The following is a 113,743-nucleotide window of genomic DNA, read 5'->3' on the forward strand; positions in this document are numbered from 1 at the left end:
CGGCGGTCACGACTGACCAACTCCTCGGTGAGCTCCAGGGGAAAGAGCGCGGGCGGCGCTCCGTCGTGGGCCGTCTCGCGGGGCGGACCGGGCTGTCGTGAGCGATCACTACCGGCCGTCTTGCGAGACGGGTGGGCGGCTGCGGGTCAACAGGGATAGATTAACCGAACGATCGGTCGGTACAAGGGGGCCTGTCGAAGCTGTGGATAACTTGTCCGAGAGGATGGGCGGCATGACTGCGAACGACCGGGACCAGGACCGGCGTATCCCGCCGGGCAGCACCGTCGCCGTCGTAGGAACCGGGACGATGGGCCAGGGAATCGCCCAGGTCGCGCTGGCCGCCGGCCACCATGTGCGGCTCTTCGACGCGGCCCCCGGCCGCACCCGGACGGCCGCCGACGCGATCATGGCGAGGCTGGACCGGCTCGTGGAGAAGGGGAAGCTTCCGGCCACCGATCGGGACGCCGCCCGCGAGCGGCTGCTCCCCGTCACCGAGCTCGCCGCGCTCGCGGACTGCGCGCTGGTCATCGAGGCGATCCTGGAAGAACTCGGCGCGAAGCAGCAGCTCTTCACGGCGCTGGAATCGGTCGTCGCCGAGGACTGCCTGCTCGCCACCAACACCTCCTCGCTCTCCGTCACCGCCGTCGCCGGGGCGCTGCGGGTGCCCGGCCGGGTCATCGGTCTGCACTTCTTCAACCCGGCGCCGCTGCTGCCGCTGGTGGAGGTGATCAGCGGCTTCGCCACCGATCCGGCCGCCGCCGACCTGGCGTACGGCACCGTCGCGGCCTGGGGGAAGACACCGGTCCGCTCCACCGACACCCCCGGTTTCATCGTCAACCGGGTCGCCCGCCCCTTCTACGCGGAGGCGTTCCGGACCCTGGAGGAGCGGGCCGCCGACCCCGCCACCATCGACGCGGTCCTCCGCGAGTCCGGCGGCTTCAGGATGGGCCCCTTCGAGCTCACCGACCTGATCGGGCAGGACGTGAACGAGGCCGTCACCCGGTCCGTCTGGGAGTCCTTCTTCCACGACCCGAAATTCACACCTTCGCTGGCGCAGCGGCGGCTGGTCGAGTCCGGGCTGCACGGCCGCAAGTCCGGACGCGGCTGGTACGACCACGCGGCAGGGGCCTCCCGGCCCGAGCCGCACACCGCCCCGCCTGCCGCCGCGCCCGTCTCGGTGGTCGTCCGCGGCACCCTGCCGGGCCCGGCCGCCGAGCTTCCGGGGTTGTTCGAGAAGGCCGGGATCACGGTGCGCCGCGCCGAGCACGAGCCGGGGTCCGGCGGCCCCGGCATCGAGCTGCCCGGTGGTGGCGAGCTCCGTCTGGCCGACGGCAGGACCGCCGCCGAATGCCCCGGGGTCGTCCACTTCGACCTCGCGCTGGACTACCGCGCCGCGACGCGGATCGCCCTGTCGTCCTCCCCGGACACCTCCCAGCGCCTGCTCGACGAGGCGGTCGGCCTCTTCCAGGCACTCGGCAAGCAGGTCAGCGTGATCGGCGACATCCCCGGCATGATCGTGGCCCGTACGGTCGCGATGCTGGTGGACTTCGCCGCCGACGCCGTGGCCAAGGGCGTCGCCTCGGCGCAGGACATCGAGACCGCGATGCGGCTTGGCGTGAACTATCCGGTCGGGCCGCTGGCCTGGGGGGAACAGATCGGCCACTCCACGCTGTTCGATCTTCTCGGTGAGCTGCACCGGCGCTTCCCCACCGGCCGCTACGCCCCCTCACTGGGCATGACCCGCCGTGCGTACGCGGCTGAAAATGTGGTTCCCTCATGACCATGGCCAAGCGCGACACCTACACGCCCGAATCGCTGCTCGCGGTCGCCGTCGAGGTGTTCAACGAGCGCGGGTACGACGGCACCTCGATGGAGCACCTCTCGCGGGCCGCCGGGATCTCCAAGTCCTCCATCTACCACCACGTCAAGGGCAAGGAAGAGCTGCTCAGGCTGGCGATAAGCCGGGCCCTGGACGGGCTGTTCGGCATCTTCGACGAGGCCGGCGCGGCACAGGGCAGGGCTATCGAGCAGCTCGAGTACGTCGCCCGGCGGACCACCGAGGTGCTGGTGGCGGAGCTGCCGTACGTCACCCTGCTGCTGCGGGTGCGCGGCAACACGGACACCGAGCGCTGGGCCATGGAACGGCGGCGCGATTTCGACCACCAGGTGGCCGAGCTGCTGCGGCAGGCCGCCGCCGACGGTGATCTGCGCACGGACGTGGACGCGCGGCTGGCCACCCGGCTGCTCTTCGGAATGATCAATTCCATCGTGGAGTGGTACCGGCCGGGGCGGGGCGGGGCGGCGAGCGGCGCCGAGGTGGCCGACGCCGTGGTCCTGACGGCGTTCGCCGGATTGCGCACCTAAGCGCTCCGCTGGAAGTGCCGCGATGTGCCGTCGGTTCGCTGCGGCGCCGTCGTGGCTGGTCGCGCAGTTCCTCGCGCCCCTTCAGGGCGCATCCGAACCGCACCCGACTTCGTGCGAGCCTGCTCAGGGGGTGTCCGATGGGCAGGCGTCGCGACGCCGCGCAGACCCATCGGACACCCCCTAGGGCTCGGTGGCGAGGTCGGTCTCCTCGAACACCAGCAGTGTGCGGCTGCTCAGCACCTCGGGGATGGACTGGATGCGGGTGAGGACCAGCTCCCGCAGTGAGCGGTTGTCCGGCGTGTGGACCAGCAACAGCACGTCGAAGTCCCCGCTGACCAGGGCGATGTGCGCCGCGCCGGGCAGCGCCCGTAGCTGCTCGCGCACGGTGCGCCAGGAATTCTGAACGATCTTGAGCGTGATGTACGCCGAGGCGCCCTGCCCGGCCCGCTCCTGGTCCACCCGCGCCGAGAACCCGCGGATCACGCCGTCGTCCATCAGACGGTTGATGCGCGCGTAGGCGTTGGCCCGCGAGACGTGTACCCGTTCGGCGACGGAGCGTATCGAAGCCCGGCCGTCCGTTTGGAGCATGCGCACGATGTCGCGGTCGATGGCGTCCAGCGGGCGTGCGACCGGACTGCCACCGGAATTGGCCATCTGTTCCTCCTGCATACCGTCCAGCCTCCCCTTGGTGGACGCCTGGTCTTCATCTCAGGCTGTGGATAACCGTTTGTCCACAGGCTGCGGTCGCCTGTAGCCAAAATGTGCTGGCGACCGAACAATCGGTAGGGAGGGCTTTACCCAGTCCAGCCGATCCTTACGGCTCCCCGTCCCGCCACCCTGTCCATCCGTCCAGGAGGTCGCCATGACGGTTGTTGAGCAGCCCGGTGCGAACCGGCCGACGTCCCCGCCGCCCTGGCGGCAGCGCGTCGACGCGGCACCCTTGCTGCCCGAGGCGGAGCCTTTCCGCCTGATCGGCACCTCCGCCGCCGATGACATAGACCCCGCGCTGCTGACCAGGCTGTACGCGGAGCTGGTGCGCGGCCGGCGGTACAACACGCAGGCCACCGCCCTCACCCGGCAGGGCCGGCTCGCCGTCTATCCCTCCTCCACCGGGCAGGAGGCGTGCCAGGTCGCCGCCGCGCTGGCGCTCCAGGAGCGCGACTGGCTCTTCCCCAGCTACCGCGACACCCTGGCGGCGGTGGTGCGCGGCCTGGATCCGGTCGAGGCGCTGACGCTGCTGCGCGGCGACTGGCACAGCGGGTACGACCCGCGCGAGCGCCGGATCGCCCCGCTGTGCACCCCGCTGGCCACCCAGCTCCCGCATGCCGTGGGCCTGGCGCACGCCGCCCGCCTCAAGGGTGACGACGTGGTGGCGCTCGCGCTGGTCGGCGACGGCGGTACCAGTGAGGGTGACTTCCACGAGGCGCTGAACTTCGCCGCGGTCTGGCAGGCCCCGGTCGTCTTCCTGGTGCAGAACAACGGCTACGCGATCTCCGTGCCACTGGAGAAGCAGACCGCGGCCCCCTCGCTGGCCCACAAGGCGGTGGGGTACGGCATGCCGGGCCGGCTGGTCGACGGAAACGACGCACCCGCCGTCCACCAGGTGCTCGGCGAGGCCGTGCGGCGCGCCCGCGAAGGCGGCGGCCCGACTCTGATCGAGGCGATCACCTACCGGCTGGACGCGCACACCAACGCCGACGACGCCACCCGCTACCGCTCCGAATCGGAGTTGGAGCTCTGGCGCGGACACGACCCGGTCGACCTGGTGGAGGCCGAGCTGAAGCGCCGGGACCTCATCGACGAGGCCCGGATAGCCACGGTGCGCGAGGAGGCGGAGACCATGGCGGCGCGGCTGCGCGACCGGATGAACGCCGATCCCGTCCTGGACCCGATGGCGCTGTTCGAGCACGTCTACGCCGAGAAGACCGGTCAACTGCGGGAGCAGGCCGCCCAGCTGCGCGCCGAGCTCGACGCGGAGTCCCACGAGCCCAAGGAGGGGGAGCGATGAGCACCGCGGCTGTCGAGAGCGCCCGGAAGCCCGCCGCGATGGCGCAGGCGCTGCGGCGTGCGATGCGCGACGCCATGGCCGAGGACCCGACGGTGCACGTCCTCGGTGAGGACGTCGGCACCCTCGGCGGGGTCTTCCGGATCACCGAGGGACTGGCCAAGGAGTTCGGCGACCAGCGCTGTACGGACACACCGCTGGCGGAGGCCGGGATTCTGGGCACCGCGGTCGGCATGGCGATGTACGGGCTGCGGCCGGTGGTGGAGATGCAGTTCGACGCCTTCGCCTACCCGGCGTTCGAGCAGCTCATCAGCCATGTGTCGCGGATGCGGAACCGCACCCGCGGGGCGATGCCGATGCCGATCACGATCCGGGTGCCGTACGGCGGCGGGATCGGCGGCGTCGAGCACCACAGCGACTCCTCCGAGGCGTACTACATCGCCACTCCGGGCCTGCACGTGGTCACGCCCGCGACCGTCGCCGACGCCTACGGGCTGCTCCGCGCAGCCATCGCCTCGGACGACCCGGTGGTCTTCCTGGAGCCCAAGCGGCTCTACTGGTCCAAGGCGGACTGGTCGCCCGACCAGCCGGAACAGGTGGAGCCGATAGGCCGCGCGGTGGTGCGGCGGCACGCCACCGGCCAGGGCAGCCCGGCCACCCTCATCACCTACGGGCCTTCGGTCCCGGTGTGTCTGGAGGCCGCGGAGGCCGCGCGGGCGGAAGGCTGGGACCTCGAAGTCGTCGACCTGCGCTCGCTGGTGCCCTTCGACGACGCGACGGTCTGCGCCTCGGTGCGCCGGACCGGGCGGGCGATCGTGGTGCACGAGGCGGTGAGCTTCGGCGGTCCGGGTGGGGAGATCGCCGCGCGCATCACCGAGCGCTGCTTCCACCACCTGGAGGCCCCCGTGCTGCGGGTGGCGGGATTCGACATCCCCTACCCGCCGCCGATGGTCGAGCGGCATCATCTGCCGGGTGTGGACCGGGTCCTGGACGCCGTGGCCCGGCTCCAGTGGGAATCGGAGTGGACCGAAGGGAGCGCCGACTGATGCCGGTGGTACGCGAGTTCGCGCTGCCTGACCTGGGAGAGGGCCTCACCGAAGCGCTGATCGTGCGGTGGCTCGTCCAGGTGGGCGAAGTGGTCGTCGTCGACCAGCCGGTGGTCGAGGTGGAGACGGCCAAAGCCATGGTCGAGGTGCCGTGCCCCTACGGCGGCGTGGTGACCTCCCGCTTCGGGGAGGAGGGCACCGAGCTCCCGGTGGGCGCGCCGCTGCTGACGGTCGCGGTGCCGGCGTCCTCGGAGCCGGCCGACGCATCCGGACCCGCCCCCGCGGCAGCCGGCCCCGGTTCCGGCGCGGGTTCCCCCGGGGCGGGCCCTGGCGGGTCGGGCTCCGGGGCGGGCGAGACCTCGGGGAACGTCCTGGTCGGATACGGCACGGGCGCGCCGCCTGCCCGGCGGCGGCGAGTGCGGCCGACCGGCGGCGGATTGGCTCCGCGCGAGGTCGCTCCCGGTGGCGCGGGCGGTGCGCCCGTCGGCTCCGGAGCGCGCGGCGCGGCCGGCGCGGCGGCGGGCCTGGGTAACGGGACCGCCGCGCGGCGGAGTGGCGAGGCCGTGCACGCCGGTGCGGGCACCGGTGGCGTCGCCGCGGTCGCTGATGCGGCCACCGGCGTGGGCGGCGGCGCCCGTGGATTCGGTGCCGGTGGTGGAATCGGTGCCGGTGGTGTCGGGCTGGCGGAGCGGACTCCGGCGGCCGGCCGGGTGCGTGCCGCCGACGAGCCGGTGCCGGTGATCTCTCCGCTGGTCCGGCGACTGGCCCGGGAGCACGGCCTGGACCTGCGGGAGGTGCCGGGCAGTGGCCCCGAGGGCCTGATTCTGCGCGCCGATGTGGAGCGCGCCGCCCGCGAGGCGGCGTACGGGGCTGCCGGGGCGGGGGTGGCTGCCTATCCGGAGGCGGTGCCGGCCGAGGTCCCGCAGGCCGGTGGTTCCGGGCCGCGGCGGCAGGCAGCGGGTGTGGCGGAGGCCGAGCGGGTGCCGCTGCGCGGGCTGCGGGGCGCGGTCGCCGACAAGCTGACCCGTAGCCGTAGCGAGATCCCCGACGCGACCTGCTGGGTGGACGCCGATGCCACCGAACTCCTCGCGGCCCGCGCCGCGATGAACGCCGCGGGTGGCCCCAAGGTGTCGCTGCTCGCGCTGCTGGCCCGCATCTGCACGGCCGGACTGGCGCGCTTCCCCGAGCTCAACGCCACCGTGGACCTGGCGGCCCGGGAGATCGTCCGGCTGCCCGCTGTCCACCTCGGCTTCGCGGCCCAGACGGACCGGGGGCTGGTGGTTCCGGTCGTACGGGACGCGCACACCCTGAGCGCCGAGGAGCTGAGCGCCGAGATGGCGCGGCTCACCGAGGTGGCCCGGGAAGGCAGGCTCAGCCCCGCCGAGCTGACCGGCGGCACCTTCACCCTGAACAACTACGGGGTGTTCGGAGTCGACGGCTCCACGCCGATCATCAACCACCCCGAAGCGGCGATGCTCGGTGTCGGCCGGATCGTGCCCAAGCCGTGGGTGCACCAGGGTGAGCTGGCGATACGCAAGGTGGTCCAGCTGTCGTTCACCTTCGACCACCGGGTGTGCGACGGCGGGACCGCCGGGGGGTTCCTGCGGTACGTGGCCGACTGCGTCGAGCATCCGGCGGTACTCCTCCGCTCGCTGTAGTCGCGGGGCGTCCCGGTGGCGGGGCGCGGCCTCGACACCGGGGCCCCGCCCGCGCCGATGGGGCCTGCTCTTGAGGCTGGGGTCCGTTCGGCCGGGCTGCCGGGCCCTTGCTGCCTGGAACGGCGCAGGCGGGGGCCGGGCGCAGAGCCGGGCGCGGGTGTGACCGAGAGCATCGGAGTGGGGCCGGATCCAGCGGCCATACTCATGGGATGAGCGCGGGTGGATATGACGCGGTGATCCTCGCCGGCGGTGCGGCGCGGCGGCTCGGCGGAGCCGACAAGCCGGGCCTGAGCGTGGGCGGGCTCGCCCTGCTCGACCGGGTGCTGGGCGCTTGTGCGGACGCCCGGCGGACCGTCGTGGTGGGGCCCCGCCGTCCGACCACGCGGGACGTGCGGTGGACGCGCGAGACGCCGCCGGGTGGTGGCCCGGTGGCCGCGCTCGACACCGGGCTGGGCGAGGTCACCGCACCGGTGGTGGTGGTGCTCTCCGCGGATCTGCCGTTCCTCACTGGTCAGACCGTCTCCGACCTGCGGGGTGGCCTGGCGGAGAAGGGTACGGAGGGCGTGCTGCTCACCGACCCGGACGGCCGCGAACAGCCGCTGGTCGCGGCCTACCGCACCGAGTCACTCCGCCGCGAGCTGGCGTTGCTCGCTTCCGAGCACGGAGGTCTGGCGGGTCTGCCGCTGCGGCTCCTCACCACGGAGCTGTCGGTCGGCCGCCTCCACCACCCGACCGCGTCCTTCGACTGCGACACCTGGGAGGACATCGGAGCCGCCCGGGCGCGCATCAGAGAGCATGGACATGTGCTGGATGAATGGATCACCGCAGTCAAGGCCGAGCTCGGCATCGAACTGGACGTCGACACGGCAGCCCTTCTCGACCTGGCCAGGGACGCGGCCCACGGGGTGGCCCGCCCGGCTGCGCCACTGACCACCTTCCTGGTCGGCTATGCCGCCGCCCAGCGGGGCGGGGGCCCGCAGGAGGTCGCCGAGGCGGCCCGGAAGGCCGCCGCCCTGGCCGCCCGCTGGGCCGGTGAGGCCGAGACGCCGGGACAGTCAGCGGGATGACCGAGCGGAAGCGGGACATGGACCGTGACGTCGACCAGGCGCTGGCGCTGGTCAACGAGGGCCGCCGCGCCACCCGCGCCGTGCGTGAGGCGGAGCCGCGGTCGGCACCGCCGTCGGTGCCGACGGCGGAAGAGGTCGGCGGGGCGGCCGGTCGAGTGCCCGGTCGAGCGCCCGTTGGGGCTGCGGATGCCGGTGGCGGGGCTGCGGATGCCGGTGGCCCGGGTGCGGAGGTCGGTGGTCCGGCCGAGGTGGGCACTCGGGCGGTCGGTGCGGCGGCCGAGGGTGCTGCGGGGGGTGCGCGGGACTGTGCGCACACTGTCTGGGACCCATGGGAGGAGCGGGACGAGCGGTTCGTCCGGGACGAGCCGTCGCTGGCAGACGAGTTGGACGTGCCGGTGCTCACCGCCGCCCATGTCCCGGTTCGACCCTCCGGCTCGGCGCCGGCCTCGCCTTCCGCTCCGGCTTCGCCCTCTGCCCCGGCCTCGGCTCCCGCCGTGCCTCCGGCCTCCGGCGCGGACGTGGCCGCTGGCTCGCCCGCTGGTGCGGTCCCGACCACTGAAGCTGACCTGACCGTCGTGGCGGCCCCGGCTGCCGAGGTTTCGGATGACGAGGCGGTTCTCGGTGCTGACGTGGTTCCGGCTGGTCAGCCGGGCCGGGACGAGGCGGGGTCGTCGGCCGTTCCCGCGCGTGCGGACGTCGATCCGGCGGAGGTGAACGCCGGGGTCGGACCCGGTGCGTCGGCGTGCGCGGTGGCGCACGCGTCGGCTGCCTCGGCGGACGAGCCTGAGGACGTGGGGCGCGCGGACTCCCCCACGTCGGCTCAATCCGGCCCCGGGCCCGCGCTGTCCGGTCCGGAAGGTGACGTGGAGCCGGGCTGCGACGCCCCTGCGGGCCGTGAGGTCCCCGCGCGGTGCGACACCCCTGCGGGCCGCGAGGCCGCCACCCGGCGCGACGCGCCTGCGGGCCGTGAGGCCTCCGCGCGGCGGGAGGGTGTGAGGTGGGGGGAGGCGCGGCGGATCGCCGCTCGGGCCGCGGTGCGGGCGGAGGTGCGGCCGGTCGTGCGGTCGCTCGGGGACGCCCTGGGCCATGTGCTCGCCGCCCCACTCACCGCGCTCACCGATCTGCCGTCTTTCGACACCTCGGCCATGGACGGCTGGGCTCTGGCGGGGCCCGGGCCGTGGCGGCTGGTCAGTGGTGAACAGGGCATCCTGGCCGGTCACGAGCCCGCCGCGCCCCTTCCGGACGGGCACGCGGTCCGTATCGCCACCGGCGCGCGCGTGCCGCCCGGCGCGACCGCCGTTCTCCGCAGCGAGCACGGCATGGTCAGCGAGCACGGCATGGTCGGCGAGCACGGCATGGTCAGCGAGAGCGAGGGCTCCGGCGTGGCGGGCCGGGCGGCGCGGACGCAGTCCGGGGGAGGCTGGCTGCGGTCCGTCGGAGGGCACCCCGTGGTGCCGGGCCAGGACATCCGGCCGCGCGGCCAGGAGTGCGGCACCGGCGAACAACTGCTGCCCGCCGGGACGGTGGTGACCCCGGCGGTGCTGGGTCTGGCGGCCGCGGCCGGCTACGACGAGCTGTCGACGGTGGAGCGGCCCCGGGTGGAGATCCTGGTGCTGGGCGACGAGTTGCTGACGTCGGGCCTGCCGCGGGACGGGCGGATCCGCGACGCTCTCGGCCCGATGCTCGGCCCCTGGCTGGCCGCTCTCGGCGCGGAAGTGGTGGCGACCCGTCATATCGCGGACCGCGAGGAAGCGTTGCGCGAGGCGGTGACGGCCTCGGTCGCCGACCTGGTCATCACCACCGGCGGCACCGCCGCCGGTCCGGTCGACCATGTGCACCCGATGTTGCACCGGATCGGGGCGGAGCTGCTGGTCGACGGGGTCGCCGTGCGGCCGGGGCATCCGATGCTGCTGGCCCGGCTGGCTCCCGACCGGCACCTGCTGGGACTGCCCGGCAATCCGCTGGCGGCGGTCTCGGGCCTGCTGACGCTGGGGGAGCCGATACTGCGCGCCCTCGGCGGCGGTGGTACCCCGGTCGCCGCGCCGATGCCGCTGGCCGCCGCCGTACCCGGGCATCCGCACGACACCCGGCTGGTCCCGGTCGCCCGCCGGGGTCCGGAAGCCGTGCCGCTGCGCTTCAACGGCCCGGCCATGCTGCGCGGTGTCGCGGTCGCCGACGCGCTCGCGGTCATCCCGCCCGGCGGAGCCCCGCGCGGTGCGCATGTGGAGACACTGGAGCTGCCCTGGGCCACCCGCACGGCCCCCTCTGCCGCTTGGGAGTAGCCTCGCCGCCATGCGTGCGATCACGATTCCCGAAGCCGGCGGCCCGGAAGCGCTTCGGTGGGCCGAAGTCCCCGACCCCGTCCCCGCGGAGGGCGAGGTACTGGTCGAGGTGGTGGCCAGTGCCGTCAACCGGGCCGATCTGCTCCAGCGTCAGGGCTTCTACAACCCGCCGCCCGGCTCGTCCCCGTACCCCGGGCTGGAGTGCTCGGGCCGGATCGCCGCGGTGGGCCCTGGGGTCACCGGCTGGGCCGCCGGGGACGAGGTGTGCGCGCTGCTCGCGGGCGGCGGGTACGCGGAGAAGGTCGCGGTCCCGGTCGGCCAGCTGCTGCCGGTGCCGGAGGGGATCGACGTGGTGACGGCGGCCGCGCTGCCCGAAGCCGCCTGCACGGTCTGGTCGAACATCTTCATGGCCGCCCATCTGCGGCCCGGCGAGACCCTGTTGGTGCACGGCGGGGCGAGCGGGATCGGCACGCTCGCCATTCAGCTGGCGAAGGCGGTGGGAGCGCGGGTCGCGGTGACGGCGAGCGGCCCGAAGAAGCTGGCCGCCTGCGCGGAGTTGGGCGCCGACGTCCTCATCGACTACCGCGAGCAGGATTTCGTCGAGGAGGTCCGAGAGGCGACCGCGGGCGCGGGCGCGGACGTGATCCTCGACATCATCGGGGCGAAGTATCTGACCCGGAACGTGCAGGCGCTGGCCGTGAACGGTCGACTGGTGATCATCGGATTGCAGGGCGGCGTCAAGGCCGAGCTGAACCTCAACGACCTGCTGCGCAAGCGCGCCGCGATCATCGCCACCACGCTGCGTTCCCGCCCGCTGGAGGAGAAGGCGGCGATCGTCGCCGCCGTGCGGGAGCACGTGTGGCCGATGGTCGCCGGCGGCCGGGTGCGGCCGGTCGTCGACCGCACGTTCCCGATGCGGGACGCGGCGGACGCGCATCGGGTGCTCGAGGAGAGCGCGCATGTGGGCAAGGTGCTGCTGGCCGTCTGACCTCCGGCCGTCCGGCCGTCTGGCCTCCGGCCGTGTGACCTCTGACCGATCTGACGTCTCGCCTCTGACCGTCTGACCGGGTGACGGTCGTCTGGATCATCCGTCCGACGCCTGGATCGTCTGTCCGAGATGCCGGGTTCGCCCCGTCGTGTGACGCTATATCCGGCACCCGGCGGTTCGGCAGCGGGAGGGAGACGGCCGTGGCGACAAGGCTTGGCTCTCGTGTGGCGGCCGGTCTGCTGACCGCCGTTCTCTCGCTCTCCGCCGGCACGGTGGCCGTCGCCTCCTCGGGTAGCTCTTCGGGCAGCTCCTCGGGCAGCGATCTGGCCGGTAACCGCGCCGGTGAGGGCCGTCGGCATCCCGGCAGGGCGATCATGCCGGACACCGTCCGTCCGGGACGTCCCGGGGCCCAGACGCCCGGCGGGCCGGGCCGGGCCGCCCGTGTACCCGTGCGGTCCATACCCTCCGCCGGTATCTCGACCGGTATATCCGCCGGGATATCCGGCACTCCGGCGCGCGGAGCCCGCCTCTCCGGCAACCCGGCGCACGATCTGCGGAACATCGCCACCGCACGGCCCGCGTCGGCCTCCCCGAGCCCGCTCGCCCGTCCGCCGTACGTCGCGGATCCGTCCCTGCGGGCGATACCGGCGGAGGACGAGCTGACCAGCACGGCGGCGCCCACCGGCCGAGTGATGCGGGTGCTGCCGCTCGGCACCGGTATGGCCCTCACCGGGCTCGGCCTGGCCTTCCTGGGGCTGCGTCTCCGCCGCCGCTGACGAGCGGCGCTGACGAGCCGCCGCTGCCGGGCGTCGCTGACCAGCCGCGGCCCGCGAGCCGCTCACGAACAGCCCCGCCGGTCGGCCACCGCGACCGCGCCCACGCCCCAGCTGCCTGGCCACCGCGCCCACGCCCCGCCGGTCGGCCACCGGGCCTACGCCCAGCCGGCCACCGCGCCCACACCCTGCCGGCCGGCGCCAGGGCCCGGATTCCGCCGGGATCCGGGGCTCGCCGGGCGGTGGATCAGGGTCCGCCGGGGGCACCATCAGGACGTAGGACCGCGAGACCGGTACGAGGGACGCGAGACCGGTACGAGAGAATGGCCACATGAACCAGCCGATGAACGAACGGTCGCAGGAGAGCCCGCACGTCCTGGTCGTCGGCCCGGACGGCATGGCCCTCGGGAGCGCCCACGCAAGTGACGGCGGCAACGACGACGAGTCGCGCGAGGTGCCTGTGACGGACATGGTCGAACAGCCCGCGAAGGTCATGCGCATCGGCAGCATGATCAAGCAACTGCTGGAGGAGGTCAGGGCGGCTCCTCTCGACGAGGCCAGCCGGGTCCGGCTCAAGGAGATCCACTCCAGCTCGGTCAAGGAGCTGGAGGACGGCCTCGCGCCGGAGCTCATCGAGGAGCTGGAGCGGCTCTCGCTGCCGTTCACCGATGACGCGGTGCCCACCGAGGCCGAGTTGCGGATCGCCCAGGCCCAGCTGGTCGGATGGCTGGAAGGGCTGTTCCACGGCATCCAGACGGCGCTGTTCGCCCAGCAGATGGCGGCCCGCGCGCAGCTGGAGCAGATGCGCCGTGCGCTGCCGCCCGGCCTCGCGGGCGGCGAGGACGACGAGCACCGGCCGCAGCACGGCGGTGCCCGCTCCGGCCCGTACCTCTGACCGGTCGTCTCCGGCCCGTACCTCTGACGGCAACCCCTGGACCTCGACACGACGGGCCCGGCACGCGATGCGCGTGCCGGGCCCGTTCGTTCAGATGGCCAACCGGGCCAGACGGCCAACTCGGCCGGCCTGTCAGTCCGCCAGTCCGCCAGTCCGCCAGTCCGTCGGCCGATCAGCCGGTCAGGACGGCTTGCCGGTGGAGACGGTCAGCTCGATGGTCTCGGTCGACGGGTTGTACGCGTTGCTGTAGCCGCTGGGGGTGTAGTCGATCACCGCGCCCTTGCCCCAGACGTTCTCGTTCTCGTAGGTGATGTGGTACTTCCAGTCGGCCGCCCGGATGCACGCCTTCACCGAGTCCACGGAGAGGTACTGGAACTCCGGCACGTAGTAGGCGCCGGGCTCGTCGTAGGCCTCGGTGGCGTCGGTGCACTTCTTGGTCTCGATGAGCTTGTTCTTGATGTCCGTACCCGGGTTGAAGCCGGACGGCGTCGCGGTCGCGGTCTTCGTGGGCTTCTCGGTGGGGCCGTCGTCCGCGCTGTCCCCGGAGGAGCCGCCACTCAGCGCGACGACGACCACCACGCCGATGACCGCCAGTGCCGCCACGATCGCGGAACCGATGATCACGCGCTTGTTGCCGTTGTCCTCGCCGGAGCGGCCACCGCCGCCACCGGCCGCGGTGGGCGCGGAGGACGCGGAGTAGTTGTACGGCGGCGGAGTGCTGGGACCGGCGTTGTACGGCGCGGTGGCCGTGGGCGCCTGGGCGGCGGCGTACGGCTGGGTGGGCGCGGTGGACGGCCCGAAGCCGCCGTTGAAGCCGGAGCTCTGGGGCTGGTACGGCGTCTGCACGCCCTGCGCGCCCGGGGCCGGGGTGTCCAGCGGCGGGAAGACGGACGCGCCGACCGCCGAGCCGCTGTTGGTCGCCGGGCCGCCGCTGATGATGACCGGCGAGGCTCCGGTCTGGCCGGAGCCGCTGATCCTCAGGCACTCGTCGCGCATCGCCTCGGCGGTGGGGAAGCGCTCGTTCGGGTTCTTCTTGAGGGCCCGGGCGACCAGCGCGTCCACCGCGGGCGGGATGGCCTGGTTGATCGTGGAGGGAGCGACCGGCTCCTCCTGGACATGCGCGTACGCGATGGCCAGCGGCGAGTCCGCGTCGAACGGCAGCCGGCCGGTGAGCAGCTCGAAGAGCATGATGCCGACCGAGTACAGGTCGGAGCGGGCGTCCACGCCCCGGCCCAGCGCCTGCTCGGGGGAGAGGTACTGCGGGGTGCCGACGACCATGCCGGTCTGCGTCATCGAGGTGACCCCGGACTGCATGGCGCGCGCGATGCCGAAGTCCATCACCTTGACCACACCGCGCTTGGTCATCATGACGTTGCCCGGCTTGATGTCGCGGTGCACCAGGCCCATCTCGTGGCTGACCTCCAGGGCCGCCAGGACATCGCCGGTGATCTTGAGCGCCTTGTCGGTGGGCATCGCGCCGTACTGCTGGACATCCGTGTCCAGTACCGAGCGCAGCGGGTGGCCCTGGACGTACTCCATGATGATGTACGGCATCAGGGCGCCGTCGATCTCGTCCTCGCCGGTGTCGAAGACCGAGACGATGTTGGTGTGCGAGAGCTTGGCCACCGACTGCGCCTCGCGCCGGAAGCGCTCCCGGAAGGACTGCTCGCGGCCCAGCTCGGTGTGGAGTGTCTTGATCGCGACCTGGCGGTCCAGCGCGGTGTCGTAGGCCAGGTGCACGGAGGCCATGCCGCCCTCGCCGAGCAGATCCTGGAGCTGATAGCGGCCGCCACCGATCGACTGGCCCGCGTAGCGGCCTTGTGCGCCGTGCTGGCTCATTGTTTTGCTTCCCCCTCGGCGCACTGCCCCGGCGCATGGATCCGCGCTGATCGTCGCTGATCTTCCGCTGACTTCGCTGAGCGTCGTGTCGTATCTGGCTGAACTCGATATCCTCGCCAAGTCTGCCCCAGGCCACGGACACGTCAAGTTGCGTGCCCGTTCCGTGACCGGATGCGCAAGAAGCCGTCACGCGATTTGCCTTGCTTCTACGCTTACGGGTTTGATGGCCGGTCCATCCCGGACCGGTGCGGGGCGCGGAACCTGTAGCGTGCACTGTCGGAGCACCGTATATAACGCCCGCGCGAGCGGACAGATCACGACGGCGAGGACCGATGGCACAGACCCAGAGCGCCCATGGGCCCTTGGAACCTGATGCTGGGGGCGCCTCCCGGCCCGACAGCAGTGGTGGCGGGGGTTCGCACGGCCCCGTGGCGTCCGGCGGCCAAGTGCCCGATTCCCCGGAGATGTGGGGGAACGGCGGGCTGGTCGGCGACGGCCGCTACCGCCTCACCCACCGTCTCGGCCGCGGCGGCATGGCTGAGGTGTTCGCCGCGGAGGACGTCCGTCTCGGCCGCACGGTCGCGGTGAAGCTGCTGCGCCCGGATCTGGCCGAGGACCCGGTGTCCAAGGCGCGCTTCACGCGCGAGGCGCAGTCGGTCGCCGGACTCAACCACCACGCCGTCGTCGCGGTCTACGACTCCGGCGAGGACACCGTGCAGTACAGCGGGACCAACGGACCCGGCCAGCACACCGTCCCTTACATGGTGATGGAGCTGGTCGAGGGCCGGACCATCCGCGATCTGCTGATCAACGCCGACGCCCCGCCGGCCGATCAGGCGCTGATCATCGTCTCCGGAGTGCTGGAGGCCCTCGCCTACAGCCACCAGCACGGCATCGTGCACCGTGACATCAAGCCCGCGAACGTGATCATCACGCACAGCGGCGCAGTGAAGGTCATGGACTTCGGCATCGCCCGCGCCCTGCACGGCGCGGCCTCCACCATGACCCAGACCGGCATGGTCATGGGCACGCCGCAGTACCTCTCCCCCGAGCAGGCCCTCGGCAAGGCCGTGGACCACCGGTCCGACCTGTACGCCACCGGCTGCCTGCTCTACGAGCTGCTCGCGCTGCGCCCGCCGTTCGTCGGCGAGACCCCGCTGTCCGTCGTCTACCAGCACGTCCAGGACACCCCGGTGCCGCCGTCGCAGGTCTCCGACGGCGCGGTGCCGCCGGAGCTGGACGGCCTGGTGATGCGCGCGCTCGCCAAGGACCCGGACGACCGCTTCCAGAGTGCGGAGGAGATGCGCGGCCTGGTCGGCTACGCGCTCCAGATGCTCCAGGACGCGGGCGGTCACACCGGCACCTGGAACACCGGTCCGGTCACCCAGCACCTCGGCGGTTCGACCCCGGCCATGGGCATGCCCGGCGCCACCGGCGCCCTGCCGCACCCCGGCCAGGGCGACACCTCCCAGCAGCCGATCATCCCGATCGGTTACCGGGACGACGACGGCGGTTTCGACGGCGGCTCCGGTCGCGGCGGTTCCGGCCGCAGCGGTCGCGGCAAGATGTGGCTGCTGGCGGTCCTGGCGATCATCGCGGTCGCGGCCGGCGTCGCCTTCGCGTTGAAGGCCAGCCAGGAGAACAAGGACAAGGAACCGAAGAAGCCGGGCACTTCGACCTCGCAGACCAAGACCAAGGAACCGACCAAGAAGCCGACCGAGGAGCCCACCCAGTCCGTGGAGCCGGGCGGCATCGGCGGGGACCCGGGCACCTGGACGCCGTCCGAGGAGCCCACCGACCCGACGACCGACCCGACCGACGACTGGACGGACGAGCCGACGGACGAGCCGACCGATGAGCCCACGGACGAGCCCACGGACGAGCCGACCGACGAGCCGACGGACGAGCCCACGGACGAGCCGACCGATGAGCCGACGGACGAGCCCACCGACCCGACGGGCCCCACGCCCGAGTTCCCGTAGCCGCCCGGGTTCCCGTAGTCGATTGGATCCGCCCGCCGGACCGGCCGCCGCAGGCCGGACCGGCGGGCGGTGCGCGTGGGGCGGTCAGCCCGCGAACGCCTCGCGGACGGCCCCGTACTCCCGCGTCCACCACACCGCCAGCGCGGCGGCCGCCGGGAACTGCGGGTCGGCCCGCCGGTCGCCCAGCTGGTAGTGCCAGCGCAGCATCCAGAAGTCGTTGAGCCGCTCCCACCACACCCGGTGCACGGCGGCGGCCAGCTCGGCCGGGCCGGCGCCGGTCACACAGCGGTAGGCGCGCGCGTACGGGCGCACCTTCGCCAGCTCCAGGGCGCCGCCGGGGCGTACGAAGAAGATCGCGGCGGCGCGCACCGCCTCCTCGGCGCGGGGCTGCACGCCCAGCCGGTCCCAGTCCACGATCGCGGCCGGCTCCGCGTCCCGGTAGAGCAGATTGAGCGGGTGGAAGTCGCCGTGCACCCAGCCGGTGGCCGGCACCGCCGCGGCCGCCGGGCGGCGGTGCGCGTGCCGCTCCAGCAGCGCCCGGCGCTCGACCAGCCGGTGCACGGCCAGGTCATCGAAGGGGTCGCGGCCCTGCCGGGCCCGGGCCAGCGCCAGCAGCCGGTCGATGAGGCGATAAGTCTGCTCCGGATCGGCGCCGGCCTCGTCGGGGGCGTGCGCGGCGTGCGGGGCGGGCGTACGCGGGTCGATGACCTCCTCCAGGCACATGTGCACCAGCCCGAGCAGCGCGCCCAGTGCCCAGGACTGCGCCTGGCTCAGCTCGCCGCCATCGCGGTGCCGGCCCTCCACCCACGGGTGCAGTGCCCAGCATCGGCCGTCGATCACGGTGACGGTGTCCCCGTCGGCGTCGGCGACCGGCGGCGCGACCGGCAGGCCGAGCGCGTCGAGCCGCGCGGTGACCCGGTGCTGGCGGGCGATGGCGGCCCGGTCGCCGTCGAGGTGGTGCTTGAGGAAGTAGCCGCCGTGGGTGGTGGTGAGCCGGTAGCCGCGGTTGAGCAGGCCCTGGGTGAGCGGACGGCAGGCCAGCGGTTCGCCGGGGAGGTCGTAGCGGCGCAGCAGGGTGTGCAGCGTCCCCTCGTCCGGGGCCCGGTGCGCCACGTGGGTGCTGTGGCCGCCGTGTGCGGCCTGTGCCTGGGGAGCCCTGTGTGCCTGGGAAGCCCTGTCAGCGGTGGGGGACTTGGCGAGGGTGACAAGTGAGCGCGGCACGCGACAGATGTTAGATGAGCCGGGTCACGGAGAGTGCTCGAGTTGACGCGGAGCGATGCCTGCGATGTGATGGACGGTCACGAACTGTGGCGACACGCGCAAAAAGACCGCCTCGAAGGGGGCGTCGTCGGCGCTCCGGGGCGCCGGGCCGAAGCGCTCCAGCTCGGCCGCGGTGGGGGTGGCCAGGCGCGCGGTGCCCACGCATTGCACGGACCACAGCTCGCCCGCGGCGCCCGTCGCCTCGTGGTGGAGGGTGTCCGCGGCATAGCCGATCACATGGCCGTCGCAGGCCCGGTGGTATCCGTAGCCGCGGTGCATGCGCAGCAGGATGTCCTCGCCGGCGACGATGTGCCGGGTCACGACGGTGACCGGCAGTGCTCCCAGGCTCACCGCCACGCGCCCGTAGTGGGTGCGGTCGAGCAGGTCCATGGCGCGTCGGTCGAGCGGCTGGGTGCGTATCCGGCGGTCGTCGGTGGGCATGGATCCACCCTGACCGGCGGATCGGGTGCGGAGACAGGGGCGGCGGCCCCGAGCCGTATGGGCCCAAGGTCCCGAAAAGCCGGCCGGCTCGAGGTCCCGAAAAGCCGGCCTCGGAAGCCGGCCTCAAGGGCCGGCCCGAGCCGCCGGTCCGCTGGATCAGCGCTGCTCGGCCTGGAGGCGGGCGACGTACGCCGCGGCCTGGGAGCGGCGCTCCATGCCGAGCTTGGCGAGCAGGCTGGAGACGTAGTTCTTGATGGTCTTCTCGGCCAGGTGCAGCCGCTCGCCGATCGCGCGGTTGGTCAGCCCCTCGCCGATCAGGTCCAGGATCCGGCGCTCCTGTTCGGTGAGGCTCGCCAGCCGGTCATCGCCCCGCGCGCCGCCGGGCCCGGCCTCCCGCAGCCGCTCCAGCACCCGGGCGGTGGTCTCCGGGTCGAGCAGCGACTTGCCCGCCGCCACGTCCCGTACCGCGGAGAGCAGTTCGTTCCCCCGGATCGCCTTCAGTACATAGCCCGAGGCGCCGGCCATGATCGCGTCGAAGAGCGCCTCGTCGTCCGCGAAGGAGGTGAGCATCAGGCACCTGACGCCGGCGTCCCGGGAGCGGACCTCCCGGCACACCTCCACCCCGCTGCCGTCCGGCAGCCGGACGTCGAGCACCGCCACATCGGGGCGGACCGCGGGAATCCGGGCGATCGCGTCCTCGGCCGTACCGGCCTCTCCCACCACGGTGATGTCCGGCTCCCCGGCGAGCAGATCGTGTACCCCGCGACGCACCACCTCGTGGTCGTCAAGGAGAAAAACCGTGATTTTTCCGTCTTCGGGCACGGATTTAGTTTCCCACATTGACCCTTCCGAAGCTCGAGGTCAGCGGGATAACGTGCCGTTGTTCCGGCGGCCTGCGAGGCTGTGACCAGTAAAAGGTTCCCGATAGATCGCAATTTACTTGGATATCCAAGCAAAGTTGCAGGTCAGAGGGGGTTTCGCACACATGCGACACACTGGGTAACGTGCCTTTTGCGGGCCATCCACCGGGACGACTGTCACGCCCGGTCGGACCTCGGCGCACCCACCCCGTGTGCTGTCGGCGACGGGGCGAGCCGCTCTCCCTGCCTCGGGCAGGGGGATCCCCAGCCACCGGCGGACCCCGGGGGCCGGACAGACGGAGGAGCACACGTGACCGTGGACAGCACTGCCGCGCGCAAGCCACGCCGCAGCAGCAGCAAGCGCAGCAGCGCCAAGCAACGCCCGGCGGACGAACCTCAGCTCGTACAACTGCTGACGCCGGAGGGCGAGCGGGTCGAGCACCCCGATTTCTCCATCGACCTGAGCGCCGAAGAGCTGCGCGGACTGTACCGGGACATGGTGCTGACCCGCCGCTTCGATGCCGAGGCCACCACTCTCCAGCGCCAGGGCGAACTGGGCCTGTGGGCCTCGCTGCTGGGCCAGGAGGCCGCGCAGATCGGCTCCGGCCGGGCCCTGCGCGACGATGACTACGTCTTCCCCACCTACCGTGAGCACGGCGTCGCCTGGTGCCGCGACGTCGACCCGACGAATCTGCTCGGCATGTTCCGCGGCGTGAACAACGGCGGCTGGGACCCCAACACCAACAATTTCCACCTGTACACCATCGTCATCGGCTCGCAGACGCTGCACGCCACCGGATACGCGATGGGCGTGGCGAAGGACGGCGCGGACAGCGCGGTGATCGCCTATTTCGGTGACGGTGCCTCCAGCCAGGGTGATGTCGCGGAATCCTTCACCTTCGCCGCCGTTTACAACGCCCCGGTCGTCTTCTTCTGCCAGAACAACCAGTGGGCCATTTCCGAGCCGACCGAGAAGCAGATGCGGGTGCCGCTCTACCAGCGCGCACAGGGCTTCGGCTTCCCGGGCGTGCGGGTGGACGGCAATGACGTCCTCGCCTGCCTGGCCGTGACCCGGGCCGCGCTGGAGCGCGCCCGCAGCGGCGAGGGCCCGATGCTGATCGAGGCCTTCACCTACCGCATGGGCGCGCACACCACCTCCGACGACCCGACGCGCTACCGCACCTCCGAGGAGCGGGAGCTGTGGGAGGCGCGCGACCCGATCCTGCGGCTGCGCACCTACCTGACCGCCGAGGGCCTGGCCGACGACGCCTTCTTCGCCGAGCTGGAGACCGAGAGCGACGCGCTGGCCAAGCGGGTGCGGGACGCCGTGCGGTCGATGCCCGACCCGGACGACATGGCCATGTTCGAGCACACCTACGCCGACGGGCACGCGCTCGTCGACGAGGAGCGCGCGGCCTTCGCCGCGTACCAGGCTTCGTTCGTGACCGCCGAGGAGGGCAACTGACATGGCTGCGGAAAAGATGTCGCTCTCCAAGGCGATCAACGCGTCCCTGCGCACCGCGCTGGAGAACGACCCCAAGGTCGTGATCATGGGTGAGGACGTCGGCAAGCTCGGCGGCGTCTTCCGGGTCACCGACGGCCTGCAGAAGGACTTCGGCGAGGACCGGGTCATCGACACCCCGCTGGCCGAGTCCGGCATCGTCGGCACCGCCATCGGTCTGGCGCTGCGCGGCTACCGCCCGGTGGTGGAGATCCAGTTCGACGGCTTCGTCTTCCCGGCGTACGACCAGATCGTCACCCAGCTCGCGAAGATGCACGCGCGGTCGCTGGGCAAGGTCAAGATGCCCGTCGTCATCCGCATCCCCTACGGCGGTGGCATCGGCGCGGTGGAGCACCACAGCGAGTCGCCCGAGGCGCTGTTCGCGCACGTCGCGGGGTTGAAGATCGTCTCCCCGTCGAACGCCTCGGACGCCTACTGGATGCTCCAGCAGGCGATCGCCAGCGACGACCCGGTGATCTACTTCGAGCCGAAGCGCCGCTACCACGACAAGTCCGAGCTGGACACCGCGGCGATCCCCGGCCCGCTGCACGCCGCCCGGGTGGTCCGCGAGGGCACCGACCTGACCCTGCTCGCCTACGGCCCGATGGTGAAGGTCGCCCTGGCCTCCGCCGCGGCCGCCGCCGAGGAGGGCAAGTCGATCGAGGTGGTCGACGTCCGCTCGGTCTCGCCGATCGACTTCGACACCATCCAGCGGTCGGTGGAGAAGACCGGCCGGCTGGTGGTGGTGCACGAGGCGCCGGTCTTCTTCGGCTCCGGCGCGGAGATCGCCGCCCGTATCACCGAGCGGTGCTTCTACCACCTGGAGGCACCGGTGCTGCGAGTCGGCGGATATCACGCCCCGTACCCGCCGTCCCGGCTGGAGGACGAGTACCTTCCGGATCTGGACCGGGTGCTCGACGCCGTCGATCGCTCGCTGGCGTACTGAAGGGCTTGAGGAGAGTCGTGACCATGACTGCAAACGGCCAGCGCTTCCGCGAGTTCAAGATGCCCGACGTGGGCGAGGGGCTCACCGAGGCCGAGATCCTCAAGTGGTACGTCGCACCGGGTGACACGGTGACCGACGGCCAGATCGTCTGCGAGGTGGAGACCGCCAAGGCCGCGGTCGAGCTGCCGATCCCCTTCGACGGGGTGGTGCACGAGCTGCGCTTCGGCGAGGGCGTCACGGTGGATGTCGGCACCGTCATCATCGCCGTCGACACCCAGCCGGGCGCCGGTGAGGCACCCGCACCCGCCGCGGCCCCGGCCGCCGAGGCCGCCCCCGCTCCGGCGGTGGAGGAGGAGCCCGAGGAGCCGCAGGGCCGCCAGGCGGTGCTGGTCGGCTACGGCGCGGCCCCGTCGTCCACCAAGCGGCGCGCCCGCAAGCCGCAGCCCGGCGCCCCGGCCCAGCCGCCCGCGGCTGCCCCGGCACCGGTCGCGGCCGAGCCGGTCCGCGCCGCCGTCCAGGGCGAACTGAACGGCCACGGCCCGGCCGCCGCGACCGCGTTCACCGCCCCGGCCGGCGCCCGCCCGCTGGCCAAGCCGCCGGTCCGCAAGCTCGCCAAGGACCTCGGCGTCGACCTCGCCACGGTGACCCCGACCGGCCCGGACGGGATCATCACCCGCGAGGACGTGCACGCCGCGGCGGCCCCGGCCCCCGCGCCGGCGCCTGCCGTCGCCGAGACCGTCACCCCCGTTCCGGCCGCTGTCGGCGCGGACCGTGAGCGCCGGGTGCCGGTCAAGGGCGTGCGGAAGGCGACCGCCCAGGCGATGGTGGCCAGTGCCTTCACCGCCCCGCACGTCACCGAGTTCATCACGGTCGACGTGACGCGGACGATGAAGCTGGTCCAGGAGCTCAAGCAGGACCCGGACATGGCGGGCTTGCGGATCAACCCGCTGCTGCTGGTGGCCAAGGCCCTGCTGCTGGCCATCCGCCGCAATCCGGACATCAACGCGTCCTGGGACGAGGCCAACCAGGAGATCGTCTACAAGGACTACGTCAACCTGGGCATCGCGGCGGCCACTCCGCGCGGGCTGATCGTCCCGAACATCAAGGACGCGCAGGCCAAGACGCTGCCCGAGCTGTCCCAGGCGCTCTCCGAGCTGATCGCCACCGCCCGGGACGGCAAGACCAGCCCGGCGGACATGTCCGGCGGCACGATCACCATCACCAACGTCGGCGTCTTCGGCGTCGACACCGGGACCCCGATCCTCAACCAGGGCGAGGCCGCGATCCTCGCCTTCGGCGCGATCAAGCTCCAGCCGTGGGTCCACAAGGGCAAGGTCAAGCCGCGCCAGGTGACCACCCTCGCCCTCTCCTTCGACCACCGCCTGGTCGACGGCGAGCTGGGCTCCAAGGTCCTGGCGGACCTGGCAGCGATCCTGGAGAACCCCAAGAAGCTCATCACCTGGGGCTGACCGGCGGATTGCCCGATCACCTGAGTGCCCGAGGGGGCCGGGAGCGGATGCTCCCGGCCCCCTCGGCCGTTCCCTGCCCGATGCCCCGGACAGTGTTTTCCCTGGTGAGATGCCTAGGGTTGAGCCATGACATGGAGCGAGGCGGAGTACGTCGCGTATCTGGCATCCGAACGGCGCGGCTACGCATGGGTGATGGAGCATCATGGCGGTCTGACACCGGCGGAAGCCACCGAAGCCGCCCTGGAGTTCTACCCGTACGAGCCGGATGACGGCAGCCCTTACCGCGGGCTTGTCTTCCATGACGAGGCGTGGCACTGGGCGATGCTTGGTATTCACGGTGATCGGTACGTGGTGGAGCGTCCCGACCTGATTGAGCCGTCACCTGAGTACCGGGCGCTTGAGTGAAGAGGCGGGCGAGTTCGACTGCCCCTGGCCCGCCCGCCCGCCCGCACGCACGCCCGCTCAGGCCACCGCATCAGTGGGCGACGGTGACCACGATCTTGCCGATCTGGCTGTTGGACTCCAGGTGGCGGTGGGCCTCGGCGATCTCCTCCAGGTCGAAGGTGCGGTCGATCAACGGGGCCAGGGTGCCCGCGCGCAGGCCCGCGTCCAGGAAGTGCCAGACCCGGCGGCGGACCACCGGGTCGCCGGTGACCTGGAGGTTGCCGTAACCGAGGATGCGCAGCGTCCAGTTGAGCGGCAGCGGCGCCGGCCTCGGGTCGAGCCAGCCGTAGACGATGAGCAGCCCGCCCGGCGCGACCGCCTGGGCGACCTCGGCCAGGCCGGGGCCGGAGACGGAGTCGAAGACGATGTCGGCACCCCGGCCGTCGGTGACCTTGGTGACCTGCTCCCGCAGATCACCTTCGTCCAGGACGATCACGTGTGCCGCGCCGAGCCGCTCCAGGCGCTCGCGCTTGGCCGCACTGCGGGTGACCGCGATCGGGATCGCGCCGAGATGGCGGGCTATCTGGATCGCCGCCACCCCGACGCTGCTGGAGGCGGCGGTGATCAGCACGGTGTCCCCGGGGCGCAGCTCGCCCTTCTCCACCAGCGCGCCGTAGGCGGTGCTGTAGGAGAGCCAGAGCGCGGCTGCTGTCACCGCGTCGGTGGAGCCGGGGCGGTGGATGAGGTCGCCGGCCGGCAGGCGCAGCGTGTCGCCGTAGACCCCGTTGGCGCTCATCTCGCCGGTGGTCGTCGTCAGCACCTGGTCGCCCACCGCGAAGTCGGTCACCCCCGCTCCGAGCGCCACCACCTCGCCGGCCGCCTCGTAACCGAGCCGGGATCCGGGCAGGGTGGGCTGGTAGTAGTAGCCGCCGGAGCGGAAGAGCGCCTCCGCCCGGTTGAGGCCGAGGGCGTCCACGCGGAGCAGCACCTCGCCGGGGCCCGGCTCGCCGAGCTCCACCTGCTCGATCCGCAGCACCTCGGGGCCGCCGATCTCGTCGAACACCACCTGCTTGGCCATGGTTCACTCCGCTCGTAAAGGAGATGTGTGACGGACGGTCAGGGCGCCTCTGACCTCGATGGATTCACCGTACGAAGGCCGCGCCCGGCCGCCCATGCCGCAGCGTCTTGCGATCATGCGCGCTCGTCTTCGGCGGGTACGCTCGCCCGCATGGACGTACTCAGCGACGCGATCACCGCGATGCGCGCCGGGCGGCCGCACGCCGGCCGCAGGCGGCGGCACGGGGCCTGGGGGCTGCGCTTCGCGGCCTCGGACGGGGTCGGCTTCCACGCGGTGCTGGAAGGTTCCTGCTGGGTGCTGCCGGAGGACGGCAGCCCGCCGATCCGGCTGGCCGCGGGCGATCTGGCCTTCGTGCACGGCGTCGGGTACGGCCTGGCCGACGACCCCGGCACCCCGCTGGTCGAGGTGGCCCCGAACGCCGACGGCTCCTGGCCGTCCGACCCGGGCACCACCGACGACGGAACGCCGGGGACGCTGATGCTCTGCGGCGCCTACCAGCTGCACCGGTCCCGCCCGCATCCGCTGCTGAGCTGTCTGCCCGGCCTGGTCCGGCTGCCCAGCCAAGGCCGGCCGCTGGGCGGGGTGCTGGAGCTGCTGCGCATCGAGACGGAGCAGACCCGGCCCGGCGCGGCCGCCGCCACCAGCGGTCTGCTCGACACCGCGCTGCTGTACATCCTGCGGGCCTGGTACGACGGACACGCCCAGGCCACGGCCGGCTGGGCGGCGGCACTCCACGACCCGGCGATCGGGCAGGCGCTGAGCGCGATCCACCACCAGCCGGCCCGCCCATGGACGGTCGAGGAACTGGGCGCGGTGGCGGGGCTGTCCCGGGCGGCGTTCGCGAAACGGTTCACCGCCTTCGTCGGCGAGCCGCCGCTCGGCTATCTGACCTGGTGGCGGCTGACCCTGGCCGGCGGGCTGCTGCGCGAGGGCGACCAGCCGCTGCGGGTGGTCGCCCAGCGGACCGGCTACGCCTCGGAGTTCGCCTTCGCCAAGGCGTTCAAGCGGGAGTACGGGGTCGCCCCGGGCCGCTACCGGGCACAGCGCTCGACCGCCGCCGCCGGGCCGGCCTCTCCGCGGGAGGCGGAGGGAGAGGGGCTGGTCGAGGTCGGCTGACGGGAGCCGCGCCACGGCGACGCCGCCGGAGACCCCTGAGCGTGCGGCGCCACGGCGATCCCGCCGGACGCGTCAGCAGATGTCGCGGTACGGGACCTCCGGGATGTACGTGGACCAGTCGGCGCGCGACAGGCCGCCGCCCGCGCGTTCGCAGACGGCTGCGACGACGCGGGTCGGGTCGACGGGGTAGGCCCTGAGCGGGGTGCGGGCCCCGGCCACCAGCAGGGTCCGGTCGTCGGGGCTGAACGCGATCGCCCGGACGGGATCGGCCGCGGTGGTCAGCGTGCTGCCCAGCGGGCGCCCCGAGGCGGCGTCCCACAGCCGCACCGTGCCCTTCGCACCCGCCACGGCCAGCGTCGCCCCGTCGTGCGAGTAGGCGAGGGCGGCCACCGGCTCGGCCTTCTGGGCCTGGCCCGAGTCCGTTCCGGAGAGGGAGCCCATGGGTTGCCTGCCGTCGCCGTCGTACACGCTCACCCGGCCGGAGGGCCCGCCCAGGGCGAGCCGTTCGCCGTCGGGGCTGTAGGCGAGCGCACGGGCGTTCCGCTGCCCGGTGGCACCCGAGGCCCTGCGGGCCGAGGGCAGGGTGAAGCCGATCCCCTGCGTGGTGGCCAGCAGCCGCCCGTCGGGGCGCACCGCCAAGGCGCCGGCCGGAGGATCCGCCCAGACGGCGGTTCCGAGGTCCGGCTTCTCGGTATGCCGCGGCACTTGTTGCCGGCGCTGCGCGTCCCACTTCTCCAGTACGGCTTCGGGGCCCTGGCGGAGGGCGTAGAGCGAGGAGCCGTCCGGGCTCAGCGCGATGGCATCGGCGCTCTCCGCGTCCTTGGCGTGCGTCGCGAGCACCAGCTCCGCCCGCTCGCGGTTCTCCCGCAGATCCCACACCGTGATCCGCTCCGGGCGGGCTCCGGTCCCTTCCCGGTACTGGACGTCCGGGTCGTCGTGCACCTTGTCGCCACCGACCCCGTAGGCCAGAGTCCGTCCGTCGGCGCTGAACGCCAGGTGCGCCCAGCACTGTTCGCTCTTCCGCAGCGGCTGGTCGGCTGTTCCGCAGTCGACCGGGGGCAGCGAGGTCGCCGGGCCGCCGCCGTCGGTGGGCCGCGCCTCGAACCGCATGCGATCCCCGTGGCGGCGGGCCGTGACGACCAGCCGCCCGTCGGGGCTGAACGCGGCTTTCCGGGCCGGCTCCCGGCGCCGCGGGGAGGCGGTGGCATCGCCGACGAACAGGGTCCGCACGGCGCCGGTGCCGTCACCGGTCCCCTCCTGGTACCGGATCACGCCCCGGTCCAGGTCGAGCCAGTGGCCCAGGACGTAATCGCCGGCCAGCCGGTGCGAGTAGACCGCCTCGGCGGAGCCCGCGGAGATCCGCCACAACGTGATCTTCTGGTCGGCCACCGTGGAGACGAACCGTCCGTCGCGGCTGAAACGGACATCGTCCAGCGTGTCGGCGTGGTCGAGGATCCGCACCGTCTTCCCGGAGCTCAGGTCCCAGATGGCGAGCTCCTTTCTGCCGACGGCCAGCCCGCGGCCCTGCGGATCGAACTCCCACGCTCTGCCACCGTCGGGGGTCGGAGCGCTACTGCAGACGGCGCGCGACAGCGCCGCCGCGCGGGGCGGGCGCACCTGACGCCGCGCGGCGACGTCCCACAGTTCCAGGGAGCTCCCCACGCACAGCGTCAGGAACCGGTCGTCCGGACTGACGACCGGCTGGTAGACGTCCTCGCCCTCGCGCTGGAACACCAGGCGCCCGCGCCGCACGTCCCAGAGCCTGATCGAGTGGCCGTCCTCCAGGACCACCGTGCGCCCGCTCGGGGCGAACCCGGCGTTCAGGGTGTCCGCGGGCCCGGGAGCAGGGCGCGGACCGACCGGCTTACCGGTGTCGAGGTCACGGACGGTCAACTGACCGCCCGCCGCCACCAGCAATCGCCGCCCGTCCGGCGAAAGGCCCTCCACCCGCTCCGCACCGGCCAGGCGGAGTCCGCCCGTCCGGCGGTGGCCGGCCACATCCCAGCGCTGTGCGCGGCCGGCCGCGACGCGCACCGTCGTCCGCCCGTCCGCGCTGAAGTACGCCTCCATGTCCGGGTCCTCGCCGGGAATGGTGAAGGAGTCCTGCTCCGTTTGGGTCACCGCGCCCAGCAGCGCCGCCCGCGCCTCGTCCGTGTGGCTGATCCGCCACGCGGCGGCGCTCAGCCGCAGCGCCGTCACCGGGTGGGCGGAGCGCATGGTCTCCGCGATCGACGCGAGACGGCGAGAGGTGGCCTCGGCGCGGCGCTGGTCACCCTCGCGCTTGGACTGCCAGGCCGCCATTCCCGCCACCATCACCAGGACGAGCAGCAGGGACAGCGTGCCGACCACGGCCCGGAATCGGCGGCGCTCACGCCGCCGCCCGCCGCTGCTCGCGGTGAGGAACGCCCGCTCCAGGGAGGTGAGGGCGGCCCGCTCCCGGTCCGAGCCGAACGCCTCCTCCGCCTCCGCCAGGCGCGCCCCGCGGTACAGCGCGCCCGGATCCCGGTCCAGCTCCTGCCACGCCCGCGCGGCCTCCGTCAGCTTCCGGTGGACGCGCAGCCGTCCGCGGTCCTCCTCGATCCAGCCCCGCAGCCGCGGCCAGGCGGTGATCAGCGCCTCGTGGGCGAGGTCGACCACCCCGTCATCCACTGTCACCAGGCGGGCCCGGACCAGGCGCTCCAGCACCACCGATGTGTCGTCCGGCGTCTCCCTGGGGGTTCCGTCCGCTTCCAGCTCCGCCCGGTCCGCCGGACGCCGGGTGTCCGGTGCGCCGTCGCCGGGGGTGATCAGCCGCAGCAGGATCCGGCGGGCCAGCTCTGCCTGGCGCGTGGACAACTCGCCGTGCACCCGCTCCGCCGTCGCGGCGATGGCGCCGTGGACCCCGCCCACGGACTCGTACGCCTCCTCCGTCAGCGTCCGTACGCGCCGCCGGCGCCAGGTCTCCAGCAGGGCGTGGGACATCAGCGGCAGCGCGCCCGGTTCGTCGGCGACCTCGGACACGATCCGGGCGGTCAGGGACCGTTCCACGATCAGGCCCGTCGCGGCGGCCGGCCGCACGATCGCCTCGCGCAGCTCGGCCGGTCCCATCGGGCCGACGAGCAGCGTGGCGCCGCGGAGCGCGGCGGCCAGCCCGCGGTGTCCGGCGCACCGGCCGAAGAAGTCGGCTCGTACGGCGACCACGACGCGCAGCCGGCTTCCCGGTTCGCGTGCGGCGAGCAGCGCATCGATGAACTCCCGCCGCTCCGCCGGATCCTGGCAGAGCGTGAACACCTCCTCGAACTGGTCGACGATCAGCCAGGTGTCGCCGTCGCCCGCCTTCGGGGCCAGTGCCGCGCGGTGGGTACGGGCCGGGTGGTCACCCGGCGTCAGGACCCGTATGACGGCCGGCGGCGGTGGAGCCGACGGGGCGCCGCCGCCGGTCCCGGTCTCCCGGAGCACGGGTATCAGGCCCGCCCGCAGCAGTGAGGACTTGCCGCTGCCGGAGGGGCCGAAGACGGCGGTGAACCGGTTGCTCCGGGTCAGCTCCACGACGTCGGCGACGAGCCGGTCCCGCCCGAAGAAGCGCTCGTGGTCGCCGACTTCGAAGCGGGCCAGGCCGCGATAGGGCGGGTCGGCGGCGGCGTCGTCCTCGGCCCGCTCCATGACCGCGGCCTGTGTCGCACGCGCGGCCGCCTCGCGCCAGCGCTCCTCCCACTCCGCCCGGTCCCCGCCGCAGATCCCGACGTACGCCAGCGTCACCGGCAGCGAGGGCAGCTGCTCACCCGCCGCTGCCTGGGACAGGGCCGTGGCCGAGTACGGCGCCCGCTGCGCCATCGCGCGGTAGGTCGGCCCCCCGGCCTCCTGACGCAGCTTGCGCAGCTCGTAGGCGAAGCGCTGAACCGGACCGGCGCTCGGGTCCACCGGCCTCTCACGGCGGCCCACCCTTGTCCCCCCTTGTCCTGCACTTCCTTGCCCTGCTCCCCCTCAACACCCCCGCTCACCAGCGCCTTTATCAATTGATCAGTGCTTCGGAAGGGGGCCGCTGATCAACCGTACAGCCGCTTTCAATGGCGGAGCGGTCGAGCCACGGCGCCCCCCACGGGGGAGGGGACACGGGCCGTCCGCTGACCTGTAGATGAAAGGCAGCAACGTGAAGAAGATGACCAGTACCCGCGGTGTCCGCGGTGCGATGGCGGTGTTGGCCGGGCTGACGCTGGCCGCGAGCGCGACGCCGGCGTTGGCCGCCGTTTCCGCGGCCGAGTCCACTCCGTCCCCGGCCTCGCCGCGTGCCGCCGGGTGGAGCGAGTCGAAGGTGACGCCGGGCAACGCCGCGCTCTACGCCTCCACGCGGCCTGACGCGAAGACCACATGGGTGGCGGGGATGCGGATCGTCCAAGAGGGGGACGACGCCGTGTTCGTGCCCGCTCTGTGGGAGCGCGACGAGCGCAAGGGCCCCGGCTGGAAGCGGGTGAAGACGGCGCCCGTGACGGCGGCGCCCCATGAGGACGTCCGGTTCAATGACGTCGATGCCTCTTCGCCGCGCAACGGCATGCTGGTCGGGGACTACGTGGAGCAGGTCGGTGGTGTGGTGACACAGCGCTGGAACGGCACGGCGTGGAAGTCCGCTGTCGCTCCGGTGCCCCGGGGGACGGTGTCGGCCGGGTTCACCTCCGTCGACACTCGCGCTCCCAACGATGCCTGGGCAGCGGGCTGGACGCAGGTAAGGGGGGAAGACGGCTCCAGGGTCGCCGGAACCCTCCAGCACTGGGACGGCACCCGCTGGAAGGCGCAGAAGCTGCCGGACGTCGTTGGAGGGGACAAGGACCAGCCGTGGATGCTGTCGAGCGTCACCGCGCTCGCCGCCGACGACGTGTGGGCCGTGGGCCGCACGGGCTTTTTCACTCCCGAGAAGCCGGTGCTGCTGCACTACGACGGCACACGCTGGAGCAAGGTCGCCGTTTCCGGCGTCCCCGCCCACGCGGGGCTGAATGAGGTCGCCGCCGGGCCGGGCGGGCAGCTGTGGGCCGTGGGTGGGTCGGAGGCGTCCGACAGCTCCATGCATGCGCTGGCGCTGCGGTACGACGGACGGAAGTGGACCAACGTCCCACTGCCGAGGGGGACCGGGGAGCTGAACTCGGTCGCGATCAGCCAGGGTGACCCCGTCGTCCTGGAGCGGAAGACGGAGGAGACCAGCGCCGTGTTCCGCTACTCCGGCGGTCGGTGGGTGTCGATGAAGCTGCCCGCCGACGGTGCCAAGCCGTATGCGGCGAGCGACATCTCGGTCTCGGGCCGGACCATCGACGTCGTCGGTGAGCGCCCGGAGACGGGCACCCAGGTTGTGGGCCCCGGCTCGGTGCTGACCGCGCGCCGGTAACGGCGGGTGAGAGGGGATGGGCGGTTGGACGCCCATCCCCTTTCCGCCGGTTCCGGCTCAGGCCAGGCGGTACGGGTCAGCGGGTGGGGAGCGGGCGCTTGCCGCGGAGATCGTCGGAATCGTAGTTTCCGGATCCGCCGGAGAGCTTGAGCCTGAAGGAGGAGAAGACCTTCTTCTCGCTGTTCTTCCCGCTGTTCTTCTTGGGGTCGGTGAGGGTGACGGTCCCCTTCAGCGGCTTGTCCAGGCACTTCTCCCCGCACCAGGTGCCGGTGACCTTTCCGGTGCCCGAGGCCCGCCTGGCGCCCCACTTCTGCCAGCTGACCCCGCTGATGGTGGTGAACTCGGAGAGCACCAGGTTCTTCGGGCGGCGCTGGGCGACCCCCTTGTCCGCGTGCTCCTCGCCGTAGTGGTTGACGACGTACGGAAGGCCGGATCGGGTGACGCCGGCCTCGGCCGACCGGGTGGCGACGGCGGCGGCCGTGGCGACGGTGGGCTTCATCGTGGGGGTGTCGGCGGCCTTGTCCTTGCTCTCCCCGCAGGCGGTGCCGAGCAGGGCGAACGCGGCCACGCCCGCCAGGGCGGCGGCCGTCCTGGCGGGCGTGGTGCGGGGGGTTCGGGGGCGGTGGGGGCGGTGGGGGGTGCGGTGCATCGTGGACTCCGATCCGGTGGTGCTGTCGGGGATGTAACGGCGATCCGCCGGTCGCTGTCACACCCGGGAGGCTCGCCGTTCCCCGTTCGTGTGGCGTCGCCCGCGTTCGTGTGGCGTGGTCCGCCGCGGTGCCGTCCCTGCGGCCGCCGCCTACCCGTCCGTATCGCGGGACCGCCCTCCCGCTCGTATCCCTGTTGTATCTATGCTGCGTGCATGATCTCAGCGACCGCCCCAGCCGCGCCCCCGGCCAAGCAGCCGCCCGCCGCCGAGCGGGTCTACGCGCACATCAAGCAGGGGGTGCTCGACCGGAGCTACGAGGGCGGCACGCTGCTCACCGAGGGTGATCTCGCGGAGGCCGTCGGCGTCTCCCGGACCCCGGTGCGGGAGGCCCTGCTCCGCCTGGAGGTGGAGGGTCTGATCAAGCTCTACCCGAAGAAGGGCGCGCTGGTCCTGCCGGTCTCCGCCCAGGAGATCGCCGACGTCGTCGAGACCCGGCTGCTGGTCGAGGAGCACGCCGCCCGCAAGGCCGTGCCCGCCCCGCCGGCGCTGATCACCCGTCTGGAGGAGCTGCTGGAGGAGCAGAAGCGGCAGGCGGCCACCGGCGATCTGGCGGCCGTCGCGGTCAGCGACCGCTGCTTCCACGCCGAGATCGTGCGCAGCGCGGGCAACGAGATCCTCTCCCGCCTCTACGACCAGCTCCGCGACCGCCAGCTGCGGATGGGCGTGGCCGTGATGCACGCCCACCCCGACCGCATCGCCAAGAACATCGCCGAGCACACCGAGATCCTCCAGGCCCTGCGCGCCGGCGACGCGGACGCGGCCGCCGCCGTCGTCCACAGCCACGTCAGCTGGGTGAAGAACCTCGCGCGCGGAGACGTGCGATGAGCGTCCCGGACACCGGCCGGGCCGGCGGTGGGGTGAGCCTGCCCGGCGATCCACCCGGCGGCCGCCGCGCGGTCGCCGTATGGGGCCTGGGTGTGGCCGTCTACTTCGTCGCCATCACCTACCGGACGAGCCTGGGCGTGGCGGGCCTGGACGCGGCGGACCGCTTCTCCATCAACGCCTCCGCGCTGTCCACCTTCTCCATCCTCCAACTGCTGGTCTACGCGGGCATGCAGATACCCGTCGGCCTGATGGTCGACCGGCTCGGCACCCGCAAGGTGCTGAGCCTGGGCATCCTGCTCTATACCGCCGGTCAGTTCGGCTTCGCGCTGTCCGAGTCCTACGGCACCGCGCTGGCCTCCCGGGCCCTGCTGGGCTGCGGCGACGCGATGACCTTCATCAGCGTGCTGCGGCTGGGCGCGCGCTGGTTCCCGGCCCGCCGGGGGCCGCTGATAGCCCAGGTCGCCGCGCTCTTCGGGATGGCCGGCAACCTCATCTCCACCCTGGTGCTCGCCCAGTTGCTGCACCGCTTCGGCTGGACCCCCACCTTCGCGGGCAGCGCGCTGGGCGGCGTGCTGGTCCTCGTGCTGACCCTGCTCTTCCTCAAGGACCACCCCGAGGGACACCAGCCGGAGCCGGTCGCCCGCGCCGGCAAGGGCTTCGTACGCCGCCAGATCGCGGACGCCTGGCGCGAGCCGGGCACCCGGCTCGGCATGTGGGTGCACTTCACCACGCAGTTCCCCGCGATGGTCTTCCTGCTGCTGTGGGGCCTGCCCTTCCTCGTCGAGGACCAGGGCCACAGCAGGGCGGAGGCCGGTGAACTGCTGACCCTGGTGGTGCTCTGCAACATGGTCATCGGCCTGGTCTACGGGCAGATCATCGCCCGCCACCACACCGCCCGCGCGCCGCTGGCGCTGGGCACCATCGCCGCGACCGCCCTGCTGTGGGCGGCGGTGCTGGCCTGGCCCGGCGACCGCGCCCCCGGCTGGCTGCTGATCAGCCTGTGTGCGGTGCTCGGCGCCTGCGGACCCGCCTCCATGATCGGCTTCGACTTCGCCCGGCCCGCCAACCCGCCGGAGCGAGCCGGGACCGCTTCCGGCATCGTCAACATGGGCGGCTTCACGGCCTCCATGACCACCCTGCTGGCCGTCGGCGTGCTGCTGGACGCCACCGGCGACAACTACCGGATCGCGTTCGCCTCGGTCTTCGTCCTCCAGGCCCTCGGCCTGACGCAGATCCTCCGGCTGCGCGGGCGGGCGGACCGGCGGGAGCGGGAGCGGGTGGTGGCCAGTCGGGTGGAGGCGGTGCACGTGCCGGCTTGAGGGCGGGGGTGCGCGTTGTATTTGGGGGCTCCGCCCCCAAGCCCCCGGTCCTCAAATGCCGGACGGGCTGGTTTCATGGGCCGGGTACGACTTCGAACACCGACTTTCGGGGGCACCACATGACGATCCCGTCGACCGACGAACTGTCCTGGCGACTGCCCGCGGGCATCAGCACGCCCGCGCTGGTGGTGGACGCGGACGTCATGGAGCGCAATGTCCGCCGGATGGCCGACCGCGCCCGCGAGCTGGGCTTCGCCCTGCGGCCGCACGCCAAGACGCACAAGAGCCCGCGGGTGGCGGAGTATCAGCTCGCGGCGGGTGCGGACGGGCTCACGGTGGCAACCATCGGGGAGGCCGAGGTCTTCGCCGACGCAGGCGCCGACGACCTGTTCATCGCCTACCCGCTCTGGGCGGACGAGCGGAAGGGGCAGCGGCTGCGGCAGCTCGCCGACCGGGTCGCCCTGAGCGTCGGCGTGGATTCGGTCGAGGGCGCCACCCAGCTGGGACGCGCGCTGCGCGGGAGCGCGGCCCCGGTCCGAGTGCTGGTCGAGATCGACAGCGGCCACCACCGCACCGGCGTCGTGCCGGGCGGCGCGGCGGCCGTGGCGCGCGCGGCCGCGGGCGCCGGACTGCTGGTGCACGGCGTGTTCACCTTCCCCGGCCACGGCTACGGCCCGCAGGCCCGCGAGTCGGCGGCCCGGGACGAGGAGCGCGCGCTGGGCGAGGCGGCCCGGGCCATCGAGGAGGCCGGCCTGAGCGCCCCGGTGATCAGCGGCGGATCCACCCCGACCGCGGGCGCCGTCCGGCAGGGCGTGGTCAACGAACTCCGCCCCGGCGTCTACGTCTTCAACGACGCGACCCAGGTCGCGCTGGGCAGCTGCGCCACCGGGGACGTCGCGCTGGCCGCCGCGGCCACCGTGGTCAGCGTCCCCGCCCCCGACCGCATCGTGCTGGACGCCGGCAGCAAGATCCTCAGCACCGACCGCCCGGCCTACCTGACCGGCCACGGGCTGATCCCGCAGCTGCCGGGCGCGGTCATCACCTCGCTGTCCGAGCACCATGCCGTCGTCCAGCTGGCGTCCGGCACCCGCGCGCCCCGCCCCGGCGCCGTGCTCGCCGTCGTCCCCAACCACGTCTGCACCGCGGTCAATCTCGTCGACGAGCTAATGGTGGTCCGCGACGGTGAGCTCGCGGACCGCTGGCCGGTAGCCGCCCGGGGCGCCAACGCCTGATCCGCCCGCCAGGTGGTCGCGCTGCTCCGCGGGCACCCGCACACCGCCGCGGCCACCACCTGCGCCGGTCTGCCGGCCCCGCCTCAGCGCGCTGCGTCAGCGCCCTGCCCAGCGCCCCGCCTCAGCGCCCTGTTCCGCGGTACCCGCGCGGCAGGGCGCTACGGCGTGACCGCGAAGTTGGCCAGGATGGCGTCCGCCAGCTCCCGGTCGCCCTCGATCTTCACCAGCTCGGCCACCGCCTCCGGCCGCACCCGCCCGCAGGCCAGCCGCAGATACGTCTCCCAGTCCAGGGCGATCGTCACCGCCGGGCCCAGCGACACACTGCCGTCGATGGTGCCCCGGCCCTCCGCGTCCACCCGGACCGTGCGCATGAACTCCAGCGGGCCGCTCACATCGACGACGACCGCGGAATTGGCCGGCGCGCCCGCGCGCTTGGCCACCACCTTGGGGAGAGCGCCGAGCAGCGTGTCACGGACGATGTGCGCGCCCGGCGAATCGAGGTTGCCGGGCCGGCCCAGGGCCCGACGCAGGTCCTGCTCGTGCACCCACACATCGAACGCCCGCATGCTCAGGGCCGTTTCCAGGGTGACCTCCGCGCCACCCAGCGGCCCACGCAGCGTGGCCTCCGGCCCGCGCTTCTCGTTCCGCAGCTGCCGGGAGCGGCGGATGATGGTGTACTCCAGCTCGGAGGTCATCTCCGGCGCGGTGTGGCAGCGCCGCACGTCGACCTGGACCTCCAGGTAGCGCGAGAGCTCGTCCTTGACGTGGAACAGGTCGCGCGGCAGCGAGTGGATGGGGCGCGGATCGCCCAGCATCTCGCACTCCGCCCCGATCACGTGGGAGACGACGTCGCGCACCGACCACCCTGGGCACTCGGTGGCCCGGTTCCACTCGCCCTCGACGAGCGGATTCACCAACTCGGATATCGCCTCGATGGAGTGGGTCCAGGCGTCGATGGAGGTCTGAAGGCTGGGATGGTCGGTCACGGGACCCCTCGGACGGTTGGTACGCGGGCTGGGTGCTCTCAGGCGCTTAAGTTACGCTGCGCGAGGGCGACCCGGCAGTGCTTTCGCCTCTGATCGTAGGCCCCGATTGACGGCTCGATAGCTGAGAGCGGTGGTACTGTGCGCGCCTCCCTGATCCAGATCGCCGTAACAGCGGATGAGTCGGTGGAAAACCGGCGGGTGAGGGTTGCGTCACTCGTCCGCGAGCAGGCCGGTGCCGATCTCGTCGTCCTCCCCGAGCTGTGGCCGGTGGGCGCGTGGGCGTATGAGCTGTTCGACACGGAGGCCGAGGCGCTGGACGGTCCGACGGCCGCGGCCATGTCGGCGGCGGCGCGGGACGCGGGGGTGTGGCTGCACGCGGGCTCGATCGTCGAGCGCGCGGGTGCGCCCGGCGAGGGCGGTCCGCTCTACAACACCTCGCTGCTCTTCTCGCCCGACGGCGAGCTGGTCCGCACCTACCGCAAGATCCACCGCTTCGGCTTCGACACCGGTGAGGCCGTACTGATGAGCGCGGGCGACGAGGTGGTCACCGCGACGCTCCCGATCACCGCGACGCCCCCGGCCACCGGGACGCTCCCGAGCGGGGCCGACGCCGGGGCCGAGACGGGCGCCGGGGCCGAGGCAGGCGCCGCCCAGGAGCTCACCGTGGGCCTGGCCACCTGCTACGACCTGCGCTTCCCCGAGCTGTTCCGGCTGCTGGTCGACGCCGGGGCGCAGGCGCTGCTGATCCCGGCGGGCTGGCCGGCCCGGCGTCGCGAGCACTGGACGCTGCTGGCCCGGGCCCGCGCCGTGGAGAACCAGGCGTACGTCCTGGCCTGCGGAACCGCCGGCCGCCACGCGGGCGTGGCGCAGGCCGGACACAGCATCGTCGTCGACCCCTGGGGCGAGGTGCTCGCCGAGGCGGGCCCGGACGAGCAGGTCCTCACCGTCGAGCTGGACGTGGCGCGGGTGGCCACCACCCGCCAGGACTTCCCCGCCCTCCGCGACCGCCTGCTGGGCCTGCCGACCCCGCGCCGGTAGGGGGACCGGGCGCGGCGGCGGGGCCCGGCAGGGGAATGCGCGGCCGGTCGCGTGCTGTTTGATGTCGACATGGCAGCATCACGAGCACGCGTCCGGGCCCCCGAGCTGATCGGCAAGGGCGGCTGGCTGAACACCGGCGGCAAGGATCTGACCCTCGCGGAGCTGCGGGGGCGCATCGTCATTCTGGATTTCTGGACGTTCTGCTGTGTGAACTGCCTGCACGTCCTGGACGAGTTGCGGGAGCTGGAGGAGAAGCACCGCGACACCGTCGTGATCATCGGGGTGCACTCGCCGAAGTTCGTGCACGAGGCCGAGCACCAGGCGGTGGTGGACGCCGTCGAGCGCTACGAGGTGCACCACCCGGTGCTGGACGACCCCGAGCTGGCCACCTGGAAGAGCTACGCGGTCCGGGCCTGGCCCACCCTGGTCGTCATCGACCCGGAGGGCTATGTCGTCGCCCAGCACGCCGGCGAGGGCCACGCGCACGCGATCGCCACCCTGGTCGAGGAGCTGGAGGCCGAGCACGCCGCCAAGGGCACGTTGCGGCGCGGCGACGGCCCGTATGTGGCGCCCGAGCCGGTCGCCACCGACCTGCGCTTCCCGGGCAAGGCGCTGCCGCTGCCCTCGGGGAGCTTCCTCGTGACGGACACCACCCGGCACGCGCTGGTGGAGCTGGCGGCGGACGGCGAGACGGTGCTGCGCCGGATCGGCACCGGCGAGCGGGGCCTGGTGGACGGGCCCGCGGACCGGGCGCGCTTCCAGGAGCCGCAGGGGCTGGCGCTGCTGCCGGACGGACGGGTGGCCGTCGCCGACACCGTCAACCACGCGCTGCGCGCCTTCGACCCCGCCACCGGCGAGGTGGCGACGATCGCGGGCACCGGCCGGCAGTGGTGGCAGGGTTCGCCGACCTCCGGCCCCGCCCGTGAGGTGGCGCTCTCCTCGCCGTGGGACATCGCCTGGTTCGCGGACCGGCTGTGGATCGCGATGGCGGGCGTCCACCAGCTGTGGACGTACGACCCCGAGTCCGGCACCGTCGAGGCGGCCGCCGGCACCACCAACGAGGGCCTGGTGGACGGGCCCGCCGCGGAGGCCTGGTTCGCGCAGCCCTCCGGGCTCGCGGCCACCGCGGAGCGGCTGTGGATCGCCGACTCCGAGACCTCGGCGCTGCGGTGGGTCGAGCGCGACCCCGACCACGCGGGCGGCTTCGCGGTCCGCACGGCGGTCGGCACCGGCCTGTTCGACTTCGGGCACCGCGACGGCGCGGCCGACCAGGCGCTGCTCCAGCACCCGCTGGGCGTCACCGCCCTGCCCGACGGCTCCGTCGCCGTCTGCGACACCTACAACCACGCGCTGCGCCGCTACGACCCGGCGAGCGACGCGGTCTCCACGCTCGCCACGGACCTGCGGGAGCCCTCGGACGCGGTGCTGGTCGACGGCGACATCCTGGTCGTCGAGTCCGCCCGGCACCGGCTGACCCGGCTGCGGCTGCCCGAGGAGGCGGTCCGGGTGGAGGCGGTCGCGCACCGCACCCAGCGCGCGGCCACCGAGATCGCGCCCGGCACGCTCCGCCTGGACGTGGTCTTCCAGGCGCCCGCGGGCCAGAAGCTCGACACCCGGTACGGCCCGTCGACCCGGCTGCTGGTCAGCTCCACCCCGCCCGAACTGCTCGCGGCGGGCTCCGGCGCGGACACCGACCTCAGCCGTGACCTGGTTCTGGCGGACGGGGTGACCGAGGGCGTGCTGCACGTCTCGGCGATGGCCGCCTCCTGCGACGACGACCCGGCCAACGAGTACCCGGCCTGCCATGTCCACCAGCAGGACTGGGGGGTCCCGGTGCGGATCACCGAGGGCGGCGCCACCCGCCTGCCGCTGGTGCTGGCCGGAATGGACGGGTGATCAGTACGTGAGGGCGTCGCTCAGGCTGCTCTGCCAGTAGGTGACGCTCGCGGAGTCGTCGACCGTCAGGGTGCGCGGCAGGGCCAGTTCGGCGGAGCCGCCGACACTGCCGCCCTGCTCCGGACCGGCGAAGGAGACCCGCAGCTTGGTGGCCTTGCGCGGGTTGCCGCCCTCGCCGTCGGCCGAGAAGTAGGCGATGCCCGCGTAGGCGGTCTCGCCCGGGGCGAGGGTGGTGACCGCCTGCGGCTTGCTGTCCTGGAAGGCGTTCATGGTGGCCTGGTCGCCGTCGAAGCCGAGGTAGGGGTAGCCGTAGGCGTTGCAGCTGGTCTTCGAGGTGTTGGTGGCCTGGAGAACCAGGTGGTTGATCGGCCGCGGGGCCTCGCTGACCTTCAGCGACACCTGGGCCGTGGTGCAGGTCACCGCCTTGCCGCCGGCCTCGGGCTGCTCGGCGCCACCCGTGGTGGAGGGCTTCCCCTTGGCGCCCCCGGTGCCGCCGGTGCCACCCGTGCCGCCGGTGGTGCCGGTGTCGGCGGAGCCCTTGCCGGCCTCGGTGCCGTTCTTCACGCCGGAGTCGGCCGCGGTGCCGTCCACCGGCTTGCCGGGCGACGTGGTCGAGGTCGCCTTGCCCGAGGTCTTCACCCCGTCCGCGTCGGAGCCGCAGGCGGTGAGCGTCAGAGCGGTCGCGGCGGACAGCGCGACGGCGGACCACAGAGCGCGGGAGCGGCGAGCGGCGGCGGCGTTCATGGCGGATTCCCCCCGGAAGTCGAGTGTGTTCCTCGGTACGTCGACAAGACTCCCGCCCGCCGCTGCCGTGCCGGTGCCGTCCCGCTAACGTCCCACTAACGGCCCCGCCGGTCCCCCGCCTAACGGCGTGTCGGCCGCCGCCCAACGGCCCCTGCCGGCCCTGTCTGACGGCCCTCGCCGGGCCTGTCTGACGGCCCCCGCCGGGCCCCGGTCCAACGGCCCCGCCGGCCCGCTGCCATCGAACAGGCCCTAACGGCCCGGCGCCCCCGCGCCGCCCTTGCCGTCCCGGCCGTCCTTCTCCTCGTCCTGCGCGAAGAGCTTCACCAGATCGGTCATCACATAGCGGTCGGTGGCCTCCTCGTCGATCAGATGCATCTCCGCGAGTCGGCCCAGGCCGTCCCGGGCCACTTCCGGGTCGGAGCCCGCTATCTCCGCGACCGCGGAGACATCCACCTCCCGCGCGAAGCTGCTGCCCAGGGTGGCGAGCAGCCGGGCGTCGTCCGCCGACAGCCGGGCCACGGAGGCGCGGAGCGCGGCCGCCACGCCGGTGTCCTCCGCGGACAGCAGCGCGAGCCGGCGGCGTTCGTCGCGCAGCGCCGCCGCCAGCCGGGCCAGCCGCCACCGGGGGCGGGCGGTGAGCTGAGCGGCGGCTGCCCGCAGCGCCAGCGGCAGGCCGTTGCACAGCCCGACCAACTCGTGGGCGGCGACCGGGTCTTCGGCGACCCGGTCCGGCCCCAGCGCCGCGCCGAGCAGTGCCACCCCGTCCTCGGGGCCCAGCGCGCGCAGCGGCACCGCGCGGGCCGAGTCGGTCGCGACCAGCCCGTCCAGCCGGCTGCGGCTCGTCACCAGCGTGACGCACTGCGGGCCGACCGGCAGCAGCGGCCGGACCTGTGCGGAGCTGCGGGCGTTGTCGAGCACGACCAGCAGGGCGCGATGCGCCGACAGCGACCGGTACAGCGCGGCGGCGGCGTCCGTCGACTCCGGTATCCGGGCCGCCTCGACGCCGAGGGCGAGCAGGAAATCCCGCAGCACCTGGGCCGGTTCGGTCTCCCGGCCGGCGCTGAAGCCGCGCAGATCGGCGAAGAGCCGGCCGTGCGGGAAGGCGCGGGCGTGGGTGTGCGCCCAGCGCAGCGCGAGCGCGGTCTTGCCGACTCCGGCCGGGCCGGTGACGAGGACGACGGCGCTGTCCGTGACCTCGCCGGGCAGCGCGTACCGGGTCAGCTGCTCCAACTCGCCCTGGCGCCCGAAGAACCCGGCCGGAGGCCGCGGCAGCATCTGCGCCCCGGCCCCCACTCCAGCCGCTGCGGCCCCGCGCTCGGGGGTCAGGCGGTCCACCGGGCCGCCGGGCGGGACCGGCGCGGACAGGCCCGCACCACCCTCGGCGGGCGCGGGTACGGACGGTCCCGGCGCGCCGCCAGGCCGGCGGGGCGGCACCCCGAACCCGCCGCCCGGCGCGCCGAACCCACCGCCGGGCCCACCGGGGCCGCCGGCGCCAGGCACACCGGCGCCAGGCACACCGGCTCCCGCACCGCCCCACGTCCCCGCGCCGGGGGCCGCGCCCCGCGCGCCGGAACCCGCACCGGCCAGGCCGGAGCCTGCTGGGCCGGAGGCTGCCGGGCCGGGGCCCGTCGTGCCGGGGGCACCCGCCGGCCGGGGGCGCGGCGGCGCGGTCCGTTCGCCGGACAGGATCCGCTCGTACGCCTCGCGCAGCCGCTCGCCCGGGTCCACGCCGAGTTCGTCGGCGAGCGTCCGGCGGGTGCGGTGGTACCACTCGATCGCGTCGGACTGCCGGCCCGCCCGGTACAGCGCGAGCATCAGCGCCGCCACCAGCCCCTCGCGCAGCGGGTGGGCGACGACCTGCGGGGAGAGCGCGGCGGCCGCCCGGTCGTGTTCGCCCAGGGTGCCGTAGGCCGTGGCCAGCGCGGTGACGGCGGCCAGCCGTCGCTCCTCCAGCGCGTGCGCCGCGGCGGCGAACGGCTGGGTGGAGACGGTGCCGGTCAGTGCCGGGCCGCGCCACAGCGCCAGCGCCTCGCGCAACCGCCCGACCGCCTCCTCGGCCGCGGTCTCGGGGCGTGCCAGGGCGACCAGTTCGCTGAACCGGTGCGCGTCCACCAGCGATTCGGGCAGCCGCAGCAGATACGCCGAGCCGTGGGTGGTCAGTTCGACGCCGTACCGCGCGGCGCCGACCTCGGCGAGCACGGTGCGCAGTTTGGAGACGTGCCCCTGGATGACGGTGCGGGCGTGCGCCGGCGGTTCGTCCTCCCAGAGGGAGGCGGTCAGCTGCTCGACGGAGACGGTGGTGTTGGGCTGGAGCAGCAGCATCGCCAGGACGCTGCGCCGCTTGGGCGGGCCCAGCGGCAGCTCCCCTTGCCCGGTGGCGACGGATACCGGGCCCAGCAGTGCGAATTCCACATCAACCCTCCAGGAAGGAGGCGAGGGCGGTGGCGAGCAGGTGCGGGTCCTCGGCACCGCACAGCTCGCGCGCGGAGTGCATGGACAGGATGGCCACGCCGATGTCGACCGTGGTGATGCCGTGCCGGGCGGCGGTGATCGGGCCGATGGTGGTGCCGCACGGCATGGCGTTGTTGGAGACGAAGCTCTGCCACGGCACGCCGGCGCGCTCGCAGGCGGCGGCGAAGATGGCCCGGCCGCGGCCGTCGGTGGCGTACCGCTGGTTGACGTTGACCTTGAGGATCGGGCCGCCGTTGGGCTTGGGGTGGTGGCCCGGCTCGTGCCGCTCCGGGTAGTTGGGGTGGACGGCGTGGCCGGTGTCGGAGGAGAGGCAGACGGTGCCGGCGAAGGCGCGGGCCCGGTCCTCGTAGGTGCCGCCGCGGGCGTAGACCGAGCGCTCCAGGACGGTGCCCAGCAGCGGGCCCTGGGCGCCGGTGTCGGACTCGCTGCCGTTCTCCTCGTGATCGAAGGCGGCCAGCACCGGGATGTAGGGCAGCTCGGCGCGGGCCGAGACGGCGGCGAGCGCGGCGGTGGCCGCGTGCACGGACAGCAGGTTGTCCATCCGGGGCCCGGCGACCAGCTCGCGGTCCCGGCCGAGGTAGGCGGGCGGCTCGACGCTGTGCACCATCAGGTCCCAGCCGGTGACGTCCGCGGCGTCCAGCCCGGCCTCGTCGGCGAGGAAGCGGATCAGCTCGCCCTCGCCGTCGTTGCCCAGCCCCCAGATGGGCGTCATATGGCGCTGTTTGTCGAGCTTGAGGCCATCGGTGTTGACCGACCGGTCGAGGTGGACGGCGAGTTGCGGCACGCGCAGCAGCGGACGGTCCACGTGCACCAGCCGTTCGCCGCCGTCACGCAGCGAGAGCCGGCCGGACAGGCCCAGATCGCGGTCGAGCCAGGTGTTGAGCAGGGGGCCGCCGTAGATCTCGACGGCGACCTGGCGCCAGCCGTGTGAGCCGGTGTCCGGGATCGGCTTGACGCGCAGATTGGGAGAGTCGGTGTGAGCCCCGACAATTCGGTACGGAGTGGACGGGGTCGCGCCCTCGGGCACGTACCAGGCGATGATCGCTCCGCCGCGCAGCACGTACCGCCCGCCGGTCCCGCCCTCCCAGGCATCGGTCTCCGCCACCTGACGGAATCCGGCTTTCTCCAGGCGGGCGGCGGCGTTGGCCACCGCGTGGTACGGCGAGGGGCCGGCGGCGAGGAAGGAGAGCAGGTCGTCGGTGTGGCCGCGGTCGAAGCGGTACGGAGAGCTCATGACCTTAAGGATAAAGAGCGGCCGGGGCCCGCTTCGGGTAAGGAAGCGGGCCCCGGTTCGGTGAGCGGGCGGCCTGGACCCCGGACCGGATCCTTCCGCCCGGCCCCTCGGCGGCGGCTCGGTGGTGGCCGGGCCGCCGCGCGCGAGGCGGCTCAGGGGACGGTGTTACGCGTTACGCGCGGCGCGTCTCAGAACGCGGCCTCGTCCAGGTCCATCAGGGAGCCGTCGACGGCCTCGGCGAGCGCACGCTCGGCGGAGACGCGGGGCAGGATCTCCTTGGCGAAGAACTTCGCCGCCGCGATCTTGCCCTGGTAGAACGCCTTGTCCTTGGCGGAGGCGTCCGCCAGCTTCGCGGCGGCCACCGCGGCGCCCTTGAGGAGCAGGTAGGCGACGACCACGTCACCGGAGGCCATCAGCAGGCGGGTGGTGTTGAGGCCGACCTTGTAGATGGACTTGACGTCCTGCTCGGTGCCGGCGAGGTCGGTCAGCATGGTGCCGACGATCGCCTCCAGGTCGACCGCGCCGCGGGCCAGCGCGTCGCGGGCGTCGGCCAGCTCCTCGCCGCCGTGCGCCTCGGCCAGGAACTTCTTGATCTCCTCGGCGAGGGTGGTGAGCGCCTGGCCCTGGTCGCGGACGATCTTCCGGAAGAAGAAGTCCTGGCCCTGGATGGCGGTGGTGCCCTCGTAGAGGGTGTCGATCTTGGCGTCCCGGATGTACTGCTCGATCGGGTACTCCTGCAGGAAGCCGGAGCCGCCGAAGGTCTGCAGCGACTGGGCGAGCTGCTCGTAGCCCTTCTCGGAGCCGTAGCCCTTGACGATCGGCAGCAGCAGGTCGTTCAGGCCGTGCAGGGCCTTGGCGTCCTCGCCGGCCGCCTCCTTGATCGCGATCTCGTCCTGGACGGAGGCCGTGTAGAGGACCAGGGAGCGCATGCCCTCGGCGTACGCCTTCTGCGTCATCAGCGAGCGGCGGACGTCCGGGTGGTGCGTGATGGTGACCTTGGGCGCGGTCTTGTCCATGAAGTTCGCCAGGTCGGTGCCCTGGACGCGCTCCTTGGCGTACTCCAGCGCGTTCAGGTAGCCCGTCGACAGGGTGGAGATCGCCTTCGTGCCGACCATCATGCGGGCGAACTCGATGATGAGGAACATCTGGCGGATGCCGTCGTGCTTGTCGCCGATCAGCCAGCCCTTGGCGGGGTGCTTGTCGCCGAACGTCATCTCGCAGGTGTTGGACGCCTTGAGGCCCATCTTGTGCTCGACGTTGGTGGCGTAGACGCCGTTGCGCTCGCCCAGCTCGCCGGTCTCCCAGTCGAAGTGGTACTTCGGCACGAGGAAGAGGGACAGGCCCTTGGTGCCGGGGCCGGCGCCCTCGGGGCGGGCGAGGACGTAGTGGAGGATGTTCTCCTCCATGTCGTGCTCACCGGAGGTGATGAAGCGCTTCACACCCTCGATGTGCCAGGAGCCGTCCTCCTGCTGGATGGCCTTGGTGCGGCCGGCGCCGACGTCCGAACCCGCGTCGGGCTCGGTGAGCACCATGGTGGAGCCCCAGCGCTTCTCGACGGCGATCTGGGCGACCTTCTTCTGCGCCTCGTTGCCCTCGTTGAAGAGGATGCCGGCGAAGGCCGGGCCGGAGGAGTACATCCAGATGGCCGGGTTCGAGCCGAGCAGCAGCTCCGCGTAGGCCCAGATGAGCGAGCGCGGGGAGACGGTGCCGCCGATCTCCTCGGGCAGGCCCAGGCGCCAGTACTCGGAGTCCATGAAGGCCTCGTAGCTCTTCTTGAACGAGGCCGGAACCGGCGCGGTGTTGGTCTCCGGGTCGAAGACCGGCGGGTTGCGGTCGGCATCGGCGAAGGACTCGGCGAGCTCGTTCTCGGCGAGACGGCGGATCTCGTCGAGGATGCTCTTCGCGGTCTCGACGTCCATCTCCTCGAACGGACCGGTGCCGTACACCTTGTCGCGCCCGAGCACCTCGAAGAGGTTGAACTCGATGTCGCGGAGATTCGACTTGTAGTGCCCCATGGCGACGGCTCCGTAAAGGCTCGAGAGGCTGGGACCTCTTAGGCATTTCAATCGGTAATGCCATGATGCTACCCGTGGGTAATAAAGGGCAACCCTCCAGCGGTGAACTGTGACTCAGTACGCTTCGGGGCATGTACGGCTACGACCAGAACGCGGGCGCGGGGCAGGGGTACGCGGCTCCGCCGCCCCCGCCGCAGCAGCAGCCGCAGACCCCGATGCCGCCCGGCGGCTACGCCGAGCAGCCGCTGTACCCCGAGCCGTCGCCGCCGTCGCTGGCCGACGCGGTCCGCGCCTTCACCACCGGCTCGATGTCCGCCGAGGACTTCCAGCAGATCTTCGCGACCTCGAAGGTCTACTGCCCGCGCGGTGAGAACCCCGGCTTCCTGGCCCTGCACAACACCCAGCAGCCGGTCATCCCGATGTTCACCTCGCTCAAGGAGCTGCGGCACTACGCCGGCAAGGAGTCGAAGTACTTCGTCATCACCGGCGCCGAGGTGATCGACCTGCTGCCCACCGGATACGGCTTCGTCCTCGACATCGAGGGTGACCACCGGATGGTCTTCGACGCCAAGGCCGTGGAGCAGATGGTCGACTTCCTGATGCGCCGGATGTACGGCTAGGGGTGACGGGGGGATCGCTCTGCGTGGTGGGGGAATAGCGGCGCCCTTGCGGGTGGTTCACCGTTCAACTAAGTTGAATGATGAACAATCCGAGGAGGCCGTCATGCCCGCAGTGACCGTCGACAACCCACTGACCCTGCCGCGCGTGGCCGCGGCTGCCGATGTCCGGCAGCGCCCGGTGCTCGGTGTCGCCACCGCGCCCAGCGGCTTCGAGGGCGAGGGATTCCCGGTGCGCCGGGCCTTCGCCGGTATCGACTACAGCCACCTCGACCCGTTCATCATGATGGACCAGATGGGTGAGGTGGAGTATCAGCCCGGGGAGCCGAAGGGCACCCCCTGGCACCCGCACCGGGGCTTCGAGACCGTCACCTATCTGATCGACGGCACCTTCGTGCACCGCGACTCGCACGGCGGCGGCGGTGTCATCAACGACGGCGACACCCAGTGGATGACCGCCGGCTCCGGCCTGCTGCACATCGAGGCCCCGCCGGAGTCGCTGGTCGTCAGCGGCGGACTCTTCCACGGCCTCCAGCTGTGGGTGAACCTGCCGAAGAAGGACAAGATGATGGCGCCCCGCTACCAGGACATCGGCGGCGGCCGGGTGAAGCTGCTGACCTCGTCCGACGGCGGCGCGCTGCTGCGCCTGATCGCCGGGGAGATCGACGGGCACCAGGGCCCGGGCATCACCCACACGCCGATCACCATGCTCCATGTGTCGGTCAATCCCGGCGCGGAGCTGACCCTGCCCTGGCGCGCGGACTTCAACGGCCTGGCGTACGCGCTGGCCGGTCGCGGCACCGCGGGCGCGGAGGGCCGGCCCTTCCGGATGGGCCAGACGGTGGTCTTCGGCGAGGGAGACGCGGTGACCATCCGGGCCGACCGGGAGCAGGAGTCGCGCAGCCCGAACTTCGAGGTGGTGCTGCTCGGCGGCCGGCCGATCCGGGAGCCGATGACGCACTACGGCCCGTTCGTGATGAACACCCACGCCGAGCTGGCCCAGGCGTTCGAGGACTTCCAGGCCGGGCGGCTGGGCACCATCCCGGCCGACGCGGCCTGAAACGATCCTCACGCGCCCGACGTGGCCTGACGGGGTGTCACCCTGTCGGGCCCGCCGGGCGGGCGGGGCCGAGCGGCGCGTGATGGGCTGGGGCGGTGCCGACCGAGTCGCGGCCCGAGCCGCTGCTGCCGGAACCCGCCCGCCGTACGGCGGCCTGGTGTGTGGTGGTGCTGCTCGTGGCCGGGGTCGGCGGGGTGGTGGTCTGGCTGTGCTCCCAGCTGAAGACCGCGGTCATCCCGGTGCTGCTGGCCCTGCTGGGCACCGCGCTGCTCGGCCCGCTCCACCGCCGCCTGGTACGCCTGCGGGTGCACCGCTCGCTGGCCGCCGGGCTGACCTGCCTGGTGCTGGTCGCGGTGGTCGGCGGGGCCGGATACATCGTGGTCAGCGCGCTGATCGACACCGGTGACCAGATCATCGCCTCGGTGAAGGACGCCGCGACGAAACTCGCGGACCACTTCGGCGTCGCCGGCGCCTCGCTGGACGACCTCGCGGGCAACGCCAAATCGCTGCTCAGCAGGTTCGGCGGTACCGCCGCCACCGGGGTGCTGACCGGGATCAGCGTCGTCGGCGAGATGATCGGCATCGCGGTGCTCGCGCTCTTCCTGACCTTCTTCTTCCTGCGCGACGCGCACAAGGCGGCCGACACTCTGCACGCCCTCGCCCCGCGCGGCACCGGCCCCCGGCTGGAGGCGATGGGCCGCCGCGCCTTCGCGGCCGTCGAGGGGTTCATGCGCGGCACCACGATCATCGCGCTGATCGACGCGACGCTGATCACCATCGGGCTGCTGATCCTCAGCGTGCCCGGGGCGGCGGGGCTCGGCGCTCTGGTCTTCGTCGGCGCGTACATCCCGTATCTGGGCGCCTTCCTGTCCGGCGCCGTGGCGGTGCTGGTGGCGCTCGCCGACGGCGGGCTGGACATCGCCCTGTGGGCGCTGGGCGTGGTGCTCGCGGTGCAGCTCATCGAGGGCCATGTGCTGCAACCGGTGATCCAGAGCCGCACCGTGCAGATGCACCCGGCGGTGGTGATGGTGACCATCACGGCGGGCGCCGGGGTCGCCGGTGTCCTGGGCATGCTGCTGGCCGTCCCGCTCACCGCCGCGGCCACCGGGATCCTCGTCGAGCTGCGCGCCTCGTACGCGCACACCCCGACCGGCGCGACGTCCTACCTGGGCGGCGGCCATCCCGGTGGCGGCCACGCAGGCGGCGACCGATCCGGCGGTGACCCTGCCGGCGGCGGCCGCTCCGGCGGTGACTACTCCAGCGGCGGGGTGGACTCGAACGCGCCCAGCGGCCAGGCGTCGGCCCCCGGCACCGGCCCGGCGGAACCAGGTTCCGGCTCCGGCACCGGCACCGGCCCGGACGCGGAGCGGTCCGACGGCCCCTGAGGGCACTCGTTGATCTGGAACCAGATGGCCTTCCCGGTGCCCCGCGGATCCACCCCCCAGGCGTCGGCCAGCATCTCCATCAGCCACAGCCCGCGCCCGGAGGACGCCAGCTCGCCGGGCCGGCGGCGGTGCGGCAGCTCGTCGCTGCCGTCCGCCACGTCCAGCCGCAGCGCCCGCCGGCCCCGCCGGCCGCTGACCTCCGCCAGCAGCAGCGCGTCGCCGTCGGTGTGCACCAGGACGTTGGTGACCATCTCCGACAGCAGCAGCACCGCGGACTCGACCTGCTCGGCATCCGCCCAGTCGTGCAGCAGCGCCCGCAGCTGGTGCCGGCACTCGGCGATCCGCTCTGGCTGGGCCTGGGCGACCGTCATGGCGGCCCGCCGGACCGGGGCCGCGCCCGGGCCGATCACGCACACCTCGGCGTCCCGGCTGACCAGCAGCAGGGCGATGTCGTCCTCGCGGCGGTCGGCGAGCGGGCCGGTGGTGTGGTGCGAGGCGGGCCCGTGCACCGCCTGGACCAAGGCGTCGGCGAGCGACTCCAGGCCGGTCTCCTCGGTCCGGTGCTCCGCGAGCACGGCCCGGAGGCGCTCCCAGCCGGTGTCCAGGTCGTGTCCGCCGGTCTCGATCAGCCCGTCGGTGCACATCAGCAGCGTCTCGCCGGGCTCCAGCTGGATCCGGGTCGTGGGGTAGTCGGTGTCCCGGGCGATGCCCAGCGGCAGGCCGCCGGCCGTGGGACGGATCAGGCAGGTGCCGTCGGCCAGCCGGACCGCCGGGTCGCCGTGCCCGGCCCGGGCCACGTCCAGCGTGCCGGAGACCGGGTCGACCTCGATGTACAGGCAGGTCGCGAAGCGGGCCTCGGCCCGCTCCTCGTCCCCCCGGCCGCCCGGCCCCGCGCCGTCCGACAGGCTCGCCAGGAAGCGGGAGGCCCGGGAGAGCACCGCCTCCGGGCGGTGGCCCTCCACGGCGTACGCGCGCAGCGCGACCCGCAGCTGCCCCATCAGCCCGGCGGCCCGCACATCGTGCCCCTGCACGTCCCCGATGACCAGCGCGGTGCGGCCGGAGGGCAGGTCGATCACGTCGTACCAGTCGCCGCCGACCTGGAGCCCGCCGCCGGTCGGCACGTACCGGGCGGCGACGGTGAGCCCGGGGATGTCCGGCTTGGCCGCGGGCAGCATCGAGCGCTGCAACACGTCGGAGAGCGCGCGCTCGGTCTCGTGCACCGAGGCGCGGGAGAGCGCCTGGGCGAGCATCCGGGCCACGGTGGTGAGCACCGAGCGTTCGTCCGGGGTGAAGGCCACCGGATGGTTGAACGCCGCCATCCACACGCCGATGGTGCGCCCGGTGACGGTCAGCGGCAGGAACGCCCAGGAGCTGCGGTGGAAGCGCTCGGTCAGCCGCCAGGCGGCCGGAAAGCGGCGGGCGTACTCCTTTGGGGCCGGCAGATAGATCGCCCGGCCGGTGCGGATCACCTCGGCCGGCGGATGGTCGCCGTCCACCCGCAGCTGGAGGAACGGTTCGTCGTCCCCGTCCTGGTAGCCGTAGTGCCCCAGGATCGTTATTCGGTCGCCCTCCAGGCCGAGCACCGCCATGCTGGACGGCTCGAAGCCGGGCATCGACAGTCCGGAGGCCACCCGCAGTACCTCGCTGGTGGAGGCGGCCTCCGCCAGCGCCCGGCCCGCGTCCAGCAGGAACGCCTCCCGGTTGCGCTGCCAGTCACCGCTGACCGGCCGCGGGGCCGAGGTGCCCGGCTGCGGCTCCATGACCTCCTGGAAGGTGCCCAGCAGCTGCTGCGCTCCGTCCATCAGCACCGGGCGGCTGCGGCTGCGGATGGTGCGCAGCACCGTGCCCTCGCTGTCCACGACCCGGATCCGCGTCTCGGCGAGGGTGTCCTCGGTCATGGCCAGCCGCGCCGCGGCCGCGGCCTCCAGCCAGTCCACCGGATGGAAGCGGGCGCGGGTGGAGGCCTCGGTGAGGGTGGTGGGCTCGGCGGGCAGCCCGATCAGCCGGGCGGCCTCCGCGTCGAGGACGACGGCACGGGAAGCACCGTCCCACCGCCATGTGCCGGTCGCGATGGCGGCCAGAAGATCCTCGCTGCGCATTGCACCACTTTATGAGTATTTGGTAGGGGCTTACCAGTGAAGGCCGAGACGCCGGTACCCTTGCGGGTGGCCTCAAGCGTGTACCTCGCGACTCTCGCTTGTCACCAGCGCCGACCGCCCTCCCATCAGACGACGACTTGGATGAACGATGCATCGGTACCGGTCCCACACCTGCGGCGAGCTCCGTGCGGCTGACGTCGACACCGACGTCCGGCTCTCCGGCTGGCTGCACAATCGTCGTGACCTGGGCGGCATCCTCTTCATCGATCTCCGCGACCACTACGGCATCACGCAGCTGGTGGCGCGTCCGGGCACCCCGGCGTACGAGGCGCTGGACAAGCAGACCAAGGAGTCCGTGGTCCGCGTCGACGGCCGGGTCGTCTCCCGCGGCGCGGAGAACATCAACGCCGAGCTGCCGACCGGCGAGGTCGAGGTCGAGGTCTCGGGCGTCGAGGTGCTCGGCGCGGCCGCCCCGCTGCCGTTCACGATCAACACGGACGACGGTGTCAACGAGGAGCGCCGCCTGGAGTACCGCTTCCTCGACCTGCGCCGCGAGCGCATGCACCGCAACATCATGCTGCGCACCGCGGTCATCGCCTCGATCCGCTCCAAGATGGTCGCCCTCGGCTTCAACGAGATGGCCACCCCGATCCTGACCGCGACCTCCCCCGAGGGCGCGCGCGACTTCGTGGTGCCCTCCCGCCTGAACCCGGGCAAGTTCTACGCGCTGCCGCAGGCCCCGCAGCAGTTCAAGCAGCTGCTGATGATCTCCGGCTTCGACCGCTACTTCCAGATCGCGCCCTGCTTCCGTGACGAGGACGCCCGCGCCGACCGTTCGCCGGGCGAGTTCTACCAGCTCGACATCGAGATGTCCTTCGTCGAGCAGGAGGACGTCTTCCAGCCGGTCGAGAGGCTGCTGACCGAGCTGTTCGAGGAGTTCGGCGGCGGCCGCCACGTCACCTCGCCGTTCCCGCGCATCCCGTTCCGCGAGGCGATGCTGAAGTACGGCAACGACAAGCCGGACCTGCGCACCGACCTGGAGCTCGTCGACATCACGGACGTCTTCGAGAAGTCCGAGTTCAAGGCGTTCGCGGGCAAGCACGTGCGGGCCCTGGCCGTGCCGGACACCGGTGACCAGCCGCGCAAGTTCTTCGACGGCCTCGGCGAGTTCGCCGTGTCGCTGGGCGCGAAGGGGCTGGCCTGGGTCCGCGTCGGCGAGGAGGGCGCCCTCACCGGCCCGATCGCCAAGTTCCTCACCGAGGAGAACGTCAAGGTCCTCACCGAACGCCTGGGCCTGGCCGCCGGCCACGCCGTCTTCTTCGGCGCCGGCGAGTTCGACGAGGTCTCCAAGATCATGGGCCCGGTCCGCGTCGAGGCCGCCAAGCGCGCCGGCCGGTTCGAGGAGAACGCCTTCCGGTTCGCCTGGATCGTCGACTTCCCGATGTACGAGAAGGACGAGGAGACCGGCAAGATCGACTTCTCGCACAACCCCTTCTCGATGCCGCAGGGCGGCCTGGAGGCGCTCCAGACCCAGGACCCGCTGGACATCCTCGGCTGGCAGTACGACATCGTCTGCAACGGCATCGAGCTGTCCTCCGGCGCCATCCGGAACCACGAGCCCGAGATCATGTTCAAGGCCTTCGAGATCGCCGGCTACAGCCGCGAGACCGTCGAGACCGAGTTCGCGGGCATGCTGCGCGCCTTCCAGTACGGCGCCCCGCCGCACGGCGGCATCGCCCCGGGCGTGGACCGCATCGTGATGCTGCTGGCCGACGAGCCGAACATCCGCGAGACCATCGCCTTCCCGCTCAACGGCAACGCCCAGGACCTGATGATGGGCGCGCCGACGGAGCTGGAGGAGGCCCGTCTGCGCGAGCTGAACATCGCCCTGCGCAAGCCGGTCGAGAAGAAGGTCACCGGCGACCGCCCGATCGCCGAGGCCGTCCACCCGGACGCCGCGCGGTAACCGCACCGCGGTCGACATCCGTACGCGAAGGGGCCCGGGATCGGTGAAGATCCCGGGCCCCTTTCCGTGTTGCCGGGCCTTGCTCGGGCTGTTGCCTGGGCCGTCGCTCGGGCTGTCGCCCGGGCCCCGGTCGTACGACATACGCCGACGTCCATTACCCCGATCCGGCGGATCTCGCGACGCGGCAACCGGCCGGCCGGGCCCGGTGTGTCGTCCCCGGCCAGCGGCGGGCGGGCAGTGGGCGGGCAGGGGCGGCGGCCGGCGGCGCGGTGCGGTGTCACACGAGGCTCGTCCGAGCTGGGACGCTGGAGACCAGACATCTCGTGATATCTCCTGGCATCCCATCCGGAAGGACCGACCGATGCCCGCTCGCCCCTCCCTGACCCGCATGGCCGCGGCCGCCGCCGTGCTGGCCCTGGCGGGCATCCTGGCCGGGTACGGGGGCCCCGCCGAGAACACCGGCGGCCCGGGGAGCCGGACGGGGACGGGCGGGCCGAGCGCCGACAGCCCGCCCGGCCTGACCGGCATCGACGACGGGAAAGCCGCGGGACAGGGCGACCGGGAAGACGCCGGGGCGGACGACGGGACAGACGCCGCGACGGAGGACGGGAAGGCGGCCGGCCCGCCCGCCGGACCGCCCGACCGTACGACCTCCGGTCTCACCGTCCCGGCCGGGCTCCCGGGACGGCTGCCGGGGCTCGGCCGGCGGATGGCCGTGCGGGTGCCCGACGACGCCCGCCAGGTGCTGCTGGTGACCGGCGACGGCCCGAAGTCCTCGCGCGCCACCGCGGTGCTCCACGAGCGCACCCCGCGGGGCTGGCGCGCCGGTCCGGCCTGGCCCGCGCACAACGCCCTGCGCGGCTGGACCGACGACCACCACCTCGGTGACCTGCGCTCCCCCCGGGGCGTCTTCGGTCTCACCGACGCGGGCGGCCTGCTGCGCGACCCCGGCACCAGGCTGCCCTACGACCATTCGCGGGGCTTCACCGCCACCGGGATCGGCTTCGAGGGCGAGCAGCTGGCCGGCGCGTTCGACTACGTCATCGCCATCGACTACAACCGCGCGCCGGGCACGTCCCCGCTCGATCTGACCCGGCCGCTGGGCGCCGGGCGGGGCGGCGGCATCTGGATCCACGTGGACCACGGCGGCCCCACCCACGGCTGCGTCACCCTCAGCGCATCCCATATGAGGCGGCTGCTGCGTGCCCTGGACCCGGCGAAGCACCCGGTCATCGTGATGGGCGACCAGCTCTACCTCTCCCGCTGAGCGGGGTGAGCGGGGTGAGCGCGGTGCCGGCGCGGCGTCAGCGGGGCCCCGGCCAGGGCACCGACCGCTCGCTGAGCCGCCGGTCCACCCCGCACGGCGCCGCCCCCCGAGTGCGCGCGGCCCGGTGCACCGCCCGCAGCAGCCGCCGTGGCGTCGTACGGTGCTGCCAGAGCACGGCCCGCACCCCGTACTCCATCACCACCATCAGCTCCGCCTCCCGGAGCTCGCCCGCCACCAGCACCACGGACTGCTTCCCGCCGCGCACCAGCCGCCGCAGCTCCGCCCCGGCCCGGTCGTCCAGTCGCTCGGCCAGCATCACGGCCACCGCGCCGCGGGGCTCCTCGCTGAACGGCTGCGGCCGCTCGATCAGCTCGACACTGGATTCCCTCCGCAGATGGCGGATGACGCCCGCCCGGGACAGCGGATCGGGGCCGTGAACCGTCACTGTGACGCGTCTGTCCGGCACGTGCGTTCCTCGATTTCCCTATGGTTCGCGGATACACAGGCTCATCGAGGGGGTTAAACGATCCATTGCCGACGGCTCAACGGCCGCCGGCCCGGCCCTGCGGGGAAGTTGATCGGAAAAGGGCCAGGTTGCGGCGCCTGGACGCCGGAACCTGGCCCCTTCCGGTAAGGAAAGTTACGCCGCCGGGGTGGTCTCGGAGCCGCCGAAGCGCTCGCGGTAGGAGGCCAGGTCGTCCTCGGTGATCTTGGCGAAGAGCACCGGGGGAACGGTGAAGGCCGTGCCGGCCGGGACCGCGGAGAGCGCCTTGGCCTCGTCGGCGGTCACCCAGGCCGCGGTGTCGTCGGCGAGCGCGAAGGCGGAGCGCATGGCGGCCGCGGACGCCGGGATGAAGGGCTCGGACACCACGGCATAGAGGTGGATGAGGTTCATCGCGGTGCGCAGGGTGAGCGCGGCGCCGTCCTGGTCCGTCTTGATCTCCAGCCAGGGGGCCTTCTCCTCCAGGTAGGAGTTGCCCGCGCTCCACAGCGCGCGCAGCGCGGCGGCCGCCTTGCGGAACTGGAGCGCGTCCATGTGCTCCTCGTACTCCGCCAGCAGCCGCGCGATCTCCTCGCCGAGCCGCGCCTCCGCCTCCCCGGCCTCCTTGCCGGCCGGGACCTCGTCACCGAACCGCTTGCGCGAGAAGGACAGCACGCGGTTGACGAAGTTGCCCAGGGTGTCGGCGAGGTCCTTGTTGACGGTCGCGGTGAAGTGCTCCCAGGTGAAGGAGGTGTCGTCGGACTCCGGGGCGTTGGCGATGAGGAAGTAGCGCCAGTAGTCGGCCGGCAGCACCTCCAGCGCCGCGTCGGTGAAGACACCGCGCTTCTGCGAGGTGGAGAACTTGCCGCCGTAGTACGTCAGCCAGTTGAACGCCTTGACGTAGTCGACCTTCTTCCACTTGTCCCGGGTGCCCAGCAGGGTGGCCGGGAACATCACGGTGTGGAAGGGGACGTTGTCCTTCGCCATGAACTCGGTGTAGCGGACGCGCTCCTCGGCGTCGTACCACCACGACTTCCAGTCGCGGTTCTCCGGGTCCTGGTCCGACCACTCCTTGGTCGCGCCGAGGTACTCGATCGGGGCGTCGAACCAGACGTAGAAGACCTTGCCCTCGGCCGCCAGCTCCGGCCAGGTGTCGGCCGGCACCGGCACGCCCCAGTCCAGGTCGCGGGTGATCGCCCGGTCCTGGAGGCCCTCGTTGAGCCACTTGCGGGCGATGGAGGAGGCGAGCGTCGGCCAGTCGCGGCCGTGGCGGTCGACCCACTCCTCGACCTCGTCGGCGAGCTTGGACTGGAGCAGGAAGAGGTGCTTGGTCTCCCGCACCTCCAGGTCGCTGGAGCCGCTGATCGCCGAGCGGGGCTCGATCAGATCGGTCGGGTCCAGCACCCGGGTGCAGTTCTCGCACTGGTCGCCGCGCGCCTTGTCGTAGCCGCAGTGCGGGCAGGTGCCCTCGATGTAGCGGTCCGGCAGGAAGCGGCCGTCGGCGTTGGAGTACACCTGGCGGATCGACCGCTCCTCGATGAACCCGTTGGCCTTCAGCTCGCGCGCGATGGTCTGGGTGATCTCCACGTTCTGCGCGGAGGAGCTGCGGCCGAAGTAGTCGAAGGACAGCCCGAAGCCGTCGTAGACCGCCTTCTGGGCGTCGTGCTGCTGGGCGCAGAAGACGTCGACCGCCAGCCCGGCCTCCTTGGCGGCCAGCTCGGCCGGGGTCCCGTGCTCGTCGGTCGCACAGATGTAGAGCACGTCATGCCCGCGCTGGCGCAGATAGCGGGAGTAGACGTCGGCCGGGAGCATGGACCCCACCATGTTGCCCAGGTGCTTGATCCCGTTGATGTAGGGAAGGGCGCTGGTGATGAGGTGTCGAGCCATTGGAGGCTGCTCCCAGGTAGGTGCTGTGGGTAACGGCATGTGGTACGGAAGGTGCCAGTATCGTACTGGAGCGCCTGAGGCCGTCGGCCCGGGATTTTCCCCCGGACGGACGGCCTCCGCTCACGGCGACGGTGATCAGCCGACGGTGATCACTCGCCGCTGACCAGGCCCGTGGCGCGGGCCTCGCGCAGCCACTGCGGGTACTCGGCCATCAGCTGCCGGAAGAGATCGTCGTCGGTCACCTCGCGCGGCTCCAGGCCGGCGTGGAAGAAGCCCGCGTTGTCGATCACGCGCTTCTCCGGTACGGCCAGCTCGTCCAGCTTGCGCAGGAAGTCGAAGCCCTTGCCGTCCGGGTCGCCGAAGCCGATGAACTGCCAGAAGATCGGCAGCTTGGCCGCCTCGCACAGCGCCTTCTCGGCGGCGGGCTTGGAGGTCGGCGCGCCGTCGGTCTGGAAGATGACGAAGGCGGGGGCGGTGGCACCGGACTTCTCGTAGTGCTCGACCACGGCCTCGATCGCCCGGTGGTAGTTGGTGCGGCCCATGTGGCCGAGCGAGGCGTGGAGTTCCTCGACACGGCCGCTGTGGTGGGCCAGCTCGATCTCGGCGGTGCCGTCGATGTCGGTCGAGAAGAAGACGACCGGCACGGAACCGTCGTCGTCCAGGTTCGCGGAGAGGGCCAGGGCCTGCTCGGCGAGGTGCTGGACGGTGCCGTCCTTGTAGTAGCGGCGCATCGACCCGGAGCGGTCCAGCACCAGGTAGACGGCGGCCCGCTCCCCGGCGAGACCCTGCTTGTCCAGCGCGACGGCGGCGGCCTTGAAGAGGCTGACCAGCGCCGGCGCCTCGGCCTCCACCTTCGCCAGCGACACGGCCCCGACCTCGGTCTCGGCGGCTGCGCGCTCGGCCTCCGGCGCGGGGGCTGCCTCGGCTCCGGGCTCCGGCTCGGGCTCCGGCTCCGGCTCGGGGGTTGCCTCGGCCTCGGGCTCCGGCTCGGTCACTGCCTGCGGATCGGGCTCGGGCTCGGGCGCGGTGACTGCCTCGGCCTCCGGCTCGGGCCCGGCCTCCGCGACGGGCGTCGGCTCCGGCTCCACCGCGGGGGCCGGGGCCTCCTCGGTAGCGGGCTCCGGCGCCGGCTCGGGCTCCACCGCGGCAGCGGGTTCCGGCTCCGCCGGGGACATCAGCAGCTCGTCGAGCGTCTTGAGCGGCTCGGTCAGCGCGGGGTCGTCCAGGGGCGGGTCTGCCGGATCGGCGGTGGTGACCGGCGGCTCGGGGGCGGCCACCGGGTCCGGGGCGCCGGCCGTCGCCGCCTCCGGCTCCGCCGCGACCACCGATGCCGCCACCGGTTCACTCGTATCGGCCGCCTCGGCCACCGGCTCCATCGCGTCAGCCGAAGTCGTCACCTCCGGCGCGGCCGTCGCGCTTGCCGCGCTCTCCGTCGCCGCGGCCGGCGCCGCGGTCTCCGGCTCCGTCCCCGTCTCCGAGGTGGTGGGCTCCTCCCGCTGGTCCGGGACAACTGCCGCCTCCTGGGCGGCGGTTTCGTCCCGCTTTGCCCGGGAGCGGCCGAAAACATTGCGCAGCAGATCCCGTATGCCCATGGGAGAACCTCTCATGTATGGAGTGCGGAGCGATGCACGGCGACGCCAGTCCCGTGGTGCGCAAAGGCTAGCGGTCCGCCGGGCACCCCAAGGTGCGGCCGGGGACGCGGCGCCAGGCCGCATCAGACCGCACCGCACCGCCGCACGCCAATTCCGGTTGCCCGCCGTTCACTTCGGGTTCATGTGATCGTCGACGCCCTGCGGCTCTACGCCCATAGCTTCGCCCGCGGACGGATTCCGACGTCATGTCGGCGCGGTCACGTCGGCGCGGGTTGCGCCGGTACAGCTCACTTCGAGGGGAAATCGTGCGCAAGTTCCTGCCGCTGATCGGCTCGCACTCGGGCGGGCGGTCCGCCATGACCTGCCGCTTCCGCTGTGGCAACGCCTGCTTCCACGAGGCGCCGAACACCAGCGACAACGAGTACGTCGGCGATGTCATAGCCAGCGCGCTGTCGCGCCGCACCATGCTGCGCGCCGGCGCCGTGGTGACCGTCGGCGTGGCGGCCGGCGCGGCCGTGGTGGGCCAGTCCCCACAGGCGGAGGCCGCCGTACCGGCGTCGCTGGAGGGCGAGGCCGCGCGCGCCCGCCGGGCGGCGCGGGGCCTGCGGTTCGACCCGGTCGCGCCGAACACCACGGACGCCGTCGTCGTCCCCGAGGGCTACGGCCAGAACGTGGTCCTCAGCTGGGGTGAACCGATCCTGCGCGGTGCGCCCGCCTTCGACCCGGAGAACCAGTCGGCGAAGGCGCAGGCCGGGCAGTTCGGTTACAACAACGACTTCCTCTCCCTGCTCCCGCTCCGCCGCGAGCCGGGCCGCCAGGTGCTCGTGGCCAACCACGAGTACACCGACGAGATCCTGATGTTCCGCGGCTACGACCCGCAGAACCCCACCCGCGAGCAGGTCGAGATCGCCTGGGCCGCGCACGGCCTCTCCGTCGTCGTGGTGCAGGAGGAGGACGAGACCGGCAAGCTGACCGCCGTCACCCGCCACCACCTCAACCGCCGCGTCACCGCCACCACCCCCTTCAAGCTCACCGGCCCGGCGGCCGGCAGCGAGCTGCTGCGCACCTCCGCCGACCCGACCGGCACCAAGGTGCTGGGCACGCTCAACAACTGCTCCGGCGGTACGACGCCGTGGGGCACCACGCTGCACGGTGAGGAGAACGTCGACCAGTACTTCGGCAACGCCGACAAGGTCACCGACCCCACCCACGCGGCGCGGCTGAAGCGCTACGACATCAAGGGCGGCGCCAGCGAGCGCAAGTGGGAGCGGTTCGACAAGCGCTTCGACGTCTCCCAGGAGCCGCAGGAGCCGCACCGCTTCGGCTGGGTCGTCGAGCTCGACCCGTACGACCCGGACTCCACGCCCCGCAAGCGCACCCACCTCGGCCGGTTCAAGCACGAGGGCGCGCAGCCGCGGCTGACCGAGGACGGGCGCCCGGTGGTCTACTCCGGCGACGACTCGCGCTTCGAGTACTTCTACAAGTTCGTCTCCAGCAAGCGGATGATGCGCGGCACCGGCCGGGCCGCCCGCGAGCACAACATGACGCTGCTCGACGAGGGCACGCTGTACGTCGCCAAGCTCACCGGTGACAGCCCGACCACCGAGATCGACGGCACCGGCAAGCTGCCGAACGACGGCGAGTTCGACGGCAGCGGCGAGTGGATCCCGCTGGCCAGCGGCGACACCTCGTACGTGGAGGGCATGACCGCCGAGGAGGTGTACGTCTTCACCCGGATCGCCGCCGACAAGGTCGGCGCGACGAAGATGGACCGCCCCGAGGACATCGAGCCCAGCCCGCGCACCGGCCGGGTCTACGTGGCGCTGACCAACAACAAGGACCGCGGCGCGGCGGGCAAGGCGGCGGCCGACGAGGCCAACCCGCGCAACGCCAACAAGCACGGCCAGATCCTGGAGCTGGCCGAGCGCTGGAACGACGCGTCCGCGGACCGCTTCGCCTGGCGGCTCTTCCTGGTCGCCGGCGACCCGAACGACCCGAACACCTACTTCGCGGGGTTCCCGAAGGAGAGCGTCAGCCCCATCTCCTGCCCGGACAACGTCACCTTCGACCCGCACGGCAACCTGTGGATCTCCACCGACGGCAACCAGCTCGGCAGCCACGACGGCCTGTTCGGGGTGGCGACGGCCGGGCGGCGCCGCGGTGAGGTCAAGCAGTTCCTCACGGTGCCGACGGGTGCCGAGACCTGCGGCCCGATCGTGCAGGACCGGCGGGTGCTGGTCGCGGTGCAGCACCCGGGCGAGGTGGACGGCGCCAGCGTCGAGAAGCCGGCGTCGACCTGGCCGGACGGCCCGGGCAAGATCGTGCGGCCGTCGGTCGTCAGCGTGTGGCGGCAGGACGGATGCGACATCGGCGTCTGACGCGGGCGGGCACCTGACACCCGGCGTCTGGCGCGTGGGGGCGCCGGGCGCCGGGCGCCGGGCGCCCATGTGAAGGGACGTCCGACGCGGACAGGGAGGACTTCCGGGCCGGGGGGCCGGAAGTCCTCCCCCTTCTCGTAGACTCGATGGCTCGCAACGCCGCGCCACGCCAGCAGAGTTGGAAAGCGAGAGCCTGCCATGCCGACATCCGGCCCGCTCGGAACGCCGGCGGGAGGCGGGCGCAGCAGGCTGTTGCAGAGCCCCCTGGCCCTGCTGGACACCACCATGGACCAGCTCCGCACGCTGATCATGGTCCATGAGACCGGCACCGCGCTGGGCGCGGCGCGGACGCTGGGCCGCGAGCAGTCCAGCGTGCAGAAGCAGCTCGACACCATGAACCGCAACTTCCGCGAGCTGTGCGGCGAACCACTGGTGATCAAGCAGGGCCGCGGCAAGGACGTGCTGTTCACCGCGACCGGTCAGGCGCTGGTGGAGCTGGCGCGCTCCACCCTGGGCAGCTGGCTGGACGGGGTGCACGAGTCGCGGCGCCGGCTGGGCACGACGCTGATGGTCGGCACCACCCGCTTCACGCTGGCGTATCTGGCCGGCGCGGGGGAGCGGGTGAGCGAGGACTTCCGGCGGCGCTCCATCGAGCTGAAGGTCGGCCACGTGCGGACCCGGGACGTGCTGGCCAAGCTGCGCGCCAAGGAGGTCGACCTGGTGTGCGGGAGCGTGGTGGCCAGGCCCGGCAGCGGAGGCGACGAGCTGAACGACGTCGAGGTCATGGAGTGGCGCCGCAGCGGTGTCTCGCTGCTGACCAATCTGCCCGAGGACCGGCTGCCCGGCCCGACGGTGGGGAGCAGCGAGCTGCGCGGTCTGCCGCTGGTGGCGTCCGCCAGCGGGCTGATGGCGGGCGTGCTGCACACCTGGTTCGGCGCGGACTACCGCAACCGGCTGCACATCGCCGCCGAGATCGACACCGTCAACTACGGCTTCGAGCTGCTGCGCTCGGGCCTGCTCCAGGGCTGCATGCTGGTCACCAAGGGCGTCGCGGACGCGGCCGGGGATCCCCGGGTCTCCTACGGGCGGGGGCTGCGCGCGGTGGAGCTGGTCAACGACACCGGGCCGCGGCTCGAGGTGCTGCTCGGCGCCTTCGTCCGCCGCGGCGAGCGGCACGGCTACGACCGGGCGCATCCGCTCAACATGCTCTGGGACGCGCTCACCGTGGAGAGCGACCGCTGGCGGCGCGAACAGCGCTGGCCGACGGCGGGCCTGGAGCCGGACCCGTTCGAGGTGGCCAACAGCTACGACCCGAGCGAGAGCTGAGATCCGAGGGCTGAGATCCGAGAGCTGAGATCTGACATCAGGGCGTACGCCTGGTGTGGCGCGCCGGATGCCGTTTTGTAGCCGGTGGAGGAAACCTGTATGCCATGGCCGTTGAGAAGCTTCAGATGCCGCAACTGGTGAAGACGCCCGGGCTGGTGGCGACACCCGGGCCGGGGGCGGCGGCTGGGCTGCCCGAGCAGCCGGTGCCGTCCGCCGCGGAGCAGCCGGTTCCGGGCGCGCCAGGGGCGCGGCGGCTGTCGCCGCGCACCCTGCTGTGTCTGGTCCCGGTCGTCGCGGTGGCCGGCTGGGTGGTGTGGAACCGGCACCTGGTCGCGGACGGGGCGGGCCGGCTGCTGGACGCGGACCCGCCGCTGCTGCTGGTGGCGGTGGGGACGACGGCGCTGTCCTGGGTGGCCGCGGCCTGTGCCCGGCAGGGCGCGGTGGTCGATCCGCTGCCGCCGGGGCGGCTGCTGGCGGCCCAGTTCGCGGCGGGCGCGGCCAATCATCTGCTCCCCTCCGGCCTCGGCGCCGGTGCGGTCAACCTGCGCTTCATGACGGTGTGCGGCATTCCGCTGGCGCGGGCCGGCGCCGCGCTCGCGCTCTATCTGGCGGTCGAGGTGGTGGCGCGGGTGGCGCTGACCGCGGTGATGCTCGCGGCCTTCCCGGACGCGCTGCCGCTGGGCGACCTGCTGCCCGAGGAGGTGGGGCTGTCGACCGCGGCGGCGGTGGCGGGCGTGGTGGCGCTGCTGCTGGTCTTCGCGGTCCGCGCGCTGCGGAAGGTGATCCGGGAGTTCCTGGTGACGGTGGTGAGCGAGGCCCGCTCGGTGCACCGCAGACCGGCCCGGGTGCTGGCGTTGTGGGGCGGCTCGCTGGCCTTTCCGGTGCTTCAGGCCGCCGGCCTGGTCGCGGTCGCGTCCGCGCTGGACGTGCCGGTCCCGGCGGCACATGTGGCGGTCGCCTATCTGGCGGCCTGTGCGGCCGCCGCCCTGGTGCCGACGCCGGGCGGCATCGGATCGGTGGAGGCGGCGCTGGTCATCGCGCTGGTCGGGGCCGGGGCGACGACTCCGGCCGCCACCGCCGTGGTGCTGGGCTACCGGCTGATCACCGTCTGGCTGCCGCTGCTGCCGGGGGCGCTGACGCTGGGCGTGCTGGTGCGGCGCAAAGTCCTGTGATCGATCAATTCCCGTTGTCCGGATAGCGGATACCGGATGGTCAGGCCACCGGAGGCTTTCGAAACCGGAGACCGGGCCGGTATGTGACGATTGACACTTCGTCAATACATGAGCATGTGTCAAAATACTCGGCGACGTAACGCGCGTGCTCCGGGGTCGGTGAAACTCCGAACCGGCGGTGAAAGTCCGCGACCCGGCCGAAGCCATCGGCCGGTTGACCCGGTGGAATTCCGGGACCGACGGTCAAAGTCCGGATGGTAGGACGTACGCGGCGGCACGATGTCGTGCAGTGACCCGTCCGGTGCGGATCGGCGGCGATCACCGGCAGCGATCATCAGGGGTTGATCGCCGGTGGCCGCCCGAGTCCCGCGATGAACCGGGCCCGCTCACCCACGACGGCTGTGTCCGTGTCCCCGGAAACCGCACGGCGGTCGGGGAGCGGCAGCGCACCACGCACTCCCCCTCCGTCTCCGGCAGACCACCAAGGCCCGCCGCGCCCTTGAAAAAGGGCCGGGCCGGCGAAGAGTCGAGAAAGCAGGAGGGACACACACCGTGACCGTGTTGGAGCAGACGGCGGCAGGGACCGAACGCCTCATGGCAGTGGAGCAGGCGATCGAGGCATTCGCCGAAGGCGGTTTCGTGATCGTCTTCGACGAGGAATCCCGCGAGAACGAAGGCGATTTGATGATCGCCGCCGAGTACACCGACGAGGAATCACTGAAGCAGATGCTGGATCACACCTCGGGTGTGATCTGTGTGGCCCTCCCCGACGAACGCGCCGCCGAACTCCGGCTGCCCCATATGGTGGAAGACAACACCGGACTGCACGAAACGGCCTTCACCGTCTCCGTCGATCTCAAGGCGGGGGGAACCACCGGTATTTCCGCGCAGGAGCGGTCCCGGACCATCCAGGCGCTCGCCGACCCCGCCACCGCCCCCGAGGACCTGGGCCGGCCCGGCCATGTCTTCCCGGTCCGCGCCGCCCCCGGCGGGGTGCTCCAGCGGGACGGGCACACCGAGGCCGCCGTCGACCTCTCCCGGCTCGCCGGGCTGTCCGGGGTCACCACCATGTGCGAGGTGGTCAACGCGGACTGGAGCATGGCCCGGTACGACGATCTGCGGCAGCTGGCGGCCAGCCGGCTGGTGCCGCTGATCTCGGTGCGCGACCTGGCCGCCTACCGGCTGGCGCGGGCCGCGGCAGCTCTGACGGGTGGCGACCGGCGCTGACGGGTGCTGACGGGTGCCGACCGGCGCTGACGGGTGCCGACCGGTGCTGACGGCTGCCGCTGACGCGTGCTGACCGGCTCTGACCGGTGCCGACCGGCCGCGAAGATCGACTGGTCGGCCTCCGGACCCCGGATTACCGTCGAATGGGCGAACGCCTCGGTCCGCCCGACGCTCATACCCGGGGGCACACCATGGCGACTTCCCGCCCGGCACCGGACACCGGGACAGCCACCGCGGAGGACCGGTCACAGGGCGGCAAGGGCGTCGCACTGGCCGTCATCGCCAGCTGCCAGCTGATGGTGGTCCTGGACATCACCATCGTGAACATCGCGCTGCCGCACATCCAGAGCGCGCTGGAGTTCTCCACCACCAGCCTGTCGTGGGTGGTCAACGCCTACACCCTCACCTTCGGCGGACTGCTGTTGCTCGGCGGCCGGACCGGTGACATCCTCGGCCGCCGCCGGGTGTTCATCGGCGGCGTGCTGCTGTTCGTGCTGGCGTCGCTGCTCGGAGGTCTGGCGCAGACCTCCGGGCAGCTGCTGGCCGCCCGCGCGCTCCAGGGGGTCGGCGGCGCGATCGCCTCCCCCACCTCGCTGGCGCTGATCACCACGACCTTCACCGAAGGCCCGGAACGCAACCGGGCCTTCGGCGTGTTCGCCGCGGTCTCGGCCGGCGGCGGCGCGATCGGGCTGCTGCTCGGCGGGATCCTCGTCGAATGGCTCGACTGGCGCTGGATCTTCTTCGTCAACGTGCCCATCGGCCTGCTCATCGCCTTCGCCACGCCCCGGGTCATCAGGGAGTCCGAGCGCCACGCCGGCCACTTCGACCTTCTCGGCGCGCTCACCTCGACGCTCGGCATGGCCTCGCTGGTCTACGGCTTCATCCGGGCCGCGCAGGACGGCTGGCGGGACGGGTGGACGCTTGCCGCCTTCGGTGCGGCGATCGTGCTGCTGGCCACCTTCATCGCCGTCGAGCGGCGGTCCACCCAGCCCATCACGCCGCTGAAGATGTTCGCCGACCGCAACCGCGCGGGCACCTACGGCATCATGCTGAGCCTGGCCGCGGCGATCTTCGGCATGTTCTTCTTCCTCACCCTCTTCGTGCAGAACGTGCTGGACTTCAGCCCGATCCAGGCCGGTCTGGCCTTCCTGCCGGTGAGCGTGGTGATCGCGGTGGCCGCGGGATTCGCCTCGCAGCTGCTTCCCCGGTTCGGGCCCAAGCCGTTCATGGTGGTCGGCGCGATCTGCTCCGCCTCCGGCCTGACCTGGCTCACCCTGATCGAGGCCGACAGCACCTACCTCGGCAGCATCCTCGGCCCGATCCTGCTCTTCGCCCTCGGCATGGGCCTGCAGTTCGTCTCGCTGACCCTGATGGCGGTCTCCGGCGTCGCCCCGCACGAGGCGGGCGCGGCGTCCGGCCTGCTCAACGCCACGCAGCAGGTCGGCGGATCGCTGGGGCTCTCCATCCTGGTGACGGCCTTCTCCACGGCCTCCCGCAACAAGGCCGAGGACCTGGTGCCGCGGTTCCTGGCGGAGGCGACCCCGCGCGAGCGGCTGGAGTTCCGGCGCACCGGGCAGCTCCCGGGGCACTGGGCGGACCAGGTGATGGTCTCGGGGGTGAACGCCGCCTTCGTCACGGCCGCGACCTTCGCGGTGATCAGCGCGCTGATCGCGCTGCTGGCCATCCAGGTACGCCCCTCCGACCTGGAGAACCTCAAGGGCCAGGGCCCCGCACCGCTGTGAGTGCACCTACCGCTACCGCTACCGCTGTGAGCGCCCCTGTCGTGCCGCGCGTTCATTCGTGGCGGCGCAGCTCCAGCACGGTCTCCACGGTGTCCGCCTCCGCCGCGGTCTTGTCCGGCCGGTACCGCACCACCCGGGCGAACCGCAGCGTCACCCCGGCCGGGTAGCGGCTGGAGCGCTGGAGCCCGTCGAAGGCCACCTCCACCACCAGCTCCGGCCGCACCCGCACCAGCCAGCCGTCGTCGCTCACCGCGATCTCCCGCAGCGCCTCGGTCTGCCACTCCAGTACGGCGTCCGTCATCCCCTTGAACGTCTTGCCGAGCATGGCGAACGTGCCGTCCGGCAGCCGGGCGCCCAGATGCAGGTTGGACAGCTTCCCGGTGCGGCGGCCGTGTCCCCACTCGGCGGCCAGCACCACCAGGTCCAAGGTGAGCACCGGCTTCACCTTCAGCCAGGAGGCTCCCCGCCGCCCCGCGCTGTACGGCGACCCGAGCGCCTTGACCATCACTCCCTCGTGGCCCTGCTCCAGTACCTGCCGGGCGAACTCCCGCACCGCCCGCCGGGTCCCGTCGTCGTCCGGGTCGGCGGCCACCACCCGGCGTACCCGCCGCTCCTCGGGCGTGATCCGGGCCAGCTCGGCGTGGCGCTCCCCGGCGGAGAGCGTCAGCAGGTCCCGGCCGTCGGCGTAGAGCAGGTCGAAGAAGACCGGGGAGAGCGGCACCGTGGCCTGTGCGCCGGGGACGTCCAGCCGTGACCCGACCCGGCCCGCGACCTCCTGGAACGGCCGTGGCCGCCCGTCGGGGCCGAGCGCGATCACCTCACCGTCCAGTACCGCCCGGTCGACCGCCAGTTCCCGGGCGGCGGCGACCACGTCCGGCAGCCGGCCGGTGATCTCGTCCAGGGTGCGGGTGTAGATCCGCACCCGCTCGCCGTCCCGGTGCACCTGCACCCGGATCCCGTCCAGCTTCTCCTCCACGGCACACGGGCCGAGCCGGTCCAGCGCCTCGTCGACGTCCTTGGCGCTCTGCGCGAGCATCGGCAGCACCGGACGCCCGACCTCCAGCCGGAAGTCCGCCAGCGCCTGCGGGCCGCGGGCCAGCAGCTCCTGGGAGACGGTGCCGAGCGAGCCGCCCAGCATCACCGCCCGGCGCACCTCCGCCGGATCGGCCTCCACGGCGGCCGCCAAGCCCTCCACGGCCAGCGCGTCCAGGGCGCCCTGCCGCAACTCACCGCCGATCAGCCGCCGCAGGAACCACTGCTCCTCCTCGGTGGCGGCCGCCAGCAGTTCGCGCAGGAGCCGCTTGCGCTCACCGGCGGCGCCCTTGCCCGCCAGGGCCGCGATCCCCTCCAGCGCGGCGTTCACCTGCTCCACCTCCAGCCGGGGTTCCGGCGCGGGCGGCGGTTGCTCCCGCAGTGCGCTCCAGCCCAGGCCGGTGCGGCGCTGCGGCAGCCGGCCTGCGAGGTAAGTGATCACCACCGGCGCCTCGTCGGGCGGGGTGCGGGAGAACAGCCGGGCCAGCGCCGCCACCTTCTCCGAGCGGGCTGAGGTGGCCGCGACCTCGCCGGAGGTCCGGGCGACATCGGCCAGCAGCATGTCTTCATCGTCACCCGGCCCGCGCGCCGCCGCAGGTCCGGCGGGGAGACCCTCCCCCAGACTCCGTCCGGGGGGACCCCCAGACACCCGCCGGCCCGGACACGCCGTCGTCCGGGTGACGGTGACGCCCGCCGCGCGGGCGGGAGGGTACTCCTTACACCTGGTTGACAGCCTGGTACGAGCTCCAAGGAGTGAAAGATGGCGCAGGGCACCGTGAAGTGGTTCAACAGCGAGAAGGGGTACGGCTTCATCGCGGTCGACGGCGGGGGACCGGATGTGTTCGTGCACTACAGCGCGATCCACGGACCCGGCTACCGCAGTCTGGACGAGAATCAGCGCGTCGAGTTCGAGGTGGCGCAGGGGGACCGCGGCCCGCAGGCGGACCAGGTCCGCTCGCTGTAGACCCGGTACCGCCCCGGCCGGCCGCGGACCGCTGCGGTCGGCCACCTGGGCAGCGCCTTGAGACCCGGCCCCTCAAGCCCGGCCCCTCAAGCCCGGCCCCTCAAGCCCGGCCCCTCAAGCCCGGCCCCTCAAGCCCGGCCCTCTGAACCCCGGCCCCTCAGGCCCGGCCGGCGGGCTCCCGCGGCAGGCTTCGGCGCGCACCGGAGCCGCGCACCTCCAGGCCACCGAGCAGCTCCCGGGTCGCGTCCGCGACAGCCGTCACGGCCTGCTCGAACACGGCCTGGTTGTGGGCGGCCGGCGCATGGAAGCCGGACACCTTCCGCACGTACTGCAGCGCGGCCGCGCGGATGTCCTCGTCAAGGACCTCGGGCATCGCGGGTGGCCGGAGTGTCTTGATGCTTCGGCACATGTCTCCAGTGTCACCGACTCTCGTCTGTCACTGACTGTCGTCCGTCACTGGCCCTGGACGGCGGACGGGTCCATCCAGAAGATCTCCCAGATGTGTCCGTCCAGGTCCTGGAAGCTGCGGCCGTACATGAAGCCCTCGTCCATCGGCTCCTTCGACGGCTTCCCGCCGGCGGCCAGCGCCTTGTCGGCCAGCTCGTCCACCCGCTCCCGGCTCTCCACGCCGAGCGCCACGATGACCTCCGCGCTCTTGCCCGTGTCGACGATCTCCTTGTCGGTGAACGACTGGAAGAAGGGCTCGACCAGCAGCATGGCGTAGATGTCCTCGCTGATCACCAGAGAGGCGCCCTTCTCGTCGGTGAACTGCGGGTTGAACGAGTACCCGAGCTGCTTGAAGAACTCCATGGACCTCTCCAGGTCCTTCACCGGCAGGTTGACGAAGATCTTGGTGCTCATGTCGTGCCCCATCTCTGTGCGTCCGGTCTCTGGTTTTTTCAGACTAGGACGGGGCACTGACAACGCCACCGGACCGCGCCAGTCAGGAGAGCCCGCCCATGCCCCAGCCTGTGCCGGAGCCCCCACCGCACCCCGCCCCGCACCCGGCCTCGCGGCCCGCACCGCAGCCCGCGTCGCCCGCCGCGCCGCGCCCGCGGATCGCCGTGTTCGGGGCCGGGAGCATCGGCTGTCATCTGGGCGGGAGTCTGGCGCCGTTCGCCTCGGTCACCCTGATCGGCCGCCCGGAGGCCATGGACACGGTGCGGCGCCAGGGGCTGACGCTCAGCGGCGGCGGCCGTCCGGTCACCCGGGTCGGTCCCGCCGCCGTCCGGGCCGAGACCACGCCGGAGGCCGCGGCCGGGGCGGAGTACGTGCTGATCACCGTGAAGTCGGCGGCCACCCGCGACGCCGCCCGCGAGCTCGCCCCGTACCTCGCCCCCGGCGCGGTGCTGGTCAGCTTCCAGAACGGCCTGCGCAACCCCGAGGTGATCCGCGCCGAGGCCGGTGACCACCCGGTGCTGGCCGGAATGGTCCCGTACAACGTCGTCCAGCCCGAGCCGGGCCGGTACCACCAGGGCTCCGGCGGGGCGCTGATGATGGACGACGCTCCGGCCGGTGGAGCGCTGGCCGGTGCGCTGGCCCGGGCCGGGCTGCGCGTGCGGACCCGCTCCGACATGCGCGAGGTGCGGCACGCGAAGTTGCTGATGAACCTCAACAACGCGATCAACGCACTCTCCGGGCTGCCGCTCCGCGACGAGCTGGGACAGCGCGCCTACCGGCTGTGCCTCGCGCTCTGCCAGGCCGAGGCGCTGGCCGCCTTCCGTGCCGAAGGGGTCCGGCCGGCCCGCCTGGGGGCCATTCCGGCCACCTTGATGCCACGGCTGCTGCGGCTCCCGGACGCGGTCTTCACCCGGCTCGCGGCCTCGGCGCTCGCCATCGACGCCGAGGCCCGCTCGTCCACCTGGGACGACCTGCGGCGCGGCCGGCCCACCGAGATCGACAGCCTCCAGGGCGAGGTCGTCGCCCTGGCCGCCAGCCATGGCCTGCCGGCGCCGGTCAGCGCCCGGCTGGTCGCCCTGGTGCGGCAGGCGGAGTCCGCGGGTCCGGAGGGCGTCGGCGGTTGGACGGGGGCGGAGCTGCTCGCCGAACTCACCGCCGCGCGCACCGGATCCGGCTGAGGCGTGTCCTCAACCTCCCCCAGGCTCCGCCCGGGGGCCCAGGACGGGCTGGAAATGTCACCCGATTCCACCCACGACGTGACGGCCAGTGACCCACCACCAGCCATTCATGAGCGAATATCGGTCAGCTGTTGCCGGATTTCGACAAACAACTGACCGAGCCTCCTTCTCCATTGACGCCATGGATGCCGGGATGTCACTGTTCGGCCGCTTGAGTCATGGACATGTCTACGTATCGCCGAAGTGCGGCCCGGACTGCTCCGGGATCGGCGACAGCGCACGGCATCACCCCTGACCCGGGTGTTCCTCCCGTTCAACAGTTCCGTAGATCACGCGAGTTCGCCCACTCGCGAACTTGCGACTCCTCACACCCCCACAAGGAGCCATGGTGCTACGAAGATTCACGGTGGCCGGCCTCTCCCTGGCCGTCACCCTGGGAGCGGCCGCGCTGCCTGTGCTGTCGGCCTCCGCCGCGCCCCGAGCGGACGCGGCCGCCAAGCCCGGCAAGCCCACCCCGGCCGCCCGCGCGATATCCGCCGCCGACAAGGCGGCCGTCAGCGGCCTGGACGCGCTGGCCAAGGGCCCTTACGAGCGTTACGACCGCCAGATGGTCACCCCCTGGGTGAACGGCCTGTACTCGGTCGCGTACGAGCGCACCTACCGCGGCCTGCCGGTCGTCGGCGGTGACGCGGTCGTCCTCGCGGACGGCAAGGGCAGGGTCCGCGCCACCCGGTCGGCGACCCAGGCCCGGATCAACGTCCCGACCAAGGCCAGGATCAGCTCCGCGGCGGCGAAGAAGACCAGCCGCGCGCAGCTGAAGAAGGTCACCAAGACGGACTCGCACCGCCTGGTCGTCAAGATCAAGGACGGCAAGGCCCGGCTGGCCTGGGAGACCGTGCTCACCGGGGCCACCGCCAAGGCCCCCAGCCACCTGCACGTCTGGGTGGACGCCAAGACCGGCAAGGTCCTGGACACCTACGACGACGTGCGGGCGGGCAGTGGCACCAGCAAGTGGAACGGGCCGAACCCGCTCACCATCGACACCACCGCCTCCGGCGGCCAGTACCAGCTCAAGGACCCGAACCGCTCGGGGCTGAGCTGCGCCGACTACAGCTCCGGCTCGATCATGACCAAGTCGAGCGACAACTGGGGCACCGGCAATCCCACCAGTAAGGAAACGGGCTGCGTCGACGCGATGTTCGCGGCCCAGAAGCAGTGGGACATGCTCAAGAACTGGCTGGGCCGCAACGGCCACGACGGCAACGGCGGCAGCTGGCAGACGCGGGTCGGCCTCAACGACCTCAACGCCTACTGGGACGGCTCGCGGATCACCATCGGCCACAACCAGGCCAACGAGTGGATCGCCGGCCTCGACGTCGTGGCCCATGAATACGGCCACGGTATCGACCAGTTCACCCCCGGTGGCGCCGACAACGAGAACGGCCTGGGCGAGGGCACCGGTGACATCTTCGGCGCGCTGACCGAGGCGTACGCCAACGAGCCGGCGCCGTACGACACCCCGGGCGACTACCTCGTCGGCGAGATGATCAACCTCACCGGCAACGGGCCGATCCGCAACATGTACGACCCGTCCAAGCTCCAGGACCCCAACTGCTACTCCTCCTCGATCCCGAACACCGAGGTGCACGCGGCAGCCGGTCCGCTCAACCACTGGTTCTACCTGCTCTCCGAGGGCTCCAACCCCGGCGGCGGCAAGCCGACCAGCCCGACCTGCAACAACTCCACGGTCACCGGCGTCGGCGTGCAGAACGCGGGCAAGATCTTCTACGGCGGCATGCTGCTGAAGACCAGCGGCATGACGTACAAGAGGTACCGCACCACCACGCTGACCGCGGCGAAGAACCTCGACTCCACCTGCAACCTGTTCAACAAGACCAAGGCCGCCTGGGACGCCATCAGCGTGCCCGCGCAGTCCGGTGACCCGACCTGCACCGGCTCTCCGGCCAGTGACTTCTCGATGGCGATCAGCCCGGCCTCGGGCAGCGTCAACCCCGGCTCCTCGGCCACCGCGACGGTCTCCACCAGCACCACCAGCGGCAGCGCCCAGACGGTGAACCTCACCGCCTCCGGTGCCCCGTCGGGCGTCACCGTCTCCTTCAGCCCGGCCTCTGTGACCTCGGGCAACAGCTCCACCATGACGGTCGCCACCACCGCGAGCGCCGCGCCCGGCACCTACACCATCACCGTCACCGGGACCGGCTCCACCACGCACACCGCGCAGTACACCCTGACCATCGGCGGGTCCACCCCCGGCGGCGACGCCCCGGACATCGACGTGGCCAAGGTCCAGGCGCACCTGACCGAGCTCAACGCGATCGCCTCGCGCAACGGCGGCAACCGCAGGTCGACCAGCCAGGGCTACCGGGACTCGGTCGCCTATGTGAAGGGCAAGCTCCAGGCGGCGGGCTACACCGTCACCGAGCAGGCGTGCACCTCCGGCTGCACCAGCGGCGCCGGCCCCAACCTGATCGCCGAGTGGCCCAAGGGCGACGCCAACAAGGTCTACATGTTCGGCTCGCACCTGGACAGCGTCGGCGCGGGCCCGGGCATCAACGACAACGGCTCCGGCTCGGCGGCACTGCTGGAGACCGCGCTCACCCTGGCGCAGAAGAACCCGAACATGGTGAACCGGGTCCGCTTCGGCTGGTGGACCGACGAGGAGCAGGGCCTCAACGGCTCCGACTTCTACGCCAGGTCCCTCAGCTCCACCCAGCGGTCGCAGATCAAGGCGTACTACAACTTCGACATGATCGCCTCGACCAACGGCGGTTACTTCATCAACCACATCACCTCCACGGCCGCCCAGCCGATGAAGGCGTACTGGGACTCGCTGAACCTCCAGCCCGAGGAGAACACCGAGGGCGCGGGCCGCTCGGACGACTACTCCTTCGAGCAGGTCGGCATCCCGACCTCCGGTTACGCGATGGGCGCCAGCGCCCGCAAGACCTCGGCGCAGGCGACCAAGTGGGGCGGCACCGCCGGTGCGGCGTACGACCCCTGCTACCACCAGTCCTGTGACACCACCAGCAACATCAACGCCACCGGCCTGAACCGCAGCGTCGACGGCATCGCCTACACCCTGTGGAAGCAGGCGGTCGGCGGCACCGCCCCGGCCAACGACTTCTCCCTGGCGACCAGCCCGACCGCGGGCAGCGTCGACCCGGGCGGGTCCGCCACCAGCACCGTCTCCACGGCCACCACCAGCGGGAACGCGCAGACCGTGAACCTCACGGCCTCCGGTGCCCCGGCCGGTGTCACCGTCTCCTTCAGCCCGTCGTCGGTGACCTCGGGCAACAGCTCCACCATGACGGTCGCGACCACCTCCAGCGCCGCGCCCGGCACGTACACCATCACGGTGACGGGCACCGGCACGGTCGCCCACACCACCACCTACACCCTGACCGTGAAGGGTTCCGGGGGCTGCACCGGCAGCCAGCTGATCACCAACGGCGGCTTCGAGAGCGGCACCTCGCCGTGGACCGGGGACACCGGGACGATCGGCGCGCACAGCGGTCAGGCGGCGCACAGCGGCACCCGTTTCGCCTGGCTGGCCGGGTACGGCTCCAGCAAGACCGAGACGATCAACCAGACGGTGACGGTGCCGACCGGCTGCGCCAAGGCCACGCTCACCTACTGGCTGCACATCGACACCGATGAGACCGAGGACGTCGCGTACGACTCCTTCAAGGTCAAGGTCGACTCCACCACCCTCAGCACGCTGGACAACACCGACGCGGCGAGCGGCTACACCCAGCGCACGCTGGACCTGAGCGCCTACGCCGGGAAGCAGATCACGCTGACCTTCACGGCCACCGAGGACGCCAGCCTGCAGACCAGCTTCGTCGTGGACGACGCGGAGCTGCGGACCAGCTGATCGAGGAATCTCCACCCGAGGAATCTCCACCCAGCTGACCGGGGGCGGGACGCGCAGGCGTCCCGCCCCCTTCCGCATGCCTGCTGACGCAGGCGGTGTCAGCGGTGTTCGGGGTTGGGGAAGTCGTACCGGCACCCCGCGTCCCACGCCGAGCGCTGGTTGCCGTACGCGGGGATGCCACCGGCCCGCTTCAGCAGCGCCGCCAGATGCATCAGGTTCCAGCTCATGAAGGATGTGTTGCGGTTGGTGAAGTCGTTCTCCGGGCCGCCGGAGCCCGGATCGAGATAGGACGGCCCCGGCCCCGCCTCGCCGATCCATCCGGCGTCCGCCTGCGGCGGGATGGTGTAGCCCAGGTGCTGGAGGCTGTAGAGGACGTTCATCGCGCAGTGCTTGACGCCGTCCTCGTTCCCGGTGATCAGACAGCCGCCGGTGCGCCCGTAGTACGCGTACTGCCCCTGGTCGTTGAGGAGGCTGGAGCAGGCGTAGAGCCGCTCGATGACCCGCTTCATCACCGAGCTGTTGTCGCCGAGCCAGATCGGGCCGCACAGCACCAGGATGTCGGCGTCCATCACCCGCTCGTACAGCTGCGGCCAGGCGTCGGACTGCCAGCCGTGCTCGGTCATGTCCGGCCAGACCCCGGTGGCGATGTCATGGTCCACCGCCCGGATCAGCTCGGTGCGCACCCCCTGGGCGTCCATCACCGCCCGGCTCCGCTCGATCAGCCCGTCGGTGTTGCTCAGCTCCGGGCTGGGCTTGAGCGTGCAGTTGACGAACAGCGCGCGCAGGTCGTCGAAGCGGGGGGCGCCGTCCGGGTGGGCGGCGGGGGCGGTGGCCGTGGTGTCGGAAGCCGTGCTGTCGGGGGCGGGCGTGCCGGGAGCGGGGGAGGCCATGGGAGTCCTGGGAGTCCTTCCGTGCGGGCGACGGGTCACGTGCGACGCGTCCTCCCATGATTGCCCGGTTCGCCCCGTTATCGCGGGAGGTCGAGCGCCTCGGCGACCAGTCGGCGTACCGGCCGTACCGCCGGTCCGAGCGGCACAATGGAGGGGAGGGGGCCGTCGCGCGCCGGACCTCCGGGAGGCACCCCAATGCCGTATGTAGCCGTGAGTGCGCTGAGCCATACCGGGCTGATCCGCGAGCACAACGAGGACAGCCTGGTCGTCGGGCCGTGGACGCTGTGCGGCACGGTGACCGAGAACCCGCAGACCCTGCTCTTCCCGCTCGGCACCCCGCTCGTCGTCGCGGTGGCCGACGGGCTCGGCGGGCAGCCGGCCGGGGAGGTCGCCAGTGCCCTCGTCGTCCGGCAGCTCGCCACGCTGGGGCCGTCGCTGGACAGCGAGGAGATGGTCCGCGACGCGGTGGAGGTCTGCAATCACTCGGTGTACGCGGCGTCCGACGGCGAACCGGAGCTGTTCACCATGGGGACGACGGTCGCCGGCGCCGTCCTGCTGCCGGACACCCTGCTCACCTTCAATGTCGGCGACAGCAGGGTGCTGGAGGTGCTGGACGCCGGCCGTGACGGTGGGGAGACGATCCGCAAGCTCAGCGTCGACGACAACCCGCCGTTGGCGCCGGGGCAGCGCACGACCTCCGTGGTCACCCAGACGCTCGGCGGCAGCCCCACCTTCACCGCGGTCACGCCGCATGTGGCGTCCTCCGCGCTCGCGGTCGGCAGCCGCTATGTCGTCTGCACGGATGGTCTCACCGACCCGGTGCCGGACGAGGAGCTCGGCGATCTGCTGCGCGTCCATGACGACGGCCGGGCCGCGTTCGAGCTGTGGAAGGCGGCCATCGAGGCGGGCGGCCCGGACAACATCACCCTCGCGGTGGTCCGCGTCGGCGACTAGGGGCTAGGGGCTAGTCGCGGAACTCGCCCGCCTTGACGCCCGCTATGAACGCCGCCCAGGCCGGGGCGGGGAAGAGGAGGGCGGGGCCGTCAGGGTCCTTGCTGTCACGGACGGGGACGATGCCGGGGAGGTTGTCGGCGACCTCGATGCACATGCCACCGTCGTCGTTGCTGTGGCTGCTCTTGCGCCAGCGGGCGGCGCCGGGGAAGGCTTCGGCGACCTCGACGCACTCGCCGCCGTCGATGTTGCTGTAGCTGCTCTTGCGCCACACAGCAGAGCTCAGGTCGGGGGTGGTTCGCATGGCGTCCAGTCCTCCATTACCGCTCGAATCATCGCCTCCGAGGCGCGAGGCGACAGGGCCATGGCCCTGAGTAGATCGTAGTTCTCCCTGCGCTCCGCCACTTCGTCCCGATCCTCCAGGACTCTTCCGAAGCGACTGCCTTCCAGATAGGCAATCGGCGGTTGGTCCGGCACCGTGTAGAGAGTCAGCGAACCGCCGAGGGCCGGGTGCTCGCCCTCGGAGAAGGGCAGTACTTGGAGGTTTATGTGTGGCGTTGTCCCCCGCTCGATCAGGGACAGCAACTGGTGGCGCATCACCTCCAGCCCACCCACAGGGCGGCGTAGCACGGCCTCATCGAGGACGAACCAGCAGTGCGGTGGTTTGGGGGAGCTGAACCGCTCCTGCCGGTCCATCCGCGCTTGCACCATTGCTTCGATCTCCGCGTCCGGAGCGTATGGGCGCCCGCAGCGCAGCAACCGCTCAGCGTATGACGCGGTTTGAAGCAGGCCAGGAACGGTGGCGGACATGTACTGCTCGATGACAGTCGCCTGGCTCTCGATCTCCATCACCCGCCGGTACTTCTTCGGGAACGGCTCCTTCTTCGCCGCGTCGTGCAGGCGGGCGAACAACCCGTCCGTCCCGAAGCACGCGTCCAGCTTCCCCGGCAGGTCGTCGTACGGCAGCGAGTCCGCCGCCTCGTACCGTGCCAGTTGCGACTTGCTGTACTTCAGCACCTCGGACAGGCGCCGCAGCGACATCCCCGCCTTCTCGCGGTGGTGGCGCATTTCCGCCCCGAAGAGATCGCGTACCGAACGGTGCGGCGTGAGGTCTTTCGGCTGGAAGGTCATCGGCCCATCCCTCCCTGTCCCAACTCCGAACCAGGGGACAGCTCTTACCTGGTGAGCCTACGCCTGGCGTCGTCACGATGGGGGCACTCAGAGTGATCGGCCACTCGTAAGAGGAGCTCATGACGTGTTCGACCGTATCGCCCGTGCCTTCGGGCAACCACGCGAGCCGCTGATGACCCTGCGGGTCTACCGGGTCAGCCCCGAGGGTGTGGTGACCGAGGAGCGCGCGAAGGTGGAGATCATGCCCGGCGACCACCTGCCGCCGATAATGTCCCACGTCTTTCCGCCCTGCGCCTGCCCCCGCTGTCGGCGGGGCGAACAGTAGGCTTCCCTGGTGTGACGGACACTCAGGCGGCCGGACGACGTCGCGAACTGATCCTGCGCGCGGCCGTGCGGGAGGGCCTGCTCGATCCCGACTCCGCGGTGCTGGCCGGGTTCGTCGACCTCGACGGCGTCGCGGCGAGTGTCGCGGCGCTGCACAACGCCTTCCCCGCCTCGCTCCCCGTGCTGCACACCTTCGCGGCCAAGGCGAACTGTCTGGTGCCGGTGTTGGCGGAGCTGCGTGCGCTCGGCATGGGCTGCGAGGTGGCGAGCTCGGGGGAGCTGGCCCAGGCGCTGGCGGCGGGCTTCCCGCCCGAGCGCATCGTCTTCGACTCCCCGGCCAAGACTCGCGGCGAACTGGTCCGCGCCCTGGAGCTGGGCATCGCGGTGAACGCGGACAACTTCCAGGAGCTCGCGCGGATCGACGCCATCCTGGCCGACCGGCCCTCCGCGTCCCGCCTGGGGTTGCGGATCAACCCGCAGGTGGGTCTCGGCTGGATCGTGGAGATGTCCACCGCCGGCGCGTCCTCGAAGTTCGGCATCGCCCTGGAGGACGAGGGGATGGCCGAGCGGCTGCTGCGTGCCTACCGGGACCGGCCCTGGCTGACCTGGGTGCATGTCCATGTCGGCTCGCAGGGGTGCCCGCTGGAGCTGATCGCCCAGGGCATCGCCAAGGCCGTGGACTTCGCGGAGACGGTCAACGCCGGGCTGGGCCGGCGCCAGATCACCGGCATCGACATCGGTGGCGGGCTGCCGGTGGACTTCACCGGCGACGGCGCGGACCCCGGCTTCGCCGCGTACGTGGAGCGGCTGCGGATCCACGCACCGGCCCTGTTCAGCGGCGACTACCAGGTCGTCACGGAGTTCGGGCGCTCGCTGCTCGCCAAGAACGGCTTCATCGCCGCCTATGTCGAGTACACCAAGAAGGCAGGGTCGCGCCCGATCGCGATCACCCACGCCGGGGCCCAGGTCGCCGCCCGGACGGTCTTCATGCCGGACGCCTGGCCGCTGCGGATCACCGCGCACGGCCCCAGCGGCGCGCCCAAGGCCGGGGAGCCGGTGGAGCAGGACATCGCCGGGCCCTGCTGTTTCGCCGGGGACCTGGTCGCCCGGGAGCGCCCGCTGCCGCTGCTGGAGCCCGGCGACATCGTCACCCTCCTGGACACCGGCGCGTACTACTTCTCCACCCCCTTCCACTACAACAGCCTGTCCGAGCCCGCGGTGCACGGCGTGCGCGTCGACCCGGCCGGAGAGGTGCGTTTCGAGCTGCTGCGCCCCGCCCAGAGCGTCGAGGAACTCCTCGACCGGTCAGGGGGCCGGTCAGGGGGACGATCAGGGAGCGTCAAGGACGCGTAAGGGAATCGCCGTTCCGCGCCAAGAACGCGCCAGCGTCGGGCGGGTTCGAGCGGACTCCGGCAGACGCTGAGCGGACCGATCCGAAGGAGTCCGCCGCAGATGTCCACCCCTACCACCGAGACCGACGCCGCCCCCTCCGCAGAGGAACCCCCGGATACCGACGGCACCGCCACCCTGGCGCCCGGCGCCGAGCACACCGCCGGGCCCGCCGCTCCCGACGGGGGCGACCGCCACAAGCTCACCGCGCTCACCGGCCTCGCCGCCCTCTCCCTCGACGCCATGGCCTCGGTGGCGTACGGGCCGGAGGCGATCGTGCTGGTGCTGGCCGCGGCCGGGGCGCACGGGCTCGGCTTCACCCTCCCGGTCACGGTGGCGATCGCGGCGCTGCTCGCGGTGCTGGTCGCCTCCTACCGGCAGGTGATCGCCGCCTTCCCGGACGGCGGCGGCTCCTACGCGGTCGCCAAGGCGCACCTGGGCCGGCGCACCAGCCTGGTGGCGGCCGCCTCCCTCGTCCTGGACTACGTCCTCAACGTCGCCGTCGCGGTGACCGCCGGGGTCGCCGCCCTCACCTCGGCCTTCCCGGGGCTGTACGACGACCGGCTGTGGCTCTGTCTGGGCGTGCTCGTCCTGATCACCGCGGTCAATCTGCGCGGCATCGCCGAGTCGGCGCGCGTCTTCATCCTCCCCACCGCGGTCTTCATCGTCTCGATCCTCGCCCTGGTGGTGGTCGGCCTCCTCCGCGACGGTCCGGTCTCCACCGAGGCGGCCTCCGGCCACGCCTCGGTCATGGCCGACAACGCCACCACCGTCGGCGCCCTGCTGCTGCTGAAGGCGTTCGCCGCCGGCTGCTCGGCGCTCACCGGCGTCGAGGCCATCGCCAACGCCGTCCCCTCCTTCCGTACCCCCGCCGTCAGGCGTGCCCAGCACGCCGAGATCGCGCTCGGCGCCCTGCTCGGCCTGATGCTCATCGGGCTGTCCGTGCTGATCTCCCGCTTCGGGCTCCAGCCGGTCGAGGGCGTCACCGTGCTCGCCCAGCTCGCCGACGCCTCCTTCGGCCACAACCTCGCCTTCTACGTCGTCCAGTTCGCCACCGTCGTGCTGCTGGCGCTGTCGGCGAACACCTCCTTCGGCGGCCTGCCGGTGCTGCTGAAGCTGCTGGCCCGCGACAACTACCTGCCGCATGTCTTCGCGCTGAAGGCCGACCGCCAGGTCCACCGGCACGGCGTGCTGGCGCTCGCCGCCGTCTCCGCGGTGCTGCTGGTCTTCTCCGGCGGCGACACCAACACCCTCGTCCCGCTCTTCGCGATCGGCGTCTTCGTCGGCTTCACCATCGCCCAGACCGGCCTGGTCCTGCGCTGGTGCGGCGAGCGCGGCCCCCGCTGGCGGGGGAAGGCGGCGCTCAACGGGCTGGGCGCGCTGCTCACCGGCGTCAGCGCGGTCGTCGTCACCGCCACCAAGTTCCACGACGGCGCCTGGCTGATCGTCCTGGCCCTGCCGCTGCTCGTCGCCGGCTTCGAGTGCGTCCACCGCGCCTACGCCCGGATCGGCGAGCGCCTGGGGCTGGGCCGCATCCCCGAACCCCCGCGCCGGGACCGCTCCCTGGTCGTGGTGCCGGTCTCCTCGCTGTCCCGGCTCACCAGCGAGGCCCTGACCGCGGCGGTCTCCCTCGGCGAGGAGGTGCACGCGGTGACGGTCTGCCACGCGGACGCCGAGGACCGTGCCGCGACCGACGCCCTGGCCCGCGACTGGGCGCTGTGGAACCCCGGCGTCCCGCTCGTTCCCATCCCCTCGCAGCGCCGCACCCTCGGCCGCCCGATCGCCGCCTACGTCCGCAAGCTCGCCGCCGCCGAACCGGGGCTGCGGATCACCGTGCTCATCCCCGAGGTCGAACCCGCCCGCATGTGGCAGCGGCTGCTCCAGAACCAGCGCGGCACCGTCGTGGCCCACGCCGTCCGCCGCGACACCGACGCCGTCATCTGCCGGCTCCGCTTCCGCCTGTAGCGACTGCCCTGATGCGCGGTGCCCCGTCGAATTGCCGGCCAGGTCGGTGAAACCGCTGGTCAGCCGAGTGGCGTCTTCTCCTATAGTGACTGGCTGATTTTCGTCCAGCATCGGGGGAGTTCATGGGGCGGCCGACGGATTGGCATGTGCTGGATCTGGACAAGGATCCGGTGCCAGGGGATCCGGAGCGGGTGCGGCAACTGGCCAAGAAGCTGGACGACTTCGCCACCGATGTGGGTGAGGCGCTGCGGCTGATCAAGGGGATGGCCGGGGATGACGCGCTGCTGAAGTGGGCGGGGAAGGCCGCGGACGCGTTCACCGATGAGTTCAAGGACGTCCCCAAGAACCTGAAGAAGCTGCAGAAGTCCTATGACCTGGCGGGTGACGCGCTCTCCACGTACTGGCCGAAGTTGCAGCAGGCGCAGGGCGACGCGGATCGTGCGCTGGAGAAGGGGCGGCAGGCGCGGTCGGATCTGAAGTCGGCGCATTCGCGGCTGGAGACGGCCAACGCCTGGGTGGACCGGGCCAACAAGAAGTCCAAGGAGTATCAGGACAACAAAGACAAGAAGGACGTCCCGCAGCCGGACGAGAAGGACGTGCGGGCTGCCACCCGTAACGCCCAGGACGCCAAGTCATCCCAAACGTCGGCGCAGACGGCGGTGGACAACGCGCAGAGCGCGCTGGACGCGGCGAAGAAGATGGCCGAAGACGCCAGGAAGCTGCGTGAGGACGCGGCCTCGGACTGCAAGAAGAAGCTGGACGACGCCTCCGACGCCGGTATCCAGAACCGCTCCTGGTGGGAGGACGCGGTCGACTGGGTCTCCGACCACTGGGACGACATCGTCAAGATCTGCAAGGTCGTCGTCGCCGTCCTCGGCGTCATCGTGATGATCATCGGCGGCCCGCTGGCCTGGATCGTCCTCGCGGCGGCGCTCGTCGTCCTCGCCGACACCCTCTACAAATACGCCAACGGGCAAGCGACGCTCCTCGACGTCGCCTTCGCCGCCTTGGACTGCATACCCGGCATGAAGGGCCTGACCACCCTCGGCGGACTCGCCAAGGGGATCAAGGCCCTGGGCAAGGGCGGCCTGAAGGGCATGGCCATGGGGCTCAAGGGCATGGGCACCCGCATGCAGGGCCTGGGCCGGCAGATGAAGAACCTCTTCACCTGCGGCGACCCGATCGACATGGCCACCGGCCAGATGGTGATGTCCGTGCCGGACGTCTCACTCCCCGGTGTCCTGCCCCTCGTCGTGGCGCGTGGTCATCGCACCGGCGTGAAGGCTGGGCGCTGGTTCGGGGCGGGGTGGACCTCCACCCTCGACCAGCGGCTCCTGATCGACAAGGAGGGCATCCGGTTCATCGCCGACGACGGCACCGTGCTGTACTACGCCGTACCGGAAGCCGACGAGCCGATGATGCCGGTGGTGGGCCCCAACTGGCCGCTGAGCTGGGACGGCACCCCGAACGGCGAGATCAGGGTGTGGCAGCCGGAGAGCGGCACAACGCTGCGTTTCCAGGGGACAGCGGGCGGGCGCAACGCCGAACTGCCGCTGGTCGGCATCGAGGACCGCAACGGCAACACCCTTGACATCCGGTATTCCACCGACGGCTCCCCTGCGGAGCTGGTCCACCACGGCGGCTACCGCGTCGGCGTCACCACCGCATCGGGCCGCGTCACCGCGCTCACGCTGCTCAGTGCGCCCGAGCAGCCGCGCCTGGTGACGTACGAGTACGACGAGCAGGGCCGCCTCACCGGCGTGGCGGACTCCTCCGGGGTGCCCCAGTGCTACAGCTGGGACGACCGGCAACGGATCACCGGCTGGCGCAGCAGGCACGGCGACTGGTACCGCTACGAGTACGACGACGCGAACCGCTGTGTCCGCACCGGCGGCGCCGACGGCGTCCTCGCCTACACGTACACGTACGACGAGGACACCCGCACCACCGTCGCCACGGACTCCCTCGGCCACTCCCTCACCTACCGCTTCGACGAGAGCTACCGCCCGCTCACCGAGACCGACCCGCTCGGCCACACCACCACGCGTGAGTGGGACGACCGCGGACGTCTGGTGGCGCTCACCGACCCGCTCGGTCGTACGACGCGCTTCAGCCATGACGCGGCGGGCAACGTCACCGAGACCGTGCGCCCGGACGGCGGCGTCATCACCACCGAGTACAACGACCTGCATCTCGTCACCAAGGTCACGCAGCCGGATGGGAGGTCCTGGGAGTCGGCCTATGACGAGCGCGGCAACCGCGTGGCCGTCGTCGACCCGGTCGGCGCCACCACGTCCTTCACCTTCGACGAGCGCGGCGGTCTCACCGGCATCACGGACCCGCTCGGACAACGGCAGCAGACGATCGTCAACGACACCGCGGGGCTCGTCGTCGGCACCGGTGGCCCGCTCGGCGACCGCCGGTCCTTCGTACGCGACGCTTTCGGCCGCATCACCGAACTCACCGACACCTTCGGTGCCGTCACCCGGGTCGGCTGGACCACCGAGGGCCAGATCGCGTGGCGCGAGCTGCCCAACGGCACCGTCGAGCGCTGGTCGTACGACGTCGAGGGCAACCCGCTCGAGTTCCGCTCCACGACCGGCCGCCACACCCGTTACGAGAACACGCACTTCGACCTCTGCTCCGTGCGAGAGGACGCGGACGGTACGCGGGAGGAGTTCGTCTACGACACCGAGCTGCGGCTGCGGAGTGTCACCAACGCGGCCGGGCAGACATGGAGCTACACCTACGACCCAGTGGGCCGCCTGACCTCCGAGACGGACTTCAACGGCCGCACCCTGACCTACCGCTACGACGCCGCGGGCCAACTGGTCGAGCGGACCAACGGTGCCGGCGAGGTCACGACCTTCCGCCACGACCTGCTCGGCAACGTCGTCGCGATGGAAGCCGACGGCACGACCACGATGTATGCGTACGACGCGCTGGGCCGCATGGTGCGGGCGCGCAACGCGGACGTCGACCTCGGCATCGAGCACGACGCCGTGGGCCGGGTCGTCGCGGAGAGCTGGAACGGGCACGAGGTCCGTTCCGCATACGACGCGGCCGGGCGCAGGACGGCGCGCACAACGCCGGGTGGTGCCGTCACGCGCTGGAGGTACGACTCGGCCGGTCGGTCGCTCACCCAGCGCATGGGGCAGCACGATCTCACCTTCCGGTACGACGTCGCGGGACGCGAGATCGAGCGGGTGCTGGGCGAGGCGACGCGCCTGACGCACGAGCGGGACGCGGACCTGCTCCGCACGACGCAGCGGCTCGTGGCGCCCGACGGCACCGTCCGCCAGCGCGCCTACCAGCACCGTCCCGACGGCGCGCTCACCTCGGTCACCGACTCCCAGCACGGTGAGCGGACCTTCGCCTACGACCGCGCCGGGCGGGTCACCGCAGTGCAGGGCGGCGGCCGTGACGAGAGGTACGCGTACGACGCGCTCGGCAACCTCATGGACTTCGCCACCTCGGCGCCGGTCCCCGCCGAGGACGCGGGCCCGGGCGAGCGCTCGTACTCCGGCTCGCTGATCGACCGCGCGGGCCGCACCTTCTACCGGCACGACCGTCAGGGCCGTGTGGTGCGGCGGGTCACGAAGTTGCTGTCGGGTGGGCGGCGCGAGTGGCACTACACCTGGAACGCGGAGGACCAGCTCACCGACGTCCGCACCCCGGACGGCCGCCACTGGCGCTATCTCTACGACCCGCTGGGGCGGCGCGTGGCGAAGCAACTGCTCGGCGCGGACGGCGAGACCGTCGTGGAGCAGGTGTGGTTCTTCTGGGACGGCGACCAGCTGGCCGAGCAGTGGGACGGGTCGGTCAGTACGTCCTGGGACTGGGACGGGGACCGTCCGGTACCGGTCGGGCAGCGGGTGCGCCGGATCGGCGCCGATGCCTCGCAGGAGGAGATCGACGAGCGCTTCTACGCGATCGTCACGGACCTCATCGGGACGCCGACGGAGCTGGTGGACACGGCAGGCGAGGTCGTCTGGTCGGCCGGGTCGCCGACGCTGTGGGGCCTGCCGGCGGCCGGACCGTCCAGTTCCGGCTCTGGCCCCGGTTCCGTGGATTGCCCGCTGCGCTTCCCCGGCCAGTACTACGACGCCGAGACCGGCCTCCACTACAACCACCATCGCTATTACGAGCCGGGCACCGCGCGCTATCTGAGCCCGGACCCGCTGGGCCGGACACCGGCACCGAACCACTACGCGTACGTGCCGAATCCGCTCCAGTGGACCGACCCGCTGGGCCTGAAGGCCCCGTGCATGGTGGACCTTTACCACGGCACCTTCGGAAAGGCCGCGGACAATATCCTGGCGGACGGGGTCAGCACGACATTCAGTACGCGCAAGATGGACTTCGGAAAGGGTGGCTTCTATGTCACCAACGACCCGAAGCAGGCCCTCGACTGGGCGAAGATACAGGCCAAGAAGAAGAACGACCTGCCCGCCGTCATCCACTTCCGAGTGCCCAAGGCCGAGCTGGACAAGCTGGGCAGTAAGGTATTCCATGGCCCGGGCGACGATGTGGCCGATTTCATCAAGCACCACCGCAAGGGCGGAGCCATGCACAACTACGAATTGGTCGAGGGTCCCATGCTGAGGAACCTCGATGGATTCCTGAAGGAAGGCAAACCGCCCGTTCTCAACGGCCATCAGATCGCCGTCTTCGGCGGCCGCGCGGAGCGCCTCTTCACTGATTCCCTCCACCGAGTTCTGGGACCTGGACGATGATGACCGAAGAATTTCTGGCACGCCTCGACGAGGAAATGCTCAACTACTTCCGCAAGATGACGCGGGAGATGGTCGAGCGGTTCGGGATCTCCCGCGCCGAGGCGGTGGCGAGGATCAACGAGAGGTACGCCGGGGAAGAGATTCTCTCGGGGGACCTGATGGGCCACGAGATGCCCGAGTACTGGGTGTACGGCCTCTACTACCGCCCCGACGAGCAGGGACGGCTTCCGTCCGGCGACGAGGAGGACGACGCGGAGTTCGACTTCTCCGCCCTGGAGGTCATTCCGGCTCCTCCCCAGGACTCCCCCGCCTGGACCCTCGAGAAGGAGGGCGACGGCTGACGGGTCACACCCGCGTATGCAAAGCGGGCGGCCCGGGTCTTGTTCGTTGCCCCGGGCCGCCCGCCTGCGGCCGCGCTCAGCGCGCCGTGATGCTCAGCGCGCCACGAACTGGGTGAGGATCGCCTGCACCTCGTAGATGTCCACGCCCTTGGTGAAGGTCTTCTCGACCGGCACCGAGTTGCCGGAGATCCAGATCTTCAGCTCGGCGTCGAGGTCGAAGGTGCCGGCGGTCTCCACCGCGAAGTGCGTGATGCTCTTGTAGGGGATGGAGTGGTACTCCACCTTCTTGCCGGTTATCCCCTGCTTGTCGACGAGGACGAGCCGGCGGTCGGTGAACAGGATGGTGTCGCGCACCAGCTGGTAGGCCGCGTGAACCTGCTCGCCCTGGCCCAGCAGCCGCTCGTAGTCCCGCTGCGCCGCGACCGGATCAACCGTGTGCGCGTTTCCGAACAGTCCCATGGCAGGCCCCCCAGGTGTCGAGATTGCACGTAATGGACGTTGCACGATCTCCCGCACTGTACGACACCCGCCGGACACCCCCTGGGCTAGAGCCCGATGAGCCACGCGAAGGGCGGCAGCTCGGCGGCGCGGCAGTACACGTCCACCGCCCATGGCGCCAGAGCCGCCATCGGGTGCAGCCGGGCACCGTCCAGACTGGCGAGCTGCCGGGCGCTGTGCTGGACGCAGCCGGTGAGCTCCGTGCCGTCCGCGGCTATCACCGTGGCCGCGGTGGGCGGCCCCTCGCACGGCGTCGGATCCTTCTCGTCCGCCGCCTCACATCGCGGAGCCGCATCCGAACTCGCCCTGAAACCCCCGTTGTTCACCCCGTCGCCTCCCTGGCCGAATCACGCCCCTGGAATACCTCCTAGGGAGTGCCCGCCCCATGTCGCATGTACGGCCGGTTGATGGATCGATGTCCAGGTCTTTGCCGCGCGTTGCCCTCACCAGTCCCACCCGTTTCGCGCAACCCCACCTGTCACAAAACGGCCTGGGCACGAAGCATTTCCGCCGTCTTCGGGGAGCGCGCCGCCGCCGCCCCGGGCCCGCCTGCCGCACCCCTCGGGTCGGGGCGAGGGAAGCGTCACGGGACCAATGGGTGCAGAGGTGCACAAGAGGCCGGAGGGGTGACGGTGGAAGACATGGCGCAAATGCGCTGTGTGCGCATTCGGTCACCCTCGACCGAGATCATTACGCGCTGATTCACTGGCGCGCCGGAGTTCCCGGGACGGCCGGTCGGCGCCGTCCGGCGACTCCCATGGCCCCCACCCACCCCCGAGGGAAGAGGACCTTTCCATGCCCACCGGATTGACGCCGGAACAGCCGCAGCAGCCGGAGCGGTCCGCGGGACACGCGCAGCTCAGCCTGGGGATCGCGGCCGCGCGGAATCTGGCGACCACCACCAAGTCGCTGCCGCAGATGCAGGGCATCAGCTCGCGCTGGCTGCTGCGGACGCTCCCGTGGGTGGAGGTGCGCGGCGGCGCCTACCGGGTCAACCGGCGCCTGGCCTACGCGGTCGGCGACGGGCGGGTGACCTTCGTGCAGCACGGTGCCGAGGTCAGGGTCATCCCCGCGGAACTCGGCGAACTCCCGCTGCTGCGCGGGTTCGACGACGTCGAGGTGCTGCGCTCGCTGGCCGAGCGGTTCCAGCAGCGGGAGTACGAACCCGGTGAGGTGCTGGCGGAAGCCGGACGCCCGACCGACCACGTCTTCCTGATCGCGCACGGCAAGGTGGAGCGGATCGGGACGGGCAAGTACGGCGAGGAGGCCCGGCTGGGCGCGCTCGCCGACGGCGGGTTCTTCGGCGGCCAGGTGGTGGCGGAAGCGCCCGGGGAGTGGGAGTTCACCGCCCGCGCGGTCACCACGACCACGGTGCTGGCGCTACCGCGGGCGGCCTATGAGGAGGTGGCCGGGCGCAGCGCGCTGCTTCGGGCGCACGTCCAGCGGCGGCAGGCCGAGGGGGAGCAGCCGCGGAACAAGCGCGGGGAGGCCGACATCGCGATCGCCTCCGGCCACGAGGGCGAGCCGGTGCTGCCGGGCACCTTCGTGGACTACGAGGCCGACCCCCGCGAATACGAGCTGAGCGTGGCGCAGACCGTGCTGCGGGTGCACAGCCGGGTCGCCGACCTCTACAACGAGCCGATGGACCAGGTCGAGCAGCAACTGCGGCTGACCATCGAGGCGCTGCGCGAGCGCCAGGAGTACGAGCTGGTCAACAACCGCGAGTTCGGGCTGCTGCACAATGCCGACTACTCCCAGCGCATCCAGACCCGCTCCGGCCCGCCCACCCCCGACGACCTGGACGAGCTGCTGAGCATGCGGCGCTCGACCAGGGCCTTCTTCGCCCACCCCCGCGCCATCGCCGCCTTCGGCCGCGAGTGCAACAAGCGCGGCATCTACTTCGACAGCGCCGACCTGGGCGGCCACCGCATCCCGGCCTGGCGGGGCGTGCCGATCCTCCCGTGCGGCAAGCTCCCCGTCTCGGAGAACGGCGTCTCCTCGATCCTCGCGATGCGCACCGGCGAGGAGGACGGGGGTGTGATCGGGCTGCGCCAGACCGGCATCCCCGACGAGTACGAGCCGGGCCTCAACGTCCGCTTCATGGGCATCAACGACCAGGCGATCATCTCCTACCTGGTCAGCACCTACTACTCGGCCGCCGTGCTGGTCCCCGACGCCCTCGGCGTCCTGGAGAACGTCGAGGTCTCCCGCTACTGAGGACTGCCGCGGGCTTCCCCTCTTCCGTCGGATTCCCCCTCCCGCCACCCCCAGGCCGTCCCCAGGTCCCGAGTTCCCCCTCAGTCCCCCGGGGCCCTGGCGTCCTTCGAGAACGGAGAGAACGGTGTCACTGCTGTCCCGGATGATCGCGTCCAGCGCCGGCCATGAGGTGGCGGAGCTGGTGACCGCCGTGCTGTCCCAGCAGCGGGGCGGCGCGCCCCGGACCCTGCCCGGCTCCTTGAGCGGGCGGCGCGCCGGGGCCGGAGAAGGCGGGCGGAGCGGGGCCGTGGCGGGCGCCTTCGCCGGTCTGCCGCAGGGGCCGACCGGGCTGGGCACCTCCGCCGCCCGCGTCCGCCCCGCGCGGCCGGCCGGCGCCCGCCCCGAGACCACCCCCGCCGCTCATCCGGCCCCGGCAGCCTCCGGGCCATCGGACACGGCCGTTCCGGAGCTGTACTGCCCGCCACCGCTCCGGGACGATCCCGCGCTCGCCGAGGAGGTCAACGAGCGGCTGATCGAGTGGGCCGAGGAGGTCGGCATCTACGCCGGCCGGCTCGACCACGTACGCGGCGCCGACTTCGGGCGCCTGATGATGCTGGCCCATCCCGGCACCGACGACCCGGAGCGGCTGCTGGCCGCGGCCCGGTGCGCGCTGGCGGAGTGGGCCACGGACGACTACTACTGCGACGACGAGACCACCGGCACCACACCGGGACACCTCGGCTCGCACCTGGGCCTCGCCCACACGGCCATGGACCCGGTGCACCCCCCGCTCCGCTACCTGGCCGACGTGGAGAAGGGCCTGCGCGCCGACCCGGTCCGGGTCGCCCTGCGCTCCTCCTTCGCGCACCTGGCGCGCTACGCCGACTGGAGCCAGGTGGCCCGGCTCCGCCACGAGATCGACGTGCTGTTCGTCGGCTACGGCCAGGAGGGGGCGTGGCGGACCCAGGGCCGGATGCCCGCGGTCTGGGAGTACCTGGCGCACCGGCAGATCAACAGCTTCGTGCCCTGTCTGGCGCTGATCGACGTGGTGGACGGCTATCGGCTGACGGCCGAGGAGTACGCCGACCCGCGGGTGCGCCGCGCCCTCACCATGGCCGGCACCGCCAGCACGCTCGTCAACGACCTGTACTCGATGGCCAAGGAAGACCACGCCTTGGGCCAGGACTTCAACCTGCCCACGGTGATCGCCGCGGAGGAGCGGTGCTCACTGCGGGAAGCGGTGGCGCGGAGCGTGGAGATCCACGACGAGCTGGTCCATGGATTCGAGGCGGAGGCGGCCGCCCTCGCCCTCACCGGCTCCCCGGAGCTGCGCCGCTTCCTGGCGGGCGTGTGGGCCTGGCTCGGCGGCAACCGCGAGTGGCACAGCGGCAGCGCCCGCTACGCCGGCACCGACGCCGCCTGAACCACCCTCGCACCGCGTCCCCTTCGACCACCTCTCCCTGTTTCCCCGCAAGGTTTTCCCCGCAAGGCGTCAGCCGTAAGGAGCCCCACCGATGACCACCACTCCGGACACCACCGCTTCCGTCCTGCGCACCGACTACCAGCGGGCCGTCGCGACGTACTGGAACAACGAAAAGGACCCGGTCAACCTGCGACTCGGCGACGTCGACGGCCTCTACCACCACCACTACGGCCTCGGCGACTTCGACCCCTCCGTCCTGGAGGGCCCCGAGGAGACCCGGGACGGGCGCATCATCGAGGAGCTGCACCGGCTGGAGTCCGCCCAGGCGGATGTCCTCCTCGACCACCTCGGCCCCATCGCGCCCGACCACCGGCTGCTGGACGCCGGCTGCGGCCGGGGCGGGACCAGCATCATGGCCAACGCCCGCTTCGGCTGCCAGGTCGACGGCGTCTCCATCTCCCAGGCGCAGGTCGACTTCGCAGGCGGAGAGGCCCGCAAGCGCGGCGTGGACGGCAAGGTCCGCTACCACTTCCGCAACATGCTCGACACCGGCCTGCCCACCGGCGCGTTCCAGGCGATCTGGAACAACGAGTCCACCATGTACGTGGACCTGGAGCAGCTCTTCGCCGAACACGCCCGCCAGCTCGCCTACGGCGGCCGCTACGTCACCATCACCGGCTGCTACAACGACGTGACCGGCGGCCGCTCCAAGGCGGTCAGCCGCATCGACGAGCACTACACCTGCAACATCCACCCGCGCAGCGCGTACTTCAAGGCGCTCGCCGCCAACGGGCTGGTGCCGATCAACGTCGTCGACCTCACGGCCGCGACCATCCCCTACTGGGAGCTGCGGGCGAAGTCCTCGCTCGCCACCGGCGTCGAGGACCCGTTCCTGACCGCCTACCGCGAGGGCAGCTTCCACTACCTGCTGATCGCCGCGGACCGCATCTGAGGTGATCTGAGACAGCCGGCCGCGGTGGCGGGGAGGGCAGGGCGCCCTCCCCGCCACCGGTCGTTTCAGGCGCCGGGCGAGGGGAGCCGCAGGGCCAGGCCGTCGAGGACGACCTCGAGGCCGTAGGCGAACTTGCCGTCCCGGAGCTCGGCCGGGTCGGTGGTGGCGACGGGGGCGGCGTCGGAGTAGGCGTCGGCGAGGTGGGCGTGGTCGGCCGCGGCCTGCTGGGCGGCGGGCATGAGCCGGGCGATGAAGCCGGCCTCGGTCTCGCCGGAGCGGGCGATGGTGCTCAGCCAGGCGGCCTCGGTGGTGCTCATCCCGATGACGTACGACAGGACGGTGTCGATGGCGCGGCTGGGCTCGGGGAATCCGGCGGCCGCGAAGAGGGCGGCCAACCGGTCGGAGAAGGACATCAGGTTGGGGCCCAGGTAGGCCAGACCCGCCTGGCCGAGGACGGACGCCAGCCAGCGGTGGCGCAGCGCCGTGTCGCGGAAGGAGTGCGCGGCCTCGGTGACGGCGGCCCGCCAGCGGGGGTCGTCGGCATGGGCGTCCTGGGGGCCGAAGTCCGCGGCGGGGACGGTGATCTCGGCGGCGACCTCGTCCACCGCGAGCTCCATCAGCTCGTCCTTGGTGGCGACATGCCGGTAGAGGGAGGTGGCGCCGGCGTTCAGGCGGGCACCGAGCTTGCGCATGCTCAGGGCCTCGACGCCCTCGGCGTCCAGCATGGCGATCGCCTCCCGGACGATCGCGGCCCGGCTGAGCGCGGGCTGGTCGGGCTCGGGCCGCTGCCGTGCCCACACGGACGGGATCGGGTTCGGCTTGGACTTGGCGGCCATGGCGCTCCTCGGGCGGCGAATGGTGCGGGCGGTGCTCTCGCGCTGCGTACGGCGTTCCTCTTCAGCGTACAGGGATCAGTGTTGCGCACACTGTTCCGGTGTGCGTACAGTGTTCGCATCAAAGGATCGGTGTGCGCAAGTCGGAAGGAAGTCCTCATGGAAACCCGTCATCCACGTCGCTGGTGGATCCTGATCGTGCTGTGCCTGAGCACGCTGGTCCTGGTGGTCGACAACATGGCCCTGACCATCGCGGTGCCGGCGATGACCGAGGACATCGGCGCGAGCGCCCAGGACACCCAGTGGATCCTCGACTCCTACATCCTGGTCTTCGCCGGCCTCCTGCTCACCTCCGGCAGCCTCGGCGACCGGTTCGGCCGGCGGAAGGTGATGCTGATCGGCCTGCTGTTCTTCGGAGTGGCCTCACTGGCCGCGACCTTCTGCACCAGCCCCGGCGAAGTGATAGCCGTGCGGGTCGCGATGGGGGTCGGCGGCGCGCTGATCATGCCCTCGACGCTCTCCATCCTCATCACCGTCTTCGACGAGGCGGAGCGCGGCAAGGCGATGGCGGCCTGGAGCTCGGTGTCCATGCTCGGACTCGTCGGCAGCCCGGTGCTCGGCGGCGTGCTGATCGACCACTTCTCCTGGCACTCGATCTTCCTCATCAACGTGCCGGTCGTCGCGCTGGCCATCGTCGCCGGCCTCACCCTGATGCCGGAGTCCAAGGGCCCCTGGGCCAAGCCCGACCCGCTCGGCGCGGTGCTGTCCGCCGTCGGCATGACCGCGCTGGTGTGGTGGATCATCGCCCTCCCGGAGCACGGCGCCCTCGGCGGCCGGTCGACCGTCACCCTGGCCGTCGCGGTCGTCGCCCTGGTGGCCTTCGTGATCTGGGAGAACACCACCGCCTCGCCGATGGTGCCGCTGGTCCTCTTCAAGAACCGTGACTTCACCGGCGGTTCGCTCTCCCTGGCCCTGGTGCAGATCGGCAACGGCGGCCTGCTGCTGGTGCTCACCCAGTACCTGCAGTCCGTCCTCGGCTACTCGCCGATCAAGGCCGGCCTGGCCTTCGTCCCGCTGGCCGTCACCGCGCTGGTCGGCAACGTCGCCGGTGCCCAGCTCGCGGCGAAGATCGGCAACCGCCTGCTGATCCTGGCCGGGATGCTGCTGATGGTCGGCTCCTTCGCGCTGCTGACCACCGTCACCGCCGACACCGGCTTCACCGTCCCGGCCATCGCGCTCGGCCTGCTCGGCCTCGGCGCGGGTCTGGCGATGCCGGCCGCGGTCGGCGCGCTGATGGGCACCATCCCGCCGGAGAAGGCGGGCGTCGGTTCGGCCCTGAACGACACCATCCAGCAGGCCGGCACCGCGCTGGGCATCGCGATCCTCGGCTCGCTGCTCTCCAGCGGCTTCGCCCGCGAGATGCCCGACGACGCGCCCGAGCAGGCCAAGCACTCCATCGCCGACGCGCTGGCCGCCGCCCACGGCGACGCCGGGCTGATCCGCGCCGCCCGGGAAGCCTTCGCCACCTCCATGTCGACGACCTTCACCATCAGCGCCGTCGGCGTCCTCGCCGCCGCCCTGCTGGCCACCCTCGTCATGCGCGACAACAAGCCGGGGTCCACCCCGCAGACCGCCCCCGAGTCCACCCCGGAGACTGCCCTGGAGGCCGCCCCCGAGTCCGCCCCGGAGGCCGCCCGAGAGTCCGCTCCGGAGCCGGCCGCGGCGCGGGAGACCGACCTCACCGCCTGACCCACCCCCAGGACATTTGTCACCGCCGACTCCGTACATGCGCATCTGCCGAGGCCACCGCCGGAATCCGTAGCGTCTGGGACATGACGCAGCAACCAGGGACCGCCCCCGCGGTGCACTTCGCCGGGGCGGTCAAGGAGTTCGGAGCGGTACGTGCCGTGGCCGGCATCGACCTCGACATACAGCGCGGCGAGACCGTCGCCCTCCTCGGCCGCAACGGCGCCGGCAAGTCGACGACGATCGGCCTGCTCCTCGGCCTGAACGAGCCGGACACCGGCCGGGTCCGGCTCTTCGGCGAGGCTCCCGAGCGTGCCGTACGGTCCGGCCGGGTCGGCGCGATGCTCCAGGACGGCCGCCCGGTGCCCCGCGTCACCGTCCGCGAGCTCGTCGCGTTCGTCGCGCGTACCTACCCCCACCCGATGCCCGTTGCCGAGGCCCTGGAACTCGCCGGTCTCACCGAGCTGGCCGACCGCCGCGTCGACCGGCTCTCCGGCGGCCAGGCCCAGCGCGTCCGGTTCGCCGTCGCCCTGGCCGGCGGCCCCGAGCTGATCGTCCTCGACGAGCCGACCGCCGCCCTGGACGTCGAGGCGCGGCACGCCTTCTGGGACTCCATGCGCGCCTACGCCCGCCGCGGGAACACCGTGCTGTTCTCCACCCACTACCTGGAGGAGGCCGACGCGCACGCCGACCGGATCGTCGTCATCGACCGCGGCCGGATCGTCGCCGACGGCAGCGGCGAACAGCTCAAGCAGGCGGCCGGCGGCAGCCTCGTCTCCTTCGAACTGACCGGCCGTTCCAGCGAGGGGCTCGCCCGACTGCCCGGCGTCGCCGCGGTGGAGATCCGTGGGGATCGCGCCCGGCTGCGTACGGACGACTCCGACGCCACCGTCGTCGCACTGGTCGCGCTCGGCGGCTTCCGGCGCCTGGAGGTGACCCACGGTTCGCTCGACGACGCCTTCCTCGCCCTGACGTCCGAGCCGGTGGCATCCGGCTCGGCGACTTCCGGCTCGGCGACCTCAGCCTCACCGACCTCCGCCCCGCTGACCTCCGCCCCGGCACTGGAGACCGCCCGATGATCGCCGAGTACGTGAAGCTGGAAGTCCGCCGCTCGCTGCGCGACACGGGATTCGTCGTCTTCGGCATGGGGATGCCGGTGCTGATGTACCTGCTCTTCAGCAACGTCGGTGACGGCGCCGGGAAGTGGGAGACGGCCGGCATGGTCGGCATGGCCGCGTACGGGGCGCTGGGCGCCGCCCTGTCCACGGGGACGGGCGTCGCCGAGGACAAGTCGACCGGCTGGCTGCGGCAGCTGCGGATCATCCCGCTGAGCCCCCGCCAGGTGGTGGCCGGGCGGGCGGTGACCGGCTCGGTGGTCGTGCTGCCGGCCATCGTCGCGGTGCTGGCGGCCGGTGCCCTGGTCAACGGCGTGCGGATGGACGCCTGGCAGTGGCTGCTGCTGACCGTGCTGCTCTGGGCCGGCTCGCTGCCCTTCACCCTCCTCGGCATCGGCAACGGCTACCGGCTCTCGGCCCAGAGCACGGGCGTGGTGAACGTGGCGTGCAACCTGGGGCTCGCCGTCCTCGGCGGGCTGTGGTTCCCGGTGGGCGACTTCCCCGGCTGGCTGCGCTCGGTGGCCCAGTACACCCCCACCAACCGCTTCGCCGACCTGGGTTGGTCGGCTTCGGACGGCAGCGCACCCGGCCTCGTCAGCTGCGCGGTGCTGACCGGCTGGCTGCTGGTGTTCGGCGCGTACGCGGTGACCTCGTACCGTCGGTCGGCGAGGACCGCATGATCGGGGGGACGATGTTCGGGAACGACCGGAAGGACCGCACGGAGCGACCGGGCCGGGCGCGCTTCGCGCGCAGGGGCTGCCGCGGGACCGAGGCCCCCGGGCCGCCCGGCGGTTTCGCCATGCTGCCCTGGCTGCTGATGGGACTGGGTGCCTTCTCCAACCTCCTCCAAGGCGAGACGCCCAACCCCTGGGCCGGCGTTCTCGGACTGCTGGTCTTCAACTCCCTCTACATCGCGGTGGTCTTCCGGGCCTTCGACAAACAGGCCCGGGAGGCGGCGGCCACCCGCTGGATGCTGGTCGTGATGGGCGCGGTCACCCTCGGGCTCGCCGGCGGCTACGGCGGTGACTGGCTGCTGTTCTTCCCGCTGCTGAGCCTGGCCACCGGGTCGGTGCTGCGGAGCCGCCGGCTTCCCCAGGTGATCATGCCGTTGAGCGCGGTGGCCGGGATCACCGCCGGGCTGCACGACGGCTGGGACGCCATCTCCGTGGCCTACGGCACGCTGCTCTCCGGAATGGTCACCTCCGTGATCCTCCGGCTCTCCGAGACGGTCCACGAGTTGCACGCCACCCGTCAGGAGCTGGCCCGCGGCGCGGTCGAGAAGGAACGGCTCCGGTTCTCCCGTGACCTGCACGATCTGCTCGGGCACACGCTGTCGGTGATCGTGGTCAAGTCCGAGGCCGCGCGCCGGCTCGCGCCACGGGACATGGGCGCCGCGCTGACGCAGATCTCCGACATCGAGGCGGTCGGCCGGCAGGCCCTGACCGAGATCCGCGAGGCGGTCACCGGCTACCGCGAGGGCAGCCTCGTCACCGAGCTCGACCGGGCCCGCTCGGCGCTCACCGCGGCCGGAGTCGAGCCCGTCGTACGGCAGTCGGGTCCGCCGCTGGAGCCGCAGGCCGAAGCGCTGCTGAGCTGGGTGGTCCGGGAGGCCGTCACCAATGTCATCCGGCACGCCGCCGCCACCCGCTGCGAGATCGAGGTGGCCGGCGACTCCGAACGGGCCCGGCTGATGATCAACGACGACGGGCGGGGCGTAGGCTCGGGCACGCCCGGCAGCGGGCTGAAGGGCCTGACCGAGCGGGTCGCGGCGGCCGGTGGCTCACTGCGATCGGGTCCCGCGCCACGGCGCGGCTTCCAGGTCGTCGCCGAGCTGCCGATCACTGAGCTGCCGATCGCCGAACTGCCGGTCGGGGAGCCGGCGGTGGGGGAGCCCTCGGTCGGGGAGCCGCCGGTGGGGGAGCGGGCCGCCGCCGAGAAGGAGCACACTGGATGATCACCGTCCTACTGGCCGAGGACCAGGGCATGATGCGCGGAGCCCTGGCCCTGCTGCTCGGGCTCGAGGAGGACATCGAGGTGGTCGCCCAGGTGTCCCGGGGCGACGAGATCCTGGACGCCGCGCTCGCCGCACGTCCCGACGTGGCGCTGCTGGACATCGAACTGCCCGGCCGCAGCGGCCTGGACGCGGCCGCCGAGCTCCGCGGCCGGCTCCCCGACTGCCGGGTGATGATCCTGACGACCTTCGGCCGGCCCGGCTATCTGCGCCGGGCGATGGAGGCGGGGGCCACGGGCTTCCTCGTCAAGGACGGGCCGGTCGAGGAGTTGGCCGACGCGATACGCCGGGTGCTGGCCGGTGAGACGGTGATCGACCCGGCGCTGGCCGCGGCGGCACTGAGCGCGGGCCCGAACCCCCTCACCGCGCGCGAGCGGGACGCGCTGGGCGCCGCGGTGGACGGAGCGACGATCGCCGACATCGCGGCGAAGCTCCATCTGTCGGAGTCGACGGTGCGCAACTACCTGTCCTCGGCGATCGGCAAGACGGGCACCCGCAACCGCATGGAAGCGGTCCGCGCCGCCCGCCGGCAGGGCTGGCTGTAGGCCCTGAACGAGCTCCCGCGCGGAGCGGCGCCACATGGCGCCACATGGTGCCAAGCGGCGCCACGACGGCGGCAATCTGCGCCACTCTGGCGCCATAGTCCTTGCGATGGTGCCACCGTGGTGCCATGATGGCGTCATGGACCTCACGCCGTATGTGAACAACCTCCGGCATCAGCTCGCCGACGCCGCGGACGCCGGCGGCGACGAAGCCCGTGCCCTGGCCGAGCGGCTCACCACACCCCTGGAATCGGCCGCCCGGCTGATCCTGCTGAACGCGCTCTCCGCGGCCATGGCGGAGGTCACCAGGGACCTGGCGCCGGGATCGGTCGACGTACGGCTGCGCGGGCTCGACCCCGAGTTCGTCGTGACAGCACCGCCGGCCCAGGAGCCGTACGCGGAAGCCGACGAGCGTGCGGGCGCGCCGGGCGGTGTGCGGGCCCCCGCGCCGCCCGCCCCGCCCGCGTCTTCGGAGGCCGACGAGGGCGGCACCGCGCGCATCAACTTCCGCCTGCCCGCCCACCTCAAGACCCGGGTCGAGGAGGCCGCGGCGCAGGAGGGGCTCTCGGTCAACGCCTGGCTGGTGCAGGCCGTAGGAACCGCCCTCGAACCCGGCGCGGCGCACCGCACACCGGACCGCGGCCGCCCGCGGGGCCGGCAGGGCTACACGGGCTGGGTCCGCTAGGGCGCACCGCACCACCTTTCCTTCACCCCGCCACCGGCGGGATCGCACTCCCAGAGCCATGAGGACGGGACAGCCATGCCTACTTTCGACACGCCCGAACCCATCTCCGTCACCCTCGAATTCGAGATGGGGTCCGCTCGGATCATCGCCGGCAAGCGTCTGGACACGGTCGTGGAGGTGCTGCCGAGCGACAGTGGCAGGGACGCCGACGTGCGCGCCGCGCAGCAGACCAAGGTCACCTGCTCGGACGGCAGGTTGCTGGTCAAGGGCCCCAAGAAGCGTTCGCTGTTCGGCAGGGGCGGGTCGCTGGAGGTGACCATCGAGCTGCCGGCCGGCTCCGACGTCCTGGCCGTGTCGCCGATGGCGGACTTCGCCTGTGCCGGTCCGCTCGGGGAGTGCCGGCTCAAGACCTCGTTCGGCGCCATCCGGGTGGACGCGGCGGCAGCCGTGAACCTGCGGACCGACTACGGCGACATCCGCGTGGACCAGGTGTCCGGGGACGCCGAGGTCGTCGGTGTGGGGCGGATCGAGATCGGGGAGATCGCGGGCGCCGCGGTGGTCAAGAACGGCAACGGCGAGACCACGATCGGCGAGGTCACCGGCGCCCTGCGGACCAGCAGCGCCAACGGCCGCATCTCCGTCGGAGTCGCGCACGCCGGAGTCGAGGCCAAGTCCGCCAACGGCGGCATCCGGATCGGCGAGGTGGCGCGCGGCCGGTGCGAGCTCCAGTCAGCCGCCGGCTCCATCGAGGTCGGCATCCGTGAGGCCACCGCCGCCTGGCTCGACGTCAACACCCGCTACGGCACCGTACGCAACTCCCTGAGCTCCGCCGAGGGCCCCGAAGCCTCGGAGGAGACCGTCGAGGTGCGCGCCCGCACCGCCGTCGGCGACATCGTGATCCACCGCTCCTGACCGGCCACCACCCCACCCCCGTGATGACCAGCCACCGCACCGGGTTACCGGGCCCCACCGCCGGATCACCGGCCACACCACCGGAATGAGGCATGACTGTCATGACCGCACCATGCGCGACCAGCACCGCCTCGGCGATCGACGCCATCGGGTTGTCCAAGTCCTATGGCGCCAAGGTGGTGCTGGACGGCGTCGACCTCACCATCCCCGAGGGCACGGTCTTCGCGCTGCTCGGCCCCAACGGCGCCGGCAAGACCACCACCGTGCAGATCCTCTCCACCCTCGTCCCGGCGGACGCCGGCCAGGTGCGGATCGCCGGCCACGACCTGGTCCGCGACCCTGACGGCGTGCGCCGTGCGATCGGCGTCACCGGCCAGTTCTCCGCGGTGGACAACCTGCTGACCGCCGAGGAGAACCTGCGCCTCATGGCGGACCTGCGCCATCTGGGCCGCCACGAAGGGCGCCGGCGCACCGTCGAACTGCTGCGCCGCTTCGATCTGCTGGACGAGGCCAAGCGGCCGGCGGCCACCTTCTCCGGGGGCATGCGGCGCAAGCTCGACCTGGCGATGACCCTGGTCGGCGATCCGCGGGTGATCTTCCTCGACGAGCCGACCACCGGGCTCGACCCGCGCAGCCGGCGCACCATGTGGGAGACCATCCGCGGTCTGGTCGAGGACGAAGGCGTCACGATCTTCCTGACCACGCAGTACCTGGACGAGGCCGACGAACTCGCCGACCGCATCGCCGTGCTGGATCAGGGGAGGATCGTCGCCGAGGGCACCGCGGAGGATCTGAAGCGCCGCATCCCCGGCGGCCACATCCGCCTCCGGTTCGCCGACGCGCAGGCGCTCGACGCGGCTGCCGACCTCTTCGGCGTCGTCACCCGGACGGAGGCGCTCACCCTCCATGTCCCCAGCGACGGCAGCATCCCCACCCTCCGTGCCGTCCTGGACATCCTCGACAACGCGTCGGTCCAGGCCGAGGAGCTCACCGTCCACACCCCCGATCTCGACGACGTCTTCCTCACCCTCACCGGCCGCCCCCGGCCCGGCGACGGCGCCCCCGTCCTCGCCCCCGCCACCACCTCCGCCACCACCCCCGAGGAGAAGGTCCGATGAGCGCCCTGCCCTACGCGGTCAGCGACTCGATGACGATGCTGCGGCGCAACCTCAAGCGCGCGCTGCGTTATCCGTCGCTGACGGTGGCGGTGATCGCGATGCCGGTCATGATGCTCCTGCTGTTCAACTACGTGTACGGCAACGCCCTGGGATCGGGCATCAGCGCCCTGCCCACCGGAGGCGGCGATTACATCGACTACGTCGCCCCCGGCATCATCCTGATGGCCGCGACCTCCGGGGCGCTGGCCGCGGCCGTCAGCGTCTGCGTGGACAAGACCGAAGGCATCGTCAACCGCTTCCGCACCATGCCGATCTCCCGGTCGTCGTTCCTGACCGGGCATGTCGTCGGCAGTGTGATCCAGACGCTGGTCTGCCTCGTCCTCGTCATCGGCATAGCGCTGCTGACCGGCTTCCGGCCCACCGCCACCCCCGTCGAGTGGCTCGCGGCCGCCGGCCTGCTCGCCCTGCTCACCCTCGCGCTCACCTGGCTGTCGGTCGCCATGGGCCTGGTGGCCAAGACGGTCGAGTCCGCGAGCAACATGCCCATGCCGCTCACCCTGCTCCCCCTCATGGGCAGCGCCATCGTCCCGACCGACTCGATGCCCACCGGCCTGCGCTGGTTCGCCGAATACCAGCCCTTCACGCCGCTCATCGAGACGCTGCGGGGCCTGCTGATGGGCACCGGGATCGGCAACAGCGCGCTCACCGCGCTCGCCTGGTGCACCGGCCTCGCCCTGGTCGGCTATGTGTGGGCGCGCTCGGCCTTCAACCGCGGCATCACCGCCTGACCGGTCTCGGCCGGGGTGGTCAGGGCAGAGCCCGGGTGGTCAGGACCGGGCCGCGGTCGCCGGCCCGGCGGGCACCGTTCGCGGCTGGAACCTGAAGGAGATCGCCTCCATGAGGCGGTTGTGCTTGGTCTTCTGGACGGCCGCGATGCGCCAGGCGCCGCCGGTGTCGCGGACGAGGGTGTAGGTGGCGCGCTTGGCCAGGCGCTTGGGCGCCTTCTTGGCGACCTCACCGCGGGTGACGACGACGGCGGTGTCCGGGGTGAGCATGCGGCTCTCGACGATCTCCAGGTGGAGGCGGGTGCCTTTCAGGAAGCTGTCGAAGAGCGCCTGGTGGGCGCGGCCGATGTCGTCGGCGCCGCGGTAGACGGTGCCGACGAAGGTGACGTCGGTGGCGTCGGGGGTGAAGCAGGCGCCGTAGGCGGCGCCGTCGCCGTGCTCCCAGGCGTCCTGGCTGCGGCGCAGGACGGCGGCGATCTCCATGGCGGCGGCGGTGTTCATGGCGGCGGCGGTGTTCATGGCGGTGCGGTCCTTTCGTGGTGACGAATGGAACGGACGGAACGTGCGGTGCCCTTCGCGTAGACTCTTCCTTGGAGAGCTTTCTTCGTTCAGGAAGTCTCTTCTCTGAGGAAGAGATTAGGGAGTGGGTGACCGGATGTCAACGGATGCGGAGACCGCGCGCGTCTACCGTCGATACCTGAGCGCGGTGATGCTGCACGGCCATGCCGGCGCAAAGGCCTGCGGGCTCGGCGCGACGGACCTGTACGCGCTGAACATCCTCGAACTGGCCGGGCCCATGACCCCCGGTGAACTCGGCACCCGCACCGGCCTGACCACCGGTCCCACCACCCGGCTGATCGACCGGCTGGAGCAAGCCGGCTACGTCCGCCGCGCCGCCGACCCCGCGGACCGCCGCAAAGTCATCGTCGAGCCCATCGGCAAACCGGCCGAACTGGATGAGGTCATGGCCCCCGCCCGCGAGCGGATCGCCGAGATCCTCCGCGGCTACAGCCCCGACCAGCTGGCAGTCCTCTTCGACTACTTCCACCGCGCGGCCGACGCCTATCAGCACACGGCCCAACAGCTCCGCGCCGACCAGCCCTGACCCGGCCCCCGGCGACCCGGCCTTCCGGTGGCGACGTGCGGAAAGCCCCTCGGCCCCGCCGTGGCTTGATCTTGACGCACGTCACACCCAGCGGAAATTTACGGACCCGCGTTCATGTGACTAGGGTGCCCGCTGATGCAGCGCTCAGCCATGTTCCCCGTATTTTCCGTTAGACGCCGGACTTGCTCAAAAAGTTGCCCCAGGAGGTCCGGTGGATGATGTGACGCCCGGAGCCCGCGCCTTGCGCGCTCCCCTGCCTCCCGTCAGTGAGGCGGAAACCGAGAGACCCGCGCACGCGCGGGAAGTGAGGACCACGCCACCCGCGGGCGCGGCCGCCAAGCCGGGGAAGCAGCGCGACGCGTTCTTCGACAACGCCAAGTTCATGGCGATCGTGCTGGTCGCCATGGGGCATGCCTGGGAGCCGCTGCGCGACGACAGCAGGCTGGCCGCGGCGCTGTACATCACCGTCTACGCCTTCCACATGCCGGCGTTCATCGTCATCTCCGGGTACTTCTCCCGCAGTTTCGACATGCGCCCGGACCGGCTGAAGCGTCTGGTCACCGGCGTGGCCGTGCCGTATGTCGTCTTCGAGACCGCCTACACCTTCTTCAAGCGCTGGGCCGACGACGACCCGACCTTCGACTTCAGCCTGCTCGACCCCTGGTACCTGACCTGGTTCCTGATCGCGCTGTTCGTCTGGCGGATGACCACCCCCCTGTGGAAGATCGTCCGCTGGCCGATTCCGCTGGCGCTCCTCGTCGCCATGCTCGCCAACGTCTCCCCCGACATCGGCGACGACCTCGACATGCAGCGCGTCCTGCAGTTCATGCCCTTCTTCGTCGTCGGCCTGTGCCTCAAGCGCCACCACTTCGACCTGGTGCGCGGCATCAAGGCCCGCAAGCTCGCCGTCCCGGTCTTCGCCGGCGCGCTGCTGGTCGCCTACTGGGCGGCGCCGCGCATGAACGCCGCCTGGTTCTACCGCCGCGACAGCGCGCAGGAACTGGGCGCGCCGTGGTGGGACGGCGTGGCCATGACGCTCGCGATGTTCGGCTGCTCGATCGTGCTGACCGCGTGCTTCTTCGCCTGGGTCCCCAAGCGGCACATGTTCTTCACCATCCTCGGCGCCGGCACGCTCTACGGCTATCTGCTGCACGGCTTCCTCGCCAAGGGCTCCCGCTTCTGGGAGTGGTACGACCACGACTGGATCCACCGCCCCCTCGGCGAGCTCACCGTCACTCTCGCCGCCGCGACCGTGGTCACCGTGTTGTGCACGCCGCCGGTGCAGCGCGTGTTCCGCTTCGTGATGGAACCGAAGATGCCGTGGGCGTTCAAGCAGGAGCAGCCCGCGCTGGGCGGCCGCGGCTGACGCCGGGGCGCGTCAAGGCCCGGACAGCCGGGCAGGCCTTCTTCGAACCGGACCAGACGGGGTGGCGGCCATGCGGCCGCCACCCCGCTGTCGTGTCATGGGGGGTGTGGCGTGGCGGGTCGGCCGCGATCAGCGTTACGGGGCCGGGTCGGCGTCTCGAAGGCCCCGGAAGATCTCGGGGGTCGTCCAGCCGCGCAGCGTTGCGGGAATCGTCGATCGGAAGGTGGCCTCGGCGGTGGCGGCGTCGAAGGCGCCGGCCAGTTCGAGAGTGACGAGCCCGTGGAGGGTCACCCAGAGCGAGAGGGCGATGGACGTCGCCTCGCCGGCGAGGACGGACGCCGTCAGGGCGCGATCGATCGCCGCGAGGAGCGGCCCGATGGGGTCACTGGTGCCGACCGGGCCCGACGGGTCGAAGGATTGCACTCCGCCGAAGAGCACCGTGTAGAGGTGGCTGTGTTCGCGTCCCCATCGACGGTATGCGGCGGCCAGCGCGTAGAGGTCGGCGAGGGGGTCCTCGGAGGCCGGCGCCGCCGACACCTCCTGGAACAGGCCGGCGACGGCCCTGTTGCGCACCTCGCCGATCAGCCCGTCCTTGCCGCCGAACAAGGAGTACACCGCCGTCGTCGACGCCCCCGCGGCAGCGGCCAGGGCGCGGACGGTGACCGACTCCTGCGGACGGGTGGCGAGCATCTCGGTCGCGCTCGCCACAAGGCGCTCTCTGACGGTGTCGTCGTTCGTTCTCGGCCTACCCACGGTGAACAGCGTACTTTCTCTGATAACGTCGTTTTGAAACAGCGTTCTGAAACAAAGTTCCGAAACGGCTGGAGATCGTCATGCCCCCGTCCGTGATACGTGCCATCCGCTTGGCCGGTCGCCTGCTGCTGGCTCTGGCCGCCGTCGCGGGGCTGGTCGTCCTCTTCCTGGCGCTCATCGTCCTCACGGACGGGGCCGGTCGGGGGATCCCCGCGTGGCTGACCACCGCTGGAGTCGCGACTGGCGCCGCGCTGTGGTGGGGTCGGCGCCGTACCCGGCCGGCGCGGCTGGTGCCGTTCCTGCCCGTGGTCGTCGCGGCGGCGCTGACGGCGTCGGTCTGCGTCCCGACCGAGCCCACGGACCGCCGGTACCCGCCCGACCTGCCCTTCGTGGCCACCCAGCACTGGAAGCTGGCCACCGGCAGCCGGGTCGCGGTGTACCACTACCCGCCCGCGAAGGCCGGCAGCCGACACCCCGTTCCGTTCGTGTACCTCAACGGCGGGCCGATTCGCGGCATCTCGGTCCTCGACCACCGGTTCCTGCGACTCCTGGCACGACAGGGCTACGACGTCTACGCCTACGAGCAGGCCGGCGGAGGGCGAAGCGACCTGCTTCCCATGGGGCAGTACACGATTTCCCGGTCGGTCCGCGATCTCGCCGCCTTCGTCGACCGCCTGGGCAAGGGCAGGGTCGACATCCTCGGATTCTCCTCAGGCGGCGTGGTGCTCACGCGAGCCCTGGCCGAGCCGCGCGTCGCCGCACGTCTGCACCGGGCGATCATCGCCGAGCCCGGCCCGATGGACGGCCCCACCGCGGACATCACCGGGCACAAGGGCCGGAAATCCGCGCGCGGCCTCGCGCCGGCCATGACCGGACCGCGGTCGACACACGTCCCCCGCTACGCCGTCGCGTTCGGCCTCATGCGCCTGGGGCTTCTCACCCCCGACACCGGGCTGATCGGACAGGCCGAGGGCGTCAACGCGTTCACCGCCGCCGATCTCGGCAGCGACACCGCATCCGCCTACTGCGCACGCGACGCGCACCGCATCCCCGTCGAGGACACGGAAGAGAACTTCTCCTTCAGCGCCGCCGCCAGCCTCCGCATCCAGGAGACGATCAAGGACTCTCCCTCCATCGCCCCGCGACTGCGGCACTCCCGGACCCCCGCGATGCTGATGATCGCCGAGTGCTCCTCCCAGGTCCGCCAATGGGCGACCGCCACCCTCGCCAACGATCCCGCCATCCGGCGCACGCAGTACATGCCCGGCGTCGGACACCACATGTGGAACGGCCTCGACGACAACAACGACCGAGCCGCCGCCGTCGTCAGCGCCTTCCTCCAGAACAAGCCGGCACCCCTGCCGGACTACCCGACCCGCGGCGAGATCCCCGCCTTCCTCCGCGACCACAAGTGACGACGACCCGCTGCCCGTCAGCCGCTCGGCATGCTCGACAGACCCGGCGAGGATTTTCCTCGCGGCGTCTTCGCACCCGATCGTTCAGGCTACGAGCAGGCGGAGGCCGAGCTCCGCCGCGTCGAGGGCGACGAGGTCGCGGTTGCGCTCGGCCCACCGGCCCGAGGAAAGGTCGTCGCGGAGCCTGCTCACCGCCCGCCGCTCGGCCTCCGGTCCGACTCTCGTCCACACCGATACCGCGCGGCGCACATGGTCGTCCAGGTAGGCCTCGGGCCTGCGCCAGTGCGCCTCGAAGAAGCCGTCGGCGCAGTCCCAGGGGATGAGCACCGGCTCCGCGCGGCCCCCGATCGCGTGGGTCAGGTCGGCCAGTGAAGGCCAGTCGGCGAGGAGGTCCGCGAATTCCGGCAGGTAGTCGCGGGTGAGCCAGAACCGCTGGAGCCAGCCGGTGCTACTGGCGTCGTAGGTGAACACCACCACGCGGCGGGCCACCCGCCGCATCTCGCGCAGCCCGGCGACAGGGTCCGGCCAGTGGTGAACGGTGCTGACCGCCATGGCGGCGTCGAAGGACTGGTCCTCGAACGGGAGGCTCTCCGCACTGGCGGCCACGCAGGGCGCCGCGCCCGCGGGACGCTGCGCCCGCATGACCGCCGATGGTTCCACCGCCGTGACGTCGCGGTCCGGGGGCTCGTAGGAGCCGGTGCCTGCCGCGACGTTGAGAACCGTCCGGGCGTCCCCGAGCGCCTCCCAGATCCTGGCGGCGATCCGCGGCTCGGTGCGCCGCGTCGCCGGGTACGCGGAGCCGATCGACTCGTACAACTGCGCGCCGAACACGCCCAGCTGCTCCTCCGGCGTCGTCCTGATCCCCATCGCCCGTGCCTCCAGTTCCCTGTCGATGGCCGTCACCATGGCGTCCGCGCGGTCGCGCTGTTCCCGCAACATGCCGCGCAGCCGGCACAGGTGCGCGACCGTGTCGGTTGCCGGGTCGTCCACCAGATCCGCTATCTCGCGCAATCCGAAGCCCAGCCGCCGGTAGCCGAGCACCTCCCGCAGCCGCTCCACGTCGCCCGCCGAGTAGGCCCGGTATCCAGCCCCGGTCCGCGCGGACGGCCGCACGAGGCCGATCTCGTCATAGTGATGCAGCGTGCGGACGCTCACGCCGGCCAGCTCGGCCACACGCCCCACGGTCAGGTGCTCTTCCACGCCCCCGACCATGCGGCATGACGTCACGTGAGGGTCAAGCGCTCCGCCGGCCCGGCGCCTGGCATGATCGATGAGTGACCAGTGAATCCGTGCGGCCTCGCGGCACGAGGTACGTCCTGTTCGATGTCGATGGCACATTGATCGACGCTCTGGACAACCAGCGCCGGGTGTGGCGGACGTGGGCGGAGCGCTACGGGCTGGACCCGGACGAGGTCTACAGGGTGGCCCTGCGGACCAGGCCCACCGAAACCTTCGCGCGGGTCGCTGCGGGCCACGACCCGCGGGAGTGCCTGGCCATGCTGCACGAACTGGAGGACGAGGACGTCCGGTCCGGCCACTACGCGGCCTTCGACGGTGCGGCAGAGGTGCTGCGCGGCCTGCCGCCGGGGTCCTGGGCGCTGGTGACCTCGAACTACGAGCACCGGGTACGCGGCCGCTTCCTGCGGACGGGCCTGCCGACACCGGAGCTGATCGTGGACGCGGCCGCTGTCGAGGAGGGCAAGCCCTCTCCCGTTCCGTATCTGCGGGCCGCCGCGCGACTGGGTGCCGAGCCGGGAGACTGCCTGGTCATCGAGGACGCGCCGTCCGGAGTGCGGTCCGGGCTGCGTGCCGGTATGACGGTGTGGGGCGTGAACGCCGCCGACGCGGTGGAGGGCGTGCACCGCCACTTCGAGAGCCTGCGCGAAGCAGTCCCGCACATCCTGGCCTTCGCGTCCGTCCCCTCCGGCAACGCCGTGGCATGAGCCCGTCCGGCGGCCCACGGCATCACCGGTGGAGGGCGTTGCCGGATTCGCTCATACGTCAGCCTTGCCTGTTGCCCAGTCGACCGCGATCAGCTCGAACCGGGGCGGGAACTGTCCGACGCTTCCTTCGCGGCACGGCGGTACTCGGCGTTGATGCGCTGAGCTTCCTCAAGCTGGTCCTCAAGGATGACGATGCGGCAGGCAGCCTCGATCGGGGTTCCCCTGTCGACGAGCTCGCGGGCGCGAGCGGCGATCCGCAGTTGGTAGCGGGAGTACCGGCGATGTCCGCCTTCCGAGCGCAGCGGAGTGATCAGACGAGCCTCACCGATGGCTCGGAGGAACGCGGGAGTCGTGCCGAGCATTTCGGCGGCCCGGCCCATGGTGTATGCCGGGTAGTCGTCGTCGTCCAGACGATCGCTGAGTGGAGTGTCTGCTGCCATGTCACCTCGCTGTGCAAACGCGTCGAGGGGCCCTGGTGCCGTACGGCACCAGGGCCCCGAAGGAAATTCAACACCATCTGTCGGCCCTAATGCTGTGCCGACCTTCTGTTTCCGCTACCCGGCCCGTGAAGGGGGGTGCGGGGATCGCGGCTGCGTGACCGGGGACCACCATCCAATCCGGGGTCTTGCGGTACCCGGACCGAGAGCTTCCCGGGCCGGGCGATCCTGATGGCGTCTGCTCCTCCGTCCTTCCTCTGAACCAACCACTGGGTGAACGGGTACTGCGGTACCGCATCGGTGATGCTGGTGGCAGCCCCTCGACCTGCGGGCTGCCCAGTACGGCTCTCAGCCCCGTCACCGTTCTGCGAACACCTTGGCTTCGGAGCTCCAGAGCCGCACTGACCTGCGAACTTCAGGTACTGCTACCCGCCAGTTCGTGTCTGCCGGGTCTCACTTGACCGTGTCAACGAGAAAAAGGTTAACCGCACTGGGGGTCAATGTCTACTCTGGCAAGAGTAGATTTTCGTGTTCGCAGGCCACAGGCAGCCTGTGGCCTGCGATAACGGGTGGGAACAAGTCGTCGTGGGCGGCGAGACGGCGGGGCGGCGAAACGGCGATGAGGGCCCTGCCGACGCGCGTCGGCAGGGCCCTCACCGGGTCTCTGGTGGCGGATTTCCGCCTGTCACCACCCCTCTGTGGAGGCGGCGCCCCCGAGCAGCACCGAGGCGGTCCGGAGCGGAGTGGGGACATCCACCGGCGCGGCCTCGATCGGGCCGTGGCAGGTGAAGCCGAGGCGGGTCATGGCCCGGACGACTTCGCCGCTGGTGAAGTCGCGGCGGTCCTGTCGGGTGATGACCTGGCCTACTTGCTTGACCGGGTAGCGGCGGCGGCCGATGGTCACGGACTCACCCGTGACGAGCTCGGGCCTGACGCCCTTCATCGAGGCCAGCACCCCGCTCTTGGTCAACTCGAACGGGTACCGGGCGATGACACAGTGCATGACGCCTCACAGAGAAGGAGGAGGACGGGCTGGACCGGGCGAGGTGGATCAGCGGGCGAGGGTGAGGACGTTCGGGGTCCGGCCGTGCTCACCGGCGGCGCCGGGCCGAGCGCCGGGCGAGGTGAACGGTCCGGCGGGGACGTCCCGCAGACGAATCCGGTCCGTGTAGGCGGGGCTGTCGCGGAGAACGGCGAGCCGGGCCAGGGTGATCAGACCAGTGCTCTGGTCGTCCCCGTCGCAGAGGACGAGGTGATCGACACGGGCACCCGCCATGAGGGACAGAGCCACCTCGACCGTCATGTCGTCACGGACCCGAGGTCCGGACGCGGTCCTGTCGTCGACCACGGCTTTGGGGGCGGGGTCCACTGCACGGTGCTGGGCCTGAGTCGGCGTCATAGGTGCCTCCTACCGGAAGGGGGTGTGGGCTGGTGATCGCGGCGGCTCTAGGCAGCCGAGCCGAAGCCGGTCCGCCGCTGTGCCCTGGGGCGCGCTGCTTCGCCGACGGGCCGGCCCTGGCCGGCGTGGCTCCGGCGACCCCGACGTCCCTGGGACGAAGAAGACGCGCCGCGGGGACGTTCCCCGCCAGGCGCGGTGACGACGACCGGGACACCGGAAGGGGCCTGGGCGCCGGTGATGCGGCTCAGCTCCGCCTCACCCGAACGTACCTGGGCGACCCGGGGGGTGATGCCCGCCGAAGCCATCAGGCGGCTCATACCGCGACGCTGATCAGGTGTCACCAGGGTGACGACGCTGCCGGACTCGCCGGCGCGGGCCGTACGGCCGCCGCGGTGCAGGTAGTCCTTGTGGTCACTGGGGGGATCCACATTGACGACCAGGTCGAGATTGTCGACATGGATCCCGCGCGCCGCGACGTTGGTCGCCACCAGCACCGTCACATGCCCGCTCTTGAACTGGTCCAGGGTCCGGGTGCGCTGCGGCTGGGACTTGCCACCGTGCAGCGCCGCGGCGCGGACACCATTGCTCAGCAGGTGCTTGGTCAGCCGGTCCACCGCGTGCTTGGTGTCGAGGAACATGATCACTCGACCGTCTCGCGCCGCGATCTCGGTGGTCGTCCGATGCTTGTCCGCGTCGTGCACATGGAGTACGTGGTGCTCCATCGTGGTGACCGCGCCTGCCGACGGATCGACGGAGTGGACCACCGGGTCCGTCAGGTAGCGGCGGACCAGCAGGTCGACGTTGCGGTCCAGGGTGGCCGAGAAGAGCATCCGCTGCCCATTGGGTCGTACCTGGTCGAGCAGGGCGGTGACCTGGGGCATGAAGCCCATGTCGGCCATCTGGTCGGCCTCGTCGAGGACCGTGATGCCGACGTCGCCCAGCCGGCAGTCGCCCCGGTCGATGAGGTCCTTGAGCCGCCCGGGCGTCGCGACGACCACCTCGGCCCCGGCACGCAGCGCACCGGCCTGCCTGCCGATGGACATTCCGCCGACGACGGTGGCCAGCCGCAGGCTCACGGAGCGAGCGTAGGGAGTGAGCGCGTCGGTGACCTGTTGGGCGAGCTCGCGGGTGGGGACGAGGACGAGGGCGAGCGGCTGCCGTGGCTCGGCACGCCGCCCCGCAGTACGGACCAGTACGGCGAGGCCGAAAGCGAGGGTCTTGCCCGAGCCGGTGCGGCCACGGCCCAGTACGTCACGACCGGCCAGGGAGTTCGGCAGGGTCGCCGCCTGGATCGGGAACGGTGCGGTCACGCCTTCCCGGCCGAGCGTGGCCAACAGAGGTGCGGGCATGGCGAGATCGGCGAACGACGCGACGGCGGGCAGCGCGGGCGTGATCGTCTTCGGCGGCGCGAACTCGCCCCGTACGGCCCGTCCGGCCCGTCGATTTCCGTAGTCCTTGGAACGGCGCGGACCACCGGAGCGGTTGGCGCCGGCGCCTCCTCCGAAGCGGTCATGCGTGTGGGTCGTGTGGGCACGCTTCATGCGGAACCTTCCTTGACGAGTGCACGTGGCGAGGAGCTCTCGCAGCAGATGAGCGGCACAGAGAACCTCGAGACGAGCCGAATGCGAAGTGGGCTGAGTCGTGCCGACGGGGAATGTGTAACCGGTCGGAGATGCGGTGGAGCCTTCCCGCCGCCGCCCGGAAAAGCAGCGAGCTGGGGCCCGCACCCCTCAGGTGCGGGCCCCAGCTGCGAAGTAAGCGTCAGCGCCGGTGTCAGGCGGGAACGATGTTCTCGGCCGTCGGGCCCTTCTGGCCCTGCGCGATGTCGAACGACACCTTCTGGCCCTCCAGCAGCTCGCGGAAGCCCTGGGTAGCGATGTTCGAGTAGTGGGCGAAGACGTCGGCGCCGCCGCCGTCCTGCTCGATGAAGCCGAAGCCCTTTTCCGCGTTGAACCACTTCACGGTGCCAGTAGCCATGTCATTTCTCCTTGGGAGACGGTGCCAGGAATTCACCCTGCGTGAATTCCGTGTCGCCGTGATGATTACCCCGTCGGAAATGAACCTTCTGGCAACCACACCTGCAACTGATAACGACAGTAGCACGGTGCGATCGGCCCTGCACGGCTGATAATTCCGCGCCGGTCGTCGGTCGAGGAATACTCGCCGGGCCCTGTGTCTATTTCTCATTTCGCGGCAACAGATATTGATCCCCGCGGGTCCGGCCTTTTCTGTCGGGGACGTCCGCCCGCAGCCCCGTGACCTCTGCCGACGGGAGATGCGCCGCTGCCACTGTCATCAGCGGATGGCACAGCGGCGGACGCGTCGAGACCCCCCTGCCGCGAGGAAGGTCACATCGCCCGCGAAGAGCACGACGGCCGGGACCGCGTCGGCGCGGTGAACGCGGCACGCGGATGCTTGGCGAGCGCTTCGCGGGCGCGGCGGGCGGAAGAGCTCGGCGGCACCGCGGTATCTCCGGCGGGCCCGCCCCCCCCGCCGGGGGAAGGTGAGGGCCGAGCCGGTCGCTGCACGTCAGCGCCATTCCGTCACGCCGGGGCCCCTCGGTGCTGCCGGTCGCGGGCCCGCCGGAACCGGTCCAGCCCCTCGGACAGCTCCACCACCGGATCGGGGTAGTCGAGCGCAGCGCGGTCCGGGTCGGGCAGCTTCCACGGTTCGTGCACCACCGGGGCGTTCACCCCACGGAGTTCGGGCACCCAGCGGCGCACATAGACACCGTCGGGGTCGTACCGCTTGGCCTGGATGACGGGGTTGAGGACCCGGTTGGGCCGGGTGTCGGTGCCGGTCCCGGCCACCCACTGCCAGTTGAGCTGGTTGTCGGCCACGTCGCCATCGACCAGCCACCGCAGGAAGTGGGCGGCGCCGATCCGCCAGTCGACGTAGAGGGTCTTGGTCAGGAAGCTCGCCGTCAACAGCCGGGCGCGATTGTGCATCCAGCCCTCGTGGCGCAGCTGCCGCATTGCCGCGTCGATGACCGGGTAGCCGGTACGGCCCTGGCGCCACGCATCGATGTCGGCCTCCGCGGTGCGCTCCGTGCGCCACCGGTCGTGTCTGGTGCGGTAGTCGGCGTGGGCGGCGTCAGGGCGGGCGGCGAGAACCTGGCGGTGGAAGTCGCGCCAGGCAAGCTGCCGTACGAACGCCTCGGCGCCCGGACCGCCGTGGCGCCTGGCCCGGTGGACGAGTTCCGCCGGGGACAGGGTGCCGAAGTGCAGGTGGGCGGAGAGCCTGGAGGTGGCATCGGCAGCCAGGTCGTCGCGGGTGGTGTCGTAGGCGTCCAGACTGCGCCTCCAATAGGCGGTCACCCGCCTGCGGCCTTCGCTCTCCCCGCCGGCCGGCAGCGCGGGCGAGACGCCGGTGACGTCACCGCGGGCGGGTGGCGGCTCGCCTCTCACGTGGTCGGGGACGTGCACGCGGCGCGGAGCGGCGGCGACGGGACGCAAGGGCGCCTGCGACCACCGCCGGTAGTACGGCGTGAAGACGGCGAAGTGGTCGGAGGAGGCGGGAGTCACCTCCCCGGGCGGCACGGCCACGGTGACCGCGTCGTGGGCGAACAGCCGCCGCCCCGCCGCCTCCAGAGCGGAGCGCAACCGCTCCTCACGCCGGATGGCGAAACGGCTGTGCCCGGCGGACATGTGCACCGCATCAGCGTCCGCGTCGGTCACCGTGCGGCAGACCTCTTCCACCAGGTCGCCGGAGCGCACCACGAGCCGTCCGCCCAGCTCACGCAGCGACGCGTCGAGGTCGGCCAGGCAGTCGGCGAGGAAGGCGCTGCGGTTGGGAGCGGCGAACCCCGCCGCCACCACGGCGCGGTCCCGCACGAAGAGCGGGACGACCGCGTCGGACGCGTCCAGGGCCGCACGCAGCGGCGGATGATCGTGCAGACGCAGGTCGCAGGTGAAGAGGACGACTGAGGCGCGCATGGCTTTCAGCTTCTCTCCGGTGGTTCGGGAGGGCCGGTGCGGACGGCACGGTCCGGACCGCGGGATCCGCTGGCCGCGGCCGTCACCGAGGATCACGCGCGCTCCTGCTGGGCTCGGGCCGCGGCGCGGACGATGTTGCGGGCCATGCCGCCGAAGACGACCGCGTGGAACGGCGAGATGCTCCACCAGTACAGCTGGCCGAGCAGTCCGCGGGGAAGGAACACCGCACGCTGCCGGTAGCGGACGGGCCCCTCGCCGTCCACCCGCATCTCCAGCCATGCCAGCCCGGGCAGCCGCATCTCGGCGCGCAGCCGCAGAAGCCGACCGCGCTCGATCTCCTCCACCCGCCAGAAGTCCAGCGAGTCGCCGACTCGCAGCCGGCGCGCGTCACGTCGGCCCCGACGCAGGCCCACGCCGCCCACGAGACGGTCGAGCCAACCGCGCACCGCCCAGGCCAGTGGGAAGGAGTACCAGCCGTTCTCCCCGCCGATGCCTTCGATGACCTCCCACAGCGCCTCCGGGGCGGCCTCGGCTTCGCGTTCGCGCATGTCGGTGTAGAGGCTGCCGCCCGCCCAGCCCGGGTCGGTGGGCAACGGATCGCTGGGCGCGCCCGGCGTGGCGGCCGACGACCAGCGGGTGGTGACCTGTGCGTCGCGGACGCGCTGCAGCGCCAGGGAGACGGCGCGGTCGAAGCCGAGAGGGTGGCCGGGTGGGCTGGGTACGTACCCTTCGATGTCGTTCTCCCGGCAGACCACCTCATGGCGCAGGGACTCCGTCAGTGGGCGGGCGATCGAGGCGGGCACCGGCGTCACAAGGCCGACCCAGAGGCTGGACAGGCCAGGGGTGAGGAGGGGGACGGGCAGGATCAACCGTCGAGGCAGGCCGGCCACGGCGGCGTACCG

The 113,743-nt window shown here is 71.9% G+C and carries 93 protein-coding genes, 1 pseudogene and 1 riboswitch (2 of these 95 only partly in view); of the genes and pseudogenes, 57 read left to right on the forward strand and 37 right to left on the reverse strand.

The features are described 5' to 3' along the window. On the reverse strand, positions 1-10 hold the 5' portion of the coding sequence (gene paaN, locus AC4BDD_RS14790; protein WP_490691465.1) for a phenylacetic acid degradation protein PaaN. Its footprint begins 1,697 nt before the window's first position; 10 of the gene's 1,707 nt are visible here — the first part of the coding sequence; the start codon lies at positions 8-10; its stop codon lies off the left edge, out of view. Between the two features lie 222 nt (positions 11-232). On the opposite strand from paaN, the gene AC4BDD_RS14795 reads away from it, so the two are divergent. Both AC4BDD_RS14795 and AC4BDD_RS14800 read left to right on the forward strand, forming a co-directional pair. Then, the gene (locus tag AC4BDD_RS14795) at positions 233-1,780 is read left to right on the forward strand and encodes a 3-hydroxyacyl-CoA dehydrogenase (protein WP_490691466.1); all 1,548 of its coding nucleotides are present in this window, start codon (positions 233-235) and stop codon (positions 1,778-1,780) included. Further along, entirely contained in the window at positions 1,777-2,364 is a 588-nt protein-coding gene (locus AC4BDD_RS14800) for a TetR/AcrR family transcriptional regulator (protein ID WP_490691467.1), read from the forward strand. Before AC4BDD_RS14795 ends, AC4BDD_RS14800 begins: the two co-directional genes overlap by 4 nt. Before the next feature lie 180 nt (positions 2,365-2,544). Here AC4BDD_RS14800 and AC4BDD_RS14805 read toward each other — a convergent pair whose 3' ends face one another. Next, positions 2,545-3,033: an Lrp/AsnC family transcriptional regulator gene (locus AC4BDD_RS14805; protein WP_490691468.1), complete on the reverse strand. Its 489-nt coding sequence runs from the start codon at positions 3,031-3,033 to the stop codon at positions 2,545-2,547. Between the two features lie 193 nt (positions 3,034-3,226). Between AC4BDD_RS14805 and pdhA (AC4BDD_RS14810) the strand changes: the two genes are divergently transcribed. The 8 genes from pdhA (AC4BDD_RS14810) to AC4BDD_RS14845 all read left to right on the forward strand — a co-directional run bounded on the left by pdhA (AC4BDD_RS14810) (position 3,227) and on the right by AC4BDD_RS14845 (position 13,078). Beyond that, entirely contained in the window at positions 3,227-4,372 is a 1,146-nt protein-coding gene (gene pdhA, locus AC4BDD_RS14810) for a pyruvate dehydrogenase (acetyl-transferring) E1 component subunit alpha (protein WP_490691469.1), read from the forward strand. Further along, positions 4,369-5,415, forward strand: a complete 1,047-nt coding sequence (locus AC4BDD_RS14815) for an alpha-ketoacid dehydrogenase subunit beta (protein WP_490691470.1) — start codon at positions 4,369-4,371, stop codon at positions 5,413-5,415. The genes pdhA (AC4BDD_RS14810) and AC4BDD_RS14815 overlap by 4 nt, the downstream gene beginning before the upstream one ends. Then, positions 5,415-7,073, forward strand: a complete 1,659-nt coding sequence (locus AC4BDD_RS14820; protein ID WP_490691471.1) for a dihydrolipoamide acetyltransferase family protein — start codon at positions 5,415-5,417, stop codon at positions 7,071-7,073. Before AC4BDD_RS14815 ends, AC4BDD_RS14820 begins: the two co-directional genes overlap by 1 nt. A gap of 209 nt (positions 7,074-7,282) precedes the next feature. Then, on the forward strand, positions 7,283-8,140 hold the full coding sequence (locus AC4BDD_RS14825) for an NTP transferase domain-containing protein (RefSeq protein WP_490691472.1): 858 nt from the start codon (positions 7,283-7,285) through the stop codon (positions 8,138-8,140). Positions 8,141-8,931: 791 nt separating this feature from the next. Further along, the gene (locus AC4BDD_RS14830; protein WP_490691783.1) at positions 8,932-10,422 is read left to right on the forward strand and encodes a molybdopterin molybdotransferase MoeA; all 1,491 of its coding nucleotides are present in this window, start codon (positions 8,932-8,934) and stop codon (positions 10,420-10,422) included. 10 nt (positions 10,423-10,432) lie between these two features. Next, entirely contained in the window at positions 10,433-11,410 is a 978-nt protein-coding gene (locus tag AC4BDD_RS14835) for an NAD(P)H-quinone oxidoreductase (RefSeq protein WP_490691473.1), read from the forward strand. 200 nt (positions 11,411-11,610) lie between these two features. After that, positions 11,611-12,186, forward strand: coding sequence for a hypothetical protein (locus AC4BDD_RS14840; RefSeq protein WP_490691474.1), 576 nt, complete (start codon positions 11,611-11,613; stop codon positions 12,184-12,186). 328 nt (positions 12,187-12,514) lie between these two features. Next, complete coding sequence (locus AC4BDD_RS14845) at positions 12,515-13,078, forward strand: bacterial proteasome activator family protein (RefSeq protein WP_490691475.1); 564 nt, start codon at positions 12,515-12,517, stop codon at positions 13,076-13,078. Between the two features lie 180 nt (positions 13,079-13,258). Here AC4BDD_RS14845 and AC4BDD_RS14850 read toward each other — a convergent pair whose 3' ends face one another. Then, positions 13,259-14,917 carry a protein kinase domain-containing protein gene (locus tag AC4BDD_RS14850; RefSeq protein ID WP_490691476.1) on the reverse strand — a complete coding sequence of 553 codons (1,659 nt, stop codon included), beginning with the start codon at positions 14,915-14,917 and terminating at the stop codon, positions 13,259-13,261. A gap of 332 nt (positions 14,918-15,249) precedes the next feature. On the opposite strand from AC4BDD_RS14850, the gene AC4BDD_RS14855 reads away from it, so the two are divergent. Next, positions 15,250-16,899 carry a protein kinase domain-containing protein gene (locus tag AC4BDD_RS14855; RefSeq protein WP_490691477.1) on the forward strand — a complete coding sequence of 550 codons (1,650 nt, stop codon included), beginning with the start codon at positions 15,250-15,252 and terminating at the stop codon, positions 16,897-16,899. Positions 16,900-16,983: 84 nt separating this feature from the next. Here AC4BDD_RS14855 and AC4BDD_RS14860 read toward each other — a convergent pair whose 3' ends face one another. From AC4BDD_RS14860 to AC4BDD_RS14870, 3 genes are all read right to left on the reverse strand, one after another. Further along, the gene (locus AC4BDD_RS14860; protein WP_490691784.1) at positions 16,984-18,012 is read right to left on the reverse strand and encodes a phosphotransferase; all 1,029 of its coding nucleotides are present in this window, start codon (positions 18,010-18,012) and stop codon (positions 16,984-16,986) included. Between the two features lie 132 nt (positions 18,013-18,144). Further along, on the reverse strand, positions 18,145-18,600 hold the full coding sequence (locus tag AC4BDD_RS14865; protein WP_490691478.1) for a pyridoxamine 5'-phosphate oxidase family protein: 456 nt from the start codon (positions 18,598-18,600) through the stop codon (positions 18,145-18,147). Positions 18,601-18,756: 156 nt separating this feature from the next. Then, a complete protein-coding gene (locus AC4BDD_RS14870) occupies positions 18,757-19,422 on the reverse strand; it encodes a response regulator (protein WP_490691479.1) in 666 nt (221 codons plus the stop codon). A 348-nt stretch (positions 19,423-19,770) separates the two neighbouring features. On the opposite strand from AC4BDD_RS14870, the gene pdhA (AC4BDD_RS14875) reads away from it, so the two are divergent. From pdhA (AC4BDD_RS14875) to AC4BDD_RS14890, 4 genes are all read left to right on the forward strand, one after another. Further along, positions 19,771-20,925, forward strand: coding sequence for a pyruvate dehydrogenase (acetyl-transferring) E1 component subunit alpha (gene pdhA / locus AC4BDD_RS14875; protein WP_490691480.1), 1,155 nt, complete (start codon positions 19,771-19,773; stop codon positions 20,923-20,925). A gap of 1 nt (position 20,926) precedes the next feature. Continuing rightward, positions 20,927-21,907, forward strand: coding sequence for an alpha-ketoacid dehydrogenase subunit beta (locus AC4BDD_RS14880; protein ID WP_490691481.1), 981 nt, complete (start codon positions 20,927-20,929; stop codon positions 21,905-21,907). A gap of 23 nt (positions 21,908-21,930) precedes the next feature. Continuing rightward, a complete protein-coding gene (locus AC4BDD_RS14885) occupies positions 21,931-23,376 on the forward strand; it encodes a dihydrolipoamide acetyltransferase family protein (RefSeq protein ID WP_490691482.1) in 1,446 nt (481 codons plus the stop codon). A gap of 126 nt (positions 23,377-23,502) precedes the next feature. Next, complete coding sequence (locus AC4BDD_RS14890; RefSeq protein WP_490691483.1) at positions 23,503-23,781, forward strand: hypothetical protein; 279 nt, start codon at positions 23,503-23,505, stop codon at positions 23,779-23,781. Between the two features lie 70 nt (positions 23,782-23,851). Here AC4BDD_RS14890 and AC4BDD_RS14895 read toward each other — a convergent pair whose 3' ends face one another. Further along, positions 23,852-24,838: a zinc-dependent alcohol dehydrogenase family protein gene (locus AC4BDD_RS14895; protein WP_490691484.1), complete on the reverse strand. Its 987-nt coding sequence runs from the start codon at positions 24,836-24,838 to the stop codon at positions 23,852-23,854. A 150-nt stretch (positions 24,839-24,988) separates the two neighbouring features. Between AC4BDD_RS14895 and AC4BDD_RS14900 the strand changes: the two genes are divergently transcribed. Next, positions 24,989-25,954 (forward strand): AraC family transcriptional regulator, encoded by a 966-nt coding sequence (locus AC4BDD_RS14900; protein ID WP_490691485.1) that lies wholly within the window; start codon positions 24,989-24,991, stop codon positions 25,952-25,954. Positions 25,955-26,026: 72 nt separating this feature from the next. On the opposite strand, the gene AC4BDD_RS14905 is transcribed toward AC4BDD_RS14900, so the two are convergent. Further along, positions 26,027-29,875 carry an nSTAND1 domain-containing NTPase gene (locus AC4BDD_RS14905; protein WP_490691486.1) on the reverse strand — a complete coding sequence of 1,283 codons (3,849 nt, stop codon included), beginning with the start codon at positions 29,873-29,875 and terminating at the stop codon, positions 26,027-26,029. A 217-nt stretch (positions 29,876-30,092) separates the two neighbouring features. Here AC4BDD_RS14905 and AC4BDD_RS14910 point away from each other — a divergent pair, with 217 nt between their 5' ends. Next, entirely contained in the window at positions 30,093-31,307 is a 1,215-nt protein-coding gene (locus tag AC4BDD_RS14910) for a hypothetical protein (RefSeq protein ID WP_490691487.1), read from the forward strand. Positions 31,308-31,383: 76 nt separating this feature from the next. Here AC4BDD_RS14910 and AC4BDD_RS14915 read toward each other — a convergent pair whose 3' ends face one another. Continuing rightward, positions 31,384-31,956 (reverse strand): hypothetical protein, encoded by a 573-nt coding sequence (locus tag AC4BDD_RS14915; RefSeq protein WP_490691488.1) that lies wholly within the window; start codon positions 31,954-31,956, stop codon positions 31,384-31,386. Positions 31,957-32,169: 213 nt separating this feature from the next. Between AC4BDD_RS14915 and AC4BDD_RS14920 the strand changes: the two genes are divergently transcribed. The 3 genes from AC4BDD_RS14920 (at position 32,170) to AC4BDD_RS14930 (ending at position 35,392) form a co-directional block, all read left to right on the forward strand. Continuing rightward, entirely contained in the window at positions 32,170-32,841 is a 672-nt protein-coding gene (locus tag AC4BDD_RS14920; protein WP_490691489.1) for a GntR family transcriptional regulator, read from the forward strand. Continuing rightward, a complete protein-coding gene (locus tag AC4BDD_RS14925; RefSeq protein ID WP_490691490.1) occupies positions 32,838-34,160 on the forward strand; it encodes an MFS transporter in 1,323 nt (440 codons plus the stop codon). The genes AC4BDD_RS14920 and AC4BDD_RS14925 overlap by 4 nt, the downstream gene beginning before the upstream one ends. A 119-nt stretch (positions 34,161-34,279) precedes the next feature. Next, entirely contained in the window at positions 34,280-35,392 is a 1,113-nt protein-coding gene (locus tag AC4BDD_RS14930) for an alanine racemase (protein ID WP_490691491.1), read from the forward strand. Positions 35,393-35,550: 158 nt separating this feature from the next. Here the strand turns inward: AC4BDD_RS14930 and AC4BDD_RS14935 are convergent, their stop codons facing one another. Further along, positions 35,551-36,378 carry a maleylpyruvate isomerase family mycothiol-dependent enzyme gene (locus AC4BDD_RS14935; RefSeq protein WP_490691492.1) on the reverse strand — a complete coding sequence of 276 codons (828 nt, stop codon included), beginning with the start codon at positions 36,376-36,378 and terminating at the stop codon, positions 35,551-35,553. A 138-nt stretch (positions 36,379-36,516) separates the two neighbouring features. Here AC4BDD_RS14935 and AC4BDD_RS14940 point away from each other — a divergent pair, with 138 nt between their 5' ends. Then, positions 36,517-37,416, forward strand: coding sequence for a carbon-nitrogen family hydrolase (locus AC4BDD_RS14940; RefSeq protein ID WP_490691493.1), 900 nt, complete (start codon positions 36,517-36,519; stop codon positions 37,414-37,416). 69 nt (positions 37,417-37,485) lie between these two features. Beyond that, positions 37,486-39,312 carry an NHL domain-containing thioredoxin family protein gene (locus tag AC4BDD_RS14945; RefSeq protein WP_490691494.1) on the forward strand — a complete coding sequence of 609 codons (1,827 nt, stop codon included), beginning with the start codon at positions 37,486-37,488 and terminating at the stop codon, positions 39,310-39,312. On the opposite strand, the gene AC4BDD_RS14950 is transcribed toward AC4BDD_RS14945, so the two are convergent. The 4 genes from AC4BDD_RS14950 to AC4BDD_RS14965 form a co-directional block, all read right to left on the reverse strand. After that, positions 39,313-40,056 (reverse strand): DUF4232 domain-containing protein, encoded by a 744-nt coding sequence (locus AC4BDD_RS14950; protein ID WP_490691495.1) that lies wholly within the window; start codon positions 40,054-40,056, stop codon positions 39,313-39,315. 249 nt (positions 40,057-40,305) lie between these two features. Next, the gene (locus AC4BDD_RS14955) at positions 40,306-42,468 is read right to left on the reverse strand and encodes an AfsR/SARP family transcriptional regulator (RefSeq protein ID WP_490691496.1); all 2,163 of its coding nucleotides are present in this window, start codon (positions 42,466-42,468) and stop codon (positions 40,306-40,308) included. Position 42,469: 1 nt separating this feature from the next. Then, the gene (locus AC4BDD_RS14960; protein ID WP_490691497.1) at positions 42,470-43,762 is read right to left on the reverse strand and encodes a M18 family aminopeptidase; all 1,293 of its coding nucleotides are present in this window, start codon (positions 43,760-43,762) and stop codon (positions 42,470-42,472) included. A gap of 188 nt (positions 43,763-43,950) precedes the next feature. Continuing rightward, positions 43,951-45,777 (reverse strand): acyl-CoA dehydrogenase, encoded by a 1,827-nt coding sequence (locus AC4BDD_RS14965; RefSeq protein WP_490691498.1) that lies wholly within the window; start codon positions 45,775-45,777, stop codon positions 43,951-43,953. 131 nt (positions 45,778-45,908) lie between these two features. On the opposite strand from AC4BDD_RS14965, the gene AC4BDD_RS14970 reads away from it, so the two are divergent. The 3 genes and pseudogenes from AC4BDD_RS14970 to AC4BDD_RS14980 all read left to right on the forward strand — a co-directional run. Continuing rightward, positions 45,909-46,397, forward strand: a complete 489-nt coding sequence (locus tag AC4BDD_RS14970) for an SseB family protein (protein ID WP_490691499.1) — start codon at positions 45,909-45,911, stop codon at positions 46,395-46,397. Between the two features lie 103 nt (positions 46,398-46,500). Then, positions 46,501-47,454: a pirin family protein gene (locus AC4BDD_RS14975; RefSeq protein ID WP_490691500.1), complete on the forward strand. Its 954-nt coding sequence runs from the start codon at positions 46,501-46,503 to the stop codon at positions 47,452-47,454. A gap of 95 nt (positions 47,455-47,549) precedes the next feature. Continuing rightward, positions 47,550-48,656: pseudogene (locus AC4BDD_RS14980) on the forward strand (AI-2E family transporter); the annotation flags it as partial. A gap of 50 nt (positions 48,657-48,706) precedes the next feature. Here the strand turns inward: AC4BDD_RS14980 and AC4BDD_RS14985 are convergent. After that, positions 48,707-50,938: an ATP-binding SpoIIE family protein phosphatase gene (locus tag AC4BDD_RS14985; RefSeq protein WP_490691501.1), complete on the reverse strand. Its 2,232-nt coding sequence runs from the start codon at positions 50,936-50,938 to the stop codon at positions 48,707-48,709. A gap of 148 nt (positions 50,939-51,086) precedes the next feature. On the opposite strand from AC4BDD_RS14985, the gene aspS reads away from it, so the two are divergent. Further along, positions 51,087-52,904: an aspartate--tRNA ligase gene (gene aspS, locus AC4BDD_RS14990; RefSeq protein ID WP_490691502.1), complete on the forward strand. Its 1,818-nt coding sequence runs from the start codon at positions 51,087-51,089 to the stop codon at positions 52,902-52,904. Positions 52,905-53,265: 361 nt separating this feature from the next. Further along, on the forward strand, positions 53,266-54,171 hold the full coding sequence (locus tag AC4BDD_RS14995) for a L,D-transpeptidase family protein (protein ID WP_490691503.1): 906 nt from the start codon (positions 53,266-53,268) through the stop codon (positions 54,169-54,171). A gap of 37 nt (positions 54,172-54,208) precedes the next feature. On the opposite strand, the gene AC4BDD_RS15000 is transcribed toward AC4BDD_RS14995, so the two are convergent. The 3 genes from AC4BDD_RS15000 to AC4BDD_RS15010 all read right to left on the reverse strand — a co-directional run bounded on the left by AC4BDD_RS15000 (position 54,209) and on the right by AC4BDD_RS15010 (position 58,131). Further along, positions 54,209-54,637, reverse strand: coding sequence for a DNA-binding response regulator (locus AC4BDD_RS15000; RefSeq protein ID WP_490691504.1), 429 nt, complete (start codon positions 54,635-54,637; stop codon positions 54,209-54,211). A gap of 174 nt (positions 54,638-54,811) precedes the next feature. Further along, complete coding sequence (metG, locus tag AC4BDD_RS15005) at positions 54,812-56,539, reverse strand: methionine--tRNA ligase (protein WP_490691505.1); 1,728 nt, start codon at positions 56,537-56,539, stop codon at positions 54,812-54,814. A 149-nt stretch (positions 56,540-56,688) separates the two neighbouring features. Beyond that, a complete protein-coding gene (locus AC4BDD_RS15010; RefSeq protein WP_490691506.1) occupies positions 56,689-58,131 on the reverse strand; it encodes a vWA domain-containing protein in 1,443 nt (480 codons plus the stop codon). Between the two features lie 305 nt (positions 58,132-58,436). Here AC4BDD_RS15010 and AC4BDD_RS15015 point away from each other — a divergent pair, with 305 nt between their 5' ends. The 5 genes from AC4BDD_RS15015 to AC4BDD_RS15035 all read left to right on the forward strand — a co-directional run bounded on the left by AC4BDD_RS15015 (position 58,437) and on the right by AC4BDD_RS15035 (position 65,976). Further along, positions 58,437-60,509: a PhoX family protein gene (locus AC4BDD_RS15015; RefSeq protein WP_490691507.1), complete on the forward strand. Its 2,073-nt coding sequence runs from the start codon at positions 58,437-58,439 to the stop codon at positions 60,507-60,509. A 285-nt stretch (positions 60,510-60,794) separates the two neighbouring features. Beyond that, entirely contained in the window at positions 60,795-61,835 is a 1,041-nt protein-coding gene (locus AC4BDD_RS15020) for a LysR family transcriptional regulator (RefSeq protein WP_490691785.1), read from the forward strand. Between the two features lie 104 nt (positions 61,836-61,939). After that, positions 61,940-63,007 (forward strand): lysylphosphatidylglycerol synthase transmembrane domain-containing protein, encoded by a 1,068-nt coding sequence (locus AC4BDD_RS15025; RefSeq protein ID WP_490691508.1) that lies wholly within the window; start codon positions 61,940-61,942, stop codon positions 63,005-63,007. 141 nt (positions 63,008-63,148) lie between these two features. Continuing rightward, a riboswitch (FMN riboswitch) is annotated at positions 63,149-63,277 on the forward strand. A gap of 324 nt (positions 63,278-63,601) precedes the next feature. Further along, a complete protein-coding gene (gene ribB / locus AC4BDD_RS15030) occupies positions 63,602-64,234 on the forward strand; it encodes a 3,4-dihydroxy-2-butanone-4-phosphate synthase (protein ID WP_490691509.1) in 633 nt (210 codons plus the stop codon). A gap of 191 nt (positions 64,235-64,425) precedes the next feature. After that, complete coding sequence (locus tag AC4BDD_RS15035; protein WP_490691510.1) at positions 64,426-65,976, forward strand: MFS transporter; 1,551 nt, start codon at positions 64,426-64,428, stop codon at positions 65,974-65,976. Positions 65,977-66,028: 52 nt separating this feature from the next. On the opposite strand, the gene AC4BDD_RS15040 is transcribed toward AC4BDD_RS15035, so the two are convergent. After that, positions 66,029-67,570 carry an ATP-dependent DNA ligase gene (locus tag AC4BDD_RS15040; protein ID WP_490691511.1) on the reverse strand — a complete coding sequence of 514 codons (1,542 nt, stop codon included), beginning with the start codon at positions 67,568-67,570 and terminating at the stop codon, positions 66,029-66,031. Between the two features lie 198 nt (positions 67,571-67,768). Between AC4BDD_RS15040 and AC4BDD_RS15045 the strand changes: the two genes are divergently transcribed. Continuing rightward, a complete protein-coding gene (locus tag AC4BDD_RS15045) occupies positions 67,769-67,972 on the forward strand; it encodes a cold-shock protein (RefSeq protein ID WP_490691512.1) in 204 nt (67 codons plus the stop codon). A gap of 157 nt (positions 67,973-68,129) precedes the next feature. Here the strand turns inward: AC4BDD_RS15045 and AC4BDD_RS15050 are convergent, their stop codons facing one another. Together AC4BDD_RS15050 and AC4BDD_RS15055 are read right to left on the reverse strand one after the other, a co-directional pair. Continuing rightward, positions 68,130-68,381, reverse strand: coding sequence for a DUF2277 domain-containing protein (locus AC4BDD_RS15050; protein ID WP_490691513.1), 252 nt, complete (start codon positions 68,379-68,381; stop codon positions 68,130-68,132). Between the two features lie 44 nt (positions 68,382-68,425). Continuing rightward, positions 68,426-68,833, reverse strand: coding sequence for a VOC family protein (locus AC4BDD_RS15055; RefSeq protein WP_490691514.1), 408 nt, complete (start codon positions 68,831-68,833; stop codon positions 68,426-68,428). A 98-nt stretch (positions 68,834-68,931) separates the two neighbouring features. Here AC4BDD_RS15055 and AC4BDD_RS15060 point away from each other — a divergent pair, with 98 nt between their 5' ends. Both AC4BDD_RS15060 and AC4BDD_RS15065 read left to right on the forward strand, forming a co-directional pair. Then, positions 68,932-70,050 (forward strand): 2-dehydropantoate 2-reductase, encoded by a 1,119-nt coding sequence (locus AC4BDD_RS15060; RefSeq protein WP_490691515.1) that lies wholly within the window; start codon positions 68,932-68,934, stop codon positions 70,048-70,050. Between the two features lie 385 nt (positions 70,051-70,435). Continuing rightward, positions 70,436-73,945 carry a M28 family peptidase gene (locus tag AC4BDD_RS15065; RefSeq protein ID WP_490691516.1) on the forward strand — a complete coding sequence of 1,170 codons (3,510 nt, stop codon included), beginning with the start codon at positions 70,436-70,438 and terminating at the stop codon, positions 73,943-73,945. 98 nt (positions 73,946-74,043) lie between these two features. Here the strand turns inward: AC4BDD_RS15065 and AC4BDD_RS15070 are convergent, their stop codons facing one another. Further along, a complete protein-coding gene (locus AC4BDD_RS15070) occupies positions 74,044-74,835 on the reverse strand; it encodes a flavodoxin family protein (protein WP_490691517.1) in 792 nt (263 codons plus the stop codon). 195 nt (positions 74,836-75,030) lie between these two features. Here AC4BDD_RS15070 and AC4BDD_RS15075 point away from each other — a divergent pair, with 195 nt between their 5' ends. Next, positions 75,031-75,789, forward strand: a complete 759-nt coding sequence (locus AC4BDD_RS15075; RefSeq protein ID WP_490691518.1) for a PP2C family protein-serine/threonine phosphatase — start codon at positions 75,031-75,033, stop codon at positions 75,787-75,789. A 10-nt stretch (positions 75,790-75,799) separates the two neighbouring features. Here the strand turns inward: AC4BDD_RS15075 and AC4BDD_RS15080 are convergent, their stop codons facing one another. Next, positions 75,800-76,090: a DUF397 domain-containing protein gene (locus AC4BDD_RS15080; RefSeq protein WP_490691519.1), complete on the reverse strand. Its 291-nt coding sequence runs from the start codon at positions 76,088-76,090 to the stop codon at positions 75,800-75,802. Continuing rightward, complete coding sequence (locus AC4BDD_RS15085) at positions 76,069-76,917, reverse strand: Scr1 family TA system antitoxin-like transcriptional regulator (protein ID WP_490691520.1); 849 nt, start codon at positions 76,915-76,917, stop codon at positions 76,069-76,071. Before AC4BDD_RS15085 ends, AC4BDD_RS15080 begins: the two co-directional genes overlap by 22 nt. A 124-nt stretch (positions 76,918-77,041) precedes the next feature. Between AC4BDD_RS15085 and AC4BDD_RS15090 the strand changes: the two genes are divergently transcribed. The 5 genes from AC4BDD_RS15090 (at position 77,042) to AC4BDD_RS15110 (ending at position 85,672) form a co-directional block, all read left to right on the forward strand. Continuing rightward, positions 77,042-77,242, forward strand: a complete 201-nt coding sequence (locus AC4BDD_RS15090) for a hypothetical protein (protein ID WP_490691521.1) — start codon at positions 77,042-77,044, stop codon at positions 77,240-77,242. An 11-nt stretch (positions 77,243-77,253) separates the two neighbouring features. Continuing rightward, positions 77,254-78,594 carry a type III PLP-dependent enzyme domain-containing protein gene (locus tag AC4BDD_RS15095; protein WP_490691522.1) on the forward strand — a complete coding sequence of 447 codons (1,341 nt, stop codon included), beginning with the start codon at positions 77,254-77,256 and terminating at the stop codon, positions 78,592-78,594. Between the two features lie 99 nt (positions 78,595-78,693). Then, a complete protein-coding gene (locus AC4BDD_RS15100; RefSeq protein WP_490691523.1) occupies positions 78,694-80,595 on the forward strand; it encodes an APC family permease in 1,902 nt (633 codons plus the stop codon). A gap of 122 nt (positions 80,596-80,717) precedes the next feature. Next, positions 80,718-85,331, forward strand: a complete 4,614-nt coding sequence (locus AC4BDD_RS15105) for an RHS repeat-associated core domain-containing protein (RefSeq protein WP_490691524.1) — start codon at positions 80,718-80,720, stop codon at positions 85,329-85,331. Then, on the forward strand, positions 85,328-85,672 hold the full coding sequence (locus tag AC4BDD_RS15110) for a hypothetical protein (protein ID WP_490691525.1): 345 nt from the start codon (positions 85,328-85,330) through the stop codon (positions 85,670-85,672). Before AC4BDD_RS15105 ends, AC4BDD_RS15110 begins: the two co-directional genes overlap by 4 nt. A 93-nt stretch (positions 85,673-85,765) precedes the next feature. Here AC4BDD_RS15110 and AC4BDD_RS15115 read toward each other — a convergent pair whose 3' ends face one another. Beyond that, entirely contained in the window at positions 85,766-86,131 is a 366-nt protein-coding gene (locus tag AC4BDD_RS15115) for a PH domain-containing protein (RefSeq protein WP_490691526.1), read from the reverse strand. An 86-nt stretch (positions 86,132-86,217) separates the two neighbouring features. After that, positions 86,218-86,496, reverse strand: coding sequence for a hypothetical protein (locus tag AC4BDD_RS15120; protein ID WP_490691527.1), 279 nt, complete (start codon positions 86,494-86,496; stop codon positions 86,218-86,220). 469 nt (positions 86,497-86,965) lie between these two features. Between AC4BDD_RS15120 and AC4BDD_RS15125 the strand changes: the two genes are divergently transcribed. From AC4BDD_RS15125 to AC4BDD_RS15135, 3 genes are all read left to right on the forward strand, one after another. After that, entirely contained in the window at positions 86,966-88,387 is a 1,422-nt protein-coding gene (locus tag AC4BDD_RS15125; protein WP_490691528.1) for a family 2B encapsulin nanocompartment shell protein, read from the forward strand. A 124-nt stretch (positions 88,388-88,511) separates the two neighbouring features. Continuing rightward, on the forward strand, positions 88,512-89,789 hold the full coding sequence (locus tag AC4BDD_RS15130; RefSeq protein WP_490691529.1) for a family 2 encapsulin nanocompartment cargo protein terpene cyclase: 1,278 nt from the start codon (positions 88,512-88,514) through the stop codon (positions 89,787-89,789). A 91-nt stretch (positions 89,790-89,880) separates the two neighbouring features. Further along, a complete protein-coding gene (locus AC4BDD_RS15135) occupies positions 89,881-90,741 on the forward strand; it encodes a geranyl diphosphate 2-C-methyltransferase (RefSeq protein WP_490691530.1) in 861 nt (286 codons plus the stop codon). Positions 90,742-90,806: 65 nt separating this feature from the next. Here the strand turns inward: AC4BDD_RS15135 and AC4BDD_RS15140 are convergent, their stop codons facing one another. Next, a complete protein-coding gene (locus AC4BDD_RS15140) occupies positions 90,807-91,577 on the reverse strand; it encodes a TetR/AcrR family transcriptional regulator (RefSeq protein WP_490691531.1) in 771 nt (256 codons plus the stop codon). Between the two features lie 156 nt (positions 91,578-91,733). On the opposite strand from AC4BDD_RS15140, the gene AC4BDD_RS15145 reads away from it, so the two are divergent. From AC4BDD_RS15145 to AC4BDD_RS15185, 9 genes are all read left to right on the forward strand, one after another. Then, a complete protein-coding gene (locus AC4BDD_RS15145) occupies positions 91,734-93,323 on the forward strand; it encodes an MFS transporter (RefSeq protein ID WP_490691532.1) in 1,590 nt (529 codons plus the stop codon). A gap of 83 nt (positions 93,324-93,406) precedes the next feature. Further along, positions 93,407-94,399, forward strand: a complete 993-nt coding sequence (locus tag AC4BDD_RS15150) for an ABC transporter ATP-binding protein (protein WP_490691533.1) — start codon at positions 93,407-93,409, stop codon at positions 94,397-94,399. After that, entirely contained in the window at positions 94,396-95,115 is a 720-nt protein-coding gene (locus tag AC4BDD_RS15155) for an ABC transporter permease (RefSeq protein ID WP_490691534.1), read from the forward strand. Before AC4BDD_RS15150 ends, AC4BDD_RS15155 begins: the two co-directional genes overlap by 4 nt. Beyond that, the gene (locus tag AC4BDD_RS15160; RefSeq protein ID WP_490691535.1) at positions 95,112-96,389 is read left to right on the forward strand and encodes a sensor histidine kinase; all 1,278 of its coding nucleotides are present in this window, start codon (positions 95,112-95,114) and stop codon (positions 96,387-96,389) included. The genes AC4BDD_RS15155 and AC4BDD_RS15160 overlap by 4 nt, the downstream gene beginning before the upstream one ends. Then, positions 96,386-96,991, forward strand: a complete 606-nt coding sequence (locus AC4BDD_RS15165; protein WP_490691536.1) for a response regulator — start codon at positions 96,386-96,388, stop codon at positions 96,989-96,991. Before AC4BDD_RS15160 ends, AC4BDD_RS15165 begins: the two co-directional genes overlap by 4 nt. Before the next feature lie 136 nt (positions 96,992-97,127). Continuing rightward, a complete protein-coding gene (locus tag AC4BDD_RS15170) occupies positions 97,128-97,673 on the forward strand; it encodes a toxin-antitoxin system HicB family antitoxin (protein WP_490691537.1) in 546 nt (181 codons plus the stop codon). Between the two features lie 75 nt (positions 97,674-97,748). After that, positions 97,749-98,585: a DUF4097 family beta strand repeat-containing protein gene (locus AC4BDD_RS15175; RefSeq protein WP_490691538.1), complete on the forward strand. Its 837-nt coding sequence runs from the start codon at positions 97,749-97,751 to the stop codon at positions 98,583-98,585. 101 nt (positions 98,586-98,686) lie between these two features. After that, complete coding sequence (locus tag AC4BDD_RS15180; RefSeq protein ID WP_490691539.1) at positions 98,687-99,703, forward strand: ATP-binding cassette domain-containing protein; 1,017 nt, start codon at positions 98,687-98,689, stop codon at positions 99,701-99,703. Then, positions 99,700-100,491: an ABC transporter permease gene (locus tag AC4BDD_RS15185; RefSeq protein ID WP_490691540.1), complete on the forward strand. Its 792-nt coding sequence runs from the start codon at positions 99,700-99,702 to the stop codon at positions 100,489-100,491. Before AC4BDD_RS15180 ends, AC4BDD_RS15185 begins: the two co-directional genes overlap by 4 nt. Positions 100,492-100,530: 39 nt before the next feature. Here AC4BDD_RS15185 and AC4BDD_RS15190 read toward each other — a convergent pair whose 3' ends face one another. Next, the gene (locus AC4BDD_RS15190; RefSeq protein ID WP_490691541.1) at positions 100,531-101,007 is read right to left on the reverse strand and encodes an SgcJ/EcaC family oxidoreductase; all 477 of its coding nucleotides are present in this window, start codon (positions 101,005-101,007) and stop codon (positions 100,531-100,533) included. Positions 101,008-101,143: 136 nt separating this feature from the next. Between AC4BDD_RS15190 and AC4BDD_RS15195 the strand changes: the two genes are divergently transcribed. Together AC4BDD_RS15195 and AC4BDD_RS15200 are read left to right on the forward strand one after the other, a co-directional pair. Continuing rightward, entirely contained in the window at positions 101,144-101,593 is a 450-nt protein-coding gene (locus AC4BDD_RS15195; RefSeq protein WP_490691542.1) for a MarR family winged helix-turn-helix transcriptional regulator, read from the forward strand. A gap of 304 nt (positions 101,594-101,897) precedes the next feature. Then, a complete protein-coding gene (locus AC4BDD_RS15200; protein WP_490691543.1) occupies positions 101,898-102,959 on the forward strand; it encodes an acyltransferase family protein in 1,062 nt (353 codons plus the stop codon). Positions 102,960-103,094: 135 nt separating this feature from the next. On the opposite strand, the gene AC4BDD_RS15205 is transcribed toward AC4BDD_RS15200, so the two are convergent. Continuing rightward, positions 103,095-103,712 (reverse strand): TetR/AcrR family transcriptional regulator, encoded by a 618-nt coding sequence (locus tag AC4BDD_RS15205; RefSeq protein WP_490691544.1) that lies wholly within the window; start codon positions 103,710-103,712, stop codon positions 103,095-103,097. A gap of 80 nt (positions 103,713-103,792) precedes the next feature. Here AC4BDD_RS15205 and AC4BDD_RS15210 point away from each other — a divergent pair, with 80 nt between their 5' ends. Beyond that, positions 103,793-105,127 carry an alpha/beta fold hydrolase gene (locus AC4BDD_RS15210; protein ID WP_490691545.1) on the forward strand — a complete coding sequence of 445 codons (1,335 nt, stop codon included), beginning with the start codon at positions 103,793-103,795 and terminating at the stop codon, positions 105,125-105,127. Between the two features lie 84 nt (positions 105,128-105,211). Here AC4BDD_RS15210 and AC4BDD_RS15215 read toward each other — a convergent pair whose 3' ends face one another. Continuing rightward, positions 105,212-106,339, reverse strand: a complete 1,128-nt coding sequence (locus AC4BDD_RS15215; RefSeq protein WP_490691546.1) for a MerR family transcriptional regulator — start codon at positions 106,337-106,339, stop codon at positions 105,212-105,214. A 62-nt stretch (positions 106,340-106,401) separates the two neighbouring features. Here AC4BDD_RS15215 and AC4BDD_RS15220 point away from each other — a divergent pair, with 62 nt between their 5' ends. Continuing rightward, entirely contained in the window at positions 106,402-107,070 is a 669-nt protein-coding gene (locus AC4BDD_RS15220; protein WP_490691547.1) for an HAD family hydrolase, read from the forward strand. An 89-nt stretch (positions 107,071-107,159) separates the two neighbouring features. On the opposite strand, the gene AC4BDD_RS15225 is transcribed toward AC4BDD_RS15220, so the two are convergent. The 7 genes from AC4BDD_RS15225 to AC4BDD_RS15255 form a co-directional block, all read right to left on the reverse strand. Beyond that, positions 107,160-107,510 carry a helix-turn-helix domain-containing protein gene (locus AC4BDD_RS15225; RefSeq protein ID WP_277741832.1) on the reverse strand — a complete coding sequence of 117 codons (351 nt, stop codon included), beginning with the start codon at positions 107,508-107,510 and terminating at the stop codon, positions 107,160-107,162. 682 nt (positions 107,511-108,192) lie between these two features. Further along, positions 108,193-108,510: an SCO5918 family protein gene (locus AC4BDD_RS15230; protein ID WP_490691548.1), complete on the reverse strand. Its 318-nt coding sequence runs from the start codon at positions 108,508-108,510 to the stop codon at positions 108,193-108,195. 48 nt (positions 108,511-108,558) lie between these two features. Continuing rightward, positions 108,559-108,906 (reverse strand): CBS domain-containing protein, encoded by a 348-nt coding sequence (locus tag AC4BDD_RS15235; RefSeq protein WP_490691549.1) that lies wholly within the window; start codon positions 108,904-108,906, stop codon positions 108,559-108,561. A 47-nt stretch (positions 108,907-108,953) separates the two neighbouring features. Next, on the reverse strand, positions 108,954-110,447 hold the full coding sequence (locus tag AC4BDD_RS15240; protein ID WP_490691550.1) for a DEAD/DEAH box helicase: 1,494 nt from the start codon (positions 110,445-110,447) through the stop codon (positions 108,954-108,956). A 232-nt stretch (positions 110,448-110,679) separates the two neighbouring features. Beyond that, positions 110,680-110,883: a cold-shock protein gene (locus AC4BDD_RS15245; RefSeq protein WP_028799214.1), complete on the reverse strand. Its 204-nt coding sequence runs from the start codon at positions 110,881-110,883 to the stop codon at positions 110,680-110,682. 566 nt (positions 110,884-111,449) lie between these two features. Further along, positions 111,450-112,841 (reverse strand): cryptochrome/photolyase family protein, encoded by a 1,392-nt coding sequence (locus AC4BDD_RS15250; protein WP_490691551.1) that lies wholly within the window; start codon positions 112,839-112,841, stop codon positions 111,450-111,452. A 92-nt stretch (positions 112,842-112,933) separates the two neighbouring features. Beyond that, positions 112,934-113,743, reverse strand: partial view of an SDR family oxidoreductase gene (locus tag AC4BDD_RS15255; RefSeq protein ID WP_490691552.1) — the 3' portion only. 705 nt of this gene lie beyond the right edge of the window; 810 of the gene's 1,515 nt are visible here — the last part of the coding sequence; its start codon lies beyond the right edge, outside the window; the stop codon is at positions 112,934-112,936.

The sequence above is a fragment of the Streptomyces sp. JLBT605 genome, assembly GCF_058215555.1.

What these genes read in the sequence shown, in the direction of transcription:
- AC4BDD_RS15245 (WP_028799214.1), bottom strand. Translation starts at nt 110,883, where the DNA reads ATGGCTACTGGCACCGTGAAGTGGTTCAACGCGGAAAAGGGCTTCGGC.
- AC4BDD_RS15035 (WP_490691510.1), top strand. Translation starts at nt 64,426, where the DNA reads ATGGCGACTTCCCGCCCGGCACCGGACACCGGGACAGCCACCGCGGAG.
- AC4BDD_RS15065 (WP_490691516.1), top strand. Translation starts at nt 70,436, where the DNA reads ATGGTGCTACGAAGATTCACGGTGGCCGGCCTCTCCCTGGCCGTCACC.
- AC4BDD_RS15235 (WP_490691549.1), bottom strand. Translation starts at nt 108,906, where the DNA reads ATGACGCCGACTCAGGCCCAGCACCGTGCAGTGGACCCCGCCCCCAAA.
- AC4BDD_RS15165 (WP_490691536.1), top strand. Translation starts at nt 96,386, where the DNA reads ATGATCACCGTCCTACTGGCCGAGGACCAGGGCATGATGCGCGGAGCC.
- AC4BDD_RS14825 (WP_490691472.1), top strand. Translation starts at nt 7,283, where the DNA reads ATGAGCGCGGGTGGATATGACGCGGTGATCCTCGCCGGCGGTGCGGCG.
- AC4BDD_RS14845 (WP_490691475.1), top strand. Translation starts at nt 12,515, where the DNA reads ATGAACCAGCCGATGAACGAACGGTCGCAGGAGAGCCCGCACGTCCTG.
- AC4BDD_RS14835 (WP_490691473.1), top strand. Translation starts at nt 10,433, where the DNA reads ATGCGTGCGATCACGATTCCCGAAGCCGGCGGCCCGGAAGCGCTTCGG.
- AC4BDD_RS15115 (WP_490691526.1), bottom strand. Translation starts at nt 86,131, where the DNA reads ATGGGACTGTTCGGAAACGCGCACACGGTTGATCCGGTCGCGGCGCAG.
- AC4BDD_RS15170 (WP_490691537.1), top strand. Translation starts at nt 97,128, where the DNA reads ATGGACCTCACGCCGTATGTGAACAACCTCCGGCATCAGCTCGCCGAC.
- AC4BDD_RS15185 (WP_490691540.1), top strand. Translation starts at nt 99,700, where the DNA reads ATGAGCGCCCTGCCCTACGCGGTCAGCGACTCGATGACGATGCTGCGG.
- AC4BDD_RS14960 (WP_490691497.1), bottom strand. Translation starts at nt 43,762, where the DNA reads ATGAGCTCTCCGTACCGCTTCGACCGCGGCCACACCGACGACCTGCTC.
- AC4BDD_RS15210 (WP_490691545.1), top strand. Translation starts at nt 103,793, where the DNA reads ATGCCCCCGTCCGTGATACGTGCCATCCGCTTGGCCGGTCGCCTGCTG.
- AC4BDD_RS14900 (WP_490691485.1), top strand. Translation starts at nt 24,989, where the DNA reads ATGGACGTACTCAGCGACGCGATCACCGCGATGCGCGCCGGGCGGCCG.
- AC4BDD_RS15175 (WP_490691538.1), top strand. Translation starts at nt 97,749, where the DNA reads ATGCCTACTTTCGACACGCCCGAACCCATCTCCGTCACCCTCGAATTC.
- AC4BDD_RS14895 (WP_490691484.1), bottom strand. Translation starts at nt 24,838, where the DNA reads ATGGCCAAGCAGGTGGTGTTCGACGAGATCGGCGGCCCCGAGGTGCTG.
- AC4BDD_RS14885 (WP_490691482.1), top strand. Translation starts at nt 21,931, where the DNA reads ATGACTGCAAACGGCCAGCGCTTCCGCGAGTTCAAGATGCCCGACGTG.
- AC4BDD_RS14970 (WP_490691499.1), top strand. Translation starts at nt 45,909, where the DNA reads ATGTACGGCTACGACCAGAACGCGGGCGCGGGGCAGGGGTACGCGGCT.
- AC4BDD_RS15215 (WP_490691546.1), bottom strand. Translation starts at nt 106,339, where the DNA reads ATGGTCGGGGGCGTGGAAGAGCACCTGACCGTGGGGCGTGTGGCCGAG.
- AC4BDD_RS15230 (WP_490691548.1), bottom strand. Translation starts at nt 108,510, where the DNA reads ATGCACTGTGTCATCGCCCGGTACCCGTTCGAGTTGACCAAGAGCGGG.
- AC4BDD_RS14925 (WP_490691490.1), top strand. Translation starts at nt 32,838, where the DNA reads ATGAGCGTCCCGGACACCGGCCGGGCCGGCGGTGGGGTGAGCCTGCCC.
- AC4BDD_RS14820 (WP_490691471.1), top strand. Translation starts at nt 5,415, where the DNA reads ATGCCGGTGGTACGCGAGTTCGCGCTGCCTGACCTGGGAGAGGGCCTC.
- AC4BDD_RS15190 (WP_490691541.1), bottom strand. Translation starts at nt 101,007, where the DNA reads ATGAACACCGCCGCCGCCATGAACACCGCCGCCGCCATGGAGATCGCC.
- AC4BDD_RS14910 (WP_490691487.1), top strand. Translation starts at nt 30,093, where the DNA reads ATGACCAGTACCCGCGGTGTCCGCGGTGCGATGGCGGTGTTGGCCGGG.
- AC4BDD_RS14985 (WP_490691501.1), bottom strand. Translation starts at nt 50,938, where the DNA reads ATGCGCAGCGAGGATCTTCTGGCCGCCATCGCGACCGGCACATGGCGG.
- pdhA (WP_490691469.1), top strand. Translation starts at nt 3,227, where the DNA reads ATGACGGTTGTTGAGCAGCCCGGTGCGAACCGGCCGACGTCCCCGCCG.
- AC4BDD_RS14995 (WP_490691503.1), top strand. Translation starts at nt 53,266, where the DNA reads ATGCCCGCTCGCCCCTCCCTGACCCGCATGGCCGCGGCCGCCGCCGTG.
- AC4BDD_RS14950 (WP_490691495.1), bottom strand. Translation starts at nt 40,056, where the DNA reads ATGAACGCCGCCGCCGCTCGCCGCTCCCGCGCTCTGTGGTCCGCCGTC.
- AC4BDD_RS15180 (WP_490691539.1), top strand. Translation starts at nt 98,687, where the DNA reads ATGACCGCACCATGCGCGACCAGCACCGCCTCGGCGATCGACGCCATC.
- ribB (WP_490691509.1), top strand. Translation starts at nt 63,602, where the DNA reads ATGGCAGTGGAGCAGGCGATCGAGGCATTCGCCGAAGGCGGTTTCGTG.
- aspS (WP_490691502.1), top strand. Translation starts at nt 51,087, where the DNA reads ATGCATCGGTACCGGTCCCACACCTGCGGCGAGCTCCGTGCGGCTGAC.
- AC4BDD_RS15085 (WP_490691520.1), bottom strand. Translation starts at nt 76,917, where the DNA reads ATGACCTTCCAGCCGAAAGACCTCACGCCGCACCGTTCGGTACGCGAT.
- AC4BDD_RS15080 (WP_490691519.1), bottom strand. Translation starts at nt 76,090, where the DNA reads ATGCGAACCACCCCCGACCTGAGCTCTGCTGTGTGGCGCAAGAGCAGC.
- AC4BDD_RS15250 (WP_490691551.1), bottom strand. Translation starts at nt 112,841, where the DNA reads ATGCGCGCCTCAGTCGTCCTCTTCACCTGCGACCTGCGTCTGCACGAT.
- AC4BDD_RS14880 (WP_490691481.1), top strand. Translation starts at nt 20,927, where the DNA reads ATGGCTGCGGAAAAGATGTCGCTCTCCAAGGCGATCAACGCGTCCCTG.
- AC4BDD_RS14915 (WP_490691488.1), bottom strand. Translation starts at nt 31,956, where the DNA reads ATGCACCGCACCCCCCACCGCCCCCACCGCCCCCGAACCCCCCGCACC.
- AC4BDD_RS15155 (WP_490691534.1), top strand. Translation starts at nt 94,396, where the DNA reads ATGATCGCCGAGTACGTGAAGCTGGAAGTCCGCCGCTCGCTGCGCGAC.
- AC4BDD_RS15045 (WP_490691512.1), top strand. Translation starts at nt 67,769, where the DNA reads ATGGCGCAGGGCACCGTGAAGTGGTTCAACAGCGAGAAGGGGTACGGC.
- AC4BDD_RS15240 (WP_490691550.1), bottom strand. Translation starts at nt 110,447, where the DNA reads ATGAAGCGTGCCCACACGACCCACACGCATGACCGCTTCGGAGGAGGC.
- AC4BDD_RS14815 (WP_490691470.1), top strand. Translation starts at nt 4,369, where the DNA reads ATGAGCACCGCGGCTGTCGAGAGCGCCCGGAAGCCCGCCGCGATGGCG.
- AC4BDD_RS15070 (WP_490691517.1), bottom strand. Translation starts at nt 74,835, where the DNA reads ATGGCCTCCCCCGCTCCCGGCACGCCCGCCCCCGACAGCACGGCTTCC.
- AC4BDD_RS15145 (WP_490691532.1), top strand. Translation starts at nt 91,734, where the DNA reads ATGGAAACCCGTCATCCACGTCGCTGGTGGATCCTGATCGTGCTGTGC.
- AC4BDD_RS15010 (WP_490691506.1), bottom strand. Translation starts at nt 58,131, where the DNA reads ATGGGCATACGGGATCTGCTGCGCAATGTTTTCGGCCGCTCCCGGGCA.
- AC4BDD_RS15025 (WP_490691508.1), top strand. Translation starts at nt 61,940, where the DNA reads ATGGCCGTTGAGAAGCTTCAGATGCCGCAACTGGTGAAGACGCCCGGG.
- AC4BDD_RS14805 (WP_490691468.1), bottom strand. Translation starts at nt 3,033, where the DNA reads ATGCAGGAGGAACAGATGGCCAATTCCGGTGGCAGTCCGGTCGCACGC.
- AC4BDD_RS15140 (WP_490691531.1), bottom strand. Translation starts at nt 91,577, where the DNA reads ATGGCCGCCAAGTCCAAGCCGAACCCGATCCCGTCCGTGTGGGCACGG.
- AC4BDD_RS15100 (WP_490691523.1), top strand. Translation starts at nt 78,694, where the DNA reads ATGTCCACCCCTACCACCGAGACCGACGCCGCCCCCTCCGCAGAGGAA.
- AC4BDD_RS15050 (WP_490691513.1), bottom strand. Translation starts at nt 68,381, where the DNA reads ATGTGCCGAAGCATCAAGACACTCCGGCCACCCGCGATGCCCGAGGTC.
- AC4BDD_RS14865 (WP_490691478.1), bottom strand. Translation starts at nt 18,600, where the DNA reads ATGCCCACCGACGACCGCCGGATACGCACCCAGCCGCTCGACCGACGC.
- AC4BDD_RS15160 (WP_490691535.1), top strand. Translation starts at nt 95,112, where the DNA reads ATGATCGGGGGGACGATGTTCGGGAACGACCGGAAGGACCGCACGGAG.
- AC4BDD_RS14890 (WP_490691483.1), top strand. Translation starts at nt 23,503, where the DNA reads ATGACATGGAGCGAGGCGGAGTACGTCGCGTATCTGGCATCCGAACGG.
- AC4BDD_RS15020 (WP_490691785.1), top strand. Translation starts at nt 60,795, where the DNA reads ATGGACCAGCTCCGCACGCTGATCATGGTCCATGAGACCGGCACCGCG.
- AC4BDD_RS14850 (WP_490691476.1), bottom strand. Translation starts at nt 14,917, where the DNA reads ATGAGCCAGCACGGCGCACAAGGCCGCTACGCGGGCCAGTCGATCGGT.
- AC4BDD_RS14965 (WP_490691498.1), bottom strand. Translation starts at nt 45,777, where the DNA reads ATGGGGCACTACAAGTCGAATCTCCGCGACATCGAGTTCAACCTCTTC.
- AC4BDD_RS15225 (WP_277741832.1), bottom strand. Translation starts at nt 107,510, where the DNA reads ATGGCAGCAGACACTCCACTCAGCGATCGTCTGGACGACGACGACTAC.
- AC4BDD_RS14855 (WP_490691477.1), top strand. Translation starts at nt 15,250, where the DNA reads ATGGCACAGACCCAGAGCGCCCATGGGCCCTTGGAACCTGATGCTGGG.
- metG (WP_490691505.1), bottom strand. Translation starts at nt 56,539, where the DNA reads ATGGCTCGACACCTCATCACCAGCGCCCTTCCCTACATCAACGGGATC.
- AC4BDD_RS15195 (WP_490691542.1), top strand. Translation starts at nt 101,144, where the DNA reads ATGTCAACGGATGCGGAGACCGCGCGCGTCTACCGTCGATACCTGAGC.
- AC4BDD_RS15150 (WP_490691533.1), top strand. Translation starts at nt 93,407, where the DNA reads ATGACGCAGCAACCAGGGACCGCCCCCGCGGTGCACTTCGCCGGGGCG.
- AC4BDD_RS14930 (WP_490691491.1), top strand. Translation starts at nt 34,280, where the DNA reads ATGACGATCCCGTCGACCGACGAACTGTCCTGGCGACTGCCCGCGGGC.
- AC4BDD_RS15125 (WP_490691528.1), top strand. Translation starts at nt 86,966, where the DNA reads ATGCCCACCGGATTGACGCCGGAACAGCCGCAGCAGCCGGAGCGGTCC.
- AC4BDD_RS15040 (WP_490691511.1), bottom strand. Translation starts at nt 67,570, where the DNA reads ATGCTGCTGGCCGATGTCGCCCGGACCTCCGGCGAGGTCGCGGCCACC.
- AC4BDD_RS15135 (WP_490691530.1), top strand. Translation starts at nt 89,881, where the DNA reads ATGACCACCACTCCGGACACCACCGCTTCCGTCCTGCGCACCGACTAC.
- AC4BDD_RS15110 (WP_490691525.1), top strand. Translation starts at nt 85,328, where the DNA reads ATGATGACCGAAGAATTTCTGGCACGCCTCGACGAGGAAATGCTCAAC.
- AC4BDD_RS15055 (WP_490691514.1), bottom strand. Translation starts at nt 68,833, where the DNA reads ATGAGCACCAAGATCTTCGTCAACCTGCCGGTGAAGGACCTGGAGAGG.
- AC4BDD_RS14920 (WP_490691489.1), top strand. Translation starts at nt 32,170, where the DNA reads ATGATCTCAGCGACCGCCCCAGCCGCGCCCCCGGCCAAGCAGCCGCCC.
- AC4BDD_RS14795 (WP_490691466.1), top strand. Translation starts at nt 233, where the DNA reads ATGACTGCGAACGACCGGGACCAGGACCGGCGTATCCCGCCGGGCAGC.
- AC4BDD_RS14800 (WP_490691467.1), top strand. Translation starts at nt 1,777, where the DNA reads ATGACCATGGCCAAGCGCGACACCTACACGCCCGAATCGCTGCTCGCG.
- AC4BDD_RS15060 (WP_490691515.1), top strand. Translation starts at nt 68,932, where the DNA reads ATGCCCCAGCCTGTGCCGGAGCCCCCACCGCACCCCGCCCCGCACCCG.
- AC4BDD_RS15105 (WP_490691524.1), top strand. Translation starts at nt 80,718, where the DNA reads ATGGGGCGGCCGACGGATTGGCATGTGCTGGATCTGGACAAGGATCCG.
- AC4BDD_RS14975 (WP_490691500.1), top strand. Translation starts at nt 46,501, where the DNA reads ATGCCCGCAGTGACCGTCGACAACCCACTGACCCTGCCGCGCGTGGCC.
- AC4BDD_RS15075 (WP_490691518.1), top strand. Translation starts at nt 75,031, where the DNA reads ATGCCGTATGTAGCCGTGAGTGCGCTGAGCCATACCGGGCTGATCCGC.
- AC4BDD_RS14945 (WP_490691494.1), top strand. Translation starts at nt 37,486, where the DNA reads ATGGCAGCATCACGAGCACGCGTCCGGGCCCCCGAGCTGATCGGCAAG.